Genomic DNA, 111,146 nt, shown 5'->3' with positions numbered 1-111,146 from the left:
CAGCGGCTCGGATGTTCGCGCTGGGTCGTCGTGCAGTCGTACGAGCAGCTCACGGCGGAGGGCTACCTCACCTCCCGCACGGGATCGGGGACCAGGGTCGACGACATGCCGGCCCCTGAGGCGGAGGCTCCCGTCTCGTTTCCGGACCCGTCGCCGGTCCGCATCCCCTCAACTCGACGTTGATCAGCAGACTGCCGAGCCGGCCCGCTGACGGATGAACCAGCGCGAGCATCGGGGCCCAGGCAGGCAGCCAGGCAGGTCGAGGGCCAGCGGCGGAGGCCGCCGGACGTCAGAAACTCGCAATAAATGTGATGCATTTCTTACGTCCCCCTGGCGACGGGACCTCTTCGTGTTTTCCGTGGGTAGGTTGTTCCTGTCGGCGGCAGCCCGTTCCTATTGTCGCCGATTCCAGTGGAATCAAGAAGAGGAAAATTGGTATGCGGAAAATCGGGTTTGCCGGCGTGGCTCTCGTTGCGATTTCCTTCACGCTCACGGCGTGCGGCGGATCTGACAACAAGGACTCCACCTCGAAGGCGGCGGCCTCCATGTCGGCCTCGCAGCCCGCGATGCAGTCGGCGGACAAGCAGGGCATGTTCGGGGGGCTCAACGGCAAGAAGGTGACCGGTACCGCGAAGGTGAGCGGTTCGGATGTCACGCTGTCGGGCTTCTCGTCCGACGAGGGACCGGACCTGCATGTCTACCTCACGAACGGCACGGACGAAGCCGCCGTGTCGGCCGGCAAGCAGCTCGGGGGCGTGAAGTACGACGAGAAGTCCCAGACGTTCGCCCTCAACGGCGTCAACGCGTCCGGCTACAGCACCGTGGTCATCCACTGCGACAAGGCGAAGGCGGTATTCGGCGCCGCGAAACTGTCATGAAATCGCCTGTCTCGCGCCCGAGCCTGATCGCGGCGGCACTCGCCGGCGCGATCAGGGTCACCCTCGGAGTCCTGTGGCTCCACGAGGGGACGCTGAAATACCGGGCGCACTTCGGCGCGGCGGACATTCTTCTGGTGGCGAACAGTGCGAAGTCGAACAGCAGGGTTCCGGGCTATTTCAAAAGCTTCTCGGATGCCACCCTCGCGGAATGGCCGCATTTCTTCGGCTTCGCGATGCCTCTTCTGGAGACAACGCTGGGAGTCGTTCTCGTCCTGGGAGTCTTCTCGCTGCCCGCGTCCCTGGCGTCCGTTTTCACGCTGCTGATGTACTGGAGCGCGGACCAGCTCATCACGGAGTATCCGATCATGGCCGCGCTGTCGACGGTCGTCATCGCCTGGCCGCTCCTGGCCTCGCACTTCTCGGTGACGACCCTCGCGGAAAGGGCCGTCGGCAGGAAACGCCCGAACGTGCTGGTGTTCCAGGAGCCGTTCCGCCGCTGGCTCTGACGCTCCACGCCCCCCGGACAGCGTCCTCCGCAGACGCTGTCCGGGCAGGCGGGTGGATTCCTGGGGCGAGAATCAGGCCAACCCGCCGTTGGCGTACAGCACTTGGCCGTTGATCCAGCGCGCCGGGCCCGCGAGGAACGCGACCGACTCGGCGATGTCGTCCGGTGCGCCGAGGCGCTCCAACGGGGCGGCCTTGGCGAGGTTCTGGACGGTCGCCTCGTCCTTGCCGTCGAGGAAGAGGGACGTCGCGGTCGGGCCGGGGGCCACGGTGTTGACGGTGATGTCCTTGCCGCGCAACTCGCGGGCCAGCACCAGGGTCATCGCCTCGACCGCGGCCTTGCTCGCCACGTAGCCGCCGTACGTCGGGAACTTGGTGCGGGTGACGGTGGTGGAGAAGTTGATGATCGCGCCGCCCGCGCGTACTCGGCGGGCCGCCTGCTGGGAGACGACGAACGTGCCGCGGATGTTGGTGCGGTGCATGCGGTCGAGGTCGTCGAGGTTCATGGTCGCGATGGGCGAAAGGACCATGATCCCAGCGGTGTTGACGACCACGTCGAGGCCGCCGAACTCCGCCTCGACCGCGTCGAAGGCGGCCGCCATCTCCTGTTCGTCGGCCACGTCGCCGCCGACCGGGATCGCCCGGCCGCCGGCCGCGGTGATCGCGGCGACCGTCTCGTCGGCGCGGGACTTGTTGCCGGCGTAGTGCACGCCGACGGCGATGCCGTCCTTGGCGAGGCGCTCGGCGACCGCGCGGCCGATGCCGCCGGAGCCGCCGGTGACCAGGGCGACGCGGGTGGGGGTGCCGGTGTCAGTCATGGTGAGGGTCCTTCCGTGAGGTGGGGAGCTGAGTGGAGGCGGGGTTCCGCGTTGAGCCGGGGATCTGCGTGAGCCACTGCCCGAGCAGGGCCGACTCCGCGGGGGTGAACGGTTCGGGGGTGAGATCGCCGAGGGACGAGAGCAGCGTGGTCGCCGCCGCCGTACGGGCGTCGTCGTGGGCCGTCGTGTCCGCCGCCGGGTCGAGCAGGATCGCCTGGACCATCGCGTCCCGGACCAGCGTCGAGAGCCCGGCGTCCGGATACAGCTCGGGGCGGGTGATCAGCGCCAGTGCCACACCGGTGGTGGCCGTCATGACCATCTGCGCCGCGATCCCGGGTGCGATCCGCATCCGGCCCTGCGCGGCGAGCCGCTCCAGCACCGCGCGGAGGATCCGCAGCGCCTCCTGCGCCGCCTCCGGCGTGGAGCGCAGCGCCGGGGCGAACATCAACTTGTAGGCGTTGGGATGTCCCAGCGCGAACGCCACATGGCTGTTCCACCCGGCGAGCAGATCCTGCAAGGGGTCCGCCGACTTCTCCGCGGCGCGCTTGGTCTCCAGGTACTGGTCCCACACGTGGTCGACCGTCGCCGCCAGGAGTCCGTCCTTGTCGCCGAACAGCCGGTACAGCACGGGCTGTTGGACACCCGCCGCCTCGCACACCGCGCGCGTCGAGACGTCGCCGCTCGGCGACCGCGCGATCAGCTCCGCCGCCGCCTCGATTATCAGCGATCTCGTGTTCATGTAAGCGACGGTAACACTCGTGCGTATCGATGACAACAGTCTGCTGTTATCGCCGAAAACGTGGGGGTGGGGGAGAAAGCGAAGGGGCGCCTCTGCCGCATCGACACGCGATGCGGCAGAGGCGCCCCTGGTCGCCGGACAGGCTCAGGACTGCACGGCGAGTGTGAAGGCCTGCGCGGTCGAGCCGTCGCAGGTCCGTTGGGTGAGCTGGACACTGTTCGTCGCCGCGGTGGCGGCGGTCAGGCACTTCCCGCTGTGCCGGGCGATGAAGTGGTAGCGCCCGCTCGTTTCCTTCACGGGCTGCCACTGCTGGTTCGTGCCGCCGGAGTAGGCCCACAGCTGCAACGCCGCGTTGTCCGCCGTCGAGCGGTCGACCACGTCGATGGCCTGCGCCGGGTTGCCGCGCGCGGTGATCTCCATGTACCCGCTGTCAGTTGAGCGGAACTGGTACTGCTGCGCCGCCGTGCCGTTGCAGGCGTACTGCTGGATCGCCGTCCCGTTGGCCGTGGCCGCCGAACGGGCGTCGACGCAGGTGCCGTTGCCGCCGTTCTGCACGGAGTACCAGGACGTCTCGGAGATCGGGGTGTCGGTCGGCGGGGTCGAAGTGTCGCCCCCGCCGAGCCACTTGAGGCCGTTCAGCAGGAACTGGTTCTGGGTGGCGCTCGCGAACGTCGACGACAGACGCGTGTTGGTCGTGTAGTTCATCGCGTTGTGACCGAAGTTCGCGTAGAGCATCTTGTACTTCGTGTTGGTCCAGATGATCGGGTAATACCCGCTGTACCAGGACTGGTTGGGGTCGGTGCCGACCGGGAAGCTGCTCGGGTCGATCGACGCGAGGATCTTGATGTCCGGGTTCTGCCGCAGATCGTTGGACCAGCTGTACCACTCGCTGACCGACGAGGTGAACGTGGCCGGCAGGGCGGCGGTGGGCGGGATCGAGTGGTCCTCCACCTTCAGGGTCACCGCGGTCGGACCCCAGGTGTTGGACACGAAGTTCCCCGAGCCGAGGAACGTGTTGTGGTACCAGGACCAGCTCGCCGCGTCCGTCGTGAAGGCGGAGACGTGGAAGCCCATGAAGCCGCCCCCACCCCTCATGTATGCCTCGAAACCGGTGCGTTGGGCGGACGTCTGCGGCAAGTCGTCGAGGAAAAGGACCACTTGGTACGCGTTGACCCCGCCGTTGGCGAGCAGATCCCAGTTGGTGCTGGACGTGTACGTGTAGCCGTTCGCCGCGGCCTGCTGCGGGAACCAGACGTTCGCCTCCTTCTCGAAGTCGATGTGCGCCGCGTCGTACGTACCGCTGTACAGGCCGAGAACCTTGAACGGCGTGGCCGCGGTGCTCGCGTGGGCGGCGGGCGGTGCCACCGCGAAGCCAAGCACGGTCGCCAGGAGGAGCAGGACCCGCAGGGCCGCGCGGGTGGAACCGGATCTGATGGTGTTCATCTGGTGATCGATCCTTTCCGTGCGGTCTACGGGTAGTTGGTCAAGTAGGCGACGTTGGTACTGGAGTTGGACGGTCCGCCGGTGCTGTTGATGATGTGGCTGATCGTGCCGACCCCGCCCAGCGAGACGGTCACCATGTCGTGGAACTTGACCCCGGACACGCTCGGCACCTCGAAGGCGTGATCGGCGACCACGCTGGAGTTGGAGCTGAAGTAGCAGTAGCTGCCAAGTCCCCATGCCTCATGGCTGGTTACGGACGCGGCGACCTTGTAGGCGGGATAGCCCTTCCCGGAGCCGTTCATCCAGGAGGCCTGGTTCGGCGGGTCGTAGGGCATCTCGTTCTGGAAGAAGTACGTTCTGCCGCCGTTGCCGTTCCAGACGACCTGGGTCTTCTGGAAGTGTTCGACGAACAGGCCGTACGCCGTCACGTTGGCGCCGTTGACGATCAGTCCGGTGTCCGCGGTGTTGGTGGTCCAGCCGACCGTGCCGGAGTTGCCGTGGTCGGCCCGCCAGATCCAGGTGTGGTCGATGATCGTGTTCGCGCTGTTGATGACAAGGGAGTTGGTGGCCTTGCCGACGGTGGCGCCGCCGATGCGGACGAAGACATCGGACAACTGCGTCGGGTCGGAGGCGTGGGTGGCGGTCGAACCGGACGGGCCGATCTGCACCAGCGTCGCGGAGTTGGTGGTGCCCGCGTCGACCAGCAGGCCCGCCAGCTCGATGCCGTCCACGTCGGCCGTGGAGATCGCGGTGATCCCGCCGTCCGGCACGAAGGTGGCCAGGCCCATGCCCAGCACGACCGTGTCGGGGCGCGTGATGTTGATCGTCTGGTTGAGGTGGTAGACGCCCGGGGTGACCAGCAGGTTCTTGCCGGCCGCGAGGGCGGTGTTCATGTCGGCCGCGGTCGCGCCGGGCTTGACGATGTAGAACTGGTCGATCGGCAGGGACTTGCCCGCCGGGGTCTTCCCGCTCCACGTCGTACCGACGGCGTTGGACTGGAGTCCGGGTACGAACACCTGGTAGGCACCCGCGCTGTCGACGTAGAGGAAGGGCTTCTCGCGGATCGTCGGGGAGCTGGCGACGTTGGTGTACGTCGGGAAGGACTGGGCGGGTGCGCCCTGGTCGCCGACGAAGACCATGTTCCAGTTGGAGCCGGACCAACTGCCCATCGTGGAGTTCCTGGTGAGGAACTGCTGCTGGGTCCCGGACTGGATCTGCCCGTCGACCTTGGTGTCGGAGATGAAGCCGCCGCTGGACCAACCGCCGTCGTCCAGTGCCAAGTTGCCGCGCACATGCATGCGCCGATACGGGGCGGCCTGCGAGACGGCCCAACGGTCAGTCCCACCAGTGGGGTTGACCGACAGGTTCTCGGCGTCGCGCCAGAAGTTCTGTGTCGCGTTGCCCTGGAACCAGTCGGCCTCCGCGTGCACCGCGCCGTTGATCGTCACGTCGTCCGGCGAGAAGCCGAGACCGGCGACCTGCGTGTAGAAGCCGACGTTGGCGTTCGCGCTGTACGTGCCCGGCTTGAACAGCAGGGCCTGGCGGGCCGAGCCGAACTGGTTGGTCTGCTGCTGGGAGAAGACCGAGTCCAGCTTGGACTGGATGCTGGACGCCGACATCGACGGGTCGAACACCGTCACGTTGGGACCGAAGTCGGGGGTGCCCGGCGGGTTCGTCGAGACGGTGCCGAGCGTGAAGGACTGCGCGGCGGTGCCGTTGCAGGTGTACTGCGCGAGCTGCACGCTGTCCGCGGTGGATGCGCTCGGGACGTCCAGGCACTTGCCGCTGTTGCGGTTGACGAAGTGGTAGGCGCCGTCGGCCTCCGCGACCGGCAGCCACTGCTGGTTGTTGCCGCCGGAGTACGTCCACGTCTGGATGAGCGCGGAGTCGGCGGTCGAGACGCTGGTGACGTCCCAGGCCTCGGCCGCGTTCAGGTTGCTGTTCACCCGGTAGTAGCCGCCGTCGGTGGCGACCAACTGCCAGTTCTGCGCGGTGCTTCCGTTGCACGTGTACTGCTGGACGGCGGTGCCGTCGGCACTCGCGGCCGAGCGGGCGTCGACGCACTTGCCGCTGCCCTTGTTGACCACGGTGGTGTACCCGGTCGGGATCGCGGCGGCGGCCGTGCTCGCCGCGCTCGCCGAGGCCTGCGTGGCGAACTCGATTCCGGTCACGGTGGTCGCCACCAGCGCGACCGCCGTGAGCGCTCTCGGTATGGCGTGGCGGCCGGTCAGTCTTTTCCGTCTGAGCACGGATTCTCCTGTGGTGATGGGGGGTTGGGGAGAAAAGGTCGGAGGGGCGGCGGTCAGCCGGTGTACTGGGCGAAGATGCTGGTGAACTGCCAGTTGCTCTGGCTCACGCCCGAGCAGGTGTCGTCGTTCGGGTAGGCGCCCGAGCAGGGACGGTCACGGTTGGCCGACCAGAACGTCAGCCGCGCCAGGTGGTGCGTCTGCGCGTAGCCGAGGATGGTCTGGAAGTCGGCGGTGGTGACGGTCTCGCTGTTGTCGGTGATGCCGTTCATGGACGAGATGCCCATGTCCCGGTAGGCCGCGTCGTCGCTGTAGCCGTACGCGTTCTTCAGCGCGGTCTTGAGGCCCTCGGCCGCCCGCTGGGTGAGCGTGCCCATGTTCTGGCCGGCGCCGCCGAAGTCGAACGGCATGATCGTCCAGGCGTCGACGGTCAGTCCGGAGGACGCGGCCCGGTTGATGAGGCTCGTGTCGGGACCGCTCTGGCCGGTGCCGATGGTGACGTACACCTTGATGCCCGGGTTGTTGGCCTTGACGGTCTTCAGCGCGTCCACGGTCCGTTGCTGCACGGTCCCGTTGCTGTACGCGTCGGCCTCGATGTCGATGTCGATGGCCTTGAGCGAGTACGCGCTGATGACCTTCTGGTACGCCGCCGCCAGTTCACTCGCGCTGGAGCAGGAGCTCTCCAGCTTGTTGCCGCTGTAGCCGCCGAAGGACGGGACGACGTCACCGCCGTTGGCCCGCACGGTGTTGATGGTCGACTGGTCGACCCCGCCGGTCAGCGCGCGGCCGCCGTCCCACTGCGGGTTGCAGTAGCCGTTGCTCAGGACGAACGCCAGCGTGAACCACTTCACGCCGGTCGCGTTCATGACAGTCGTAGGGCTGGGCGGGTTTCCCCAGCCGTTGTACAGGTACGGGGCCACGGCCATCGGGGCGGTCGTGGGCGGGGTCGTGCCGCCGGCCGCCGGCGCGGTCCACTTCTGGTTGGCGGCGCCGGAGCAGGTCCAGATCTGGGTGCGGGTGCCGTTGGCCGTGGAACTGCCGGTGACGTCAAGGCACTTGTTGGCGGCCGGGTTCACGATGTCGCGCGCCGCGCTGACGGTCCACTGCTGGTTGGCGCTGCCGCCGCACGTCCACAGCTGGAGCTGGGCGCCGTTGGCCGTCGAATTGCCGGTGATGTCAAGGCACTTGCCGAGGGCTCTGATGGTTCCGTCGGTGCCGACGGTCCACTGCTGGGCGGCGGTGCCGTTGCAGTCGTAGGTCTGTACGGCCGTGCCGTCGGCGGAACTCGCGCCGGCGACGTCGAGACACTTGCCGCCGAGGCCGGTGATGGTGCCGGTCGCGGCCGAGGCGGAGGGGGCTGCGAGGGTGCCGACGGCGGTGAGGCCGAGGGAGAGGGCGAGGGCGCAGCGCAGGGCGAGGCGTTGCATGACGAGGGGCCTTTCGTCCTGGGTGGGGGGGTGGACGCCGCCGGCGTGAGGGCGGTGAGAGGTGAACACGAGTGTTCACATATGTGAGTGGGGAATGCATTCATGGGAGGTCTGTTGGCTGGTGAACCTAAAGGTCTGCACCAAAGCCGTCAAGAGGTGCGACCGGAGAAGTCCCGCACGTCATGGCTGAGTTGAGAAGTTGTAGGCGAAGGAAAAGAAATCACCAGGACCATTGAGTGGCCGGTTCTCACAGGTCACACTGTGCGGGATTCGTGATGATCGTCGGGGCGGCGTATCGGAGGAACCATGAGCACAGCGGGGACCGCGGAGGTCGCAGTCCGGCACATACTCAGTGACAAGGTCACGGGCGGAATCCTCAAACCGAAGACGCGCACGATCACCTGGACCTCCGCGCACTACACCGTCAAGCGGCCCCCGTCGGGCAAGCACACGGTGGAGCTGACCTGCACCGAGTGCTCGGCGTCCCTGCTGGCCGAGGTCCGCGACCAGTCCACCACCCGCATGCTCGCGGCCGTCATGCGTGTCATCGGGATCGTGTGCGCGGTCGTGTTCTTCGCCGCCCTTGCCTACGCGATCCACGAGGGCGGCAAGACCCTCCCCGAGGGCCAGTCACTCCCGATCCTCTTCCCGATCAGCGTCGTCGCCGTCGTCGTCACCTTCGTCGCCGGACCCACGTTCTACGTGCACGGCCGGAACTACAACGGCGTCAGCATGCTCGACGCCCCCAAGCCGCGCCGCGGGCACCAGATCAGGCCCGTGCGGGCGGGACGGTCGCGCGTACGAACTCGCCGATGAGCCGGGCGAGTTCGGCGGGCCGGTCCAGCGGGAGCAGCGTGTATCCGTCGGCCACCTCCACCAGCCGCCCCTCCGGCAGGAGTTGAGCCAACCGGCGCCCGTGCTCCGGCGGCATCACCCGGTCCTCGCTCGCCCACACCACCAGCGCGGGACGGTCGAACTCCCGCAGCCGCAGGGCGGTTTCCTCCAGCAGGCGGCGCCCGTCCGCCGCCGCTGCGCGCAGCACGCGTACGGCATCGCGGCGGATCCCCGGCTGTCGCCGTACCGGCTCCGTCCAGCGCGCGGTGACCGCGTCCCCGCGCTTCGTCAGCCACCCGAACGCCAACGGCAGGCGGCGCAGCGCCCGTACCCGCAGCTGCCGCATGAACTGCCCGAACAGCCACGGCGAGAGACGCCCCGCGAGCACGAGCGTGCGGCCCGTCAGACCCGGCGGGAAGTTGTCGAACGCCTCGCAGGAGACGAGGACCACCCGCCCCACCCGCGTGGCTCCGTCCGCCATCAGCAGCTGCACCAGCGCCCCGCCCGTGTCGTTCCCGACGAGCGTGACGTCCCGCAGATCCAGCCGGTCGAGGAGTTCGGCGACGAGCCGGGCCACCCCGGGCAGCGACAGATCGGCGTCCGCGCGCATCGGGTGGCGGTGGGCGCCGAGCGGGAGGGTCGGGGCCACGCACCGGTGCGTGGCGGACAGTTCGGCGATCGGGGCGGCCCACAGCGACGCGTCCATCAACAGGCCGTGCAGCAGCACCAGGACGGGACCGTCGCCGCCCGTGTCCTCGTACGCGAGGGGCCCGGCCGAGAGTTCGATCAGGTGCTGTGCGGTGGTCCCGGCCGGCTCGGTCCTGGTCATGAACGCCTCCCGTGAGTGTCTGCACTCAAGAGGGCGGCGGAGGTCCGAAGTGTGACACCCGTACGGGAGTTCGCGCCGAGTGGGACAATCGGCGGCGTGGATCGGGGGATCCTGGAGCGTGAGCCCGAACTGGCGCGACTGGCTTCGGCCGCACGTGAGGCGGCGGACGGGGCCGGTTCTGTCGCGCTCGTCCTCGGCGAGGCGGGCATCGGCAAGTCGACCCTGGTGAAGGCCATGCCGGACCGGCTCCCGCACGGCACACGCATCCTCCTGGGCCAGTGCGACGACCTCGCCACCCGCCGCCCCCTCGGCCCGTTCCGCGACCTCGTCGGCAGCGTCGGCGCCGAACTCGCCCGGGCCGTCATGGAGGGCGGCGACCGCCATCGCGTCTACGAAGCACTGCAAGGGGAGTTGGCCGGTGTACCGCATCCGGCGGTACTCGTCGTGGAGGACGTCCACTGGGCCGACGAGGCCTCGCTGGACGCCCTGCGCTTCCTGGTCCGGCGGATGGATCGGCTGCCCGCCGTACTCGTCCTCACCTACCGGGACGACGAGTTGAGCCGCGAGCACCCGCTGCGGCACCTCCTCGGCGAGGTCTCCCGCACCGACCGCGTGCACCGGCTGCCGCTGGCCCGCCTCTCCAAGTCTGCGGTACGCGCGCTCAGTTCGGCCAGCCGCCTCGACCCGGCGCAGGTGTACGAGGTGACCTCGGGCAACCCCTTCTTCGTCACCGAGGTCCTCGCGGCCGGCGGCACCGGGGGAGTGCCCCCGACGGTCGTCGACGCCGTGCTCGCCCGGCTGCGTGGGCTGGACGGCCGGACCGTCGACGCGCTGGAGCAACTCGCCGTCGTGCCCTCCGCCGTCGAACGGCCCCTCGTCGACGCGCTGTTGACGGGCGGCGTCGCCGTGCTGGCCGCGGCCGAACAGCGCGGGCTCCTCGCGGTGACCCCCGAACGGGTCGCGTTCCGGCACGAGTTGATCCGCCGAGCCGTCGCCGACTCCCTGCCCGCCGCCCGGCGCATCGACCTCAACCGCGATGTGCTCACCGCCCTCATGCTCCGGCCCGGCTCCGACCCGGCCCGCGTCGTCCACCACGCCGCGCAGGCAGGCGACGAGGACGCCATCGCCCGCTACGGCCCCCGCGCCGCCCGGGACGCCACCGAGGCGGGCGCCCACCGCGAGGCCGCCGCCCAGCTACGGCTCGTGCTGCGGCAACGACACCGCTACACCCCCGCCGAACTCGCCGACCTGCTCGAACGCTACGCGGTGGAGTGCTACACCCTCGCCGACTCCGTCGAGGCCGTCGCCGCCCAGCGCGACGCCGTAGCACTGCGCCGCTCCCTCGGCGACACCCTCACCCTCGGCGCCGATCTGCGCTGGCTGTCCCGCATCCACTGGTGGGCGGGCCACGCGGAGGAGGCCCAGGACGCGGCCCGGGAGGCCATCGCCGTCCTCGAACACGCCGGTGACGACCGGCTGTTGGCCCTCGCGCTCAGCAACACCGCCCAGCTGCGGATGCTGTCCGACCGATACGCCGAGGCCATCGCCCACGGCGAGCGCGCCATCGCCCTGGCCCGCCGCGCGGACGACCCCGCGATCCTCGCCCACGCCCTCAACAACGTGGGCACCGCCCGCTGGCGCAGCGGCGACCCGGACGGGCGACGGCAGGTCGAGGAGAGTCTCGCGGTGGCGCTGGCGGCGGGCGAGGTCGAACACGCCTGCCGGTCCTACGCCAACATCATCTGGTCCCTCCTCGACGACCTCCGCTACGCCGAGGCCGACCGCTATCTGCCCCCGGCCATGGAACTCGCCGACCGGGCCGAGCACTTGGGGTTCTTCAACTACCTCCACGTCGAGCAGGCCATGCGCCGGCTCGCCGCCGCCGACTGGGACGAGGCCGAGCGGCACGCCGAGTACGGGATGCACGACTTCGTACCGGCCCGCTGCCCCGCGCTGACCGTCCTGGCCCGGGTGCGTGTCCGGTGCGGCAGGCCGGGCGCGGACGAACTCCTCACCCAGGCCCGGGAGATCGCCGTACGGGCCGGGGAGTTGCAGCGCACGGGCCCGGTGGCGGCGGCGCGGGCGGAGGCGGCCTGGCTGCGGGGCGACCACGCGGCGGTCATAGAAGCGGCGGAGCCCGCCCACGCGCAGGCGGCCCACCTCGGCCACGGGCCGTACCGGGCCGAACTCGGCTACTGGCTCAGTAAAGTTGGGCACCCCGTCGCCGCCGACGACAGCGACCACCCGTACGCGTTGCAGGCCGCCGGTGAGTGGAAGCGGGCCGCGGATCTGTGGCAACAGGCAGGTTGCCCCTACGAACACGCCACCGCGCTCGCGGAGAGCCCCGACCCGGCCGACAAGCTCGCCGCCCTCGCCGAACTCGACGCACTCGGCGCCGAACCCCTCGCCCGCCTCGTCCGCACCGAACTGCGCGCCCTCGGCGTCCGCCGTATCCCGCGCGGCCCGCACGCGGCGACGCGGGGCAACCCGGGCGGCCTCACGGAACGTCAACTCCAGGTCGTGCGACTGCTGGTGGACGGTCTGACGAACCCGGAGATCGCCGACCGGCTCGTGGTGTCGGTCCGTACCGTCGACAACCATGTGCGGGCCGTACTGGAGAAGCTGGACGCGCCCACCAGAGGGCAGGCCGCGGCCCGCGCCACCGAACTCGGGCTGCTGCCGTACGGCGAAACGTAGGTACCCGACGGCGCCGAGCTGGGTGACGCGCACCGATGACCGCACAGTCCCGGGCGACATAGAACGAGCAGGTCATGCAGAGCACCACGAAACGGGGGACCGCATGTCCAGCACGCTCGCACAGACCGCTCGCCGTGAACTGACCGACTTCACGGGGGAGTTGATCGGCCCGGACGACGCCGGCTATCCGGAGGCCCGCGCCGTCTACAACGCGATGATCGACAAACGGCCCGCCCTCATCGCCCGTTGCGCCGACGCGGACGCGGTGGCCCGCGTGGTCGGCTTCGCCCGTGGACACGAACTGCCCCTCGCGGTACGGGGAGGCGGGCACCACGGGGCCGGACTCGGCACCGTCGACGGGGGAGTGGTCGCCGACCTCTCGCTCCTGAAGGACATCCAGGTGGACCCCGAGGCGCGCACCGTACGGGTCGGTGGCGGTTGTGTGTGGGGCGAGGTGGACCGGGCCACCAACGCGCACGGGCTCGCCACCCCGAGCGGGATCATCTCCACCACCGGCGTGGGCGGTCTCGCCACCGGCGGCGGGCTCGGCCACCTCACCCGCAAGTGCGGGCTGACCATCGACAACCTGCTGGAGGCCGACCTCGTGCTGGCCGACGGCAGCCGGGTACGGGCGAGTTCGGACGAGAACACCGACCTGTTCTGGGCGGTCCGGGGCGGTGGTGGCAACTTCGGGGTCGTCACCTCGTTCCTGTTCCGGCTGCACGAGGTGAGCACGGTCGTCGCCGGACCCACCTTCTGGCCGGTCGAGATCAGCGCCGAAGTCCTCACCGCCTACCGGGACTTCCTGCCGAACGCGCCCCGCGAGCTGAACGCGTTCTTCCTGCACGGCAGCGTTCCGCCCGCCCCGCCGTTCCCCGAGGAGATACAACTGCGCAAGACGGCCGGCGTCGTGTGGTGCTACACCGGCGGCGACACCGAGGCCGCCGCACGCGCGATGGCGCCCCTGCTCGACGCGCTGCCCGCACCGCTCCTGCACGCGGCCGGACCGATGCAACACCCGGACATGCAGGGCATGTTCGACGGGCTCTACCCGCCCGGCGACCAGTGGTACTGGCGCGCGGACTTCGTCAACGACATCCCCGACGACGCGGTGGAACTCCACGCCAAGTTCGGGGCGGAGGTACCCACCCCGCAGTCGACGATGCACCTCTACCCGATCGACGGCGCCGCTCACGACGTCGGCAACGACGAGACCCCGTGGGCGTACCGCGACGCGCGCTGGGCGTCCGTCTTCGCCGGCGTCGACCGGGACCCCGCCAACGCCGACCCCATCAAGAGGTGGGCCATCGACTACCAGGAAGCCCTGCACCCGTACTCGGCGGGCGGCGCCTACGTGAACATGATGATGGACGAGGGACAGGAACGTGTCCGGGCCAGCTACCGCGGCAACTACGAGCGCCTGGCCCGCATCAAGGCCGACCGCGACCCGGACAACGTCTTCCGCCTCAACCAGAACATCCACCCGGCCCCGAAACCGCGCTACGAGACCCGCCCGTAAGACCAGTTCCGAGGCCGGGCCGGCATCACGCGTTCGGGTCGAACGAGATGCCGGACGGCTCCGCGATGGACAGCGCGTAGTTGAAGTCGCTGTCCCTGATCTTCAGCGTGGCCGAGCCGAAGTCCGCGGCGAGGAGCTTGTCCTTGAGGCCGGCCGGGTAGCCGTTCCAGCCCACCAGACGCGGGTAGAACCAGTTGCCGGTGGCGTTCTCCGCGGGCTCGTCGTTGGTGTTGGCGAAGCGGAAGTCGTGCGAGCCGATGCCGTCCTTGTGGTAGACGATCTTGGGGTGTGTGCCGTCGAAGCGCACCCCCGAGGCCGCCGACACCTGGTACGCGGAGTGCTGCGACACCGACACGTACTGGACCGTGTTGTCCTTGATCCACACCACGACGTGCTCCCAGTCGTGGGTGTGACCGATCGCCGCCGGACCCAGGGTGACCTGGTCCTTCTCGAAGTAGCTGGCGTACATCACCGCGCACCAGTCGTTGTTGCACTTGGTCCGCGAGTACGTGTTTGCGTTGTTCAGCTGGGCCATGTCGTGGCAGTGCCCGTTGACGTCACCGCCGAGCTTCAGCCCGGGGTTGATGGTGCCGTCCAGGCCGATGGCGGCCGTGGCGTAGCAGCCGTCGCCGTCGTAGTCGTAGGCCGGGGAGAAGGTCTGCTCCTGGCCGTCCGCGTTCTGCGGAAGCAACGTGAGTACGTTGGCCTGGGCGGCCGTCGCCTGACCGACCACGAGGGCCAGCGCACCGAGGACGGTGACGACGGCGGAGCGGCGAAGGCGCCGGCTGCGGGGCTTCGCGGCTCTTGCGGGGTTTGTGGTGGGGGGTGTCGAATGAGGCACGCCAACTCCAGGTTCTTGGCTGTGGGGGCGCTACTGGCTGCGCCAGGTCCAGACCTTCGCAGGCCGGTGTGTGCACGTCAACACCCTTGCGGTGTACGGGCTTTGGCAGATCGCTGAACTTTCCCACCTGTGCTTTTGCTGTGCCCCCGCGGCTCTCGGCGCGACCATGGCTCTCGGCGAACAAGTGCGCTAATTTGAAATCCAGGGCACAGGTGAATGGGCACCCGTGGCGAGTGCGGGAGGTTCTGGTTGACCCCGGCGCAACTACGGGCCTTCGCGGCGACCGTACGCCTTGGCTCCGTGAAGGCCGCCGCGGCCGATCTCGCCGTCACCGAGTCCGCCGTCTCCATCCACATCGCGCATCTGCGCAGGGAACTCGGCGACAAGCTCTTCGCCCGCACGGCCAACGGGCTCGCGTTCACCCCGGGCGGGCTGCGGCTGGCCAGCCGTGCCGCCGAGATGCTGGGGCTACAGGACCGGACGATCCTCGAAGTGAAACAGGCCGGCTCCGGCCGACGACTGCTGCGCGTCGCCGCGTCGAGCCTGTTCGCCGAACATGCCGCTCCGGGCCTGATCGAGCTGTTCGCGGGGCGCGCCGACGACCTCGACGTCGAACTGAGCGTGCACGGCCCGCAGAAGTTCGCCTCCCTGCTGCTGACCCGCGCCGTGGACGTCGCCATCGGACCCCGCCCCGCCACCCTCGACGACGCCGCGACCTGCACGCACTTCCTCAACTACCAGGTGATCGCCGTCGTAGGACCGGACCATCCGCTCGCGGCCGCGGCGAATGCCGGAGTGGCCGAACTGCGGGGCCAGACCTGGCTGTTGGGTCCCTCGGCGGTCGGGCGGACGGGCATGGTGCCGTCGGTCCTGCGCCGCCTGGGCATCCCCGAACACAACCAGCGGATCTTTCAGAGCCACGCCGCCGCCGTCGACGAGGCCAAGCGGGGTAAGGGGGTGGCCCTGGCCGTCGCCTTCGCGGTGACGAAGGACCTCGCCGAAGGTGATCTCCGTCAACTCGCCGGTCCTCAGCTCCCCGCGCGCGGCTCCTGGAACCTGCTCACCCTGCCCGACCGCGAAGTGGCGTCCGCTGCGGCGGAGTTGCGGCGGTTTGTCACCACGCCGCGGGCTACGCAGGCGATGTTGCGTGGGGCGGGGGTTACGGCGGGGCGGTTTCGGCCGGCTATTCATGTGACCTTGTGGAGTTGAGGGTTCCGTTGCGTCTGTAGTTGTTTTTCTGCCGGCCGGTGGGGGCTGGTCGCGCAGTTCCCCGCGCCCCTTCAGGGCGCCCACCTAGCCGTGCGATTTCGCCCGGCACCCGTAGCAGTGCGCCGAAACTGTCGGCCGGTAGTAGTAGGTCGATGTTCGGCAGGGCCGCCGTCATCGTCGTCGTGCGGGGGGCGTAACCGGGGGCGGCCGCACGGGGGTTGAGCCAGATCACCGTGTGGGCGCGGCGGCGTAGTCGGGCCATGGTGGTGGCGAGGCGGTGTGGTGGGTCGCCGTCCCAGCCGTCCGAGGCGATCAGTACGACCGCGCCGCGCAGGGTGCCGCCGTGGTGCGAGGTCAGGAGTGTGCTCAGGCAGTGGGCGATGCGGGTGCCGCCGAACCGGTCGGCGACCCGTTCCGTCGCCTCGTCGAACGCCTCCTGGGCCGAGTGGTGCGCGAGCACCGTGGTGAGCCGGGTCAGGGAGGTGGCGAACGCGAAGACCTCGGCGTGTGTCGTCAGCGTGAGGGCCCGCATCAGATGCAGACAGGCCACCGCCTGCGCCTGCATCGACCGGCTCACGTCGCACAGCACCACGACCCGGCGCGGCCGGTCCACCGGACCGGCCCTGACCAGCCGTACCGGTTCCCAACCGGTCCGCCGGGCCCGGGCCATGGTCTCCCGGATCGCCACCCGGTGGCCGCTCGCCCGCACGGCGTAGCGCCGGGTGCGGCGTACGGGCCACTCCCGCAGCCGTGCCTCCAGCAGGCGGCCGAGCAACTCGGCCTGCCCCGCGTCCAGTTCACTGAACGGCGTGTCCACTGCGGCCGCCAGCTCGCTGGGCAGGCGCTCCGGCATCGTCAGGGCGCGGTCCGCACGGTGTTCGGCGCCGTCGACGGCGGGCGGCAGGGTGACCCACGGCAGCCCGGAACCGCCGACGGGGTCACCGTCGCGAGTGTCGGCGCCCGCAGAGTCCTGGCCGCCGGCACCCGCACCGCGCCCGTTGCGGCGCGCGTTCGGGTCGAGGGCGAGTACGGACTGACCGAAGATCGTGTCGAAGACCCGGTCGAAGAGCGCGAGTTCGGGGTGGTCGCGTACGAGGGTGACGCGAGCCGTCCAGTACAACGAGGTGCGCGTCCTGGGCGGGGCGGCCGCGAGCGCGTCCACGAAGTCCCGGGTGCCGGTCAGACCCACCGGCACGCCGTGTTCCCTGAGCCGCGCGGCCAGCGCGGTCGCGAACGCGGCCCGGTCGACGGCGGGCAGCAACGGACCACTCGGTGTCATCGGACCAGCAGATAGACCACCACGGCGATGACGACGACCACACCGATGGCGGGGAGCAGCCGCTTGTACACGGACGCGCCGGCCACCTGCATCAGGTCCAGCGGCACGCTCGGCGCCGCCGGCTGCGACACGGGTGCCGTCGGCGCTGTCTCCGGTTCCGTCGGGATTGCCTCTGGTTCGGCCTCGGCTTCTTGCGTCGCCAGCAACTGTGTCTCCACGTTCGCCACGAACTGCGCGAACAGTTTCTCCGAGATCTCCTTGATCATGCCGCTGCCGAACTGGGCCAGCCTGCCGCTGATGTTGAGGTCCGTCACGACCGTCACGACCGTGCCCGCGCCCTCGCCGCGCAGCCGGGCGTCGACCGTCGCCGACGCGTTGCCGCCCCCGCGCATGTCCTTGCCGGCCGCGCTGATCACGGCGTGGTGGGCGCTCTCGTCCCGTTCCAGGAAGCGCGCCGTACCCGCGAACTGGCTGACCATGGGCCCGACTTTGACCCTGACCTTGCCCCGGTGGATGTCGCCGTCGACGCCGGTGAGTTCGGCACCGGGCATGCACGGGGCGAGGGCCTCCAGATCGGTGAGCGCCTGCCACGCCCGCTCGACCGGCACACCGACGCTGAACTCGTTGTCGATCTTCATGGTGTCCTCGCTTCTTCGGGGTAGCCGAGTGCGTCGAGGGCGCCGACGACGGCGGTGCGGTCGTCGGGGCTCTTGGCGACGGTGCTGAGCGTGCGGACGATGTCGTCGCGGGCCAGTCGCGCGACCCGCAGTGCCGCCAGGGCGGAGACCCAGTCGATGGCCTCCGCCATGCCGGGCGCCTTGTCGAGGTCCAACTCGCGCACCCGGCCGATGAATTCGGTCGTGGACGCGATCAGCGGCTCGTTCGCGGCCGGTACCGTACGGCGCAGGATCTCCGCCGTGCGTTCGGGCGTCGGGAAGTCGATCCAGTGGTAGAGGCAGCGTCTGCGCAGCGCGTCGTGGAGTTCTCGGCTGCGGTTGGAGGTGAGCACCACGACGGGCGGGCGTACGGCGGTGAAGGTGCCCAACTCCGGGATGCTGATGGCGGATTCGCCCAGGAACTCGAAGAGCAGCGCCTCGAACTCGTCGTCGGCCCGGTCGATCTCGTCGATCAACAGCACGGGCGGCAGTGGGCCTTGATGACGTACCGCACGCAGCAGGGGCCGGTCGAGGAGGAAGTCCTCGGTGAACAGGTCGGCGTCGGACAGCTCCCGTCCGTGCGTCTCGGTGAGCCGGACGGCGAGGAGTTGGCGCTGGTAGTTCCACTCGTACAGCGCCTCGCCCGCCGTCAGTCCCTCGTAGCACTGGAGCCGGATCAGCGGAGTGTCCAGCGCCTTGGCGAGTGCCTTCGCGGCACTGGTCTTGCCCACGCCGGGCTCGCCCTCCAGCAGCAGCGGCCGGTCGAGCAACGTGGCCAGGAGGAGGGCGGTCGCCGTGCCGTCGTCGACGAGGTGGCCGACCTCGTCGAGCCGCCGCCGTACGTCATCGGCGTCCGTGAAGAGTTCGCTCACCCGGTGGCCCGCCCACCCGGGGACCAGCGGTCCCGGCAGCCCGGACCGCAGAACCAGAACTCGCCCTCCCCGGTGGTGAGATGGGGTGTGTCGGGGCCCACGGTCACGGTCATGCCGCACACCGGGTCCACGGCCTGGGCAGGGTGCTCGGGCACGGGTGTCTTCGACGCGTGTACGACCCGCACCACGTCCGCCAGGATCGACAGCGCGATCTCCGGTGGCGTACGGGCGCCGATGTCCAGCCCGGCCGGAGCATGCACGCGGGACCGTTCCAACTCGGTCAGGCCGAGTTCGTCGAGGAGGGCGGCGGCACGGCGGTGGCTGGCGACCAGCGCGATGTGCCCGACGCCCGCGTCGAGGGCGGCGCGCAGGGACTCCGCGTCGCCGCGCCCCTGCCCTGCCACGATCACCGCCGACGTGTGGGCGGTGGGCGGGAGTTCGGGCAGGGAGCGTGCCGTGGCGTAGCCGAGCAGGGCGGCGAACGCGACGCAGGCCTCCGCGACCGGCGTGGTTCCGACGACCTCGATCAGTGGCGGCGGCAGCACCGGCTCCAGGAAGATCTCCAACGCGCCTCCGGACAGGCAGGGGTTGACCACGACCCGCGCCCCCGGCGTCTCGGGGAACTCGGCGTCCCCCTGCGGCAGGACGCGCAGCAGCAGCGGTCCGCCGTCGTGCAGGGCGCCGAGCGCGGCCGTACGCACGGAACCCTCGGCGCACTGGCCGCCGACGAAGCCGTCGATGGTGCCGTCGCCGTGCACGATGGCCTCGTCGCCGGGGTGTGCCGAGGCGGGCGCCTGGGCCCGCACCACGCGCGCGTGGACGAACGGCACGCGCCGCTCGGTGAGTTCGAGGGCGCGGGCACTCAACTTGCCGGTCATCACAGCCACCTTCAGATCGGCGGAGTCGGTCGGCCCTGCATCGCCTCCCACACCCGCGAGGGCGTGAGCGGCATGTCCGCGTGCCGGATGCCGTACGGCTTGAGCGCGTCGACCACCGCGTTGACGATGGCGGGCGGCGAGCCGACCGTCGCGGACTCCCCGACACCCTTGGCACCGATGGGGTGGTGCGGGGAGGGCGTGACGGTGAACCCGGTCTCCCAGTCGGGGACTTCGAGCGCGGTCGGGATCAGATAGTCCATCAGCGAGCCGCTGAGGCAGTTGCCGTCCTCGTCGAAGGAGATCATCTCCATCAGCGCCATGCCGACGCCGTCGGTGAGCCCGCCGTGCACCTGCCCCTCGATGATCATCGGGTTGATACGGGTGCCGCAGTCGTCGACCGCGACGAACCGGCGGACGGTCACCTTGGCCGTGCCCGGGTCGATGTCGACGACGCAGATGTAGGCGCCGTGCGGATAGGTGAGGTTCTCCGGGTTGTAGCAGATCTGCGCCTCCAACCCGCCCTCCACACCCTCGGGCAGATCGCCCGCGCCGTGCGCCCGCATCGCGATGGCCTGGATGGTGACCGAGGCCTCGGGGTCGCCCGCGACGTGGAAGGAGCCCTTCTCCCACTCCAGGTCGGCGACCGACACCTCCAGCATCGACGAGGCGATCAGGCGTGCTTTGTCCCGCACCTTGCGGGCGACCAGTGCCGCCGCCGCGCCCGAGACGGGCGTGGACCGGCTGCCGTAGGTGCCCAGGCCGAACGGTGTCTGGTCGGTGTCGCCGTGCACCACGTCGATGTCCTGCGGCGGGATGCCGAGTTCCTCGGCGACGATCTGCGCGAACGTCGTCTCGTGCCCCTGCCCCTGCGACTGAACCGACAGCCGTACGACCGCCTTTCCGGTCGGATGCACCCGCAGTTCGCAGCCGTCGGCCATGCCGAGGCCGAGGATGTCCATGTCCTTGCGGGGACCCGCGCCGACCGCCTCGGTGAAGAACGAGACGCCGATGCCCATGAGTTCACCGCGGGCCCGCTTCTCAGCCTGCTCGACGCGCAGGGCGTCGTAGCCGGCGAGTTCCTTCGCCAGTTCCATGGTGGGCGCGTAGTTGCCGGAGTCGTAGACCCAGCCCGTCTTGGTGCGGAAGGGGAACTGTTCGGGCCTGATGAAGTTCTTCATCCTCAACTCGATCGGATCCATGGCGAGTTCGTAGGCGAGGCAGTCGACGATCCGCTCGATCAGGTACACGGCCTCGGTGATGCGGAACGAGCAGGCGTACGCGACCCCGCCCGGCGCCTTGTTGGTGTAGACGGCGGTCATCTTGCAGTGGGCGGCCTCGATGTCGTAGCTGCCGGTGAAGACGCCGAAGAATCCGGCCGGGTACTTCACGGGAGCGGCTGTTCCGTTGAACGCGCCGTGGTCGGCGAGGACTTGGGTGCGGACGGCGAGGATCCTGCCGTCGCGGGTGGCCGCGATCTCGCCGCGCATCACGTAGTCGCGGGCGAAGCCGGTGCTGATGAGGTTCTCCGCGCGGTCCTCCATCCACTTCACCGGCTTGCCGATGAGGAGTGAGCCGACGATCGCGCACACGTAACCGGGGTAGATCGGCACCTTGTTGCCGAAGCCGCCGCCGATGTCGGGGGAGACGACCCGGATCTTGTGCTCCGGCAGCCCGGCGACGATCGCGTAGAGGGTGCGGTGGGCGTGCGGGGCCTGGGTGGTGGACCACAGGGTGAGCCTGCCGTCGACCTGGTCGTAGTCCGCGACCGCGCCGCACGTCTCCATCGGGGCCGGGTGCACGCGCGGGTAGACGATGTCCTCGGTGACCACGACGTCCGCGCGGGCGAAGACGGCCTCGGTCTCGGCCTCGTCGCCGGTCTCCCAGTCGAAGCAGTGGTTGTCGGCCTTGCCCTCCAGGTCGTCGCGGATGACGGGCGCGTCGGGGGAGAGGGCGGTACGGACGTCGATCACCGGGTCCAGCGGCTCGTACTCGACGTCGATCAACTCCAGCGCGTCCCGGGCCGCGTAGCGGTCCTCGGCCACGACGAAGGCGACCTCCTGGCCCTGGAAGCGGACCTTGTCGGTGGCCAGGACCGCCTGCACGTCGTTCGAGAGGGTCGGCATCCACGCCAGGCCCTTCTCGGCGAGCATCGCGCCGGTGACGACCAGCCGGACCTTGGGGTGGGCCTCGGCGAGGGTGGTGTCGACGGAGAGGACGCGGGCGTGCGCGAACGGCGAGCGGAGGATGGCCAGATGGAGCATGCCGGGCAGGTCGAGGTCGTCGACGTAGCGGCCCTTGCCGCGGACGAAGCGCGGGTCCTCCTTGCGGAGCATCCGGCCGTGGCCGCAGGGCTTCTTGTCGTTGTCGACGAAGGCGGTGCGGTGGCCGTTCTCGGAGACGGCGGTCATGACGCGCTCCCTGAGGTGGCCTGTGCGTCAAGGGAAGTTCGGGTCCCCGCCTCCTCGGCCGCCGCCCACCGGACGGAGCGGACAATGGTGGCATAGCCGGTGCAGCGGCAGATCTGCCCGGAGATCGCCTCCCGGATCTCCGTGTCGGAGGGGTCGGGGTTGCGGTCCAGCAGCGCACGCGCCGTCATCATCATGCCGGGGGTGCAGAAGCCGCACTGGAGGCCGTGGCACTCGACGAACCCGCGCTGCACCGGGTCGAGTTCACCGTTCTGTTCGAGTCCCTCGACCGTGCGCACCTCGTGTCCGCCCGCCATCGCGGCAAGGACGGTGCAGGACTTGACCGGTTCGCCGTCCAACCACACCACGCACGTACCGCAGTTGCTGGTGTCGCACCCCCAGTGGGTGCCGGTCAACCGGAGGTGGTCGCGCAGGAAGTGGACCAGCAGCAGCCGCCCCTCTATCTCCCGGGTGACCTCATCGCCATTGACGACCATGCTGACCTGCATGATCACACCTCCTGTCCGTCGATGCGGGCCACGGCCCGGCGCAGCACGCGCACGGTCAACTCCCGTGCCAGATGCCGTTTGTACTCGGCGCTGCCGCGTCGGTCGGTCACCGGAGAGCTAGCCTCGGCGGCGATGTCCCCGGCCTGTCCGAACAGTTCCTCGGTCGGGCGATGGCCGCGCAGGGCGTCGGCGATGCCGGGGATGCCCGCCGTGTTCGGTCCTACGGCGGCAAGTCCCACCCGGGCGTCGGCGATCAGTCCGTCGCCGTCCAGCCACACCGCGGCACCTGCCGATACCACCGCCCAGTCACCGGCCCGGCGTTCGACCTTCTCGTAGGCGCTGGACCCGTTCGGGCGGACCGGGAAGCGGACCTCGGTGAGGATCTCCGCGTCGCCCACGGCGGTCTCGTACGGTCCCCGGTGGAAGTCCTCCATGGACACCACCCGTTCGCCGTCCCTGCCCTGGATCACGCAACTCGCGTCGAGCGTGGTGCAGACCGCGGAGAGGTCCTCGGAGGGGTCGGCCTGGCACAGGGAGCCGCCGAGCGTGCCCCGGTTGCGCACCACGGGGTCGGCGATGACGCGTTCGGCGTCGCGGAACACCGGGAAGGCGGCGGCGAGTTCGTCCGACTCCAGCAGCTCGCGGTGGCGGGTCATCGCGCCGATGCGGATCAGCCCGGGTTCGACGCGGACGTAACCCAGCTCGTCGTGCAGGTCGTTGATGTCGATCAGGTACTCGAAGTTGGCCAGCCGCAACTTCATCATCGGGATCAGACTGTGCCCGCCGGCCACCAGCCGTGCCGTGTCGCCCAGGCGGTCGAGCAGCGCGACCGCCTCACCGACGCTGCCGACCCGCTGGTACTCGAACGGAGCGGGAACCTGCATACCGCAATCCCCCTGTCCTGCACGGCGGTTGGCCGGTCGGCCGGGCGCCGCGTCCGGGCCTCATTGGGCGCCCGGCGGACAGGGGTGTCAACGGCTGGTTAACCGTTCACTTAAGTTGCTTGCCCCGGGGCAGCGGGCAGGTCGTCGAGGAAGTCCGCCGAGGGGACGTAGAAAAGGTTTCCGGTGATGGCCGTGGAGAAGTCCAGGATGCGGTCGTGGGACGCGGAGTCGGTGCCCAGGAACATGTTGCGCAGCATCTGCTCGGTGACCGAGGGCGTGCGGGCGTAGCCGATGAAGTAGGTGCCGAACTCGCCCTGAGCCGCGCTGCCGAACGGCATGTTGTCGCGCAGGATCTTCCGTTCCGTGCCGTCCGGGCCGGTGATGACGTTCAGCGCGATGTGCGAGTCGGCCGGCTTGACGTCGTCGTCCATCTCCATGTTGGTCAACTTGCTGCGCCCGATGGCCCGTTCCTGCTGCTCCACCGGCAGCGCGTTCCAGGACGCCATGTCGTGGACGTACTTCTGCACGATCACATAGCTGCCGCCCGCGAACTCCGGGTCCTCGCCGCCGATCACCACCGCCTCGCGGGCCGCCCGCCCGACCGGGTTCTCGGTGCCGTCGACGAAGCCCAGCAGATCGCGCACGTCGAAGTACTGGAACCCGGACACCTCGTCGGCCACGGCGACCGCACCGCTCAGCCGCCCCATGATCTCGGCGGCCAACTCGAAGCACAGGTCGGCCCGTACGGCCTTGATGTGGAAGAGCAGGTCGCCCGGGGTGGAGACGGCCGTGTGGCGGTCGCCGACGAGTTCGCGGAACGGATGCAGCTCGGCGGGGCGCGGACCGGCGAACAGCCGGTCCCACACCTGTGACCCGATGCCGGTCACACAGCTGAGCCGCCCGTCCGGCGCGCGGAACCCGATGGACCGGATCAACCCGCCCAGATCTTTGAGGAGTTGGCGCACCGTCTCCTCGCCGCCCGGCTCCACGGTGACGACGAGGAAGGTCGCGCTGGGCGTCAGTGACTCCAGCACCGCCTGCGTCGTCGGGACGATTCCCTCGTCGCTGCTGCCGTCCGTGCGCTCGACCGAGCCGTCCACTGTCATGTACGTCATGCCTCCGCGGTGTCCTGGGAGGTGCCGGCCACCGGCACCTTGAGGTTCACCCGAGTTTCCCAGTACGGGCGTCCTGCCACAGGTCGACCCCGCCGTCGACGGCGTACGAGTCGATCTCGGCCAGTTCCTCGGCGCTGAAGGCGAGGTTGTCCAGCGCGGCCACGTTCTGTTCGAGCTGCTCCGTACGGGACGCGCCGATGACGAGCGAGGTGACCCGCTCGTCGCGCAGCGCCCAGGCGAGCGCCATCTGCGCCAGGGTCTGACCGCGCCGCCCCGCGATGTCGTTCAGCGCGCGCAGCCGCCGGACCATGTCCTCCGTCAGCCAGCCCGCGTCGAACGACGTGCCCTGCGCGGCCCGCGACCCCTCCGGGATCCCGTCCAGGTACCGCCCGGTCAGCAGCCCCTGCGACAGCGCCGTGAACCCGATGACCCCGAAGCCGTCGTCCCGCGCGGCGTCGAGCAGCCCGTCGTCCTCGATCCACCGGTTGAGCATGTTGTACGACGGCTGGTGGATGAGGAGCGGTGTGCCCAGCTCGCGGAGGATGGCGGCGGCCTCACGGGAGCGCTCCGCGTCGTAGGAGGAGATGCCGACGTAGAGGGCCTTGCCCTGGCGGACGGCGGTGTCCAAGGCGCCCATGGTCTCTTCGAGCGGGGTGCCGGCGTCGAGGCGGTGGGAGTAGAAGATGTCCACGTAGTCGAGGCCCGTGCGCTTCAGCGACTGGTCCAGCGAGGCGAGGACGTACTTGCGGGAGCCGCCGCCCTGACCGTACGGACCGGGCCACATGTCCCAGCCGGCCTTCGTGGAGACCACCAGCTCGTCCCGGTACGGTGCGAGGTCCTGCTTCAGCAGCCGGCCGAAGTTGGACTCGGCGGCGCCGTAGGGCGGGCCGTAGTTGTTCGCCAGGTCGTGGTGGGTGATGCCGAGGTCGAAGGCGCGCAGCGCGATCTCGCGCTGCGTCTCGAACGGCCGGTCGTCACCGAAGTTGTGCCAGTAGCCCAGCGACAGCAGGGGCAGGTCGAGCCCCGAGCGGCCGGTGCGGCGGTAGCGCATGGTGCCGTTGTAACGCTCAGGATCTGCGACGTGGGTCATCGGGGGGTCTCCGCGAGGTGCATGAGGGGGTGGTGTCGCCGGGGTGATCGACATGTCCACTGTGCCCCCGCGCGATTCCCGAGTCCAACCGTTCCTCGCCATGGGATTCAGCGATGCCGTCGTTGAATCCGGTGCCTCGGAGGAGTTGGAGCGGGTCCGCGGAGCGGGAGGCCCGTGAGATCGCGGCGCGAGGCGACGCGCTTCGGAGTGTGACGGAGGGATCACTTCCGGATTGCATTCCGGAAGGTGATCTTGGGCAGTGATGCGGACGTTTGTGGTTGCCTCCCTCACGAGGAGATCAGTTGAGCACCCCCGTCACCTCATCCGCCGACGCCCCCGCTCCCACCCCCGCCCCGACCGCTCCCGGCGGCCTGCCCCTGATCGGACACGGCCACCGGCTGGCCCGCGACCCGCTGCCGTTCATCACCTCGCTGCGCGAGCACGGCAGCGTCGTCCGCATACGCATCGGTCCCACCCCCGCCTACGTGGTCACCGACCCCGCCCTGACCCGGCGGGTCCTGGTGACCGACGCCGCGGACTTCACCAAGGGCGGGAAGATCATCGACGCGCTGCGGGTCTTCTTCGGCGACGGGCTGGCCACCGTCGCCGACGGGGACACGCATCTGCGCAACCGGCGTCTGATGCAGCCGATGTTCAACAAGGCGCACATCGCCGAACGCGGCGACGCCATGATCGAACGGGTACGGGCGCTCGTCGCCGCCTGGCCCGCGGGGCAGCCCCGCGATGTGTACGCGGACATGAACGCGATCACCCTGGCCGCGTTCCTGGTGGCCCTCTTCGGCACCGATTTGCCGGGGCAACTGGCGGGCGAGTTCACCGCCCTCATGCCGGCCATCATGGAAGGAACGATTCGGCAGACCATCCTCCCGGCCTGGGTGACCCGCCTGCCACTGCCCATGAACCGCGCCCACGCCGAGCGGGTCGCCCGGCTGCGCGCGCTGATCGACCAGGCCATCGACCACCACGGCACCGGTGACGCGGCACCCGCCGAGGCGACGGGCTGCCCGCACGCGGACCGGGGCGAGAAGAAGCCCGGCCTCTTCGAGACCCTGCTGGCGGCGGAGGAGTCGCTGGGCCGTCAGCAGCTCCAGGACGAGGCCATCACCCTGCTGACCGGAGCGATCGAGACCACCGGCACCACGCTGGCCTGGACGCTCTACGAGATCACCCGGAACCCCGACATCGAGCGACGGCTGCGCGAGGAACTGGACTCGGTGTGCGGCGACCGGCCCCTGCGCCACGAGGACCTCGATCAACTCCCGTACTCCCGAAGGGTTTTGCAGGAGGCCATCCGAAAATACGGGCCCGCCTGGATGGTGACCAGAACCGCCGCCCGTGACGTCGACCTGGGCGGCCACCGCATCCCCCGGGGCGCCGACGTGATCTGGAGCCCCTACCTGCACCAGCACGACCCGGACCACTTCCCCGACCCCGACACCTTCGACCCGGACCGCTGGACACCCGAGCGCGCCCCGGCCACGCGGGGCTCCTTCCTCGCCTTCGGCGACGGCCGCCGCAAGTGCATCGGCGAGAACTTCGCCTGGGCCGAACTCCAGATCATCCTCGCGACCGTCCTGCGGACCTGGCCCCGCCTGGAACTCACCTCGCGTCCGCCCCGCGCCCAGGCCGTCGTGACCGTCAAGCCCGACACGATGACCATGGCGTTCCTGCCGTCGACCGCCCCGGCGTAGTCGCGCCCGGGACCGGGGTGCCCGTGACCTTCCGGGGCGCGGGCACCCGCGTCGGCCTCCGGCCGTACCGTGCGGGCGGACCGCTCAGCGGACCGCAGACGTTTGGCGGCCCCTCACTCGTCCTTAGGGTCCTCTCCATGAACAGCGACATATCGGAGAGCCGCGACGAGGGCCCGCTGCGGATCGGCGTGCGCGTCCCGCCCTGCGACCGGGCGGACCGGGTGGCCCGGACCGTACGGCGGGCCGAGGAGCTCGGCTTCGACCAAGTGTGGTTCCCCGACTCGCAGTTGCTGTGGCGGGACGTGTTCACCACACTCACCGCGGCCGCCTTCGCCACCGAGCGCATCGGCCTCGGCACCGCCGTCACCAACCTCGCCACCCGGCACCCGTCCGTCGTCGCGTCGGCCGCCCGCAGCGTCGCCGAACTCGCGCCCGGCCGGTTCACCCTCGGCCTCGGCGTCGGCAACAGCTCCGTCGCACCGATCGGCCTGCGCCAGACCGGCTCGGCGGAACTGCGCGAGGGCCTGAGCATGCTGCGGGCCCTGCTCGACGGGCGCGACTGGGACTTCGAGGGCAAGGTCCGCTCACGGCTGCGCGACCCCCAGCCGTCCGTGCCGCTGCATCTCGCGGCGAGCGGGCCGCGCAACCTGCGCCTCGCCGGTGAGATCGCCGACGGCGTCATCCTGCTCAGCGGAGTCTCACCGCGCACCCTGGCCGCCGCCACCGCCCGGGTGCGGGAGGGCGCGGAATCGGCCGGCCGGAGCGCGGAGGCGTTCCCGGTGACCGTGTCCGCGTTCTGCGCGGTGACCGACGACATCGAGGCCGAGGCCCGCCTGATCAAACCGATCTGCGCCTCGATCGCCCAGAACGGCGGCGCGTCCTTCCTCGCCCTCGCCGGCATCGACGTGGACGTCCCGGCGACAGTGGAGGGCGTCTACCCGGACCTCGTGCACGCCGAGGACTGGGACGCGGCCGTCAGAATCTGCTCGGCCTGGATCAGCGACGAGGCGGCCGTCCGCTTCGCCGAGGAGTTCTGCCTGATCGGCACGGCCGCACAGATCACCCAACGCCTGCGCACCCTGCGCGAGTTGGGCGTCACCGACGTCTTCCTCCAGCACGTCGGCTCCTACGACCTGCCCACCGACCTGATCGAGACCGTCGGCTCCTCGGTCCTGCCGGCCCTCCGCCGGGGATGAGACCGTCAGTGGGTTCCCGCCGCGGGCAGCAGATCCTTGCGTACGACGCCGTCCTGGACGACACACACGATGTTGCCGGGATCGCCGAGCACGCCGATGTCCGCGAGCGGGTCGCCGTCGCACAGAATCAGGTCGGCGGTCTTGCCGACGGTCAGGGTGCCGAGCCGGTCGGACAGGCCCAGAAGCTCGGCCGAGGTGCGGGTACCGGCGACGATCGCCGTCATCGGGTCCATGCCGAGGTCCACGAGGAAGCGCAGCTCCAGCAGGTTCTGGCCGTGCGGGCAGACCGCCGCGTCGGTGCCGAGCGCGATGCGGGCGCCCTGGTCGATGGCGCGGGCGATGTTCTCCTTGGTGATGCCCGACCAGCGGACCTTCTTCTGGTAGTGGTGCTCCGGCATCAGGTCCTTGTCGATACCCGCGAACACCGTGGACAGCGTCGGCACGACGAACGTGCCCCGCTCGCCCGCCAGGTCCAGCGCCCGCTCGTCCAGGCCGTAGCCGTGCTCGATGCTGGTGACACCGCCGAGGATGGCGTTGATGATGCCCGCGGTGCCCTGCGCGTGGGCGGCGACCGGCTTGCCGCCGTGGCGTCGGCACTCGTCCACCACGGCCCGGATCTCCTCCTCCATCAGCCCCTCGTCCTCGGGCTGGTCGTAGGGGCTGGCCATGCCGCCGGACGCGCAGATCTTGACCACGTCGGCGCCCGCGCGGAGCACCTTGCGCACGGCGAGCCGGGACTCGTCCACGGTGTCGGCCAGTTCGGCCATCTCGCCGCCGCTGAGGTCGGTGCCGTCCAGCATGCGGAAGTCGGCGTGCCCGCCGGTGTGGCTGATGATCCGTACGGCGGTGTGCAGCCGGGGGCCGACGATCCGCCCGGTCTCCACGGCCGTACGGAACCCGGTGGACAGTCCGCCCAGGTCACGGGCGGTGGTGATGCCCGCGTCCAGGGTCTGCCGCAGCCGGGTCGCGGTGTCGTAGGTGACGAGGACCGGATCGAGTTCGCCGCGCCGCCCGGGAGGCGAGCCCTGCGCGTACGCGAGGTGGGTGTGGCAGTCGAAGAACCCGGGGAGCACGGTCCGGCCGCCGGCGTCGATGATCCGCACCGCGGAGCCGTCACCGGGCACGGGTGGGGCCGTAGCCGCTGGTCCGGCGTAGGTGATCGTTCCCTCCGCGTCCGCGACGACGACGGCGTCGGTCACCGGGAGCGCACCGGTACCGTCGACGAGGCGGGCGTTCTCGACGCGCAAAATGGTCCGAAAGGTCTCTTGCGTCATGGCATCCGTCATGGTGGGGCCGAATCACTCCTCGGTATCAGGAACCTCGGTGTCGGGGAACCTCGCTATCAGGAACAGGCGAAAGGGAGTCTGCAATGGACGAGATAACCCCGCGCTACGGTGCAGCTTCCGATCCTGATTTCAGTCGGGCGCGCAGGAATACGCCGTCCCAGGAGGCGCAGGATTTCGCTGCCGCGGATCTCGACGAACTGGACCGCGGAGTCGTGCACGCGCTACAGATCCACCCCCGCGCCCCGTGGACCCTGGTCGGCGACGTCCTCGGCGTGAACCCGGTGACGGCGGCCCGGCGCTGGCAGCGGCTGGAGGAGGCCGGGCTCGCGTGGGTGACCGCCTACCCGAGGCTGTCGGACTCCCGGATCGTGGTGACGGGCATCGTCGAGGTCGACACCGAGCCCGGCGTCGCGGAGGACGTGGCCCGCGCGCTCGCCGCCGAGCACGCCGTGGCCAACGTCAAGATCACGGCCGGCGGCCGCGACGTCGTGACCGCCGTACAGACCCGGGACCTCGACGAACTCGCCCACCTCACCACCCGCCTCTTCCAGCAGACACCGGGCGTCCGCGCCACCCGCACGCACGTCTCCACCGGCGTCCCCACCGAGGGCAGCCGCTGGCGCCTGCGCAGCCTCGACGCGGCCCAGTGCGCGCGCATCGAGGCGAGCCACGCCTCCGACATCCCGCCCGACCCGGGCACCGCGAGCACCACGCCCTGGGACTCCCTGGACGCGCAGATCCTCGAACTCCTCAGCTCCGACGGCCGGATGTCGATCCGCGCCCTGGCGACCGCCACCGGCGTCGGCGTCACCACGGTCCGCCGCAGACTCCAGTCGCTGCTGGCCTCCCGTGTGAGCCTGCGCTGCGACCTCGCCCGGCGGCTGTCCGGCTGGCCACTGGCGGCGGTGTACTTCGCGTCCGTGCCCGCCCTGCACCTGGAGGAGACCAGCCGCGTCCTGTCGGGCATACGGGAGGTCCGCTCGTGCGCGATCACCGCGGGCCCGCACAACCTCGTCATCGACGTCTGGCTGCGCGCGCTGGCCGACGTGCACACCTTCGAGGCACATCTGTCGCGCAGGCTGCCACGTCTGGTGATCGACGACCGCTCGGTGGTCCTGCGGACGGTGAAGCACATGGGCCGGATCCTGGACCGCGACGGCCGCTGCGTCGGCGTCGTCCCCCTGCGCGAACCCCAGGGAAGCCACCTCCCCACCGACAGCCTCCTCGCCGTACCGGACGACAAGCGCCTCTGGCGATAACACCGGGCACCTCGAACCACCCCCTTCCTGAAGGCAGTTGAGGAGCACTGATGCGGTCCACGTACATCCCCGGCGCCGGCGGCCACCTGCGCTGGATCGACCTCCCGGGCGACGGCCCCGCACGGGTGTACCTCCACGGACTGGGCTGCGCGGGCTCGGCCGACTTCACGGGGATCGCGGCTCTCCACGGCGGACGGTCGATCGTCGTCGACCTCCTGGGACACGGCTTCAGTGACCGCCCGCAGGACTTCCCCGGCACGCTGGAGGCGCACGCCGAGACGGTCGCCGCTCTCCTGGACCACGAGGGCATCAAGGACACGGTCCTCGTCGGACACTCGATGGGCGGCGCCATCGCGATCGTCCTCGCGGCGACCCGCCCCGACCTGGCCTCCCGGCTCATCGTCGCCGAGCCCAACCTGCGCGCGGGCGGCGGACTCTACAGCGCGGCCATCGCCGCCCAGTCCGAGGAGGACTTCGTCAGCCGCGGATACCGCACGGTCCTGTCGACACTGGACCCCGACTACGCCGCCCGCGTCCGCACGTCGGACCCCGCGATCCTCCACCGCAGCGCCGTCAGCCTGGTACGCGGGACGACTCCGGGCACGGCGGAGCTCTTCTACGGCCTTCCCCAGCCCCGGGTGATGCTGATCGGCACCCGCAGCCGCCCCTACGCGGACGAGCCCGCCGTACGGCAGGCCGGCATCCCGGTCGTAGACGTCCCCGACGCGGGCCACCACATGATGCGCGACAACCCCGAGGGGTTCGTGGCGGCCTTGGCCGAGAGCGGTGCGGGGGCAGGTGCTAGAGGGGAGCGCGGAGGGAGTCGTAGCGAGCGAGTCGGGTCGTGATGACGCTCGATGCCTGGGTGAGGGCGGTGAGCAGGCGGGTGATCCTGCTGCCCGCCGTGGGCGCGATGACCGACAGCGCGCCCAGGTAGGCGCCGCCCGCACCGCGCACGGGAACCGCGACGGCGAGGTAGCCGAGGCGCCGCTCCTCGACCTCGACGGCGTAGCCCTGCTCCCGAACGCGCTTGAGTTCACCCGGCAGTTGGGCCGGGCCGAGCGTGTGCGGGGTGCAGCGGACCATCTGGGGGAGGACGCTCGCGAGCGGGTACTGCTCGGGGAGAAGCGCCAGGGTGAGCTTGCCCGCGGCGGTGCTGTGCAGTTGCAGGCGTCGGCCGTCGGCGGTGGACCGGGCGTGATTGCGGTGCGTGCCGAGGTTCTCGACGCAGAGCAGCTCGGAGTCGTGCGGGATCGCCAGGATCACGGCGTTGTCCAGGGTCTGCGCGAGGCCCTCGATCACCGGCCTGGCCGCCTCGCGCAGGGTGCGCTGCTGCGGAGAGCGCAGGCCCATCGTGTAAAGCCGTACGCCCAGGCGGTAGTTGCAGCCGTCCCGCTCCAGGAAGTCGGTGGCGACGAGTTCTTGGCACAACCGGTGCACAGTGGCCTTCGCGATGCCGGTACGCGACCTCAGCTCGGCGAGGCCCAGCGAGAAGTCGTCGTCACCGAAGGCCGACAGGATCAGACTCACCTTGCCGAGCACCGAGTTGGGCCGCTCGCCGGACTCCCGGACCGCGCCGGCGGTGGTCATCCCGCCGCCACCCAGTCCAGGATGTGCCGGGAGAACTCCCCGGGGAGCTGCTCCGGCACGGGGACATGTCCACCGGGAATGACCCGGGTCTCGCAGCCGGCGTCGGCGAACTTCTCCAGGCCCGGCATCGAGAAGTGGTCGCCGGACGCGCAGACGGCGAGGGTGCGGGCGGTGACGAGGGGCAGCCGCTGGTCCATCATCGAACCCCGTACCGCCACGTGCCCTTCCTCGACCCGGTCCAGCACGGTCAGCGCGTCGATCATGAACCGGTTGAGGGCGGCCTCCTCGCCGGGCTCGTAGAACTCCCGCCTGCGGTTCCAGAGTTCGATGAGGTGTGAGCCGTCGGGCTGCGGGACGACGTGGTCGACGGCCTTGCGCCGGCCGGCCGAGCGGCGCTTCTCCTCGTCGATGAAGGGGGTCGCGGACAGGAACAGACTCGCCACCCGCTTCTGGTGGCGCGCGGCGAGTTCCACCGCGATGACCCCGCCGGTGTGATGGCCCACGAGATGGAAGCGCTCCAGGCCGAGTTCCTCGATCAGCGCGTCGGCCGCGTCGGCGAACCGGTCGATCGAGTGCGGCCCGTCGGGTTTCGCGGAGGCCCCGAAACCCAGGGTGTCCATGGCGATGGCCCGGTGCGTGGCCCCGACATAGGGGAGTACATCCAGGTACTCGGTCCAGGAGCGCGGTGTCTGATGGAGCATCAGAACCGGTTCGCCCGTGCCGCATTCGACATAGTGCAGCTGACCGAACGGGCTCGATACGTAGCCGCGGTGCAGCGTGTCCGTCATGAGTGACCCCCTGGTTTGTGGCACGCGGTCAGATGGCCGGGTGCCTGTTCGGTGAGCGCGGGGCGTTCGCTGCGGCAGTGGTCGTCGGCCAGCCAGCAGCGGGAGGAGAAGGGGCAGCCGGTCGGAATGTCGGTCGGCGAGGGCAACTCGCCCTTGAGGACGATCTGTTCGCCCGGCCCGGTGTCATCGCCGGGTTCGAGGACCGAGGAGAGCAGTGCCATCGAGTACGGGTGCTGCGGAGCCTCGAACAACTGCTGTGCCGGGGCGATCTCGACGATCGAGCCGAGGTACATAACTGCCACCCTCTGACTGAGGTGGCGGACCACGCCGAGGTTGTGCGAGATGAACAAGTAGGCGATGCGGTCCCGCTGTTGGATCTCCTGGAGCAGATTGAGGATCTGTGCCTGGATGGAGACGTCCAGCGCCGACGTCGGCTCGTCGAGGACGATCACCGACGGCTGCGGGGCCAACGCCCGGGCGAGCGCGAGGCGTTGACGCTGACCGCCGGAGAACTCGTGCGGATAACGGCCGGCCGCCGCCGAGTCGAGGCCGACCTCCTCCAGGACTTCCGCCAGCCGCTCGCGGCGCTCGGTGCGCGGCACCCCGCGGGCCCGCAGCGGCTCCTCGATGCTGGAGCCCACCGGCAACCGGGGGTTCAGCGAGCCGTTGGGATCCTGGAACACCATCTGCACCGCACGCCGGAACGCCTTGAGGTCGGCGCTCTTCGGCTTGTGCGTCATGTCCTTGCCCTCGAAGCGCACGGCGCCCCGCGTGGGCCGGTACAGCCTGGTGGCGATCCGGCCGAGCGTGCTCTTGCCGCACCCGGACTCGCCGACCAGGCCGACCGTCTCACCAGGGTTCAGGGCCAGCGAGATGTCGTCCACGGCCCGGACACCGGAACGGCCCGGGCGACGGCCGAACTCGTGGCCGATACCGGCGAGTTCGAGCAGTGGCGGCACTTCGGTGTCCGCCGTAGGCGGCGGAGCCGTCGGTTCGGCCACTGTCAGATCCAGTCGCGATTCACTCATCGTTTCCTCCGGCTGCGGTCGGGGCGTCCTCGATGTCACGCCAGCAGCGCGACACCCACCCTTCGCCGACGGGCCGCAACGGCTGGGGCTCGGCGCAGGCGTCGGCGGCCAGCGGACAGCGCGGCGCGAAGCGGCACCCGGGCAACCGGCGGGCGTCGTCCGTGAGTTGGCCGCGGATCGCGGTGAGCGGGGTGCCGTCGCCCTCCCGCATCCGGGGCACCGCCGCGAGCAGCGCCCGCGTGTACGGATGCCGGGGCGCGTTCAGCACCTGCTCGACCGTGCCGGACTCCACCGCCTGACCGGCGTACATCACCTGCACGCGGCTGCACATGGCGGTGATGACACCGAGGTCGTGCGAGATGAGCAGCATCCCCATGCCGTGCTCCTCCTGGAGCGAGCGCAGCAGTCGGAGGATCTCGGCCTGCACGGTGACGTCGAGGGCGGTCGTCGGTTCGTCGGCCAGCAGCAGGCGCGGGCTGCCCGCCATCGCGATGGCGATGACCACGCGCTGGCGCATGCCGCCGGACAGCTCGTGCGGGAACTGCCTGGCCCGGCGCTCGGGAGAGGGGATCTCCACCAGGCGCAGCAGGTCCACGGCCCGCTCCTGTGCTTCCTTCCGGCCGGCCTTGCCGTGGATGCGCAACACCTCGGCGACCTGCGCGCCGACCCGCATGCACGGGTTGAGCGAGGTCATGGGCTCCTGGAAGACCATGGCCACGCGGTCGCCGCGCAGGTTCTCCAACTCCTTGGGCGCGCTGCCCAGCAGATCCGTGCCGCACGCCTCCAGCCGGTCGGCGCGGACGTCGGCGCCCGAGCCCAGCAGCCCCATGGCGGCGAGGGCGACGCTGGACTTGCCGCAGCCGCTCTCGCCGATCAGGCCCACCACTTCGCCTTGTTCGACGCGGAGATCCACGCCGGAGACGACGTCCGAGCCGCCGAATCCGATGTGCAGTCCGGAGACGTCGAGGACCGGCCCCGTGCCACCGGGCTCGGTGGCACGGGCGGGCGTCAAGGTGTCGGCCTTCACTGGGACAGCCAGGCGTTTTTGAGGTTGAGGCGGGTCGCCGTCGCGTCCGGCTGGTAGCCGTGCAGCTTGTCGCTCCACGCCTCGCCCCGCACCGCCTTGGCGTACGGCACCAGGAGGTAGGCCTCGTCGGCGATGTACTGGGCGAGCTGGTGGTAGAGCGTGACCCGCTTCGCGTTGTTCTGCTCGCTCTTCGCGGCGGCCATCAGGTCCCACAGGTGCTGGTCCTTGACCTTGGTCGCCGGGCTGCCCTTGGCGAACCACAGGTCCAGGTACTGGCTCGGGTCCGCGTTGAGCACGCTGGTCATCATCACCATGTCGGTGTACTCGCCGGCCAGCACCTTCGGCACGACACTCGCGAACGGCACGAGTTTGAGGTTGAGCGTGATGCCCACCTTGGACAGCTGCGCCTTCATCAGCTCCATGGCGGAGATGTCGGGGCCGTAGGCCGGGTCGCTGGGGGCGAGCAGTTCGATGGTGACCTTGCTCTTGCCCGCTTCCTTGAGGAGCGCGATGGCCTTGCTCTGGTTCTGCTTGTACATCGGGTCGGCGGTGGTGGGCGTGATGCCGTACGGGTCCTGCGGCGGGATGACGTAGCCGAAGGTGGCCGAGCCGCTGCCCAGCGTCTTGATCAGGGTCTCGCGGTCGATGGCGAGGTTGAACGCCTCCCGGACCCGCTTGTCGGCGAGGGGTCCGCTGAGGGTGTTCATGTTGAGCCAGATGCTGGAGACGATGGGTCCGTTCGCCTCGGTGACACCGCTGGTGGTCTTGACGTCGCTCACCATGCGCAGGTCGCGGAAGGACAGCAGCTGCACCGAGTTGGAGCGCAGCGAGGCGACGCGCGAGGTCTCGTCGGGGATGAGCCGGTAGATCACCGTGTCGAGGTACGGCTTCGGCTTGTCCCAGTAGCCCTTGTGGCCGGAGAGCTCGATGGAGATGCCCTTCGACCACTTCTTCAGGGCGAAGGGGCCGGTGCCGTTCTCCGTCTGCTTGAGCTGGTTGCCGGTGCGGGACGTCGTCCACTTCTTGCTCATGATGGCGCCGCTCCACGGGCGGGCCAGGAAGTTGTACAGCGACGGCTGCGGGGTGCTGAGCTTGATCTCGATGGTGCTGGCGTCCGGCGCGGTCACCGTCTTGATCTTGTACTGCTGGGTGTACGGCGACTTGATCGAGGGGTCCATCAGCCGCTCCAGGCTGAAGATCACGTCGTCGGTGGTGAGCTTGGTGCCGTCGTGGAAGGTGATCCCGTCGCGGAGCGTGAACCGGTAGGTGGTGGAGTCCACCTGCTGGTAGCTCTTCGCGAGCCCGGGCTTGATCTGGCCCTTGCTGTCCAGGCTCAGCAGGCCCTCGTAGAACTGGGCGACGATCTGCTGGTCGAAGTAGGCCTGGGCCACCTGCGGGTCGAAGCCGACCGTGGGCTCCCCGTCGAGCCCGATGGTGAGGGTGCCGCCGCTGACCGGCTTCCCGGAGGTCTTGGTGGCCGTGGTGGCCGTACCGCCGCAGGCCGCCAGCATCAGGCCGGCGAGTGTGCTGCCGCCGAGGGCCAGCGCGTTTCTGCGGGAGAGGGTGTGGTTCGTCATCATGACCGCCTGTTTCTCAAGAACGTGAGGGTGAGGTGACGTGGTGCGGGCGCCTGTTCAGGGCGTGCGGCGCCTGCCGCGCGGGTTGAGCTGTTCCTGTAGGCCGTCGGAGATGAGGCCGAAGGCCGCCGTGGCGATGGCCAGGGTGATGCCGGGGACGATCACCAGCAGCGGGTCGTCCTTCATATAGCGCTGACCCTCGAAGATCATCCGGCCCCAGCTGGGCGTCGGCGGCTGGATGCCGAGGCCCAGATAGCTCAGGGACGCCTCGACCAGGACGCAGGTCGCCGCGGTGTTGGCGTACTGGACGAGCGCGGAGGACAGCACGTTCGGCAGTACATGGCGGCCGATGATCACGGGAGTGGGTACGCCGGCGATGCGCGCCGCCGACACGAAGTCCCGCTCGCGCACGGTGAGCGCCGGAGCACGCACGATCCGCGCGAAGTACGGCACGAAGATCAGGCCCATGCCCCCGATGAGGACCCACATGCCCGGGCTGAAGACCGACACCAGCACAAGTGCCAGCAGCACGGAGGGAATCGACATCGCGGTGTCCATCGCCGCCATCAGGACCGCGTCCAGGCGCCGGGCGTTGTAGCCGGCGACGAGACCGATCGGGACGCCGATCAGCGCGGCGAGGGTGGTCGCCCCGAAGGCCACCATGAGGGACTGCCGGGCCGCCCCGAAGGTCCGGGTGAACAGGTCACGGCCGAGGTTGTCGGTGCCCAGCCAGTGACTCCCCGAGGGGCCGGTGAGCAGCGAGTCGCCGACGTCCGTCGTCGAGTAGCGGCCGAAGAACCCGATGAGCAGGGACAGCAGCACGATCGCGACGAGGACGCACACCCCCGTGGTCAGCGTCGCGTTCCAGCCGAGGCGGGGCCGCAGTCGTCGTCGCGCCGGTGCCACGGTGACGGCGGGCGCGGTGGATTCAACCGTCACGGCGAGCTCCAGTCGTCCGGATGCGGGGGTCGATGAGGGGGTAGACCAGGTCGGTCACCAGGTTGATCAGCACATAGGAGGCGCCCAGCGCGAGGATCGCGCCCTGGATCACCGTGAAGTCGTGCTGCGTGATGGAGTTGACGATCAGCGAGCCGAGCCCGGGGAGCGCGAAGACCTGCTCGACGATCACGGTGCCGCCGACCAGCACCCCGAGCTGGAGGCCACCTGCGGTGACCACGGGTACCAGCGCGTTGCGCAGCGCGTGCCGCAGCATCAGCCGCCGTCGCCCCGCGCCCTTCGCCGCCGCCGTCCGCATGAAGTCCTGGCCCTCCACGTCGAGGACGGCGGCCCGCATGTAGCGGCAGAGCGTCGCGCCGAACGGGATGCCCAGGGCGATCGCAGGGAGCAGCAGCACCTGGAGATTGAGCAGTGGGTCCTGCGAGAACGGCACGAACGAGAACAGCGGCCAGGTCGGTGCGAGCGTGCTCACCAGGAGGACCATCACCGTGCCGACCACGAACGGCGGGACGGCGAGCCCCATGAATGCCGCGCTGTTGACCAGCCGGTCCTTGGCGCGCCCCTGGTGCATCGCCGACCAGATGCCCGCCGGGATGCCCCACAGGACCGCGATCACCGCCGCGTAGACGGCGAGTTCGAGGCTCACCGGGAGGCGGGCCGCGACCTGGGCGCCGACGCTCTGCCCGTCCAGCAGGGACGAGCCCAGGTCGCCCCGGACGGCGTGCCCGATCCACGTGAGGTACTGCGACCACACGGGCTGGTCGAGACCCAGCTGCTGGGTGATCTGGGCGCGCAGCTGGGGCGTCGAGTTCTCGCCGGCGATCAGGGCCGCCGGATCACCGGGGACCAGATGCGCCAGGGCGAACACGATGGCGCTGAGGCAGAGGACCACCGCGAGCGAGCGGACCACACGGATCGACAGATAACGCAGCACTGGATCTCTCCCCTTATATCGCGGCGGCCGGCGCCGAGGCCCGGGGCGTCGTACGGGTCGGTTCGGAGGGACGGAGTCGCGCGGCCAGCGCGCCGGGGACGGAACCGGCCGCGTTCGGGTCGAAGACCCGGCCCTCGCGGAACACCGCGCGCAGCCGCCGCCGGTCGGTGAGCACGCCCAGATCGGCCAGCGGGTCACCGTCCACCAGCAGCAGATCCGCCCACATGCCCGGCGCGACCGTCCCCGTCCTGGACCCGAGACCGAGGGCCTCGGCGGCGGCGGAGGTCGACGCGACCAGGACCTCGGCCGGCGTCATGCCGATCTGCTCGTGCAGCAGCACCAGTTCGCGGGCGTGATTCCCGAAAAGCATCGTGTTCGACGAGTCGCTGCCCGTGATGATCCGCACCCCGGCCCGATAGGCCCGCCGTACGGACATCAGCCGGCGCTCGCGGAGCAACTCCGCCTTGTCCAACTGCTCGGTCACCAGGCCGCGTTGGCGCCCGTGCTCCGTCATGAACTCGCTGATCGACAGGGTCGGGCAGAGGAACGTGCCCTGTTCCAGCATCAGCTCGACGAGGTCCTCGTCGAGGTCGGAGCCGTGCTCCAGCGTGTCCACCCCGGCGACCAGCGCGGCCGTGATCCCGGCCCGGGTGTGCGCGTGGGCCGCCACCCGCAGGTCCAGGGCGTGCGCCTCGTCGACGATCGCGTCGATCTCGGCGTCCGTGTAGTTGCGCCACGAGGTCTTGTCGCCGACGGAGAGCGTGCCGCCGCTCGTGCAGATCTTGATCAGGTCCACGCCCATCCGGGCGTACTCCCGGACCCGCTTGCGGCACTCGTCCGCGCCGTCGGCCGGCGGCCACATCCGCTTCTCGTCCAGGGTCGCCGGGCAGAACATGTCGCCGTGCCCCGCGGTCATGCCCACGAGACCGGAGGCCACGACCCGCGCCCCGTCGAGGACGTGCTCGTCCATCACGTGCTTGACCGCCACCTCGGGCAGCGAACCGGCCGTGTCCCGGACCGTGGTGAAACCGGACCGCAGCGCCTCACGGGCGTTGGCCGCGGCATGCAGGGTCTGCTCCTCCGTCGACGTCAGCATGTTCCACAGCTGCACGTCCTGCGGGCGGGTGCCCGCGTTGGACCGCAGGTGCACATGGCAGTCGACGAGACCGGGCAGCAGGGTCGTCCCCCGCAGGTCGTACACCGTGTCCGAGGGGGTCGTCGCCACGCTGTCCGCGTCTCCCACCTCGGTGATCACGGTGCCGTCGATCACCACGGTCGCGTTCGTCCGTGCGGCACCTCCGGTGCCGTCGATCAACGTCATTCCGGCCAGGACTGTTCGCTCCGTCATAGGACCGTGTTCACTCCTTTCCGTGGGAACTGGTAAGGAGGAGTGTGGGCGGGCAAGGATTTGCCTGTGTTGCGGTGCAGCTTTCGCTTGGAATTCCCTCGGGGCGCGCAGGATTGCGCCACCCCTGGAAACGCAGATTTGAGCCACTCGCCGGAAATCACAGGGCGCTAACGAACGCCGTGTCGGCGCCCACCGGCCCCACGGCGGTCGCCCCGCCGGGGGTGCCGAGCGGTGTCGTGCGACCGGACAGGGGCTCCTCGAAGAAGCGGCGGTTGTCGGCGCGGAACTCCGGGTCGGCGAGCCGGTCGACGGTGATCGCCTGCTCGGGGCAGGCCGTCTCGCAGGCGCCGCAGTCGATGCACTCCACGGGGTTGATGTAGAGCTTGCGCTCGCCCTCGTAGATGCAGTCGACCGGGCACTCCTCCATGCAGGACCGGTCCATGATGTCGACGCAGGCCGATCCGATGACGTAGGCCATGTCAGTTCTCCTTCTCGGTGGAATGGCCGGGGAACAGCGCGGCCTCGGGGTCGATGACGGTGGCCGCGTTGTTCACGGCGGTGGCGGCCTCGCCGAAGCCGACGGAGATCAGCCGCACCTTGCCCGGGTAGTCGGTGATGTCGCCGGCGGCGAACACGCGCGGCAGATTGGTCGCCATGCGGGTGTCGACGGCGATCCGCCGCGCCCGGAGTTCGAGCCCCCAGTTTTGGAGCGGTCCAAGATCGGCGATGAAACCGAGCGCGGCGACGACCGTACGGGCGGGCAGCAGCCGGACGGTCTTCTCGACCCGGTGCCGCACCTCGACCTTCTCCACCCCCAACTCGCCGTGCAGGGCGCTCACTTCGGAGTCGGTGATGATCTCGATGCCGAGCGCGCGCACCTTCTCCACGCTCGCCGCGTGCGCCCGGAACCGTGCGTTGCGATGGACGAGGGTGACGGACCGGGCGATCGGGGCGAGCAGCGCCGCCCAGTCGAAGGCGCTGTCCCCGCCGCCGACGACGACCACGTCGTGACCGGTGTGGGCGGCCGGGTCCGGCACGAAGTACACCTGCCCGCGCCCGAGAAAGTCCTCTCCCGCCGGAAGAGCCCGGGGCGTGAACGTCCCCACCCCGCCCGTGATCACAACTGCCCCCGCCCGTACGACGGTTCCCGCGTCGGAACGGACGACGGGACGGCCCTCGCGGTCGTGGGCCAGGTCCACCGCCCGCTCCCCGAGGAGGTAGCGGACGTCGTACAGCGCCGCCTGCGCGACCAGGTTGTCGACGAGGTCGCGGCCCCGTACCGACGGGAATCCGGCGATGTCGAAGATGGGCTTCTCCGGGTACATCGCGCTGATCTGGCCGCCGCACTGAGGCAGCACGTCCATGACGGTGACGCGCAGTCCGCGGAAGCCGGCGTAGTAGGCGCCGTAGAGGCCGGACGGGCCGGCGCCGATGATCAGGATGTCGGTCTCGATCACCGGTGACTGGACCGGCGCATCAATAGGAACGCTCATGGTTCAGGAGCGTAGGAACGGACCGCTCCAGGCCCAATGGAACCGGTCCGGCTGCCGGGACGGGGGTCAGACGAGGGCGATTTGGACCGTTCCCGTGACACAGGGAGTGCCGTCGGCCTTGAGGACGGCGACCTCCAGGGACACCCGGGCGCCCTCCACCGCCTGGACGGTTCCGGTCCAGGTGAGGGGCTCACCTGCCACGGCGGTCGTACGGTTGCGCCAACTCACCGTCTCCAGAAGGGAGTTCGGCCCGGCCCACGCCAACGCGTACCGGGTGAGGGTCTCGCCGTGCAGGGTGGACTGTACGACGGCACCCGGGAAGCCCTCCGAGGCCGCGAACCCGGCGTCGTAGTGGATGCGATGGGAGTTCCACGACACGGCGCTGAAGCGGAAGAGTTGGACCGTGCTGTGCGTGTACCGCTGCGGCGGGCAGATGTCACCGGCGACGGGCGGGTTCATGGGGCTCCGGGGGAGTCGAGTGCTTCCATCACGACGATCGTCTCGTCCACGGCGGTCAGTTCGGTGCCGTCCGCCGAGGTGAAGCGGGTGGTGAGGCCGAGCAGCACGAAGGCACCGGAGCGGCCCTGCTTGCGCTCGGCGGAGGTGACCGCCCGCGAGGCGGTGACACGGCTGCCCGCGACCGGGCCCCGGAGCAGCCGCACGGTCTGGCCGCCGTGCACCTGGCGGACCGGCAGGCCCATGGTGCACGGCGACTCCCGGGCGGCCAGCCCGTCCGGCCTCAACTCCCGTTCGGGAGGCCCGTCTTCCCAGCTCATCGTGGCGGCGAGGAAGAGGGCGGGAGCCTCGACGGGCTCGCCCGTCGCCTCCCGTTTCCGGGCCCGGTCGATGTAGTCGGCGTCGTTCAGCGCGGCGGCGTACCGGCAGAAGTCCTTGACGGTGACCGTGCCGCAGTCCTCGTCCTCCCACCGGTCCACGAGACTCCGGGCCCGCGTCAGCACCTCGTCCAGGACGTTCACAGCGCCGACCTCAGCGACCGGCCGATACCCAGACCCGCGGTGCGCAGCGCGCTGGCGTGCGCGGCGGCGTCCACGCGGTAGGTCGGGGCGGTGATCGAGAGGGCGCCGGCGAGGGTGTTCTGCCGGCCGAAGACCGGCACGGCCATGCTCATGTAGCCGAGTCTGACCTCTTCCGCCTCGGTCGCGATGCCCTCCTCCCGGATGCGCTCCACCTGGCCGCGCAGCCGCCCGGGAGAGGTGATCGTGTGCCGGGTGAACGGTTTCAGCCCGTTCCTGATCACCTCCCCGAACAGGGCGGCGGGGGAGAAGGCCAGGATCGCCTTGCCGGTGGCGGTGCAGTAGAGCGGGAGCCGGCCCGCCACCCGGGACTCCTCGCTCAGGCCCCGGTGCGGCAGGATCTTCTCCAAGTAGACGACATCCAGGCCGTCGTGGATCGCGAAGTGGATCGTCTCCTGCGTGGCGAGCAGCAGATCCTCCATGTACGGCTGCGCCACCTCGCGCAGGATCCGCTGCCGGTGCACCCGCTGCCCGATCTCGAACAGCCTGAGCCCGAGCCGGTAGTCGCACCCCGCCCGCTCCAACAGCCCCCAGACGACCAGCTCTTGGCACAGCCGGTGCACGGTGGCCTTCGCGACTCCGGTACGGCGCACAAGATCCGCGAGGGAGAGCGACTCGTCGTCGACGGTGAACGCCTCCAGGATGGGCCGCACCTTGCCGAGGACGGAGTTCATCGAGTCGGGGGGCGCGGACGCGGACACGGCTGAACCTGTGACGGGAGGCGGGGGAGAGTAGGCCGCGGCGCGGGCGATCGGGACGACGGTCATGGCGGACACCTCACGATCAACGGTTACAGCGGGAACAGCCGGGACACCGAAGCCAATTGGCGGATATCAGCCGGCGGACGACGACTCGGCGAGGAACGCGAGACTCAGCGGGTTGTACAGGCTCGCCTTCTCATGTTGCGGCCAGTGTCCGCACTCGGTGAAGATCTCCAGCCGGGCCCCGGGAATCGCGGCGGCGATCGCCTCGGCCTCCGGGACGTCCCCGAGCGGGTTCTTGTTGCCCCACACCACCAGCGTCGGCGACTTGATGCGCGCCATGCGGTCGGGGCGGAGCAGATTGCGCTCACGGGCCTCGACCTCCTGGAGCGCCAGCAGGTTGTGCAGGTTCTCCTGGAACTCGGGGTGGTGGTAGATCTCGTAGCGCACCTGGGTCAGCTCCTCGCCCAGGTCCTCGTCCCACTCCGCCCACAGCAGCGCCAGCCGGTCGCGGGTGTACGAGATCTCCGGCTCCATGGCCGCGGCGCGCGTCGAGGTCTTGAGTCGCTCCATCACCGCCGGGTTGATCTTCGTGCCGCCCATGCACAGGAGTTGGAGGGAGGAGACCCGGTCCGGGTACTCGCTCGCGGCCCAGGATCCGACCCAGCCGCCCAGCGACTCGCCGACCAGGTGCGCGCGTTCGGCGCCCACCGCGTCGAGGTACGCCATCAAGTGGTCGACGTACGCCGGGATTTCACCGGGACGGTCGGGCTTGCCGGTGTAGCCGTGGCCGAGCATGTCGATGGCGTGGCAGCGGTAACCGGCCTCGGCGTGTGCCGGGATGTTGCGGACGAACGCCTCCAGGTGACCGGTCGTGCCGTGCAGGAACACGACGTGCTCGCCGTCCTCGGGGCCGGCCTGGAGAGCGCGGGTGGTGACATCGCCGGTCTCGACGTACGCGTGGCGGTAGTCGATGCCCGAGAGTTCGGTCCAGATGCTCATGACTGCCTTACTGCCTTTCGGTGGGGGCCAGTTGGGGATCGAGGACGGCTACGCCCATCCCGGTGAGCCACTCGGGCATCGGCTCGTAGGCCAGCCGACGTCCCGGAATGTGGTCGAGCACCGCCGACATGAGCAGCCAAGTACGCAGCTCCTGGGCGCCGTTGCCCGCGACCTTCTCCAGCTCCTCGGTGGTGTACTCGGTGATGCGACGCGTCTCACCGCGCTCGACGAGGGAGAGGAAGTCGTTGTCGAACTCGGGGTTGAGCGCGGCTTCGGCGGCGCGGATGATCTCGCGGCGCCGGCCGTCGTAGTCCTGCCAGTTCTCCCGGCCGTTCAGCCAGGCGCCGACCATGAACTCCTCGTCGTCGCCGTGCGGTTCGCGCCAGTCCGGCCAGGGCAGCCGGTGCGAGAGCCCGCCCGAACCGACCACCGCGACGCGCCGGTCCCCGGGGAAGGCGAGGACGGCGTCCCGGATCGCGCGGCCCAACTCCTCGCAGCGCGTGAGAGTGGGCAGCGGAGGGGCGAAGACGTTCACGACGATCGGCACGATCTCCACGTCCATGCCCTCGAAGAGGTACTGGATGGCGTGCGACTGGCCGTGGTCGATCTGGAGTCTGGCAGAGAACGCCGGGTCGAAACTCCCGCTCTCGACAAGGGAGTTGGCGAGGTGCCGGGCCAGCGGGACGTCCACCGGCTGCGGGCCCTTCGGGGTGCCCGACTCGCCGCTCGCGACGCACTCCCCGACCCCGATCGTGAAGCTCGGGATCAGGTCCAGCCAGAAGCCGCGGAAGTGGTTGGAGCCGACCAGGATCACCGTGTCGGGGCGGGCGGCGAGGAGTGCCTCCCGGGCCTCGGTGAGCGCGTCGCGGAACCGCTCGGCCCGGTCCTTGTGGAGGGTCTGCTCCCAGTGGGTGTTCATCAGGGTGCTGTGCGAGGCGCCCACGCCCAGGACGATCTCGGTCATGCCGTCGTTCCTTCCGAGAGGGATGCCACTTCGGCGCGGGACCGGGTCACGGTGTCGATCGCCGTGCGGATCAGATGGCGCGTGAGCTTCTCCATCGCCCGCACGGAGACGGTGTTCATCCCGCGCGCGAAGTCGATGTCGAACAGCGAGTCCGTGACCTTCGGCATGCCGACCCGCACGGTCGGGATGCCGCGCCCGCGCAGGATGTTGGCGTCGGTTGCCCCGCTGTTGCCCCGGATCACCTCGTGCTCGCGCCCCTCGAAGGCGGCCCAACTCGCCGTCGCGCTACGGCAGATCCAGCTGTCAGGGTCGGTGCGCGTCCCGGGGATCGCCAGGACCATCTCGGCGTCGACATGGATGCCGGGGTTCTTCTCGCGGAGGGTGTCGATGGCCGCGAGGAACTCCCGCTTGGCCTGCATCGGGGTCGTGTCCGGGGCGATGCGCAGGTCCACCATGAGGGTGCAGGACGCCGGTGTCACCGCCGCCATCCGGGGCCAACCGCCCTGTATCGAGGAGACGATGCCCTGCGGTGCGACCGTGCCGGAGGTGTGCCGGTCGGCGTACTCGACGAACCACTCCTCCAGGTGCCGGGCGACCTCACCGGCGCGGGCGACGGGGTTGTCGTAGGGGAGGCGGTGGCGGGAGCCGACGTAGGTGTGGGTGCCGTGGACCGTGACCTCGAACCAGACGAGGCCGACCTCGTCCCAGGAGACCGTCCAGCCGGGCTTGGCGATGAGGGCGTAGTCGGTCCAGACGCCTTGTTCGAGGAGGTACGAACAGCCCGCGCCCTGGCCGGTGTTGATGCGGGTGGAGCCGGGGCGGGCGTTGGTGGGCATGCCGCCCGCGCCGAACGCCGCGACCAGGTCGCCGGTGAGTGGGATGCCGGCCAGGGCGATCGCCTCGGCGGCCATCATCACGCAGGCCGCGTGGCCCTTCGGGTTGGAGGCGCCGAGGCCGACGACGAGGTCGTCGTGGACGGTGGCGCGCGGGCGCATGTCGTCCCGCAACTCCGGCCCGATCCACGGGAGATCCTCGCTCTCCTCGCCCACCGTCAGGGTGTCGATCGGCGCGTAGAGCATGAGGTCGGGGCCGGTGCCGTCGCCGGAGAGCCGAGCCCAGGCGTTGGCCTGCCGGTCGTCCAACGGCTGAACCGTGGCTCGGCAACCGGCGGCCGTCAGGGTCGCGGCGATGTGCTCCGCGAGAGGGCCCTCGTCGCCGGTGGGGCTCGGGATGTCGACGAGCCCGGTGATCAGCTCGCGCAACCGGTCGCCGGTGACCTGCCGCCAGGCGTCCTCGACCCAGCCGCGCCGTTCGGCGTCGAGTCCGGCCAACTCGCCTGCGCCGCTCATTGGTTGATCCTGTGGACCTGGGTCATGGTGGTGCGCTCGAAGCGCTTCTTGGCGAGCGGGAGCCCGATGGCGATACCCGCTCCGATCAGCAGGGTGAGCAGGGTGCGGCCCATGGTCATGCCTTCTTCTCGTCGGAACCGGTGTCGGCGGAACTGGTGTCTGCGTCGGGGCCGGCGAGTTTCTTGCCGTACTCCTGCTCGCTGAGGTTCCGCCAGGCGGTCAGCGAGATGTCGGGGCGGTAGAGCTTCTCCGGGGGCGCGTCGGTGATGTCGACCATCCACGCGTCCTGGCCGGAGAACTGGCCGTGGAACAACCAGCGGATCGCGCCGAGGTACTTGGCGTAGAAACGCAGGGTGTCCCAGCCCTCGGTGAAGTTGACCATCACGCCGACATAGCGGTGGTTGTCCTGGTCGACGGGGACGTAGAACTCGTAGTGGATGAAGTTCGGGTACGCGATGCGCAGCACACCCGGCATCGACAGGGACGCGAAGCCGGGGAACTCCTGGGCCTCGATCGTCGGGTTCACCTTGTCGGGCTTGCCCGTGTTGCCGATGTTGAAGGCCTCCTTCGGCGGCTGGGCCTTCCACCAGCGCTTGTTGGTCCAGCGGCCGACCCCGGGGAAGTCCGCCTCCCAGTACACCTCGTCCTGGACGCGGTAGATCCAGCGGCCCTTGGGGACGACACGTGTGATGTTCCAGGTGGGCATCGGCTTGAACAGGCGCCAAAGCGCCGTGCGGTGCAGGTACTTGGCGTGTCCCTCGTCGAAGCCGTTCTCGCAGGCGAAGCGCCAGTTGCCGCCGCGCGGGTCGATCCGGCCGCCCATCACGAAGGCGTTCTCGACGAGTTCCTCGGGCAACTGCGAATCGATGGAGTGCGGTTCCTCGTCGGCGAGCGGGATGTACACCCACACCATGCCGAGGCGCTCTTCGACCGGGTACGTCCGCACCGAGACCTTGCCGGTCAGCCGGCAGCCGGGCCCGTCGGTGATGACCGCGGCGAGCTTGCCGGTGGGCAGGTCGAAGGTCCAGCCGTGGTACGGGCAGCTGATCGTGCCGGGGAACTGCTGGTCGCCCTCGGAGAGCGGGACGCCGCGGTGCGGGCAGCGGTTGTGCAGCGCGTACGCTGTGTCGCCGTCCCGGATCAGCGTGATCTTCTCGCCGCAGATCGTGAACGGGAGCGGATCGGCGGTGATCTGGCTGGACCAGGTGACCGGGTACCAGTAGCCGCGGAAGCCCGTGCCCGCCGCGTCGTAGTGCGGCCACGACTTCCAGTCCTGCCGGCCGGGCTCACCAGTTGGTCTGCGGCGGCTCCGGACCGGGGGCTGGGTGTCGGGAGAGTCGTCGACCGTCATCGTGCGCGTCCTCCTGCTGCCGGGATGCCTGTCCGGCGAGCATGCGACGGAGCGGCGGATCCGCCCAAGGGACCCGTCCCGCTGAGCAGACCGCACCGCGCGGACCGGCCGGGAGAGCGGTCCTCACCTGCGCGTCCCGTTCAGCGGACCCTCGTCGATGCGCGAGCGACACCCGCCGTTCTACGGTGCGCCAGTTCCCGTGCCGCCCCCCACCGACCAGCCGAAGCCCGCGGTCACCCGTCGACCCCCCGAGGTACTCATGGAGACACGGTCCACGACACGAACCCCCCTCGCAGGCCCCACCGCCCTCGCCGTCGCACTCCTCACGCTCACCGCGTGCGGCGCGGGCACCACCGACTCGGCCGCGGGCTCCGGCTCCGGCAAGAACGCCGCGGGCCCCACCATCCGCATCGGCGTCGGCATCGACGCCTCGTACGCGCCCTTCTTCCTCGCCGACGCGAAAGGCCTCTGGGCCAAGCACGGAGTGAACGTCCAGCTCGTCCAGTTCGGACAGGGCAGCGAGGGCGTCAACAACCTCGTCGCGGGTCAGGTCCAGATGTCCGGCAACTCGGACACCACTACGATCAGCATGCTGCCCCAAGACCCCGACCTGCGCTCCCTGTTGGTCTACGAGCAGTCCGGCCAGTACCTCAAGGTCGTCCTCGGCCCGAAGGTCAAGTCCCCTTCGCAGATACGCAAGATGGCCGTGGCGCCCGGGCTGTCCGAGCTCGCGGCGACCCGGTTCCTGGAGTCCAGGAACATCGACCCGAAGTCGGTCGAGTTCATCACCGCGGACCCGCCCGAGATCCCGGCCCTCATGCAGAAGGGCGACGTCGACGCGTACGTCCTGTGGGAACCCTGGCCCACCAAAGGCGTCGCGCAGGGCGGCCGGATCCTGGAGAACACCGGTGCCTACGGCCTGAGTTACTCCCAGTGGCTGCTCACCAGCGCGGCCTGGCTGAAGGCCAATCCCGATACCGCCAGCAAGGTCGCCGAGACCCTTCAGGAGGCGGCCCGGCTGACCGAGAGCGACCCGAAGGCCGCGGCCGAGGCGACCGAGAAGGCCGTGAAGGTCCCGGCGGCCCAGACGCTGACCGCCATCAAGGAAATCGACTTCGGGACCCGCGACTTCACCGCCGCGGACCTCAAGTCGTACGCGGACACCGCCAAGTTCTTCGTGGACACCGGCAAGGTCAAGGCCCAGCCGGATGTCACGACGGCGGTCCAACGCGGTTGGTTCGCCCAGCACTTGAAGGGATCGTCATGACAGAGATGGTGGACACCGACCTGCCGAAGGTCCGCGGCGCCGCCCTGTGCGCGGACGGCGTCGGCATCCGCTTCGACTCCTTCCAGGCCGTCCGGAACATCTCCCTCGACATAGCCGCCGGCGAGTTCCTGTGTCTGCTCGGCCCGAGCGGCTGCGGCAAGTCCACGCTGCTGTCGGCGATGGCCGGCTTCGTGCCCGTGGACGAGGGCAGCCTCAGCGTCGGCGGGGCCCGGATCACCGGCCCCGACCCGGAGTTGGGGATGGTCTTCCAGAGCAGCGAGGCACTGTTCGACTGGATGACGATCCGTCAGAACGTCGCCTTCGGCCCCCGCATGCGCGGCGCCTCACGCGCCGAACAGACGAAGCTGGCCGACGAATACCTCGGTCTGGTGGGGCTACGCCACTGCACGGACCGCTTCCCGGGCCAGCTCAGCGGCGGCATGCGCCAACGCGTCCAGATCGCCCGAGTGTTGGCCAACGAACCCGGCGTCGTCCTGATGGACGAACCCTTCGGCGCGCTCGACGCACAGACCCGGCAGGTGATGCAGGAGGAGACCGACCGCATCTGGCGCGCCTCCGGCTGCACCGTCGTCTTCGTCACCCACGACATCGACGAGGCGATCCTGCTGGCCGACCGGATCGCCGTCATGACCGCGGGCCCGGCGGCCTCGGTGAAGTCCGTCTACCCGGTCGACCTCCCCAGGCCGCGCGACGAGGACGATCCGTCCGCCGTCGAACTCCGTCGCCAACTACGGGAGGACATAGGCGAAGAGGTCCGCAAGGCCCTGCGCGACCAGGGACTCGACGACCGGTCGCCCGACACCGAGGAGGACGCCCGATGACCGTCGCGACGGCTGCCGCTACTGGCAGTACGGAGGCCGGCAAACGCCCGACCTGGGCAACCGCAAGCCGCCTGCGCGCACTCGGCATGTACACCCTGTCCGTCCTCGTCGGCCTCGCCGTCTGGCAACTGCTGGCGATGGCGTACGGCTCCTCGCTCGTCGCCTCCCCGAGCGAAACCCTCAGCGCGGCACGGCAGTTGGCGTCGGACGGCACACTGACCAACTCGATCATCGCCTCCAGCCGCCGCATCCTGATCGGCTGGGGACTCGGCGTCCTCGTGGGCGCACCGGTGGGCCTGCTGGTGGGACAGGTCCCGGTGGTCCGCCAACTCCTGGAGCCCTACATCGAGTTCTTCCGGTTCATCCCACCGGTCGCCTTCGTGACCCTGGCCGTGGTGTGGCTCGGCATCGGAGAGTCGTCGAAGGTCGTCCTGATCTTCTACACGGCCGTCTTCATCGTCACGGTCAACACCAGCGCCGGCGTCATGGCGGTGAGCGAGTCCAAGCTGCGCGCGGCCCGGAACCTGGGCGCGAACCGCCGTCAGATCCTGCGGAGCATCGTGCTGCCCTCGACCGTGCCGCACATCGTCACCGGCGCCCGCCTCGCCATGGGCAACAGCTTCCTGACCATCGTCTCCGCCGAGATCGTCGCCTCCCAGGTCGGACTCGGCTCGTTGATCTGGACCTCTCGCAACTACGGGCGGATCGACTGGGTCTTCGTCGGGATCATCACCCTGGGAATCCTCGGGTTCGTCTTCGACCGCGTCCTGCGGATCGTCGCGTCTCGCGTTCTGCGTCGATACGGAGTGAAGTTGTGACGACCGCCAAGTCCCGCGCCCTGGTCCTGGAGAGCTTCGGCTCGCTGCCCCGCCTGGTGGAGCGCCCGGTGCCGGAGCCCCGCCCCGGCCACACCCTCGTACGGATGCGGGCGGCCCAAGTGGGACACCTCGATCTGAACGTCGTGGACGGCAAGTTCGGCATCCTCCCCGACCTGCCGGCCGTGCCGGGCACCACGGGCTGCGGGGTCGTCCTCGCCTCGGACACCCACCCCGAGGGCACTCTGGTCCGCCTCGGCGGCAAGGCCATCGGCCTGCGCCGCGACGGCTGTTGGGCGGAGCACGCGGTGGTGCCGGACGCCGCGGTGGAGGCTGTGGAGGAGGGTACGGACCCTGCGCTGGCGTGCAGTTGGTTCTCACCGGTCGGTACGGCGTGGGCGGCGGTGCACGCGGTGGCGGACGTCCGGCCCGGGGAGCGGGTACTCGTGACCGGTGCGGCGGGCGCGGTGGGGGCGATGGCGGTGCAGGTCGCCGCGCGGGCCGGGGCGGAAGTCGTCGGAGTGGTCGGGCGTCCGGCCAAGCTCGCCCACGTTCCGGCACCCGCGAAGGCCGTCCTCGCCTCCGAACTGTCCGCCGAGTCCGTGGGCGGCCCGGTCGACGTGGTCATCGACACGGTCGGCGGACCGGTCCTGCGCGACGCGCTCCCGCTCGTCCGCCCGCGTGGCCGGGTCGCGCTCGTCGGCTACACCGCAGGACGCGAATTCACCGTCGACCTCGCGGACTTCCTGCTCGCCGACGTGTCCCTGCTGCCGGTGAACCTGATGACGCGCGGCAAAGAGGTCGCGGCGGACGCGGAGGGCCTGCTGGCGGAGCTGCGGACGGGGGCACTGACCCTGGAGATCGAGCGGCACGGCATCGACGCGTTCGCCGAGGCGGCGGAGCGGCTGCGGAGCGGGGAGGCGATCGGCAAGGTGGTGCTGGACCTCGACTGAAAGTCCTCAACGCCCCCTGGCGTGACTGGTGTTGCGTCCTTCGGTGAACCAGATCGCGGCATCGGGCGTCTCTCTCTTCGCCCCTGCCCCACAGCAGTCACCGAAGGCGCGGCTCATGCCGCTGACAGGAGAGTTCACCGTGATCGACCGTGACCACGAGCGGTCCGACGACCAGTCCCACCCCGCCGCCCCCTGGTGGTGGGGACTCGGGCCGATCGGAGCGGTCGGTCTCGTCGTCCTCGGGATCGCGGCGGCCCTCTGGTCGTTCCTCCACCTGCCCGGCACCACCGAGAACCAGGCGGTCGACTACTACCGGGCGAGCAGGGTCGTCGCCATCGGCCTGGTCGTGGCCGGCACCGCCCTCCTGGGCCGCATCCGCACCCGCGCGTCCGACAAGGACGCGACGGCACCGCGGGAACACGAAGCGGCCTGACGACGAGCGGCCCATTCGATCCCGGTTCTCACCCCAGGACGACCACCGCCCGCCCCCGGCAGCACACCACCTCACCGGAACCACAGCGCTCGACCAGATCCAAGGTGATCTCACCGCCAACCGCGTCTACAGAGCGCACGGTTCCGGTCACCACCAGCCGATCCCCGACGCGGGCCGGCGCCCGATTCCGCCACCCCACCTCCCGGACCTGCCCACCCGCACCCGCGAACTCCGCCGCCGCACGGTGGAACAGGCAGCCGTGCAGCTGGGCCATGACGACCGGCCCCGTCAGCCCCTCCGACCGGGCGAACTCTGTGTCGTAGTGGATGAGATGGGCGTTACGGGTCACGGCGCCGAACCGCAGCAGCCTGATCGCGTCGGGGGTCAGCTCGACGGGCAACACGGCCTGCCCCACGACGACTTGGCGTTCCCGGCGGCCCGTCATCGGACGATGAACCTCTCCGTGACCTCGACCAAAGTTCCGCGTTCCGCGCCGTACACCTTCTCCATCGTGAAGAGGAGGAATCCCTCGCCAACTCCTTTGCGTTCCACGGCAGTCAGCGCGCGCCGCAGTTCGATCAGGTCACCCGCCCGCACCGCGTCGACCCATCGCACGTCCTGGCCGCCCGCCATCAGCCGGACGTCGAGCCCGTCGGTGCCGGGGACCTCGTCGCGGTACATGCCGTCCGGCCGGAACTCCGCCGCGTGGGCGCCGGGCGCCCCGCGCAGCAGGCTCACCACGTACATGGGGTGGACGGCGAAGTCGGCGCGGGCGGGATCGACGAGATACGGTGCGCGCTCCCCGGCCGCCCGCGCGAACTCCGCCGCGTCCTCGGCCCGTACGACACCCAACGACCGCCGCTCCCACCTCCCCACCAAGGCGAGGGCCCGCTCCTCGGCCAGCTCCAACACGGCGTTCCTGATCACGAGTTGACTCCCCTCTGGGCCCGGACTCTCCGGACGCTAAGGACCACCCCGCCCGACCGCCACGGAACCGGCCCGCTCAGTGGACCGTTCCACTTGGGCGGGGTCCGCCGCCGCCCCACCATCAGCACATGGACCTCATGGACATCCAGGCGCCCCCGGAGGGCACCTACGCGGAAGCGGACGGCGTCAAGTACCACTACGTCGAGCTGGGGGAGGGCAGCCCCACGGTCTTCCTGCACGGCGGCGGCCCCGGATGCACCGGCTGGTCGGACTTCGGCCAGGTGGCACGGCTGTTCGCGACGGATCGCCGCTGCCTGCTCGTCGACATCCTCCAGTACGGCAAGTCCGCCAAGCCCGTCATCGAGGGCCCCATGTGGGACTACCACGCGGCCAAGACCGTCGCCCTCCTCGATGAACTCGGCATCGACCGCGCCGACTTCGTCTGCAACTCCTGGGGCGGCACCATCGCCCTCAACCTCGCCGCCAAGTACCCCGAGCGCGTACGGTCGTTGGTCATCACCGGCAGCATGCCCGTCTTCTACGGCCCGCTCGCGCCCCTGCCGGAAGGCGGCCGGCGTGGCCGCAACGCCCGCGACGTCTACTACGGCGGCACCGGCCCCTCGTGGCAGAAGATGCGCGAACTCATCGCCCGCCTGGAGTGGTTCGACCCGCTCGCCATCCCCGACGGCACCGTGACCCTGCGCTACGAGCAGAGCCTCGACACCGAGGAGACCGCGCTCGCCGGCGCCTCCGACAACCCGCGCGGCGACTGGCAGGACCTCACCGCCGAACTCGGCCGGATCGCCGCGCCGACGCTGTTCCTGTGGGGCATGCAGGACGCGTTCCTGACCCCGGACTACCCGCTGATGCTGGCCCGCATGATCCCCAAGGGGGACCTGCACGTGATGAGCGAGGCCTCCCACCATCCGCAGGAGGAACGGCCGTACGACTACCACAGCGTCGTCACCGGCTTCCTGAACCAGCAGCACAACTGACTCTCCGGGGAGGAGACATGAGCGGGTCCGCCGTGAGGGTCGTCGAACTGTCCAGCCCCTTCACCCGGTTCGCCGGCCGCCTGCTGGTCGGCCTCGGGTACGAGGTCGTGCTCGTCGAACCGCCGGAAGGCGACGCGACCCGACGCGAACTCGACGGCGACGCGTTCGTCCACTGGCACGCGGGGAAGCGGTCGGTCGTCCCCGCATCGCCCGAAGAGCTGCGCACGCTGCTGACCACCGCCGACGTACTGCTCGACGGGAGCCCGAGCGGCGCCGAGGCGCTCGTGGACGGGCTCGACGACCTCGTGCACGTCCGGGTCACCCCCTTCGGTCTGCTCGGCCCCCGCACCGACTGGCAGGGAACCGACCTCGTCGTGGCCGCGCTCGGCGGGATGCTCGCCCAGGTCGGCGACCCCGACGGCCTGCCGCTACGGCTGCCGGAGCAGCAGGCCGAGCAACTCGCCGGCGTCAACGCGGCGATCGCCGCCCTGCTCGGCCTCCGCGCCCGGCGCAGCGGCCCGGGGCAACTCGTCGACGTCTCCGCGCAGGCGTGCGTCGCGGCAGCCCTGGAGGCCGGCACCCTCGCCTATCTGCACGAGGACCGGGTTCCGCCGCGCCCCGGCAGCGTCCATCCCCTCGTCCCGCACGGCCTGTTCAGGTCCGCCGACGGCTACGTGGGCGGTGGGCTCGGCGGCAGCCCGCGCATGTGGGACGCGCTGCTCGACTGGCTGCGCGAGGAGAACGCGGCGGCCGACCTCACGGAACCGCGCTGGCAGGACCCGGTCGAACGCAAGACGCACCAGGAGCATGTGTTCAAGGTCGTCCAGGACTTCGTGGGCATGTGGCCCAAGGCCGAGTTCGCGGAACGGGCCCAGGCCAGGAAGCTCCCCTGGGCCGCCGTCGACCTGCCCCACGAACTCCCCGACAACCCGCAGCTCGCCGCCCGTGACTTCTTCACGCGGGTACGGACACCGGAGGGAGAGCGGACCGACCTGGGCTTTCCCTTCGCGTTCCCGGAAGGCCACCGGGTACGGGAGTTGGACGTCCGGGGCGTGGGCGCGGACCAGGGCCTCGTCGACGCGGGAGACACCGAAGACGCGGGACCCCGCCGCACGCGCGCGATCCCGGCCGAGCAGGCCCCCGCACAACCCGCGCATCCCGCCCTCCACGGCATCCGCGTCCTGGACCTGACCTGGGTCCTCGCCGGCCCGTACGCCACCAAGGTCCTGGCCGACCACGGCGCCGACGTCATCAAGGTCGAGTCCGCGCGCCGCCCCGACCCCACCCGCTTCGCCCCCTTCATGCACCTCTCCCGCGGCCCCCACACGGACCCGAACACCAACGGCTACTTCAACGAGGTCAACCGCAACAAACGCAGCATCGCCCTCGACACCCGCACCGAGGAAGGCGTCGCGGTCCTCCGCGACCTCATCGCCCACTCCGACGTCCTCGTGGAGAACTTCAGCTCCACGGTCATGCGCAAACTCGGCCTGGGCTACGAGGAGTTGGCCCGGATCAACCCGGGCCTCGTCTACGTCAGCATGTCGGGCATGGGGCACACCGGACCGCGCAACGGCTGGGTGTCGTACGCCGACACGGTCTCGGCGAGTGCGGGCCTGACCGGACTGACCGGCTGGGGCCCGGACGACGTGGTCGGCGTGATCTACGGCCACGGCGACATCGTCGCGGGACTCCAGGCCGCCCTCGCCACGGTCGCCGCCCTGGAGCACCGCGCCGTCACCGGACGCGGACAGCACATCGACCTCTCCCAACTGGAGGCGATAGCAGCCCACATGGGTACCAGCCTCCTCGGCGGCCCGGCGGTGACACCGAGCGGCAACACCCACCCGAGCTGGAGCCCCCAGGGCGTCTACCGCTGCCTCGGCGCCGACCGCTGGCTGGCGGTCAGCGTGCGCGACGACACCGAATGGGCCGCGCTGTGCGAGGTGATCGGTCACCGCGAACTCGCCACCGATGAACGGACGTTGACGGCGGAGGCGCGCCGTCGCTCGACGGCCCTCGTCGACTCCGTGCTGGGGGAGTGGACCCGCACGCTCCCCGCCGATGTCGCCGCCGAGGCGCTCCAAGCACGCGGCATCCCGGCCGGAGCCGTACAGGACGGCCGTGAACTCGTCGAGCACGACCCGCAGTTGAGGGCCCGGGGTTTCTATGTGCGCAAGGAACACCCGGTCGCCGGCGCCTTCCTCCACGAGGGCGTGCCGATCCGCATGACCCGCACACCCGGCGGGATCCGCGAGGCCGCGCCCGTACTCGGCGCCGACACCGACGCCGTACTGAGCGAGGTGGCGGGGTTCTCGACGGAGCGCGTCCAGCGGCTCCGGGAGGCCGGAGTCCTGCGGTGACCGACACCATCCCCGGCCTCCTCGACGCGGCGGCCGGGGAGTTCGGGGAGCGGCCCTTCCTACGGGTGGGGGAGGTGACACGGACGTACGCGGAGACCCGAACGGCCGCCGCCACGATGGCCGGAGCGCTCGCCGAGCGTGGTTGTCGGCAGGGGGACCGCGTCGCAGTCATGGCCGAGAACCGCATCGAGGTCGTCGACCTCATCCTCGGCTGCGCCTGGCTGGGCGCGGTGCTGATCCCGCTCAACACCGGTCTGCGGGGCGGTGGGCTCCGGGAGGTGTTGCGGGCGGCGGAACCCCAATTCCTGCTGGTGGAGGAGGGGTTGGCGGGGCGAGTCGTAGCGGCCGGGTTTCAGGGGGAGTTGTGGGTCGTGGGCGGGGACGGCATACCGGCGCCGGGCATGGCCCCCGCCCTGCCGCCGGCCCAAGTGCGCCCGGACGACACCGCGTTCGTACTGTTCACCTCGGGGACCACGGGAGCCGCGCGCGGTGTGCGCTGCCCGCACGCGCAGACCGTGTGGTGGGGTCGTAACGTCTCCGACTCGCTCCGGTTCACCGCAGACGACGTGCTGTACACGTGCCTGCCGCTCTTCCACACCAACGCGCTGAACACCCTCGCGCACGCCATGGCCGTGGGCGCGAGCTGTGTGATCGGCGAGCGGTTCTCCGCGACGCGGTACTGGGAGCGGGTGGCGGAGGCCGGGGCGACCGGCGTCTATCTGTTGGGCGCGATGGTGCCGATGCTGCTGGCCCAGCCGCCGAGCGCCGCCGACTGTGCGCATCGGGCCTGGCGCGGGCTCTCTCCGGCCACTCCCGGGTCGGCGTGGGAGCCGTTCCGCGAGCGGTTCGGTGTCGCGCTGGTCGACGGGTTCGGGTCGACGGAGACGAACCTCGTCATCGGGGCCACGCCCGAGGAGCAGCGGCCCGGGTACCTCGGTACCGTGCGCGACGGGTTCTCCGCGCGCGTGGTCGACGACCTCCTCGATCCCGTGGCGGACGGCGTCGCCGGTGAGCTGGTGGTCCGTAGCGTGCACGAATTCGCCTTCTGCACCGGGTACTTGGGGGAGCCCGAGCCTGGTCCCACTGCCTGGCGGCGTACCGGTGACCGGGTGGTCCGTGACGCCGACGGGTGGTTCCGGTTCGTCGACCGGATCAAGGACGTCATCCGGCGGCGGGGCGAGAACGTGTCCTCGCAGGAGGTGGAGTCCGTCGTCCGCTCGCATCCGGCGGTCGCCGACGCTGCGGCCTTCCCGGTGCCCTCGGAGCTGGCGGAGGACGAGGTCATGGTCGCGGTGGTCCCCGGGGCGGGTCAGGTGCTGGACCCGCTGGACCTCGTACGGCACTGCGCGGGTGAGCTGCCTCCTTTCGCGGTGCCCCGCTATATCGACACCGTCCGTGAGCTCCCGCTCACCGAGACCGGCAAGGTTCGCAAGGGCGTACTGCGCGAACGCGGGGTCACCGCCACCACCTGGGACCGCTCCACATCGCCCACCCCGGTACGCCATCTAACTTGAACCGTTTGTTTTCTTGAATCACTCGTGTTTATGGCTGTAGGTTGAGCGGCATGACCGCATCCCAGCCACCGACCACCGCCGAGGAGCTGCGCGGTGCCGGCCTGCGGGTGACGGCAGCCCGCGTCGCGCTCCTTGAGACCGTCCGGCACGGCGACCACCTCGATGTCGAGGCGGTCGCGTCCGGGGTCCGTGACCGCGTAGGACACATATCGCTCCAGGCCGTCTACGACGCGCTCCACGCGCTGACCTCGGCCGGACTCATACGCCGTATCGAACCGGCAGGCAGTCCCGCCCGCTTCGAAGGACGCGTCGGCGACAACCACCACCACCTCATGTGCAGGTCGTGCGGTGTCGTCGCCGACGTCGACTGCGCGGTCGGCGAGGCACCCTGCCTGACCGCCGCCGACGACCAAGGCTTCTCGATCGACGAGGCCGAGGTCATCTACTGGGGCCTGTGCCCCGCCTGTACCGCGGTCCCCAGTTCCTGAGCCACGTGTTCCACCCCGTTTTGGAAGGATTCCCATGTCTGAGAACCACGACGCAATCGTCACGGACGCGAAGTCGGAGGATGCCGGGGGCTGCCCCGTCGCGCACGGGCGCGCCGCGCACCCGACCCAGGGCGGTGGCAACCGTCAGTGGTGGCCGGAGCGGCTCAACCTGAAGATCCTCGCCAAGGACCCGGTCGTCGCGAACCCGCTCGGCGCGGACTTCGACTACGCCGAGGCGTTCGGTGCCCTCGACCTCGCGGCCGTCAAACAGGACATCGCCGAGGTACTGACCACCTCGCAGGACTGGTGGCCGGCGGACTTCGGCAACTACGGCCCGCTGATGATCCGGATGGCCTGGCACAGCGCCGGCACCTACCGCATCAGCGACGGCCGCGGCGGTGGCGGCCGCGGCCAGCAGCGCTTCGCGCCGCTGAACAGCTGGCCGGACAACGGCAACCTCGACAAGGCCCGCCGTCTGCTGTGGCCCGTCAAGAAGAAGTACGGCCAGTCCATCTCCTGGGCCGACCTCCTGATCCTCACCGGCAACGTGGCGCTGGAGACGATGGGCTTCGAGACCTTCGGCTTCGCCGGCGGCCGTGCCGACGTCTGGGAGGCCGACGAGGACGTGTACTGGGGTCCCGAGACCACCTGGCTCGACGACCAGCGCTACACCGGCGACCGCGAGCTGGAGAACCCGCTCGGCGCCGTCCAGATGGGCCTCATCTACGTCAACCCCGAGGGCCCCAACGGCAACCCGGACCCGCTGGCCTCGGCCCGCGACATCCGTGAGACCTTCCGCCGCATGGCGATGAACGACGAGGAGACCGTCGCCCTCATCGCCGGTGGCCACACCTTCGGCAAGACCCACGGCGCGGGCCCGGCCGAGTCGGTCGGCGACGACCCCGAGGCCGCACCGCTGGAATCGCTCGGCCTGGGCTGGAAGTCCACCTACGGCACCGGCAAGGGCGGCGACGCGATCACCTCCGGCCTTGAGGTGACCTGGACCACCAAGCCCACCCAGTGGAGCAACGACTTCTTCGACATCCTCTTCGGCTACGAGTGGGAGCTGACCCAGAGCCCCGCCGGCGCCAACCAGTGGGTGGCCAAGGACGCCGAGGCGATCATCCCCGACGCGCACGACGCGTCGAAGAAGAAGCTCCCGACGATGCTCACCACCGACCTCGCGCTGCGCTTCGACCCGATCTACGGCGAGATCTCGAAGCGCTTCCACGAGAACCCGGCCCAGTTCGCGGACGCCTTCTCCCGCGCCTGGTTCAAGCTGACCCACCGTGACCTGGGCCCGAAGTCCCTGTACCTCGGCCCGGAGGTCCCGTCCGAGACCCTGCTGTGGCAGGACCCGCTGCCGCAGGCCGAGGGCGAGACCATCGACGCCGCCGACGTCACGGCCCTCAAGGCGAAGATCCTCGCCTCGGACCTGACCGTCTCGCAGCTGGTGTCCACCGCGTGGGCGTCCGCCTCCACCTTCCGGGGCAGCGACAAGCGCGGCGGTGCCAACGGCGCCCGTATCCGCCTGGAGCCGCAGCGCGGCTGGGAGGCCAACGACCCCGACCAGCTCGCTTCTGTGCTGCGGGTCCTCGAAGGCATCCAGGCGGAGTTCAACTCCGGCGCCAAGAAGGTCTCCCTGGCCGACCTGATCGTCCTCGGCGGTGCCGCGGCGGTCGAGAAGGCCGCCAAGGACGGCGGCGTCGCCGTGGAGGTCCCCTTCACGCCGGGCCGTGTCGACGCGACCGAGGAGCACACCGACGTCGAGTCGTTCGCCGCGCTGGAGCCGACCGTCGACGGCTTCCGCAACTACCTCGGCAAGGGCAACCGCCTTCCCGCCGAGTACCTGCTGCTCGACCGGGCCAACCTGCTCACGCTGACCGCCCCCGAGCTGACCGTCCTCGTCGGCGGCCTGCGCGTCCTGGGCGCCAACCAGGGCCAGTCCACCCACGGTGTCCTCACCGACAAGGTCGGCACGCTGACCAACGACTTCTTCGTGAACCTGCTCGACCTGGGCACCACGTGGTCGTCGACCTCCTCGGACCAGCAGACCTTCGAGGCCCGCGACGCCTCCGGCGCCGTCAAGTGGACCGGCACCCGTGCCGACCTCGTCTTCGGCTCGAACTCCGAGCTGCGCGCGCTCGCCGAGGTCTACGCGAGCGACGACGCGAAGGAGAAGTTCGTGAAGGACTTCGTCGACGCGTGGGTCAAGGTCTCCGACCTGGACCGGTTCGACCTCGTCTGAGAGCGAGTCTGAGACCGAGTAGTTCCACGGCACCGCACCACTGACGTCCGGGTCGGCCCTTACGGGTCGGCCCGGACGTTTCTCACCTTCTGAACTCGCGGCACAGGCGTGCACGTTCGTCACATAAGCTCCTCCGCATGAACGAGGGGGAGCCCGACAGACGGGTCGTGGACGGCCGCTTCGAGCTGGAGTCCCGGCTCGGCGGCGGTGGCATGGGCACGGTGTGGCGTGCCCAGGATCTGCTGCTGCACCGCTATGTCGCGGTCAAGGAGGTCCGGCCGCCGGACATCGACCTCGCCGAGTACGACCCCGCCGCGGCGGAGATGCTGCGCCAGCGGGTCCTGCGCGAGGCACGCGCCCTGGCCCGGGTCGAGCACCCGAACGTGGTGACGATCCACCACATCGTCGACGAGGGCGTGGGCACCTACCCCTGGCTCGTCATGGAACTCGTCCAAGGCGGCTCGCTCGCCGACCGGTTGGCCCGCGGACCCATGGCCCCCGCCGAGGCCGCCCAGCTCGGCAGCGGAGTGCTCGACGCCCTCAACGCGGCACACGCGGCGGGCGTCCAGCACCGCGACGTGAAACCCGCCAACGTCCTGCTGCGCACCGACGGCCGCCCCGTCCTCACCGACTTCGGCATCGCCGCCATCCGCGACGCCACCGCCCTCACCGCCACCGGCTCGATCATCGGCACCCCCGACTACATGGCCCCGGAACGGGTCTCCGGCCACAGCGGCGGACCCGCCGCCGACCTGTGGTCGCTCGCGATGATGCTCTACGTCGCCGTCGAGGGCTATCACCCGCTCCAGCGCGGTACCACCCTGGCGACCCTGGCCGCCGTACTCCAGGAGGACGTGCCGCCACCGGTACGGGCCGGATCGCTGACGCCGGTGCTGTCCTGCGTCCTGGTCCGCGATCCCGAGGCGCGGCCGGACGCCGGGACGGTCGGCCGGATGCTGGCCGCCGCCGCGGCACAGCCCGAGGACCGGCGCCCGGAGACCACCTCGTACCGGCTCGCCCCGCCGATTCCTCCCTCACTGCCGCCCACCGACGGCATGCAGGCGACGGCGTCGGGCAGTCGGCGACGCCCGGCGAAACGGAACCGGGGCGTCGCGGTCGCCTCCAGCGTCGTAGGCGTACTGCTCATCGGCACGCTCGCGTGGAAGGTGCTGCCGGACGGGAACGACAAGAAGGACACGTCGGCGTCCACAGGAGCCACCGGTCAGACGCAGCAGCAGACCACGCCTACGGTCTCGGCGAGTCAGAGCAGCGCCGCCGTGAAGACCCAGGACATGCTCACCCCGTCCGGCATTCGCACCGCGATCAAGGCCTTCAAGGAGAAGACGGGCAGTGATCGTTTCGCCGACTTCTCCGTGTACCCGGGATACGTCATCGCGGACGTGATGGTGAAAGGCAGCCAGACCAAGTACCAGAGCTATACCTACCGCTCCGGCACCGGGTTCGACCCGGACGGCAACAAGGCCCTGGTGACGGAAGGCGACCAGCCGGTGAATCTCGACGACTTCAACTGGGACGCGGTTCCCGCGTTGTTGAAGACCGCGAAGAAGGAGCTGAAGGTCGCGAAGCCGACGAGCCAGTACCTGCTGCTGCGGGTGCCGAACACCTACGACGGCACGTTGAAGGGCATGGCGATCTACCTGAGCGACGACTACGGCGACGGCGGCTACATGGAGGCCAACGCCAAGGGCACCGTGACCAGGGTGATGCGGTCCGACGGGTAGGTTCGGCGCGTGCCCACCTTGCTGATCGTGCATCACACCCCCTCGCCCAACTGCCAGGCGATGTTCGAGGCCGTCGTCTCCGGAGCCACGACACCGGAGATCGAGGACGTGCGGGTCGTACGGCGTGCCGCGCTGTCGGCGACCGTGTCGGACGTGCTGGCCGCCGACGGCGTTCTGCTGGGCACGCCCGCGAACCTCGGTTACATGTCCGGCGCGCTCAAGCACTTCTTCGACCAGATCTACTACCCGTGCCTGGACGAGACCCGGGGCCGGCCCTTCGGCTACTACGTGCACGGCGGGAACGACGTGAGCGGAGCCGTGCGCGGCATCGAGTCGATCACGACCGGGCTGGGGTGGCGCCGCGTCGCCGACCCGGTGACGCTGACCGGCGAGCCGGACAGGGCCGGTGTCGAGGCGTGCTGGGAGCTGGGGGCGACGGTCGCCGCCGGTCTGGAGGCCTGAGGAGTGGGTGGCCACCACCCGTTCGGCGGCCGAAGAGTGTCGTGACCCCCCGACGCACCCTCAGCGTGGAGGGACATGCCCCTCCGAATGACAGGAGTTCTTCATGAGGAAGCGTCTGACGGCCACGGTGGGTCTGGCGGGTGCGGCGTTGCTGCTGTGCGCGGGTACGGCGAACGCGGACCCGGAGCCTGTCGGTACCGCCAGCGACAGCCCGGGCGTGCTCTCCGGAAACGTCGTTCAGGTGCCGATCGACCTGGACCTCAACCTGTGCGGCAACTCGATCGACGTCATCGGTCTGCTGAACCCCGCGCTGGGCAACCACTGCGAGTCCGCGGACTGACGAGCCGTACCGTGAACGAGCCGTGGGCCCCGCGCCCGCGGCTCGTTCCGCGTTTCGGGGGACGTGTCGAGCGGCACTTCAGGGGACCTCGGGCAGCCGGTGCAGGGGAGTGCCGTGGGCCCAGCGCCGCAGGCGTGAGCCGTCGATGAGCTGGACGCCGCCCTGGCGGCGCGCCCACTGCACGTCACGTCGGCTGAAGGTGCCCCGGTGCACGACGAGACGGAGGTGCGGTCCGGAGCCGACCGTGCGTGCCGATCGCGTCGGCGTCTCCTCGCCGGGCAGCGGCTCGGCGACCGGTCGGAAGGCCACCTCCAGACGGCGACCGAACCGGTCGCGCGCACGGACACGCGGCTGGCCCTGCTCGTCGGGCCGGGCCAGCGCCCGCCAGCCGTCCCGGCGCAGCATCCGGGACACGGCCAGGGCGAGCCCCTCCACATCCAGGTCGGCGATCTCCTCGGGCGTGTAGTAGCCCAGCCGGCGACGGGCCGGCGGCCGGTTGTGCCGGACCACGGCCGCCGTGATCACGGCGAGCAGCGCCAGGCCGCCGGCGAGCGCGCCGGTGCCGAGGGTGCGGTACGCCACGGCGAGCCCGGCCACGATCCCGCACACGACGACGGCGACCACGACGAGGGCGGGCAGCACCTCGCGCAGTCCGGGTCCGTAGCGTCCCTGGGCGCGCAGCGCACGGATCGCCGCCCGCCTTCGCGAGCGCCACGACTCGCGCTTCTCGTGCCTCCCCAGCCTCTGCGGCAACAGGGCCAACTCCCCCCACCCCCAAGCGCGTTGACGCCTGGGGTAGGGATACCCGCCGGAAGTGGTCCACGTGCGTGCGGACGGGAACCGGCCACCAAACCGGCCGAACTGTTTCGGCGGCGGCCATCACCCCGGGGGCAGCGAACTCGTCCCTCCAGACCCCTGGCCCCAGGTACCTACCGACCGGTATACAAGGCCAGTTGAACGAGAGACGACCGCAGCGGGCCCGCCCCGTCGCACCGTCTCGTACCTGGGGAGGAACCTCATGAAGCGTGAGACGCATCCGGTCACGACGGCGCACCACCGCGGCAGGGCCGTGGCGGTCGCCGCGGCGGTCAGCGGCTGCGCCCTCGTCGTCGCGTCCGCGGCACCGGCGGCCGCGCACAACTCGGGCCATGGGCACGGCCGTTCCACTCAGTACGTGGCGCTCGGCGACTCCTACACCTCGGGCCCTTACATACCGACCCAGGTGGACGCCAACTGCGCGCGCTCCGACCACAATTACCCCTCCGTGGTGACGGCGGACCAGAGAGGGACCGTCCTCAAGGACGTGAGCTGCAGCGGCGCGACGACCGCCGAGATGTGGAAGGCGCAGGGCACCAACCCGCCCCAACTGGACGCCGTACAGCGGGACACGGACCTGGTGACCGTGCAGATCGGCGGCAACGACATCGGGTTCAGCACCATCATCGGCACCTGCGCCAAGCTCAGCGCCACGGACCTGACGGGCAACCCCTGCCAGCGCTACTACAACTCCACCGGCGTCGACCAGTTGGCGCTGACCATCCTCAACACCGCGCCGAAGGTCACCAAGGTCCTCCGTGCGGTGCACAAGCAGGCACCCCACGCGCGCGTGCTCGTCGTCGGCTACCCGGACCTGCTGCCCGACGACGGCAGCGGCTGCTACCCCTCGGTACCGTTCGCCGCCAAGGACTTCCCCTATCTGCGGGACGTCGGCAAGCGCCTCAACCTGATGCTCCGTGTGGTGGCCGCGCTCAACGGCGCGGAGTACGTGGACACTTACGGCCCCACCGTCGGCCACGACATGTGCAAGGCGCCCGCCGACCGCTGGATAGAGCCGCTGCAACCCGCGTCCCCGGCTGCTCCGGCGCACCCCAACGCGAAGGGCGAGGCGGCCATGGCGGGCGCGGTGCTGAAGCAGCTGGACCGGCGCCACCGGTACTGACGGACAGCGGCGGCCGGGGTTTTCCACAGGCGGAGGGGGTGTACTCGCTAAACGCGCCCCTGACGAGGAAAGATGGGGCCGTACGCGAAGTCGGTCGATACGGAGGAGCGGGCACCATGCCACACGAGCGAGCGGGCGAACAGGCCCGCGCAGAGGATCTCGTCGACGTAGCCCGTCTGGTCACCGCGTACTACGCGCTGCACCCGGACCCCGCCGAGCCGGGGCAGCGCGTCGCGTTCGGCACCTCCGGGCACCGGGGCTCGTCCCTGGCGACCGCGTTCAACGAGGACCACATCGCGGCCACCAGCCAGGCCATCTGCGAGTACCGGGCGGAGCAGGGCACGGACGGGCCCCTCTTCATCGGGGCCGACACGCACGCGCTGTCCGAGCCCGCGAAGGTCACCGCGCTGGAGGTGTTCGCCGCCAACGAGGTCACGGTCCTCATCGACAGCGCGGACGGCTACACCCCCACCCCGGCGGTGTCCCACGCGATCCTCGCCCACAACCGCGGCCGCACCTCGGGCCTCGCGGACGGCGTCGTGGTCACCCCGTCCCACAACCCGCCCGGCGACGGCGGCTTCAAGTACAACCCGCCGAACGGCGGCCCGGCCGGCTCCGAGATCACCTCCTGGATCCAGGACCGCGCCAACGACATCATCGCGAGCGGCATGAAGGACGTCCGCCGCATCCCGTACACCCGCGCGCTCGCCGCCCCCGGCACGGGCCGCTACGACTTCCTCGGCATGTACGTCGCCGACCTGCCGAGCGTCCTCGACCTGGACGCGATCCGTACGGCCGGTGTGCGGATCGGCGCCGACCCGCTGGGCGGGGCGTCCGTCGCCTACTGGGGCCGGATCGCCGAGGTGCACCGGCTCGACCTGACCGTGGTCAATCCGCTCACGGACCCGACCTGGCGGTTCATGACGCTGGACTGGGACGGCAAGATCCGTATGGACTGCTCGTCGCCGTACGCGATGGCCTCGCTGATCGCCCAGCGCGACCGGTTCGACATCGCCACCGGCAACGACGCCGACTCCGACCGGCACGGCATCGTCACCCCGGACGCGGGCCTGATGAACCCCAACCACTACCTGGCCGCCGCCATCGCCTACCTCTACGCCCACCGCGAGCAGTGGCCCGCCGACGCGGGCGTGGGCAAGACCCTGGTGTCCTCCTCGATGATCGACCGGGTCGCCGCCGACCTCGGGCGCCGGCTCGTCGAGGTGCCCGTCGGCTTCAAGTGGTTCGTGGACGGACTGGTCGACGGCTCGCTCGGCTTCGGCGGCGAGGAGTCGGCCGGCGCGTCCTTCCTGCGCCGGGACGGCTCCGTGTGGACCACCGACAAGGACGGCATCATCCTGGCGCTGCTCGCCAGCGAGATCACCGCGGTCACCGGGAAGACGCCGTCCCAGCACTACGCGGCGCTCACCGACCGGTTCGGCTCGCCCGCCTACGCCCGGATCGACGCACCGGCGTCCCGCGAGGAGAAGGCGCTGCTCGCCAAGCTCTCGCCCGCTCAGGTCACCGCCGACACCCTGGCCGGCGAGCCCGTCACCGCCGTCCTCACCGAGGCGCCCGGCAACGGCGCGGCCCTCGGCGGCATCAAGGTGACGACCGCCAACGCCTGGTTCGCGGCGCGGCCCTCCGGCACCGAGGATGTCTACAAGATCTACGCCGAGTCCTTCCTCGGCCCGGACCACCTCGGCCAGGTGCAGGAGGAGGCGAAGGCCGTGGTCGGGGCGGCGCTGGGCGGCTGACCCGGAGGCCGTGACACCGGTTGCCGTAGGAATGAATGGTGCGGCAGGTGGTGTTGGGGCGTCACGTGAGCCATGACGCACGACGGAAGTGAACCCCGTATGTCCTTCGAAACGACCGACTACACGGGGCAGACCACGTGCGGCGACGAAGCCCGCACCCCGCTGCGTGACTTCCTGCGCACCGAGACCGGCAGCGCGGCCGTCCTGGTGGCGGCGGCGCTCGTCGCGCTCGTCTGGGCCAACGTCACACCGTCGGCGTACGAGACGTTCTGGGAGACCCACCTCTCCGTCCGGCTCGGCTCGCACGGGATCTCCCTCGATCTGCGGGAGTGGGTCAACAGTGGGCTGATGACGCTGTTCTTCCTGGTCGTCGGGCTGGAGGCGCGCCGCGAGTTCGACATGGGCGAGCTGCGCGAACGCCGGCGGCTGGCCCTGCCGATGGTCGCGGGCGCCAGCGGCATGCTCGTGCCGATCGCCATCTACCTGGCGATCAACAGCGGACACGGGACGGCGAACGGCTGGGGCGCGGTGATGTCCACCGACACGGCGTTCGCGCTGGGCATGCTCGCCGTCGTGGGCCGCCACATGCCGCCCGGATTGCGTGTGTTCCTCCTCACGATCACCGTCGTCGACGACTTCCTGGCGCTCGTGGTGATCGCCGTCTTCTACAGCGAGCACATCGCCGTACCGGCACTCCTGGTCGCCGTGGGCGTGTTCGCCGTCGTCGTGCTGCTGCGCAGGTTCCGGGTGCGCCGGGGTCCGCTGTACGCGCTGCTCGGGCTCGTCGCCTGGGTCGCCCTGCTGAAGTCGGGCGTGGACCCAGTCGTCATCGGCCTCGCCATGGGGCTGATCACGTACGCCTATCCGGCGGGGCGCGACGACCTGGAGCGCGCCACCGGACTGTTCCGGCTGTTCCGCGAGCAGCCCACACCCGAGCTGGAACGCGACGTACGGGCCGGTATCGCGGCGTCGATCTCTCCGAACGACCGGCTCCAGCGCATCTACCATCCGTGGGCGAGCTACGCCGTGGTCCCGCTGTTCGCGCTGGCCAACGCCGGTCTGCATCTCAGCGGGGAGCAGCTGGCCAGGGCCTTCACCTCGCCCGTCGCGCTGGGCATCCTCATCGGGTACGTCGTCGGCAAGCCGCTCGGCATCGTCTCGTCGACGGCACTGACCAGCGTCCTGTCCCGGGGCCGCATCCGGCCGCCGGTCGGCTGGGGAGCGGTGACCGCGGGCGGCACCCTGGCCGGCGTCGGCTTCACGGTCTCCCTGCTGATCGCGACCCTCGCCTTCGACGGCACCACCCTGGAGGACGCGAAAACGGGCATCCTCAGCGCCGTCATCTGCTCCTTCCTGGTCGGCCGAGTGGTCACGGGCGTGATCGGAGTGCTGCCGCCGCAGATCCGGCCCAGGGTCCTGTTCGGCCGGGCGGAGACCATCGTCGACCTGTCGGTCCCCGTCGACCCCGACCGCGACCACCTGCGCGGACCACGGCACGCCCCGGTGACCGTCGTGGAGTACGGCGACTACGAATGCCCCTTCTGCGGCCAGGCCGAGCCGGTAGTCCGCGAACTGCTCGGCTCTTTCGGGGACGAGGTGCGGTACGTGTGGCGCCACCTCCCGCTCACCGACGTCCACGAGCACGCCCAGCTCGCCGCCGAGGCCGCGGAGGCCGCCGCGCTACAGGGCGGCTACTGGGAGATGCACGACCTGCTCCTCAGCCACCAGGGCGCCCTGCGCTTCAAGGACCTGCGGGCCTACGCCGAACAGATCGGCCTGGACACCGCCCGCTTCGAGCGCGACATGCGGGCCCACGAGGGGGCGGGCCATGTCGCCGAGGACGTGGAGTCGGCCGACCTCAGCGGGGTCGCGGGCACGCCGACCTTCTTCGTGAACGGTCGTAGGCACCACGGCGCGTACGACATCGAGGGCCTCTCCCAGGCCGTACGGGCGGCTCGCGAGCGGGCGGCGGTGGTGGCGGCGTAGGCCGTCGTGCCCTGGTCGGAGAGCGTCTCGTACCTGGGGACAGGGCCGGGAATGGACCGAGGGGTGCCTGTGTTGAGACGTATGTAGCTGACATGCTCGGGACAAGATCCCGGGATGTGGGCGGAAGGAGGTCCTCATGGCACGCACCACGAACCGTCCCGTCGTCACCCTGAAGTCGACGGCCGGGACCGGCGTCACGTACGTGACGCGCAAGAGCCGTCGCAACGACCCCGACCGGCTGGTCCTGCGCAAGTACGACCCGGTGGCGGGGGAGCACGTCGACTTCCGCGAGGAGCGTTGAGCCCAGCGCGGCGCAGTCCCACGAACACAGCAGAGCGGCCGTCCCGCAGTGGACGGCCTGAGGAAGGAAGCACCATGAGGTCTGGCATCCACCCCGTGTCCCGTCCGGTCGTCTTCCGCGACCGCGCGGCGGACACCGCGTTCCTGACCACCTCGACCGCGCGGTCGGCGCGCACGATCGAGTGGGCGGACGGGAACACCTACCCGCTGATCGACGTCGAGATCTCGTCGGCCAGCCACCCGTTCTACACCGGCAACACGCGCGTCGTGGACACCGCGGGCCGTGTGGAGCGCTTCGAGCGCCGCTATGGGAGGCAGTCATGAAGGTCCGCAACTCGCTGCGCTCGCTGAAGGCCAAGCCCGGCGCGCAGGTGGTACGCCGTCGCGGCGTGACGTTCGTGATCAACAAGAAGGACCCGCGCTTCAAGGCCCGCCAGGGCTGACCCCGCGCGTACGACCGATCGGCCCGGCCCCGCTTCTCGCGGTGGCCGGGCCGTTGTCGTACCTGTTCCCGTACACCCTGTTCTCGTCCTGTTTTTGCGCGTTTCCGAGGGAAGAAAATCCGTTCTTTATGCTTATAGCGGTACCAACCCCCTTGGAGTGGTCAATGTCCCGCAAGCACCCCATGGACGACGGTGACGAACTCCTGGCCAGACTCGGGACGCTGACCGCCCAGGCACGCGAGCGGGCGGAGCTCCAGCGCTCCCTGCTCGAACTGGCCGTCGCCCTCCAGCGCGGCATGCTGCCCGGCGACATGCCCGTCACCCCCCGGTTCCACATCGCGGTCAAGTACTCGCCCGCCAACCACGGCCTCAACGTGGGCGGCGACTGGTACGACGCCTTCACGATGCCCGACGGACGCATCGGCCTGTCCATCGGCGACGTCCAGGGCCACAACATCGAGGCGGCCGCGTTCATGGGCCAGGTGAGGGTCGGTCTGCGCGCCCTCGCCTCCGTCACCAGCGAGCCCGGCGAACTCCTCTCCCTGACGAACGACCTGCTCCTGTCCCTCGGCACCGAACTCTTCGCGACCTGCACCTTCATGCGCCTGGACCCGATCACCGGGGTCCTGGAGAGCGCGCGGGCCGGACACATACCCTCCGTCTGGGCCACCGCCGACGGCCGCTCCGGCATCACCGACGACGAGGGCGGACCGCCCCTCGGCATCGTCGCGGGACAGCGGTACCCCGTGACCGAGCACCGGCTCACCACCGGTGGCGTCTTCGTCCTGGTGACCGACGGTGTCGTGGAGGGCCCCTCGATGAGCGTCGACGAAGGCCTCGACCAGGTGATGCGCCTCGCCGGAGTCGCCGCCGTGGCGGGCATGGAGGCGGGCTCCCTCGCGGCCGCCGTGATCAAGGGCGCCGAGCGCGTGGGGCACGAGGACGACGCCGCGGTCCTGGTCGTGGGCCACGACGCGCCCGACAGCGGGGCGTAGGGCCGGTCCGGCTGCCACTACGCCGCTGCCGGGGTGCGTCGACGGTCTTACGGCCGGCCGCGCCGCGCCCTGCTCACAGGCACCGGGCAGGTGCCGAATCCCTCCCGCGCGGTCACGCTCGCCTCGCCGACACGGCCGCCTCAGTGTCTGATGGCAGCTGTGGTGGGTTTCGAGGATCTGCGGCGACCGGCCGGGTACGCCCTCCTGACGCTGGCCGTCGCCGGCGGCTACTTCGCGGCGGGACGGCTCGGCCTGCTGCGGGAGCTCGTCGTCGAGGGTGCCGTGTTCACCCCCATCTGGCCGCCCACCGGCGTCGCGGTCGCCTGCCTGCTGATCTTCGGGCTGCGGGTGCTGCCCGGCATCGCCCTCGGCGTGCTCCTCGTGATCATGTCCCTCACCTCGCTCCAGCCGACCGTGCTCGTCGTCCTGGCGGGCAACACCGTGGCGCCCGCCTGCGCGTACCTCATGCTGCGCCGGGTGGGCTTCCGCACCGACCTCGGCCGACTGCGGGACGGCCTCGCCCTGGTGTTCCTGGGCGCCCTGTCCGCGATGCTGATCAGCGCCACCTGCGGGGTCGGGCTGCTCGTCCTCAGCGACAAGCTGGCCGCGCACTCCTTCTGGCCGGTCTGGCTCGGCTGGTGGGTGGGCGACGCGATGGGCGTGCTGATCGTCACGCCGCTCCTGCTCATGCTGCGTACCGTGCGCCTGCCCCTGGACCTGCACCGCTGGAAGGAGGCCCTGGGCCTCGCGGCCACCGTCGGCGTGATCGTCCCCCTCGTCACCCACAACCGCGTCAGCCTGCTGTTCCTGATCTATCCGCTGCTGATCTGGGCGGCCCTGCGCTTCCGCTTCGCGGGCAGCATGCTGTGCGCCCTCTTCGCCTCCGTCATGGCCACCATCGCGGCGACCCAGGAGACGGGCCCGTTCGCCGAGCTGACCCATGTCGAGGTCATGATGAAGCTGCAAGCCTTCAACGGCACGATGGCCCTCACCGCCCTGCTGCTCTCCTCGGTCATCACCGAGCAGCACAACACCAGGCTCTCGGTGGAGAAGGCATGCCAGGAACTGGCCGAGGTCCTCGAACACCTCACCGCGGGCGACCCCCGCCAGGGCGGCCGACCGTGACCGTACCGCCCGGTCAGAGAAGGCCCGCGTCACCCCGCCTGCGCAGCACCAGCAGCGCGGTGTCGTCCTTGGGCATGCCCGCCGTGTGGCGGCGCAGATCGCCGTAGACGGTGGCCGGTACATCCTTCGGGAGGACCTCACCCCAGGTGGCCGCCCGCTCCTCCAGCGGATAGAACGCGCCGGACGGATCACGCGCCTCGGTGACGCCGTCCGTGCAGAGCAGAAGCGTGCCGTCCGAAGGGAAGTCGAACCATTCGACGGTACGAGGCTCAGGCGCGAGCGCGTCGAGGCCCAGCGGCACGCAGGGCTCCTGCCGGAGCACCGGATCGGCCCGCTCCTTGTGCAGCAGCAGCGGTGCCACATGACCGCAGTTGATCGCCTGTACCTCCTGCCCGCCGTCGATGCCCAGCACGAGCGCCGTCACGAACCGCTCCCGCTCCCCGGTCTGCGCCGCGAAGGAGTTGTGCCGTAGCACCGCCTCCTCCAGGGCGTCGACCACGGCGGTGAGTGTGGGCTCGGCCACGGCCGCCTCGCGGAAGGCGCTCAGTACGGCGAACGCGGCGCTGATCGCCTGGAGGCCCTTGCCCTGGACGTCGGCGATGAAGACGCGGCTGCCGTACGGCGAGGAGACGACCTCGTAGACGTCGCCGCCCACCCGGCTGTCCTCCTCCACCGGCCGGTACAGGCCGTGGACCAGGAGCTGGTCGGTCATCAGGGGGAACGGGCGCAGGATCTGGCGTTGCAGGGCGGCCGCCGCCGACCGCAGCCGGGCGATCTCGCCCTCCCAGCGGATCCGCTGCGCCGCTCGCGCCACGCTGAGGCCGTTGAACACCAGGGTGAAGGCGACGACGGCCGCGTCGGCGCCCGCCGTGCCCAGCGGGGTGTCGACGAGGGAGCCGACGATGACGAGTGTCACCCACGCGGAGGCGACGGTGGTCTGCCGCACGGTTCCGCGCCCGGCGATCAGCGCGGGCAGCACCACCAGAAAGGGGGCCGGCCGGGTGTCCCGGCCCAGCACGATGCCGGTCAGCGCCACCACCAGCGTGACGACGACGAGCCAGAACACGACCACGGCCCAGCTGAGCGGAGGCGTGGAGCGCTGCCCTGCGTCTACCACGGTGGAGCCGGCCGGATCTCTTGAGGTGCGCACCGGCCCTCCGCTTCCTTCAGTCGTCGAACAACCGTCGGGAAAGCTTCCCACTCTTCAATATCAGCCCCACCCGTACCGTCCGCGAGCCGCGCCAACGGCTCGGGCCGACCCGGGACGCACAAGAAGCGCACAGGAGGCTAGATTCCGATCCGTATGTTTGGCCGATGGTGGGGGAGTTGGGGACCGTTGTTCATCTGGCGCACACTGCGGGGTGAATGGCAGGGCATCGTCGTCGATCCGGTACGACAGCTGCTGCGGCGCGGACTGATGGGGGTGTCCCTGGCGTTCGTCGCAGCCTTCGGCGTCATCTTCTTCCACGCCCTCGCCCAGAACCCGACCGGTGCCGTGATCGTGCGGGACATCGGCGGCGTCCAGGGCGACCTGCCACTGTGGCTCGCCCTGCTGCGTACCCCCATATCGCTGTACGTCCCCGCCCTCGACCTGCCTGTCTGGGCCGGGATCACCCAGCTGTTCCTCGCCTTCGCGCTGGCCGAACTGGCCCTCGGCCGGGCCCGCACACTGGTCGTCGCCTACGCGACCACGCTGGCCGGCACGCTGACGGTGCGCGTGATGCTCCTGATCGGGCCGGGCTGCGGCGGCATCGGGCTGCGGCCCGAGATCGGGCATGTCCTCGACACCGGGCCGTCCGCGGCGGTCGTAGGACTGTTCACGTATCTCGCCGTCGTGCGGCGCGCACCCGTCGTGTTCTTCCTCACCGGTGGGTCGATGGTGTGGGAGTCGATCGTGAAGCCCAACCTGGCGGGCCGCGAGCACCTCGTGGCGGTGGCCACCGCCGTCGTCATCGGTGTGGTCCACGAGGTGCGCCACCGGCGGCCGACCGTCACGGCGCTGCTGCCGCAGTTCAACGCGGACCAGCCGGTCAGGGCCGAGACACGTTGCCCATCTCCGCGGTGAACCCCGCCGGTTCACTGTCGAACCCGCGCACCATCGGGCGGAACTCCCAGGCTCCGGAGGCGCCCTTGGTGAACTCCGCGACCGTCGCGGCGGTGGACCCGGCCACCCCCGCGAAGTCGTCCGACAGCAGCTCCCTGTAGCCCTCCACCACCAGCGCCCTGGCGTGCGACAGATCGCCGAAGGTCCTGATCCCGCCGTTCTGGTGGATCGCCACTCCCACGACCACCCGCGCGAAGGAGGCGGCGAGCCGGTCGAGTTCGAGGACCATCACCTCCATGTAGCCGTACCCCTGGCCGCTCTCGCTGTGCCGGCTCATGTTGATCGTGCCGTCCGGCGAACGGCTCTCGGAGTTGACGACGTACACCGGACGTCCGTGCGGGGCCTCGGCGGAGTAGGTCGCCGCGACGATGTCCAGATGGCGCGGCTGCTGCCCCCAGGGACTCGGATCCCAACGGAGCCGTACTTCGACCTTCCCCGCAACTGTGCTGACACTGCTCACTGAATGCCGCTCCCGAATCAGGCCATCACGGGACGATCCCCCGCATGGTCAAGTATGGCTCTCCGACGGCCTGTTGATGCCGCCGGAACGGACCCGACAAACCCGGGGTCAGGTGCTCCGGATCGCGTCCACCAGCCCGGCGACGAGGTGCGCCCGCTCGGCCATCGACGCGCCGAGCAGATACTCGTGGTCGGCGTGCGCCCCGCCCCCGACCGCGCCCAGCCCGTCGAGCGTCGGCACCCCCAGCGCGGCCGTGAAGTTCCCGTCGCTACCGCCGCCGACCGACCGCCCTTCGAGCCCGGGCAGCAACTCCTGCGCCACCGCGAACAGTTCGGCCGCGGCCGACTCGGGCATCGGCGGCCGACCGACACTTCCTTCCACGGTGATCACGGCCTCGTCGAGATGCGGCGCGAGGGCGGCGAACGCGGCCTCGATCCGTTCCTTCTCGCCGGCCGACTCGACCCGCACATCCACGACGACGGTCGCCTGCGCGGGGACGACGTTGTCCAGCGTCCCGGCGGACGCGACGGTCGGCGTGACCGTCGTGCCGACCTCCGGCCGCGCCAATGCCGCGATGTCCAGCACCTGGTAGGCCGCTTCGACCAGCGCGTTGACCCCGGCGGCGGGCTCCAGCCCCGCGTGCGAGGCCCGGCCCGCGACGGAGACCTCGAACGTGCCGCATCCCTTACGGCCGGTCTTCACGCCTCCGCCGTCGGCGGCCCCCTCGACCACGAGCACGGCACCGCAGGCGAGGGCGCGTTCCTCGATGAGCGCCCGGGAGGAGCGGGAACCGACCTCTTCGTCGGCGGTCACCAGGAACTCGACCCCGGACCGGTCGTCCAGCGCCGCGACCCCGTGGATCGCCTGCACCAGACCACCGAGCATGTCGAAGACACCGGGTCCGGTCACCCGCCCGCCCTCGACCAGGAAGGGGCGGCGCGCGAGGGTGCCGAGCGGGAACACGGTGTCGTGATGGCCGAGGACCAGCACGCGCGGTGTGCCACCACCGGACCAGTGGACATGCGGCCCGCCTTCGCTCTCGACGAGCACGGCCCGCCCGCCGAGCCGCGCCTCGATGACAGCGGCGACGGTCTCGGCCGATGCCCGCAAGGCGCCCAGGTCACGGGAGGGGGACTCGACCTCGACGAGGGTCCGGAGGTCGTCGAGCATCGCTTCGACGCTCACGGCGATGCTGTTGTGCGTGGTCACGGAGGAAGGCTACGCGGGGAGTGCGGGGGAGGGCATGACGGGGCGGCGGTCCCGACTAGGACCTGATATTTTCCCGCCGCCGAGCGCCGAGCGCCGAGCGCCGAGCGCCGAGCGCCGAGCGCCGAGCGCCGAGCGCCGAGCGCCGAGCGCCGAGCGCCGAGCGCCGAGCGCCGAGCGCCGAGCGCCGAGCGCCGAGCGCCGAGCGCCGAGCGCCGAGCGCCGAGCGCCGAGCGCCGAGCGCCGAGCCGCCTTCCGGACCCGGCCGCCCCCGTGCCTCGCCCGCCCCGAACCGCCGAAAGGCCGGCCCGACGCCCAACGCGTCGAACCGGCCCAACGGCGATGCAAATACCCGGAGTTGGTCAGTCCGTGCCGGACTCCATCGCCGCGCGGTCGAGCAGCGCGTCGTCCTCGGAGACCTCGCCGCGCGAGGCGATGGCCTCGGCGCCGCCCTCCGGCATGCTGCCGATGAGGCCGGTCGCGGCGGCCTGCGCGGCGCCGATCGCGGTGTTGCCGGTGCCGATCAGGCCGAGGACGGCGTACTGCTCCAGCTTGGCGCGGGAGTCGGCGATGTCGAGGTTGCGCATGGTGAGCTGGCCGATGCGGTCGACCGGGCCGAAGGCCGAGTCCTCGGTGCGCTCCATGGAGAGCTTGTCGGGGTGGTAGCTGAACGCCGGGCCCGAGGTGTCGAGCAGCGAGTAGTCCTCGCCGCGCCGGAGCCGCAGGGTGACCTCACCGGTGATCGCCGAGCCGACCCAGCGCTGGAGGGACTCGCGGACCATCAGGGCCTGCGGGTCCAGCCAGCGGCCCTCGTACATCAGACGGCCGAGGCGCCGGCCCTCGTTGTGGTACTGGGCGACGGTGTCCTCGTTGTGGATCGCGTTCACGAGGCGCTCGTAGGCCGCGTGCAGCAGGGCCATGCCGGGGGCCTCGTAGATGCCTCGGCTCTTCGCCTCGATGATCCGGTTCTCGATCTGGTCGGACATGCCCAGGCCGTGCCGGCCGCCGATCGCGTTGGCCTCCATGACGAGGTCGACGGGGGAGGAGAACTCCTTGCCGTTGATCGTCACCGGGCGGCCCTGGTCGAAGCCGATCGTCACGTCCTCGGTGACGATCTCGACCGACGGGTCCCAGAAGCGCACGCCCATGATCGGCTCGACCGTCTCCACACCCGTGTCCAGGTGCTCCAGGGTCTTGGCCTCGTGGGTGGCGCCCCAGATGTTGGCGTCGGTGGAGTACGCCTTCTCCGTGCTGTCCCGGTACGGCAGCTCGTGCGCGAGCAGCCACTCCGACATCTCCTTGCGGCCGCCGAGCTCCGTCACGAAGTCCGCGTCCAGCCAGGGCTTGTAGATCCGCAGATGCGGGTTGGCGAGCAGGCCGTAGCGGTAGAACCGCTCGATGTCGTTGCCCTTGAAGGTCGAGCCGTCGCCCCAGATCTGGACGTCGTCCTCAAGCATCGCCCGCACCAGCAGCGTGCCGGTGACGGCACGGCCCAGCGGGGTGGTGTTGAAATAGGCGCGCCCGCCGGAGCGGATGTGGAACGCCCCGCAGGTCAGCGCGGCCAGGCCCTCCTCGACCAGCGCCGCACGGCAGTCGACCAGACGCGCGATCTCGGCGCCGTAGGCCTGCGCGCGGCCGGGCACCGAGGCGATGTCGGGCTCGTCGTACTGGCCGATGTCGGCGGTGTAGGTGCAGGGGACGGCACCCTTGTCGCGCATCCAGGCGACCGCGACGGAGGTGTCGAGTCCGCCCGAGAAGGCGATGCCGACGCGCTCGCCGGTGGGGAGGGAGGTGAGGACCTTAGACATGGGAAGATTATGCACCCTCGCGCATGGTCATGCAAAGTCCCCTTTCTGATTCCCTTTTCGATACGGCTCGATCCCTCTTCTGATATGCCGCTGCAGGGCACCCGTGACGCAGGAGGGCACCCGGCAGCGGCGGCGGTGGGACTGTGCTCAACACCCCGCCTTGTAGAAGTACTTGCTGATCTCGGGCTGGTTCATGTTCGCCTTGGTGATGGCGACCATGTTGGTGCCGATCGACTTCTGGACCGTCTTGCCCTCGAAGGCGTCGGCGAGCTGGTCGACGGCCTCCTTGCCGATCGCCGCCGGGTCCTGCGCGACCAGGACCTGAAGGGTGCCCGCCTTCAGCGAGGCGATCTCGTCCGGCTCGGCGTCGAACGCGGCGACCTTCACCGTGCCCTCCTTGCCCGCCTGCTTGAGACCGGTGGCTATGCCCTGGCCGGTGTTGGTGTTGCCCGCGAAGACACCGCCCAGGTCGGGGTGGGCCGCCAGCGTCGACTGGATCTGGGAGGCCGCGGTGGCCGGCAGGTCGTTGTCGTAGAGGGTGGGCAGCATCTTGATGTTCGGGTACTTCTTCATCTCCTCCGTGAAGCCCTTGATGCGGGCGTCGGTGGTGGAGACGCCGGGCTTGACGCTGATGACGATGGCCGAGCCCTTCTCGTTCATCAGCTTGGCGAGCGCGTCGGCCGCCACCCGGCCGCCCTTCTCGTTGTCGGACGAGATTCGGGTGATGCCGATCGAGGAGTCGGAGACCGTGGTGTCCACCAGGGCGACCTTGGTCCCGGACGACTGGATCTGCTTGAGCGAGGGGGTGAGCGCGCTGGTGTCGACCGGCGAGATCAGCAGCCCGTCCGGCCGGGTCGCGGCCACCGAGTCGATGAGCGGGCGCTGGACCGACACGTCCCACTGGGCGGAGCCGTCGGCGCTGAATTCCATGCCCTTGGCCTTGGCCTCGGTCTGCGCCGCACAGGTCATGGTGATGTAGAAGGGGTCGCTCTTCACGCCGGTGATCAGCCGGACCTTCTTGCCGGAGGCCCCTCCTTTCGACCCCGAACTGCCGCTGTCGCTCGACGAACTACAGGCGGCGGCGCCGGTAAGGACCAGCACGGTGCCCGCGGCGACCAGAACTTTGCGCGTGATGCGGATGCTCGACATAAGGGTGTCCTCCTGGGTCATACGAGGGTTGAGGCGAAGGCAGGGGCAGGGGCCGGGGTCATGCGCGCTCCCGGGTCTTCCTGCGCATCTGGTCGATGTAGACGGCGGCGACCAGGACGACACCGACGGCGACGTCCTGCCAGTACTGCTGAACGCCGATGACGATCAGCCCGGTGGTCAGCACCGCGGGGATGAACACGCCGATCACGGTGCCCAGCACCGAACCCCGCCCGCCGAACAGGCTGGTGCCGCCCAGGACCACCGCGGTGATCACCTTCAGGTTGTCGGTGGAGTGCCCGGCGATAGACGTCGTGCCGTACGACGCCAGCCACATCACCGCGCCAAGACCGGCGAGGAGGCCCATCAGGCCGTAGACCTTGATCAGGTGGCGGCCCACCGGGATGCCCGCGCGGCGGACCGCGGTCGGGTTGGAGCCGATCGCCAGGGTGTGGCTGCCGAACTTCGTGGCGCCGAGCACCGCGCCGAACAGGGCGGTGACCACCGCGGCGAGGATCACCATCCAGGGGATGCCGAGCAACTTGCCGAATCCCAGGCTGTTCTGGAGATGCGCCGCGGACGCGCCGGACGGGTCCTGGCCGCCGGTGGCGAGTTCGGCGATGCCGAGCGCCGCGCCCAGTCCGCCCAGGGTCACGATCAGCGGCGGCACCTTCCCGGTCGCCACCACCGCACCCTGCAAGGCGCCCCAACCCGCCCCCACCGCAAGGGCGATGACGACACAGACCGCGACCGTGAACCAGCCGGCGGTGGGGCCGCCGTGGTGGATGTTGTACTCGCCCGCGGCCACCGCCGCGAGCACCAGCACCGAGCCGATCGACAGGTCGATGCCCGCGGTGATGATCACGAACGTCATGCCGACGCCGAGCACCAGATAGATGGCCGCGTTCACGGCGATCTGCGTGATGTCGTACGTGGTGAAGAACTTGCCCGGCGCCGCGATGGTGAAGAACGCGACCAGCGCGACGAGGATCACGAACGTCCACAACTCGCTGATTCCGGCGGCCCGTCGGAGCCACGGGGGTATCGCGAGGCGCCCGTCGGCGGCCGGGGCCGGCTCCTGCGTCGGGGCGGCCGGCTTGATGTCCTGGCTGTTGGCGCTCATCGCCCGTCCTCCGCTTCCGTCGCGCCGACCGGGCCGTCGTCGCCGTTGTGCACGGGCTCGTCCAGTGATCCGGTCATGGCGCCGACGAGTTTTTCGATCGAGGCGTCGGCCGCGGTGAACGAGGCGACCCGGCGCCCCAGCCGCAGTACCTCGATCCGGTCGGCGACCGACAGCACCTCGGGCATGTTGTGACTGATGAGGACCACGCAGATGCCGCGGTCGGCGACCCTGCGGACGGTCTCCAGGACCCGGGCGCGCTGCACGACTCCCAGGGCGGCGGTCGGCTCGTCCATGAAGATGACCTTGTTGGCGAAGGCCACCGCGCGCGCTACCGCCACGGACTGCCGTTGCCCTCCTGACAACGTTGTCACAGGAGCCGTCACATCTTTCAGCTCCACGCCCAGTTCACCGAACGCCGCGATCGCCTCCCGGCGCATGGTGGGCCGGTCGAGCACGCCCAGCCGGCCGAGCAGGCCTCCGCGCACAAGTTCCCTTCCCAGATAGAGATTTGACGCGGCGTCAAGATCCGGCGCCAGGGAGAGATCCTGGTAGACGGTCTCGACTCCGCGCCGTTGTGCGTCCATCGGCCCCGTGAACCGGACCGGCACCCCGTCGAGGCGCACCTCGCCCTCGTCCGGGGTGAGGACGCCGGAAAGCACGTTCACCAACGTCGACTTGCCGGCGCCGTTGTCACCGATCAGTGCGACGACCTCACCGGCGTACGCCGTGAAGTCCGCGCCCGAGAGCGCCTGGACATGGCCGAAACGCTTGACCACGCCGTGTGCCGCGAGAAGGGGTTCTCTTGCAGAGGCCATGTTGTGCCTTCTGGTTGGTATCGTTAACAGCTCGTCGATTCTGGGAGGCCCGTGGGTGGGCGTCAAGGGTCGTGAACGAACGGGGATTTGGGCGGACACCGTCGGCCCGTCGGACAGGCTCTGGTCCGGTCGCGCTGGATGACCTCGGGAGGACGCGGCGTGACCGGTCGTCCCAGTCGTCCCAGGATGAAAGACGTGGCCGCGGAAGCGGGCGTGAGCGTGATGACGGTGTCCCGGGTGGTCAACGGCGAGGCGGGCGTGGCCCCGCTCACCGCCGCCCGCGTGGAGGCCGCCGTCCGCAAGCTGGGCTATCAACGCGACGACGTGGCACGGCAGTTACGCCGTACGGACCGACTGAGCCAGACCATCGGACTGATGGTGGACAACGTTGCCGACCCCTTCATGGCCGCCGTCGCCTCGGCCACCGAGGACGTCGCCCACCGGCGCGGCAACATGGTCCTCATCGGCTCCAGCCGCGCCGACCTCCGCCGCGAACGTGAGGTCATCGCGGCCTTCACCGCCCGCAGGGTCGACGGGCTGATCCTCACCCCGGTCGCGGGCGACCACCGCGTTCTGCGCTCCGCGCAGGCGCGCGGCACGAAGATCGTGTGCGTGGACCGGGTGGCGCCCGGACTGGACGCGGACACCGTGGTGGTGGACAACTTCGGCGCGGTACGGCAGGCCGTACGCCATCTGATCGCGCACGGCCACCGCCGCATCTGCTACCTCGGCGACAAGCCGGAGATCTGGACCTTCGGCGAACGCCACCGCGGCTATCTGGCGGCCCTGAGCGCGGCGGGCATCGACGCCGATCCGGCGCTCGTACGGCACGGGTTGAGGTCAGGGGCGGACGCCGCCCGGGCCGTCACCGCGATCCTCTCCGCACCGGAGCCGCCCACGGCCGTCCTCGCGGGCAACGAGGTCCTCGCGTTCGGCGTGCGGGCCGTGCTCCCCGCCGACGTCGCGTTCATCGCCTTCGACGACTTCGCGTTGGCCGCGCAGCTGACGCCGCCGGTCACGGTCATCGCGCAGGACCCGGTCGCCCTCGCGACGAGCGCCGCACATCTGCTGTTCGCCCGCATCCACGGGGACACGTCGCCGCCGCGCAGGGTCGTCATGCCGACCGAGCTGATCCCGCGCGGGTCGGGGGAGATCCAGGGCCCCGGTACGCCGTTCACGCATCGGCGCTGAATCCCGTCCCCCGTCCCGCGTACGGCATCGGTCGTTACGCGCGAGGCCGCTCGAAGGTGAGGAGCAGGCCCTCGACCGCGCCGGGACCTATGCGGCCCTTGACGTCGGCGGCGGTGATGGCCTTGAGGCCCCAGCCGTCCTCGGCGTGCTTGTTGAGGACCTTCTCCAGCTTGTCGCTGTCCAGCGCGTCGCCGATCAGCGACTCCCGGAAGCTGACGACCTTGTACTCGAACGTGTAGGCGTTGCTCATGGCTGCGGTGTCCTCCTGTGCGTGCGCACGGTGTGCGGTGGGCGGGGTCAGCCAATCATGGGGGGACGTTCCCGCGCAGGCCGGGGGTGGTTTCGTGGCACGGCCGTCAACTGGGCCCGGGGAGCGGTGTGTTGTCCGGGACGGGCGTCGGATGCGAACCCACGGGTAGATCATGACCGCGCGCCGCGGCCGTCGTGTCACCCGGGACGCGGCGGGGCGGAGACGTAGCGTGGCGAGGCGTACGCGAACGGATCCGGTGGAGGTGCCATGTGCTGGAGTGCGAAGGCCGACCTCGTGGCGGGCGCGGCGGTCGCCGCCGTAGGGGTGGCCTGTGTGGTCCGGGCGCGCAGGCGGACCGATCTCGTGATGGCGGCGCTGCCGTTGCTGCTCGGCGCTCATCAGATCGTGGAGTCGGCGGTGTGGGCCGCCGACGGGGGCAGCGGGCCCGCCACCCTCGCCTGGGCCGTCATCGCCATGCCCCTGCTGGCGGTGTGGGTGCCGGTGGGCGTGTGGTGCGCCGCGCCACGGCGGGCCAGGCCTCGGCTCGGCGTGTTCGTCGCGATTGGCGCGGCTACCGCGGCGGCCCTCGCCCACGCCCTCGCCGTACACCCCGTGACGGCCGAGATCCGCGGCCACACCCTCGGCTACGTCGTGGACCTTCCCTACGCCCAACTGGTCATCGCCGGCTACCTCGTGGCGACGATCGGCTCGCTGCTCCTGTCCGGTGAGCGCGGGCTGGTGGTGCTGGGGATCCTGGTCACGGCCGGCGCGATGGTCTGCTGGACGCTGTGGGAACTGGAGTTCGTCTCGACGTGGTGCGCGGTCGCCGCGGTGTCCTCACTGGTCCTGTTCTTCTGGGTGAACGGCCGCGACCGGGAGCCGGGGAGGCGGCCCTACGTCAGTGCGGGGCGCGGCAGGTCCACAGGGTGAGGTCGCTGCTCGTCGCGACGGCGAGGGTCTGACCGGTGGGCGAGAACCCCGCGGCGCGCAGTTCCGAGTAGTCGGCGTCGAAGACGTGCCACCAGGTCTCTCCGGCCTGCCCCTTGTGGATGCCGTGGCCCGTCGAGAGGACGACCCGGTCGTGCGGCCACTCGGGGCTGACGACGTCCACGGTCCAGCCGTCGGGCGAACCGCTGTGCAGGCCGCCGCCGAAGAGACCGGCGATCCGTACCGGAACGCCCGCGATCGGTCCGAGGCCGGGGCAGACGAGATCCGGGTGGCAGTCGGGCGTGCTCGTCCCGGGATCAGGGTCCCGGTCGCGGGCGATCTTCTCACCGGTGAACGCGTCGAACAGGCCGTGACCGTCGTTCGAGACCACCATCACGAGATCGTGCCCGGTGCCAGGATCGGTGGCGAAACCGATACCGAGCAGGCCGCCGACAGGGGTCCTGTTGTCGAGCACCGGCCGCCAGGGTTCGGGGGCGGGCATGACGGGGGCGGCGAGGCAGCGGTCGCGCAGTTTCTGCTGGTACTCGGTGAGCAAGGGGTGTCTCCTCGGTGCGGTCGGCGACGAGGATCTCTCAGGGGGCGGCGGGAGTCGAGCCGAATTCGATGGAGGCCTTTTACGGGTGCCGCTCCGTGGTGCCCAAGTACCGCCGCGCGCCAAGTCGTTGGTGTCGGCCGGTGATGTCGGGTTGGATGGTTCCATGGAGCGCATAGACGCAGAGCTGTTCACTGACGGCGGTAACGACGCCGTGGTCCGCCTGCCCGGCCGCCGGTTGCCCGGTGTGCTCATCCAGGGCGACTCGCTGCACATCCTCCGCGGCGATGTGGCCGAGGTGGTGGAGGCATGCGAGCGGGGCGACCTGGCCGAGGCGGGGGAGGCGGCGGGGCTGCTGCTGGCGGGCTTCGACGCGCTGCTGAGCCGCTACTCCGTGGCGTTGGAGGAGCACCGGATCAAGTTGCCCTACTGACGGGGGCGGGGAGTTGGCGTTGGCCGTACTTCCGTGTGAGGGAGGACGATTCCTGTGAACGGAGACAGCGAGCGCGAAGCCGTCGTAGCCCGTCTGTGGCAGGAGCACCTGGACACGGAGTTCCCCGCCAGGTTGCGCGGCGCGGAACTGGAGGGCGTAGACATGGTGATGCTGGACATGAGCATCGCCGGCTGCGTCAGCACGTGGCGTGGCAACGGCGGCTTCCCTGACGCGGGACGCCTCCACATACTGCGCGACCGGGTCACCGAGCTCGACGAGGTTCTGCCCCTCCTCATGGACGTGGAAGAGCTCCAGTACTACGAGCGACTGCGCCACCTCGCGACACTCACTTCGTGACGCGGCCCGCGCTCACACCTCCCGGTGCTCGATCCCCAACAGGCTCGCCGCCGCCCGGAAGTCCGCCGTGTGGTGGCCCAGCGCCAGCGACCAGTGGTGGCCTACGCCCGTCGCGCTCCACGCGTCGACCCACTCGCCGGGGTCGCGGCCGAAGTCGACGCGGCTGGTGGTGTTGCCGATCGCGAGGTGCGGTCCGGGGACGACGGTGCCCTCGGACGTGACGAAGGACAGGGTGCCGTCGGCGTCCTGGCCGAGACCGAGCAGGGTCACGGGACCGTGCTGGACGTCGAATTCCACGCTGACGCCCCAGCCGCGCTTGCCGTGATAGACACCCAGGCCGCGCAGCAGCGGGTCGCGGGCGCTGACCGCGAGGTGGGCGGGCCCGTCGTGGCCCATCTCCACCACACCGGCCTCGAAGTCGAGGGCCTGGATCTCGGTGAAGGAACCCCCGGCGCCGATGCTCTGGGTCGCCAACTGGGCGAGGCTGGTGCGGAGTTCGTACTCACCGGCGGCCGGCACGCCCCGGGCGGTGAGGAGGGAGGCGCCCAGGATCATGCCGGCGCCGAGCCGTTCGTGCAGTTCGCCGTCGAGTCCTCGGTGGTAGTAGGCGAGGGTGTCGAGGCCGAAGTCCTCGACGAGCCGGTCGAGGGCGACGGACACCGTCGCTCCCCACGCGAAATCCTCGTCGACCACGCTGTCGTCCACGGCGAAGATCCGCCGGGCGAGCGCCGTACGTTCACGGGTCTCGGCCTCGCTCACCTTCTCCACCCGATGCCGTAGATCGTCGAACTCCAGCACCTCGACGTGCGAGCCGAACGTCGCGGGGAGGAGCGTCAGATCGGTCGACACGTCGAGCATGCCGGGATACAGGTGTCCCATCAGTCCGTGCCGGGCATGGCGGAGCGAGGCGCGTACGTGGGCGGCCCGGATCCACTGCTCGATGCGCCGCCAGGCCGACTCCTGGCGCAGCCAGCCGGACACCGACCGGAAGGGGATGCCGGCCCGCCGGAACACGTTGCCGACCTCGGGCACCGGGCACTGCCCGCAGTAGGCGAGCCAGGCGCCCGTGTCGAAGGAGGCGTGGTCCATCCGCTCGGTCGGCTGGAGGTCGATGACCAGGACGGGGGTGTGCGAGCGCTGGGCGATCGGCAGCACCATCGACGAGGTCAGATACGTCGTCAGGAACAGCACGATCAAGTCGCAGTCCGCGCGCCGCAGTTGCTCGGCCGCCACCGCTCCTTCCTGGGCGTCGGAGATGAAGCCGACGTCGGTCACCTCCGCGTCCATGCGCTGGAAGCGTTCGGCGACGTACGCGGACGACTCTTTCAACTGGGGGAGCAGGTCCGGGAATTGAGGCCAGTAGGCGCCGAGCCCGCCCGCCACTAGTCCGATCCGGGTCCGGCGGCGGGGCGCCGGGGGGAGCAACTCGCGCAGGGCGGCGGCGCGTTCCGCGGTCATGGTCGTGGGGTCGGTGGTCACGGTCGCGGGTTCGGTCGTTGCCATGGGCGGTGTTCCTTCGGGTGCGCGGTGTGTGCTTTTCCTTCCGGGTCCGGTGCGGAATCAGGTCCGGGCCACGCCCAGACCCGGCGCCGGGGCGACGGCCGTGTCGGGGGAACGCCGGATGAGGACATGGATGACGTACACACCCGCGACCCCCGAAGCCGCCATGCAGAGCGTGATCAGCCACAGCAGGAGCGACGCGCTGTAGTCCATCAGCGCGGGGGTGACGAACGCGACGCCCGCGAAGACCCCGCGGGACAGGGCGTAGGTGAGGCCCTGGGTGGTGCCGCGGGTGTCCGGAGGCAGCGTGAGCTGCGACCAGACCTTGTAACTGGCCTCCCCGGCAAAGGGGTTGGAGATCTGGTACAGCACGAAGAAGACGAGCATGCCGACCAGGGCGCCCGCCGTGAGGGAGGCGATGCAGAAGGCCACGACCTGCACGACGGTGAAGACGTAGAACAGCCGGTCGCGCCAGGGGGTGTCGGCGACCCGTACGAAGACGAAGGTCAGTACCAGCGCGATCGGCAGGAAGGCCAGGTTGATGCCGGTGGCCAGGCTCTGTGAGGCGCCGCTGACCGTGACCAGGAGGTAGGTGCCGAACTGGCCGAAGGTGTTGGCGCCGATGCCCCAGGTGACGTAGTAGACGAAGGTCGCGACCATCGGCAGCAGCGCGGCGCGGTTCCACACGTTCTTCAGCTCGATGCCGCGCGGGGCGGCCAGCGCGGCGGCCTCCTCCTGCTGTGCCGCCTCGGACGGCTCGGCCAGCTCCAGCCGGGCGCGGAGCAGGAAGGTGACCAGCGCGGCGACGATCAGATGGCCGGTGATGATCCGCGCGCCGACCATGCCGGTGTCCGACAGGACGTAGCCGAGGAAGATGACGACGACGATGCCCAGCACCCACATGACCTGGGTGAACGACACGAGACGCGCCCGGCCGTCCGGGGGTGCGGCGTCCGAGACGACGGCCAGGGACGTCGGCAGGTCGGCGCCGGCGGCCAGTCCCGCGACGAGCACGCCGACGAAGAGGACGATGTCGTTCGGGGCGAGGGTGATGACGATCGCGCCCACCGCGTAGCAGAGGATGTCCAGGTTGTAGACGCGGCGGCGCCCGAACATGTCGGCGAGCCGGCCGCCGACGAGCGAGCCGACGGCGATGCAGCCGGTGACGATCGCGCTGATCGCCCCGGCCATCCACACGCCCATGTCGTAGTGGTCGCGGTAGATCGCCAGGTTGACGGCGATGCTGACGATGAGCGCGGCGTCGAGATAGGAGGCCATGCCCGAGAGGGCCGCGACCTTCCACAGGTGCTTCGGGATAGGCGGTTGTTCCGCGTGTTCCGGTGCAGACGAGAATCGGATCATGATGCGGCTCCTCGCGGCTCTGGGCCGGGGTCGCAGTGAATATAGAGTTCAAAAAACGTTCCAACAAGCCCTCTTGCAGGTATCCGAAGGAATCCGGGGCAAGCAGAGCCGGCCTCCTTCCCGAGCTTCGGATCCGGTGCCAACATCGCAGGTGGTGGACAACAGAGCCGACGTAAAACGTTTTTTGATCCGTGAGGGTGACCGAGCCGCACCCGGAAGGACCAACACCGTGATCTCACCCGCGTTGCAGCAGCTTTTCGACGCCCCGCCCCGGGACTTCGGCCCCACCCCGCTGTGGTGGTGGTCCGGCGCCAAGGTCACCCGCGAGCAACTCGCCTGGCAGCTGCGCCGGTTCGCGGACGGCGGCGTCCACAACCTCGTCGTCATCAACCTGGCCCCGGCCGGCCCGGCCTTCGGCGCCCGGACCGACGACCCGCCGTGGTTCGGCGAGGAGTGGTGGGACCGCTTCACCGACACCTGCCGGATCGCCCGGGACATCGGCACCCGCCTGTGGTTCTACGACCAGATCGGCTTCTCCGGCGCCAACGTCCAGGGCGCGATCACCCGCCGCAATCCGGAAGCCACCGGCCGCGCCCTGCGCTCCCGAACGGCCACCGTCACCGGCGGCACGATCGCACTGCGCGGAGCCGAAACCCTCGTCGCCGCCTACGACTTGGAGGGCCGCCGCCTACCCGTAGCCCCCGGCATCCAAGCCGCCGAAGGGGCGGACGTACGCCTCGTCGTCGCCGTCCCCACCGCCTTCGACTACCTGGACCCGCACGCCGTGAGCCTGCTCCTGGACGCCGTCCACCACGAGTACGACCGGCGCGTCCCCGAGTACCTGGGCAACGTGATCGCGGGCAGCTTCCAGGACGAGCTGCCCGGCACGAACTCCTGGAGCCACCGCTTCCCCGACGAGTTCCGAGCCCGTCGTGGCTACGACCTCCTCGACCATCTCCCCGCCCTGTTCGGACCGGTGAGCGCCCGCGCGGCGAAGATCCGCGCCGACTACTACGCGGTCCGCGCCGAACTCACCGAGGAGGCCCTCTTCAAGCCCCTCGCCGCCTGGCACGACGAGCGCGGGATGCTTGTCGGCGCTGACCAGAGCCACCCCGCGCGGGCGGGTTTCCCGGCCCAGTCGACGCAGATCTACACCGACTACTTCCGCACCCACCGCTGGTACGGCGCCGCCGGCAGCGACCACCACGGCGACTCCAAGGTCCACTCCTCCATGGCCCACCTCTACGGCCACGAGCGCGTCTGGATCGAGGCGTTCCACTCCTCCGGCTGGGGCGGCACCCTGGCGGACACCTACGACTGGCTCCTGCCGTTCCTGCGCAGCGGCGCCAACTTGTACAACCCGCACGCCAGTTACTTCGGCACGGCAGGCGGCTGGTTCGAATGGGCGCCGCCGTCCACCGACTGGCGCCAGCCCTACTGGCAGCAGTACCCGGCGTTCTCCCGTGCCGTCGCCCGGATCTGCTCGATCATGTCCTGGGGCACCTACAGCGCCGACGTCGCGGTTCTGCACCCCACCGCCACCATGCAGTCCCTCATCCCGCTGGACGTCCCCGTCCAGCACTTCGGCGACGGCCGCCTCGGCGACGACCACGCCGACGTCGACGCGACACAGCGCGACTACCTGGACCTGTGCGGCACGAACAACTGGCTTGCCCCGCATGTCGGTTCACTCGACCGCCACCGCATCGCCTTCGACATCATCGACGACGCCTCCGTGCAGCGCGCCACGGCAGCCGAAGGAGGCCTGCACGTCACGGACTTGGCGTACCGCGCGGTGCTGCTGCCCTCGGCGAGCGTCCTGGAGGAGGAGACGGCACGCCGACTCACCCAACTCCTCGACGCGGGCGGCCGGGTGGTCGTCGTAGGCCGTCCACCCGCGACGGCGGCCGGGCAGGCCGGTCACGACTCCGTCGTGGCGGCACTGCTGAAGCATCCGCGCCTGGAGCGAGCGAGTGACGCCGAGGCCGGAGCGGCGGCGGTGGCCGACACCGCCGGTCACGCGACCGGCGAGGTGCCACTGCTGGTCAGGAGAAAGGGAGTTGAGGCGGTCGCCCTGGTGACCGGCACCTTCCCCGACGCCCGCACGCTGCCCGGAGACGCCGATCACGAGGCGGATCCAACGCGTTACGCCCACCACTCGACCGTCACCGTGCACGCCACGGTCACCGAGGCCGAGATCTGGAACCCGGCGACCGGCACCCGCCACCCGGCCCAAGTCACCGTCTCCGAGGGCCGATCGACCATCGAGGTGCCCTTGGAGGGCGCCCCTGCCGTCCTCGTCGTATGGCGGGAGGGCACCCCGCAGACAGTCCGGACGCCCGCACCAACACCCTTGCCAGAGCAGATGATCGACCTCTCGCACGGCTGGGAGGGCAGCCTGGTCTCCACGATGGACAACACCTGGGGCGACCTGGCGCTCCCTGCGGGCGCCTCCGTCGCCGAACCTCAAATCTGGACGATGAGCTGGACCGAGACCGACGGCGCCGACGCGAGCTGGGAGCGGACACGGGCGACCTACGGCAATCGGGTCAGCGTCCTCCCTCCGGTTCCGTCCGCGCAGGCCCCCGATCCGCTGGACGCGACCTCCGTCGAACAGGTCCTCGCCGGTGAACTACCCCTCTTTTCCTCGGACTTGGGATGGCGCTGCTCGCTGTACTCGTCGAGCCGAGGAATCCCGGACCCGGACGGCCTGCTCGGCAACAAGGGCCTGGTGGCAGAGGAGTTCGTACGCGTTCCCGTCCCCGGGCCCGGAATGGTCGCCCGGGTGCGCGCGATCGTGGAGACAGACCACCGCGGACCCGCCGAGCTGCACATCGGCGCCGCGGCCACCAAGCGTGTGTGGTGGAACGGCGAGCGCCTGGACACCGGCACCGGGTATCTCACCACCGCCCGCGTGGAGTTGGGCCGGACCCGTAACGTCCTCGAATACGAGCTGGGGGACGCCGAGGACAGGCCGCTGCTGATCTCCGGCACGGCGGGTACACCGTTGGGCAGCTACTTCTGTCTGACCCGCCCGGACGGGTTCGGTTCGCGACCGCAGTTCATGTGTCTGCCCGAGGACGTACGACCGTCCGGCGGCGTGACCTATCGAGGGCGGCTGCACGGTCCTGGCCAGGCGGTACTTGTGGTCGGTGCCGCAGTGGGCGTGACCGTGCTGCTCGACGGGGAGGTCGTCGCGCGTCAGGAGAAGGTGGAGTACTACGAGTCCGACTGGGGCGCGGTGCCGATGTTCTTCCGGCACCAACTCACCCTCGGGGACGGCGAACACGTGCTGGAGGTGGTGGCCGACGCCGTCCATCCGCGCGAGGCGGTGTTCGTCGACTGCGTGTCTCGCGCGGAGTCGGCCGTGAACTCCCTGGTGAGCGGCGTTGGTTGGGAGGCCGAGACGGGGGAGTGGCGCGGCCGCACCGTCGAACACGAGGGCCGGTGGGGAGAGTTGCAGCACTGCTACGCGGCCGTACGACCGCACCCGTTGCCGGACACCGAGTGGCTCACCGGCGCACCGGTGCTCGGCACCGCCGTACTGCCGTTGCGGTCCACGGACGCTGTCCGCGAACGCGCCCAGCGTTTCCGCTTCACCGTGCCGCCGGGCACCGAATCGCTGGAACTGCCGCTGGAGTTGCCCGCGAGGGTACGGGTCGGCGATGGTGCAGAGACGCGGCTCGACGGCCAGTATCTGACACTGGATCAGCCGCTACCGGAACCGACGGAGGTCGAAGTCGTCACCGCACCCACGGCCGTACTGCGGGGTGGCTCCGCCTGGCGGGGACCGGTGCGCGTCCGGACTCTGGCAGCGCAACTACCGCTGGGCGACTGGCAGTTGCTGGGGCTGGGCGGCTGGAGCGGTGGTGTGACGTACTCGCGGGAAGTGGAGGTTCCTGCTGGGCCGGACCCCGTGCTGGACCTCGGGCGGGTGCGCGGCAGCGTGTCGGTTGACGTGGACGGGGAGTGTGCCGGCGAGGGGTTCTGTCCTCCGTACCGCTTCCGACTCCCGGGTACCGCAGGGCGATCGGTGCGTCTGGAGGTGACCGTGAACAACACCCTGGCCCCCTATCTCGCCGAAGCCACCCCCACCGCCTGGGCCTTCCCCTCCCAGCTCTCGTCGGGGCTGCTGGGACCGGTGACGCTACGGATTCGGGGCTGACAGAGGCCGAGTGGAGTCCCGTAGGACGAGGTCGGGCGCGAACACCCTTGTCTCGTGGGCGTGTTCGGCGCGGGCCTCCACCTCGTCGAGCAGCATCCCCACGGCCGCTCTGCCGAGTTCCTCGACGGGTTGCCGGACCGTCGTCAGGGTCGTACCGACGAAGCTCGCGATGTCGAGGTCGCCGTAGCCGACCACCTGAATCTCCTCGGGTATTCGTACGCCCCGTTCGCCGAGTCCTCGGCACAGTCCGGCGGCGAGGAAGTCGTTGGTGCAGAAGACGCCGTCGGGCAGGTCGTCGAGAGTGCGGGCGATCTCCAGGCCGTAGGCCACCGTCATCTCGTCGGCGACGACCTGACGGACCCGTGCCTCGCGGCGGGTGCGTACGGCCTGGCGGGCGCCCTGGTAGCGGTCGGCGCACTGCACGATGCCGCGCTCGCCGTTCACGACGAGGATGTCGCGCGCCCCGCAGTCCAGGAGGTGCTGCACGGCGACCCGGCCGCCGGCGATGTCGTCGACGGAGACGGAACAGCCGTCCTGGGCCGACAGCGCGCGGTCCGCGAGGACCAGCGGGATGCCGCGTTCGCGCAGCCGGGTGAGGCGGGTGGGATCGGCGCCGAGCGGGACCACCACCGCGCCCACGGCCCGCTGCTCGATCAGCATCGTGAAGTAGCCCTGCTCCCGCTCGGGGGCGTCGCCGCTGTCGCAGAGCACGAGCGAATAGCCGTGGTCGTAGGCCGCGTCGGCGGCACCGCGTGCGATGCGCGAGTAGAAGGAGTTGGCGACGTCGGGCAGGACCAGGCCGATCGAGGACGAGTGGCCGGTGCGCAGTCCTGCGGCTCCGGGATGGGGCACGTAGTCGAGGGCGGCGACCGCGTCGCGGACCCGTTCGGCGGTGCGGGCGTTGACGCGCTCGGGCCGGTTCAGGACGTTCGACACCGTGGAGACCGAGACTCCTGCGGCGGCCGCGACATCCTGAATGCGGGCGGGGCGAACCTGAACGGCGTCCACCCCCTCGCTGTGACAGCCGTGCGACCAGGCACGACGCGGTTCTCATGGGCGGCGTCAGTGTACCCCGATGGTTGTTGCAACGTTTTCCGCCGGGTGCCTTCGAGAGAGGGGTGCGGTGGCCGAACCGGCCTGTGATCACCAGGGTTAACATGAGGTTATGGCTGAGGGTTCCGGGGTTGATGCCCCGATGGAGGGCGACCGCCCGCTGAGGCGCGACGCCGCCCTCAACCGGGAGAAGATTCTGCTTGCCGCGCGGGAGGTCTTCGGCCGGCACGGGCTGAAGGTCACGCTCGACGACGTGGCCCGGCACGCGGGGGTCGGGGTCGGGACCGTGTATCGGCGATTCCCGGACAAAGAGACCCTTGTGCGGGCCCTGTTCGAGCAGGATCTCGGGATCCGGCAGGCGTCCGCGGAGCGGGCCCTCACTCATCCCGATGCCTGGGAGGGGTTCGTCGACTTCCTCCTGGAGATGTCGGCCGACCTCGCCGAGAACCGAGGCCTCCAGGAAGTGATCATGCTGGGGAGCCACAGTTCCGAGCCGATCGAGACAGTGCGGGGCGGCATGCTCCCTTTCCTGGAGGCCCTGATCAGCCGGGCGCAGGAGAGTGGGGATCTGCGTGCCGAGATCACTCCTTCCGACATCCCCGTGGTCGTTCAAATGCTGAGTGCCGCCAGTCAGTTCACCCAGGGCAAGCGGCCCGAGATCTGGCGCCGGTATTTCGAGATCGTTCTCAATGGCATCAGGCAGCGTCCCGACAACCCTCCACTGACGACACCGAGCTTGAGCAACGAGATGGTGGAGCAGGTGATGGGCCTGGTCAGGCCCGCCTCGTCACAGGAGTAGCGGGTCTGCCGTACAGGCAGACCCGCTGTCCGTGTGTCAGGAGGACGGACCCCAGTCGGTGTCGCTGGGCGTGGCCGAACTCGGCGTCGTCAGAGGCAGGTTGACGAAGGACGCCGCCTGCGGTGAGCGCTCGACGGTGTAGCTGCCGTCGGCCAGGTCCGCCAGTTCCTGCGGGGTCGGGGCGACGGGGAAGTGGAAGTCGGCCGGAGGTTGGCTGTTGATGCTGATCTGGATCCGGTAACCGGCCGGGATCCTGGTGAAGTTGGACAGCAGGGAGATGTCGTAGCGGGTGGTCCGGCCGGGTGTCACCGGGCGCTGTGACGCCTGGGTGGAGGGGTGGCTGGGTTTGATCAGAGTGCCGTTGTCGCCGTACCAGCTCTCCTGGGTGTCCAGGGCGCGTTGGCTGCCCAGCAGGATTCCGTCGGCCTGCTTGGTGACCGTGCCGTCCGGCGCGACGATGCTCAGCTTGGCCGACAGTTCGGTCTCCGGTGTCGTCGACTTGGCGTAGAGGGTGACGTCGGTCGGGCCGTTGAGCAGAGCCGCCTTGGTGAGCGGGGCGGTGGTGTACGTCAGGGTGTCGGCCGCGGTCGCCGCACTCCAGGACAGTGTGTCGCTGCCCTCGTCCGTCGGTTTGCCGGGGGTGAGGGAGCCGTTGCCGAGGTAGTAGGTGCGGGCGTCGGAGGACAGGGGCCAGGCGGCGCTGTCGACCCAGGTGTTGGCGCCGTTCTCGAACAGGTGCAAGGGAGTCGAGGTGTTCGCCATACCGGTGGGCGCGTTCTTGAGCCAGGTGTCGAACCACTCCAGGCGGATGCCCTGGAGCGTCGCCTCGTTGACGTGCTCGCCGTGGGTCCAGGGCCCGACGATCGCCTGGTACCGCCCGGTGACGGGTTCGCCCGACGCGATCGGATCGGTCAACGGCCGGTGGTAGTAGGCGTTTTGGGCGGACACGTAGGCGCCGAGGTTGCCGCCGGGGAAGAGGTCGTTCCAGCCGGCCTCGGTCAGCGCCGGAATGCCGTTGCCCACGATCTTCGGCACGAGCTTCTTCTGGACGTTCAGGGACTGCCAGTAGGCATCGTTGTACGAGCGTGAACCGCCCGAGGCCTGCTGGGCGATGGTCACCGACTGCGGGTCGGTGGCGGGGTCGTCCTCCGGGCCGCGCGGCTCGGCCTGGGCGATGCCGGCCATGAAGGAGGTGGTGATACCGCCGTTGGCGTTGAGGTCGTTGTAGAAGTCCGAGTCGGTGCAGAACGGTGTGATGGCCTTCAGCGCGGAGTTCTTGCCCACGGCCGCCGCCGTGAACCACTGGTCGATCCCGAGGTAGGAGCAACCGTCGAGCCCCACCTTGCCGTTGGACCCCGACAGCGAGTGGGCCGCCCAGTCGACGAGGTCGGCCCCGTCCTTGCCCTGCCGGTCCCCGAACCAGTCGAGCTGCCCGCCGGAGTCACCGGTGCCGCGCACCGCGGAGGCCACGTAGATGTAGCCGCGCTGCACGAAGTAGGTGCCGCTGTCGGTGGGGTCGGAGCGCTGGGCGCCGTAGGGATTCTGGGTCAGGAGCACGGGGAACGGGCCCGACGCGCGAGCGCCGGTGCTCGGGTCGGTCGGATAGACGACCTCGACGGCGATCGTCACGCCGTCGTCCATGGTTACGCTGGTGTGGACGGGTGCGCTTGCCGTGTAACTCGCCGCGGGCGGCGTCCAGTTGGTGGCGTGCGCGGGGAGAGCGGTGGCTGTCGTCTGGCCTGCGGCCACGAGGAGGAGCACCGCGGAGGCACTGCTCAGTACGGTGACTCTGTGGGGCAGCTTGATCCGGTGGTCTGTTGCCTTGGGCGTTTTCATGCGGCTCCTTGAGACGGGTGGGGGGTTCGTCGTCATGCCGTCCGGGTCAGGCCGTCTGCGCGACGGCCTGACGGTCGCGGTTCAGGGCGAAGAGCGGGAGCACGGCACGCCCGCGGATGTCGTTGGTCAGCTCCGCCAGGACCAGATAGAAGGCGACGGCGGCCAGCACGATCTCGACGTAACCGGCTGTCTTCAGCACCGAATCGCTCGGCACCCCCGCGCTCGAAGCGCCCAGATAGGCGGTCACCAGCAGCACGATCGTCAGCGTCAGCAGGGCGAACGCGCTCACGATCACGCCGTTCGTGCCCAGACTCGCGATGCCGAAGACCAGCGTGACGACCAGCCAGCCGATGAGGAAGAGCCCCAGCGACTGCATCACCGCGTGTCCGCCCGCGGCAGCCGAAGCCTCCGCCGACGCCCCGCCCGCCTTCGCCGCGGCCGCCGCCGCTCCCGCGATGTGGGGTGCCGCCCAGAACTCGATGACGGTGTAGCCGAGCCAGAACGCCCCGTACGCCGTCAGGAACGCGGCCGCGAACGTCGCGCCGGACGCCAACGCGAAGAAGCCCGCGACGAGTTGGACGATCCCGCCGTAGAAGAAGGTCCCCGCCAGGATGATCGTGCCGTCGGCGGCGTCGATGATGCCGGCGGTGTGCAGGCCGAGGATGAGCGAGCACAACGCGAATCCGGCCGCCCCCACGGCTGTCGCGTGACCGATGTGTGAGGCGGTGACTGTCGGGACCGGCGGGCTCTGGGCATCGTGAAGCGACACTTCGGTCATGGTGATCAACCCTTCTGGAATGTCGACAGCGGGGGCGCTCGGCCCGGGCCGTCAACCGAATGGTCGGTAGTTTGGGAATGCCTGGTTGGGGCTGTCAAGGGATCGAACCGAAGTGGAAAACGCCCCCGACGGCGTCTCGGCGACGACTGTCGACGGGTCGAACGCGGCGCGGGGGTGGCTTCAGGGGTGCCCTCGCGGAGCGCGGATCTCGGACATCGTCCCTGGTGGGGAGGGGTTCCTGGGGGCCGGCCCGGAGTGGCCGGGCGGGCGGCTGGTGATCGTCCGGGAGAGGTGAGTCGTGGGGCTTCCCGGGCCGAAAAAAGTGGAGATATATTCTCCGAAACGGCAGTGGGGAGCCGTCGTCGAAGTCGAGGATCTCCTCGACAGGGGTGGAGAACAGTTGCGGGTATGTCTGGTGCGCGCCGGGGAACGTCAGCTTGTCGCGGGCGTCGTCGGTCAGGCCCTGCGGTTCCAGGGCTTCGCCGAGGGCGTGGCAGAGGACGGTGGGCGCGGCCCGGGGGCGGCGACGCCGTTGAATGCGGCGCGTTGCGTGACGCCGACGATCCGGGCGCCCTCGCGCTGTGCCGACAATGCCTTGGCCCGGATCGCCTCGTTCATCTCGTCCAGGAGGGCCTGCTTGTTGTTGAACGCGCGGTAGATGGCGGGCAGTTGGAGCTTGGTCGCGTCCGCAAGCCGGCGCATGGTCAGCGTTTTCAGCCTGTGCGGGTGAGGAGGCGGGGCCGGTCGTGCCGTTCGGAGTGGAGGCCGTCGGCTCACCGTCGTCTGATCGGCGCGGAGGGCCCCTTCGTACGTCCTTGGCCTCGACGAAGGAGAGGCTGAATCTGCTGCGGAGATCGGCCAGTTGGCCACCGGTACGCAGTTCGGGCCGCGGCTTGACGACCGTGACGTCTGTGCCGCACTTGGCGAGCCAGAGCGCTGGCGCGGGTCCGGCGATGGTCGGGTGGGCACCCCAATCACCCTGGGTATAAAGGATTGTGACGTGATGTCACCTTTGCGCGGGGGTAAGGGATGGAACAGCTCAAGGCCTTGGAGCCACAGCGGATCGCGGCTGTCTTCCGGCCGTCCGCACCTGTCGGCATCCGGTGGGCGATGCGCCTGCTGCGCAGGGTGCCGCGGTCGCGCAGAGGCGCGGCTCGCCTGCTGGTCCGCCTGCTGTACTCGCCGCTGACGGCCAAGACCAAGATTCTGCTGATCAGCCTGGCCTCCTCCATCACACTGCTGGGACTGGCCGAGGCAGGCGGCGTGCTGGCGTCGTCGGCCGGCGCAGATGAACGGTGGGCCCTGGGCTATCTGTTCTCCGACAACGCCGAGCCGAGCGGCGTGACCCTGTTCCTGCTCCAGGACCCGGCGGGCCTGATCGTGCTGGCGGTCGTCTTCGTAACCCCCATCTTCTGCTGCCAACAGGTGCAGGCCATCGCCGACTTCGTGCAGATGAACGAGCGCAACGGAGGTGCGGAGAGACTGTCCGCCGAACAGATCGACCGGCTCAATCGGCTGGTCGACCGGACCAACGAGTGGTTCGACGCGCTCGGCCGCCGGGCTGTCTCCGCGGCCATCATGGCGGCCATGGCGATCGGCACGACCTCGCTGTACGCCTTCGTCAACACGCATGGCCTCATGCAGACGTGGAACCCGACCAGGCTCTCCGACGCGATCTGGCGCTCCGAGGTCTACACCGGCTGGTGGGCCAACCGGCACACCCACCCCGAGCTGGCCCTGGCCTTGTGCGCGGCGGGCACGTACGCCTTCTACTTCCTGGCCAAGCAACTGGTCATGGGCGTCGTCTTCACCGTGTACCTGTACCGGTCCGAAGCGATCGGCTTCGGGGTGACCCCGAACATGAAATTCGACAGCGACGGGTTCCAAGGACTACGCCCCCTGCGCCAGTTCATGCTCTGGACCTACGGCTCCGCCCTGGCCCACCTGATCGGCCTGCTGGTCCTCTTCATGGTCTGGTTGCCGGCGGCGTCATGGATGGTCTTCATCGTGCTGGGGGTGATGGTGGTGGACATGCTGGTGATCGTCTACCCGTCCTCGATCGGCTACCACTCCGCGCTGGCCGTCAAGCAGGCCCACGTCAAATTGCTGTACCAGACCCTTTCCGGTGAGGAGTGCGGCGCGGCGATAGCGCAGGTCTGGGCCGGTCCGGTGCTTCCGGTCACGACCCGCAAGGCCATGACCGGAATCGTCGCCTACCTGTTGGTCCCCGCGGTGCCTGCCCTGATTCCGGTGCTGTTCCAGCGGCTCTGACGCCAGGGGGAAGAAGCCGCTCGGCGACCTCGGCCGCGACAACTCCGAGGCCCGCACCGCGTTAGTGAAATCGACGTGCGGTGCCGGCCCGGGCCGGGAGTGGCCCGTCTACTGTGCCGGGTCCGTGGCCTCTGCCGCAGGCTCGGGCCGGTCGTTCTTCCCCGACGGGACCGACGGCTCCTCCGGCTCCGACGGAACGAAGAACGCGAGGACCAACGGCACCGCACCCAGGCCGAAGATCCACCAGAACGTGCCTGAGAACGCCGCGAGTTGGTCGGCCGCCGTGGTCGCGCCGTCGAGCAGGCTCTGCAGGATCATGGCGACGACCGCGACGCCGAAGGGCGCGCCCACGCGTTGGACGACGCTGAACGCCGCGCTCCCTCGGGGAGTCTCGGCGTGGCTCAGGCCCGCGAGGGCGAGGGCCATCACCGGGAACGTGGTGGCGGCGAAGCCGAGCCCCTGGGCGAACTGTGCGGCGAGCAGCACCGCCGTACCCCCGTGTGCGTCCGCGAGGGCGAAGGGCACGGTCCCGATCATGGTGAGCGCCGCACCGCCGGTGATGACGAACCGGCTGTCGAACCGTGCCGCGACCGGGCGCACGGCCACGACGAAGAACATCGTGCCGAGCCCCTGCGTGATGAGCAGCACGCCCGTGTGCAGGACCGTCTCGCCGCGCACCTGCTGGTAGAAGAGGGGGAGCAGGAACGACAGGGCGTACGTCGAGAATCCGCCCGCGAACGTGATGACGCTTCCCAGGCCGAAGCCGCGTCGCGCGAACATGCGCACGTCGACGAGGGCGGGACGGCGGGCGCGCAGCGAGTGGACGGTGAAGGCGGCGAGCAGCGCGGCGCCGATGGCGAGCGGGAGCCAGGCGGTGACGGCGGCGAAGCCGTCCTCGCCGGATATCCGGCTGATGCCGTAGGCGACGGCGACGACGGCGGGCGTGAGCAGCAGGAAGCCGGGGAGGTCGAGTCGGTGGCCGCGCTCACCGGCGGTCGCGGGCAGCAGGATCCGGCCGAGAGCGAGCGCGGCGAGGCAGACCGGCACGTTCACGAGGAACAGCCAGTGCCAGCTCAGCGACTGGATGATGGCGCCGCCGAGCACCGATCCGAGGATCGGCCCGAGCAGACCGGGAAGCGCGACGGCGGCCGTGGCCCGGTGGATGCGGTCCGGGCCGGCCGCCCGCGTCACGATGGAGAGCGTGATCGGCATGACCATGCCTCCGCCGATTCCCTGGAGCACCCGAAAGGCGATGAGCGCGGGCAGCGAACCCGCCAGCCCGCACAGGAGTGAGCCGCTGAGAAAGGCGCCCACGGCGAACATCCAGGCGTTGCGCGCGCCGAACCGTTCGGACAGCCACCCGCTCACCGGGATCACCGACACGAAGGCCAGCAGATAGCCCGTCGCGACCCATTGCGTCCGGGCGACCGAGCTGTGGAACACCGCCTGGAGATGGTCGAGGGCGATGTTGACGATCGTCGTGTCCAGAAGGGTCGTGAACACGCCGAGGGCGAGGACGAGGCTGATGAGGTTCAGCCGGCGATCGGGCACCGGTGTCGTGGCCTGCGAGGCCGTCACTGTCGGGGTCATGGCGCGGACACTACACCGTGCAGTGTAGTAGGTACACCGGCCGGTGTAGGGTTTGCCCCGGAGGTGCTGATGAGCGTGGTGGGCACGGAGAAGACGGTGCGCGAGGGGTCCCTGGAGAAGCGGACGGCGATCCTCACCGCCGCGCGCGAACTGTTCGTGCACCAGGGCGTGGACCGCGTCAGCATGGACGCCATCGCCGCCCGGGCGGCCGTCTCCAAGCGCACCGTGTACGACTACTTCGGCGACAAGCGGCGCCTCTTCGTGGCCATCCTCACCGACGTGTCCCAGTCCATGACGGACACGGTGCGGCGCGCGCTCGACGAGCACCTTCCGGAGGATGCGCGGATCACGACGGTGCCCCAACTGGAGCAGTCACTCGCGGAGTTGGCGATCGACCTCGGCACGTCGATCGTGGGCTCGGCCGACTACGCCGCCGGGTTCGCCCTCGTCGCCCAGGAACGCCTGCGGACTCCCACGACCCGGGACGACATCGCGACGGGGGCGGTGGAGGAGGTCTTCGCGGAACGACTGGCCGCCTTCGCCGACGCCGGACTCCTGGACACGGACGACCCACGGCTGGCCGCCGACCACTTCTTCGCCCTGACCGTCCTGCTGGCCTACGACCGTCAACCGGTGCCGGCCAACCCCGACCCGGAACGGGTCCGCCAGACCATGGTCGACGGGGTCCACGCATTCATCCGGGCGTACGCCGTGCGCGAGTAGTGAGCGAGGGCGTGAACAACAGGCGTCCCTGAGTCACCGAGAAAGCCCTGCGGTGCCTCAACGCCCCGAGCGCGCCTGGTCGTTGGCGTCGCCGGCGCTCCATGTGTCCGCGTCCGCCGCGGCCGTCCCCTCGGTGGGGCCCGCGATGTCGGGACCCTTGGTGTGTGCCGTGCGCAGCTGCTCCGCCGCCCAGTGGGCCCACTCCTGCTCCAACACCCGCTGCCGGATGCCGTGTTCGAGGACGAGCCGGCCGCACACGGTGAGCATGTCCTTGTCCCACTCCTCGGTGTCCCGGAGGGCGACCAGGGTGTCGTGCTCCTTGGCCGAGGCCTCCGCGTGGTCGAGGAGTCGCTGGACCGCTTCCTCCCGCGGCAGGAGTCCGAGGAAGAAGGTCTGGAGGAGCATCGGGTTGCGCAACGGCCTGCTCTCCCGGTTCTCGGTCAGCCAGCGCACCGTCTCCGCGTGCCCGTCGGGCGTGAGCGAGTACTGCTTGCGCCCCCGGGGCCCCTCCTCCGTGACCTTGATCAGACCCGTCGCGTCCAGCTTGGTCAGCTCGCCGTAGATCTGGCTCTGCTTGGCGGGCCAGACGTAACCGAGCGAGGTGTCGAACATCTTCAGCAGGTCGTAGCCGCTGCCGGGGCGGAAGACGAGGAGGCCCAGGAGGGCGTTGCGGAGGCTCATGCGGACCAGCCTAACGCCTGTCACTCCAATAGTGACAGGTCGAAAACTACCCATGCGGATTCTGTGCCTCCGGGAAGGGGGTCGCGTGGAGGTCAGGTGCGGGCGTAGAGGTTTGCGCAGGTAGAGCCCGTGTGGGCCCGAAGGGGTGCTGGTGCGGCGGACTTTCGTTCAATATTCCATTCTTGACATGTTGATTGCGGAGCATCTAGCTTCCACCTGTCAAAGTTGGAACATCGAGTTGTGAGGAAGTAAAACGTGGGCATCATGGCGTATATGCGTGGGTTCTACCCATGGATCGCGGCAGGCTTCGTCTCCGCCGTGGACTGGCGCTGGGGTGCGGTGGCCGGTGTCGTCGTCGGGGTCCTGCTGCTTCTCCAGGACCGGCGCAGGGGCGTGGCGATGGACGCGCTGGTGCTGGAGATCAGCACCATCATCTACTTCGTCATCATCGGGGCGATCGCCTTCAGTTCACCCGACTCGTCCATCCAGCACCACAGCGACGTCATCTCGTTCGTCTGGCTCGCCGGGACGGCCTGGGGCAGCATGGCGCTCCGCAGCCCGTTCACGCTCGGGATCGCTCGTCGGCAGGCGCCCGAGGAGTACTGGGACACCCCGGGTTTCCTCGCCGTCAACAACCACATCACCGCCGCCTGGGGATCCGGGTTCACGTTCATCGCCGTCGTCCTGGCCATCAGCAGCGCGACCGACGCCCCCGTCTGGGTCGGCATCGTCGCCCACGTCGTCGGCCTGGTCGCCCCCGCGGTCTTCACCTCGATCTATCCCAAGCGTGTCCAGGCGCGCCTCGAAGCCATGCAAGCGGCGCAAGCCTGACCAGCCAACCCAAGGACTTCCCCATGAGTACGGACAAGACCCCACCGCCTCCGCACCTGGCCGGCAACTTCGCCCCGGTCCCCGACGAGATCACCGTCACCGAACTCGCGGTCACCGGAGCCATACCGCCGGAACTCACCGGCTGGTACCTGCGCAACGGCCCCAACCCGCACGAGGCCACCTCGGCCCACTGGTTCACCGGCGACGGGATGGTGCACGGCGTCCGCCTCGACGCCGGCAAGGCCACCTCGTACCGCAACCGCTGGGTCCGCACCCCCACCCTCGAAACGGGCGCCCAGGTCTACGGCCGCGACGGCGAGATGAACCTCGCAGCGGGCGTCGCCAACACCCACGTCATCCGGCACGCGGGCCGCACCCTCGCCCTCGTCGAGACGTCCTTCCCGCAGGAGTTGAGCTGCGAGGCGGGCCGCGAACTCGACACCGTCGGCCCCTACGACTTCGACGGCCGCCTGCGCACCCCGATGACCGCCCACCCCAAGACCTGCCCGGTCACAGGGGAGTTGCACTTCTACGGGTACGGCGGTCTGTCGGCGCCCTACCTCACCTATCACCGTGCCGACGCCGACGGCGAGTTGACCGTCAGCCGTCCTATCGACGTGCCGGCGCACACGATGATGCACGACTTCTACCTCACCCGGAACCACGTCGTCTTCATGGACCTGCCCGCCGTGTTCAGCATCGAGCGGGCCATGGATCCGGACGGCGGTATGCCGTACGTCTGGTCCGACACCTATGGAGCCAGGCTCGGCGTACTGCGCAGGGACGACCCGTACGGCGACATCCGCTGGTTTGACATCGACCCCTGCTATGTCTTCCACACCCTCAACTCCTATGAGGAGAACGAGGGTCGGAGTCTCGTCCTGCTCGGCATGCGGTACCCGTCCCTGCGGGACGGCGTCACCGTGGCGACGGCGGCGCACCTGTGGCGGTGGACCATCGATCTCACCACCGGCGCGATCAGCGAGGAGCAACTGGACGACCATCCGGGGGAGTTCCCCCGCATCGACGACCGACTCGCGGGCCTGCCCGCCGACTTCGGCCACGCCACCGCGGCACCCGTTCCGGAACTCCCGCAGTACGACCCGAACGAGTCACGTGCCGCGATCCACCGGTACGACCTCCGCAAGTCGAGCGTCGCCAGCCACTACTTCGCTCCCGGACGCTTCCCGGGCGAGGCGGCCTTCGCTCCCGCCGACGATCAACCGGGCGGTCCCGGCTGGCTCATGACCTACGTCTACGACGCCTCGACCGACCGCAGCGACCTGGTCGTCCTCGACGCCGACAACCTCACCCAGGAGCCGGTGGCCACCATCCACCTGCCTCGCCGGGTACCCGCCGGATTCCATGGCAGTTGGCTGGCGGACGCCTGACACACCGCACCCTGCCGAAGCCGTGAACGGTGAGCCGTCCTCCGGGCCCGAACGCCCGGGTTCGGAGGACGGCTCTCGTCAGGGTGCCCCGAACAGTCGTGACCAGGTGCCGAGAGGGACTCATGATGGGGGACGCCGAGGGGGTGGCACGCACGGAGGACGCGCAGCTGACGCGTGCGGCCCAGGCAGGTGAAGTCGCCGCGCTGGGGCTGCTGTTGGAGCGACACCGGGCGGGGATGCGCGCCGTGGCGGTGAGCATCCTGGGGCCGGGCGCGGACGCCGACGACGTGATGCAGGATGCGGCGCTGACGGCGCTGCTGCGGATCGGGGACGTACGTGATCCGGAGGCGGTGGGCGCCTGGCTGCGGGCGATCGTGCGCAATACCTGTCGAGTGGTGTTGCGGGAGGCGGTCGTGGTCCGGCCGGTGGGCGAACTGCCCCTGCGATCAACGCACATGGGCCCGGAGCAGTGGCTGGAGCGGAACGCGCTGCGCGACTGGGTCTGGCAGGCCCTGGAGGAACTCTCCCCGGCGCTGCGCATGCCGTTGGTCCTGCGGTACTTCGCCACCGGGGGCACCTCGTACGAGCGGATCGCCGAGGTCTGCGGGATTCCGGTCGGCACCGTGCGCAGCAGGCTGAGCCAGGGCAGGGCCAAGCTGGCGGCGGCCCTCGCCGACACGGCGGACGCTCCGCACGGCGATGCCGGACAACGCGTCCACCGCAGCCGAGTCGAGGCCCACGAGCTGCTGGCCGCCGCAGGACACAGGGGACTTCGGCCGGGCTCTCGCCTCACTCCGGACCGGATCGGTGTCCCGCGCTGAACTCCCCGAAATAATGGCCCTGTTCGATGTCCGGGACCAGCGCGGGGTGTGTCGGGTTCCACCCCGTGCGCTGCCGCGTCAGGGCGCTCGACGCCGGGTTGTCGAGCGCGGCCAGTGGGGCGAGGAAACCGGCGAAGTGCCCGCCCGCCTCCTCGGGAGTGAGACTCACGGTGGGGACTCCCAGCTGACGGCCGATGGCCCGCGCGATGTCCCCGAACGGCACCCCTTCTTCGGCGACCGCGTGGAGGGGCGTGCCGGCCGGGGCGGATTCCAGGGCCAGTCGGTACAGCGTCGCCGCGTCACGTCGGTGGACCGCCGGCCACCGGTTCGACCCGTCGCCGACGAAGGCGGAGACACCCGTCGTACGAGCGACGTCGATGAGCGTCGAGATGAACCCGCGCGTGTCCCCCGGGCCGTGCACGGTCGGGGCCAGCCGTACCGAGGACGACCGCACTCCGCGCTCGCCCGCCGCCAGGACGGACAGCTCCACCTGGAGCCGCAGGGCCGTGACGGGGTTGGCGACGGCGGGGGTCTCTTCGGTGAGCAGGTCGCCCGGTGTGCGGCCGATGACCCCCGAAGTGACCACGAAGGGCTTGCCCGTGCCCGCCAGCTTCGTGCCGATCGCCTCGACCGCGTTCAGCTCGGCCTTCGCGCGGGCGGCCGGGTCGGTGGTCTCGGAGATGTGCTGGTTCGCGGCGTAGACGACACCGTCGGCCGCCGCGGCTCCGGCGCGCAGGCTGTCGGCGTCGTCGATGTCGCCGCGGTGCACGTCGACGCCGGAGCGCGTCAACGTGCCGGCGGCCCGCTCCGAACGGGCGAGGCCGAGGACCTGGTGTCCTGCGCCGAGAAGTTCACGGACGACGGCGGAGCCGATGTAACCGGTCGCGCCCGCAACGAAAACACGCACAGTGGAGATCCCCCAGGTCGGTTCGGGTCGCCCCGGCGGCCGATGACGACGGGCTCACGGACCACGCTAGGAAGGGCTCGCACGGGTGTCCAAGTCCTGTGTCGCATGGGGCGATGCGCGGCGGGCATGACCTCAGGTGGGTGCGTGACGGTGGCCGGGTCGGAGGGAGACGGCAGCGGCGCCGGGACCCGTACCCGCGAGTCCTGGCGCCGCACTGTCCGCCGAGTCGCCTCCCGACCGGGCGGCAGGACCGGTCAGTTGATGGTGTAGCTGTCTCCGTAGACCTTCCAGTTCAGCGGCGTGTTGAGGTCGAAGTTGCCGTTGCGGAGGAAGACGCGCTGTTCGGTGTCGACGCGGGTGGTGTCGCTGTGGGCCTCCTCCTGCTGCATGGCCCACACACGGGCGTCGAGGAACGCGTTGAGGTACGTCGTCTCGTTGCCGCCCTGGGCCGGCGGCTTGGCCGAACGCAGGGCGCGGGCGCGGATGTTGCGGAAGCTGGTGGGGTCGTCGCCGTCGCCGTGCATGACGATGGCGTCGTAGTACGTGAACTGGCCCAGCACGCGCAGCCCGTCGGTCTTTCCCTGGCTGACGGCGGGGTTGAAGTACACGCGGTCGCGTTCGTCGTTCTGCGCCTGCTGGAACACCGTGTCCTGGGCCGCCGTGCGCCAGTCCTTGGGGAAGTTCGGGTCCAGTCCGGAGTGCGAATCGGTGCCGTTGACGTTGCGGAGCGCGGGGAGGTACTTGGCGAGGACGTTGCCGGGCTTGCGGGTCGCGTAGAGCTGGACCAGGTCGAGCATGTCGCCGGTGCCGGAGCAGAAGCCGATGATGCCGGCGGTGTAGCCGCGGCCGTCGCCTATGTCCTCGATGTACTTGTACTGCGCCTTCCAGTCGAGCGAGGAGTTCTCCGCGCTCGACACCAGCTTCATGGCGATCTCCTTCTTCGCCGGGTCGTCGAGGCCGATCGCCGCGGCGGACGAGGGGGCTGCCGAGGCCTGCGGAGCGCGCAGCAGAGGTGCTGCCGCGAGCGACACGCCGATGAGCGCGAGGAGCGACCGACGCGAGGGGCTCGTCGGCTCGGAGATCGCAGAATCGTGGAACGGGTGGACCACGGGGACTCCAAAGGGTGGTGGGGGGTGGGGAGTTGGTCGTACCGCCGAACTGATAGGAAAGTTAACTATCAGAGGTTCGGCGCCGAGGACACCCACCCGGAGCCAAGTTCGTAGCTATGAACGAGAGTCGCGTGTCTGTGCGAGGGTGATGCTTGACGGTTTGCCCGTGCTTGTCGCGTCGGCCATCTCGGCGACGCTCCGCGGCCGCCACGGTCGCCTGAGCGAGAAGGCGCAGCGCCGCCTCCGACGCCGTACCGGAGTCGGCGGTCGCGACGACGATGCGCCGGTCCTCCTCCTGCGGGACGTCCAGCGTGTGGAGGTTGAGCCGCATCCGGCCGACGAGCGGATGGCACATGCGGTACGTGGCGAGGTCCCACTTCCGGACCCGGTGCTCGGACCACATCGACGCGAACTCCTGGCTCTTCATGGCCTGTTCACCGGTCAGCGCGGCCAGCCGGGGATCGTCCGGCTGCTGCCCTCGTACAGGTCCCGGGTGTGCGCGTCCAGGGACACCAGCCGGGCCGTGTTGGGGGCGTCCAAATGGGCGCCTCCACCGTCCGGTCGAAGGTCAGCCTGCTCACCCTGGACGCCGGCGGGTTCACCCTCGCCGTGTCGCTCACCGCGCACCTGCCCGGCCTGGAGCAGTCCACCGCCGACCAGTTGGTGAAGTCGACGCACGAGGTGTGCCCGTACTCCAATGCCACCCGCGGCAACATCGAGGTGATCCTCAAGGCCACGGTGTAGTACGGGACTTCACGCCTCGCGCTCCGTGCGAGCGCGGGGCTTGCCGACTTCGGGGGCCAACTCCCGGTCCGCCCACTACCGTTGAGTCATGAGGGTTCGTCACAAGGCGCGTGTCGTACTGCTCGACGACGGTCATCTGGTGTTCCTGAAGCGCGGCTGGCCCGGCGGTGATCCGTACTGCACGACTGTCGGCGGGAGCGTGGAGCCCGAGGACGCGGACCTCGACGCGGCACTGCGGCGCGAGGCGATGGAGGAGATCGGGGCCACGATCGGACCCGCCACCGAGTTCCTGACCCTGACCGAGCCGCGCGGGACGAGCACCGTCGTCCAGCACTACTTCCTCGCCGACCTGCTGCACATGGACCTGGACCGCCGGCACGGTCCCGAACTCGACGACCCCGACACCGGCGACTTCGAACCGGTCCGGGTCGCGCTGAGCCGTCCGGCCGTGGCGGCCGTCAACCTCCAGCCGGTCGAGCTGGCCGACTATGTGCTCGCGCATGTCGAGGCCTGGGGTGCCTGACAGCTGCCCGGGTGTCACAACGCTTTGAGCTGGGTGAGGAGTTGGAGGGTGTCGGTGTTGACCCAGTACTCCACGAACCTGCCGTCCCGCATCCGGAGTGTGTCGGTGCCGGTGAACGTGACCACGGTCCCGGGCTCGGCCTCGGCGCCGGGGAAGCCGCCGGCGTAGGTCCCGGTCGCCGTCCACCGTATGGACGCGTAGTGGCCGTCGATCAGCGGGGCGACCTGCTCGGTGAAGCGTAGATCCGGGAACGCCGCGCGTGTCTGCTTGATCCACGCGACCAGTCCGTCGACTCCCCGGATCGAGCTGCCGTCACCCCCGTCGAGAAGCGCGGCGTGGACCCGGAAGACGGGGGAGATGATGCCCGGTGCCCGCTTGTAGTCGCCGTTCCAGAGCCGGAGCCAGTCGTCGAGCATCGCCTTCGGCCGCTGCGCGCCCTCGTGGTGGCTCCGGACGGTCGTGATCGCCGTCGGCGAGGGGGATTTCGGTGACGCGTCCGAGGCGGTGGCGGTCATGGCCGTGCAGACCAGGGCGGCGAGCGCCGCCGGGACGAGCAGTCGGGCACGGTGACGTCGGGGTGCGCGGGCGGGCGGAACGGTGGTCACGGCAGGTCCTTCCGGGCTGGGCGGGGGAGAGAGGGGGACGGGTACGTCACGGCGTCAGGACGACCTTGCCGGCGACCGTGCCGGACTCGGCCAGGCGCAGGGCGTCCGAGACGCGGGCGAGCGGGAGTTGGGCCGCGATCTGCGCGTTGACCTCACCGCGCTTGAGGGCCGCGAACACCTGGGTCAGGTCGGCACTCAGCTGGGCGCGGAACTTGTTCTTGCTCAGGGCGCGGCCGGCCCAGACGTTGAAGAAGTAGGCGTGGCGGCCGTTCGGCAGCGCGTTCCACACCCAGACCCGGCCCAGGATCTTGAGTACGGGCAGCTGCTTGGAGCCCTCGTCGTCACGGGTGGAGGCGCTGCCGTAGGAGACGAGCGTGCCGCCGGGGGCGAGGAGGTGCCAGGACCGGACGACGCTGGGGCCGCCGACGTGGTCGAAGACGGCGTCCACACCGCGCGGGGAGAGCTCGCGGACGCGGGCCGCCAGGTCCGGGGTGCGGTAGTCGATGGGCTCGACACCCTGCTCGCGCAGCGCGTCGTGGTGGCGCGGGGACGCCGTGCCGATCACGTTCACCCCCGCGGCCTGGGCGAGTTGGACCAGGACGGTGCCGACGCCGCCGTTCGCGCCGTGCACCAGGATCGTCTGGCCGGCGCGGACGCGGGCCTTGCGGTGCAGCATCTGCCAGGCGGTGATGCCGTTGACGACCACGGTCTCGGCCTCGGCCGCGCCGATTCCCTCGGGCACCGGCACCACGTCGGCCGCGTCGACCAGCACATGGCTGGCCCAGCCGCCGACCTTGACCAGGGCGGCCACCCGGATGCCGGCCAGGCCGGGGTCGACGCCCGCGCCGGTGCTCTGGACGGTGCCGACCAGGTCGTAGCCGGGGACGAACGGGAACGGAGGCTGGTCGTAGTACTTGCCGCGGCGCATCTGCTGCTCGGCGAAGGAGACCCCGGTCGCCTCCATCCGGACCACGACCTGGCCGGGACCCGCGACGGGAACGGCCCCGTGCCGGACCTCCAGGCCCTCCGGCTCCACCTTGCCCGGCAGGACGACCTCGACGAGTGCGTCGGTGGTGTTGTCCAAGTGGTTCGTGTTGTCCGTGCTGTTCATGGTGACCTCCACTGCGATCCGTATGGGCTAGTGGCTCTCGTGTTCGTTATAAGTTGTAACTCACGCGAGAGGGGGTCGTCAATAGCGATCGTGATAGCTTCTAACTGAAGCGTGAACATGTAGTCGAGTGGGAGCGGAAGGCGGCCGGTCATGGCGGAAACGGGCACGAAGACCCCACGCGAGCGCTATCGCGACCAGGTGCGCGCGGAGGTCAAGGAACACGCGCGGGAGCAGATCGCCACGGCGGGCGCCTCCGCGCTCTCCCTCAACGCGATCGCCAAGCGGATGGGTATGAGCGGGCCCGCCCTCTACCGGTACTTCGCCAGCCGCGACGACCTGATCACCGAACTCATCCGGGACGCCTACCGCAGCCTCGCCGACACCTGCCGCGCGGCCGCAGCCTCCGGCGCCGACCTGCCGGGCCTCGCCCACGCCCTGCGCGGCTGGGCCCTGGACGACCCCCAGCGCTACTTCCTCATCTACGGCACACCCGTCCCCGGCTATCACGCGCCCGAGGACATCACCGGCATCGCGGCCGAGATCATGGCGACCCTGCTGGACGCGAGCACGGAACTGCCCGCCGACGGTCCCGAGACACCGTTCGAGGTCGACCTGAGAGCCCACCGGCACTGGGCGGGCGAGCACCCCGCCCCACCCGCGGCCCTCCACCGCGCCCTGACCTTCTGGACCCGTCTGCACGGCGTCCTGTCCCTGGAACTCGCGGGCCACTTCACGGGCATGGGGTTCGATCCGGAGCTGTTCTTCGACTCGGAACTGGCCGCCCTGACGGCGCCGTAGGCGCAGTGAGGTGCGACGGCCGTGGTCCCCGTACGCTTCCGCGTCTCCGGTTGGCCGGGCGCCGGTGGGGTATTTCCGCCGTGCGACGGTGAAGGCGGGTCGAAGACGGACTGATGTCCATTCCGGTTGGCGGGGGCGCGATGTCGAGGATGAACCAGGAGACACGGGTCGCGGCGGTGTGTGCCGCCGAGGAGGCCGGGCTCGGCGAGCTGAAGGCCGTCTACGGCCGTTCCCGGTTCGGCGCGTGGGTCCTCGCGGTGTCGGGCTGCGGTTTCGTGGCCTTCCTGATGCCCGTCGTCGTGATCGACACCGTCGACGACGGTGTGTCCGGCAAGACGTATGCGGGGGCCGTCATCTGCCTGGTGGTGCTCGTCGGTATGTTGCTCGCCGCCCGCGTCGTGTGGCGGAATTCCGAGGGCGGCATCGTCCACTTCGAGGGCGGCGTGGTCGAGACATACGGCGCGGGCAGCGAGAGGGTCTGTGCCTGGCGCGATGTCACCGAGGTCCGGCGAGTGTCCAGGAACCCGATCTTTCCCACCACGTACGCCATCACCGCCGGGGGACGCCGACTCACGGTGGGCCGCGACGAGTTCTCCCGCTGCCGACCCCTCCTCAAGGACATCGCGAAGCTGCCGGTCCGCGCATCGAGCGACTGAACGTCATTCGTGTCGTATCCACGCCATCGTTCACCGCATCCGGCCCACCTCCCCGACTTGCTTGCCATACACCGGAATTGAGGCCCCCAGGGGCGCCCGGAACGGGGCCGTACGCGGCTTCGGCTGGCCCTCGGACGTGTTCCGGGTGTGGTGCGCGACGGCTGCGCCGCCCGCTTCCCGGCACGCCTTCACCCACCCGTCTGCGGCCTCGGAGAAACAGCTCTGACCTGGTGTTTTCATCGATTTAACCTACGCTGAGGTGATCAACCGAAAGTCAGGGGAGGGGTCTTCGTGAGTACGGAAGGCATGAAGTACGA

General features: G+C 70.2%; 109 protein-coding genes (2 of these 109 running past the window's edge). 49 read left to right on the top strand and 60 right to left on the bottom strand.

Going from position 1 to position 111,146, the window contains the following annotated elements:
* From OG194_RS02660 to OG194_RS02650, 3 genes are all read left to right on the top strand, one after another.
* On the top strand, positions 1-183 hold the 3' portion of the coding sequence (locus tag OG194_RS02660) for a winged helix-turn-helix domain-containing protein (protein WP_327399173.1). It extends 168 nt beyond the left edge of the window; 183 of the gene's 351 nt are visible here — the last part of the coding sequence; its start codon lies off the left edge, out of view; the stop codon is at positions 181-183.
* 278 nt (positions 184-461) lie between these two features.
* Positions 462-878 (top strand): DM13 domain-containing protein, encoded by a 417-nt coding sequence (locus OG194_RS02655; RefSeq protein WP_327399172.1) that lies wholly within the window; start codon positions 462-464, stop codon positions 876-878.
* A complete protein-coding gene (locus OG194_RS02650) occupies positions 875-1,384 on the top strand; it encodes a hypothetical protein (RefSeq protein ID WP_327399171.1) in 510 nt (169 codons plus the stop codon). The genes OG194_RS02655 and OG194_RS02650 overlap by 4 nt, the downstream gene beginning before the upstream one ends.
* Positions 1,385-1,456: 72 nt before the next feature.
* Here the strand turns inward: OG194_RS02650 and OG194_RS02645 are convergent, their stop codons facing one another.
* The 5 genes from OG194_RS02645 to OG194_RS02625 form a co-directional block, all read right to left on the bottom strand.
* Positions 1,457-2,200, bottom strand: a complete 744-nt coding sequence (locus OG194_RS02645; protein WP_327399170.1) for an SDR family oxidoreductase — start codon at positions 2,198-2,200, stop codon at positions 1,457-1,459.
* Positions 2,193-2,939 (bottom strand): TetR/AcrR family transcriptional regulator, encoded by a 747-nt coding sequence (locus tag OG194_RS02640; RefSeq protein WP_327399169.1) that lies wholly within the window; start codon positions 2,937-2,939, stop codon positions 2,193-2,195. Before OG194_RS02640 ends, OG194_RS02645 begins: the two co-directional genes overlap by 8 nt.
* A gap of 144 nt (positions 2,940-3,083) precedes the next feature.
* Positions 3,084-4,382 (bottom strand): ThuA domain-containing protein, encoded by a 1,299-nt coding sequence (locus OG194_RS02635; RefSeq protein ID WP_327399168.1) that lies wholly within the window; start codon positions 4,380-4,382, stop codon positions 3,084-3,086.
* Positions 4,383-4,408: 26 nt separating this feature from the next.
* On the bottom strand, positions 4,409-6,631 hold the full coding sequence (locus OG194_RS02630) for an RICIN domain-containing protein (protein ID WP_327399167.1): 2,223 nt from the start codon (positions 6,629-6,631) through the stop codon (positions 4,409-4,411).
* Positions 6,632-6,684: 53 nt separating this feature from the next.
* Positions 6,685-8,055, bottom strand: coding sequence for a ricin-type beta-trefoil lectin domain protein (locus tag OG194_RS02625; RefSeq protein ID WP_327399166.1), 1,371 nt, complete (start codon positions 8,053-8,055; stop codon positions 6,685-6,687).
* Positions 8,056-8,361: 306 nt separating this feature from the next.
* Here OG194_RS02625 and OG194_RS02620 point away from each other — a divergent pair, with 306 nt between their 5' ends.
* Complete coding sequence (locus OG194_RS02620) at positions 8,362-8,871, top strand: hypothetical protein (protein ID WP_327399165.1); 510 nt, start codon at positions 8,362-8,364, stop codon at positions 8,869-8,871.
* Here the strand turns inward: OG194_RS02620 and OG194_RS02615 are convergent.
* The gene (locus OG194_RS02615; protein ID WP_327399164.1) at positions 8,825-9,718 is read right to left on the bottom strand and encodes an alpha/beta fold hydrolase; all 894 of its coding nucleotides are present in this window, start codon (positions 9,716-9,718) and stop codon (positions 8,825-8,827) included. The two genes, OG194_RS02620 and OG194_RS02615, sit on opposite strands and share 47 nt — an antisense overlap.
* Before the next feature lie 96 nt (positions 9,719-9,814).
* Between OG194_RS02615 and OG194_RS02610 the strand changes: the two genes are divergently transcribed.
* Entirely contained in the window at positions 9,815-12,415 is a 2,601-nt protein-coding gene (locus tag OG194_RS02610) for a helix-turn-helix transcriptional regulator (protein ID WP_327399163.1), read from the top strand.
* A gap of 103 nt (positions 12,416-12,518) precedes the next feature.
* Positions 12,519-13,934 (top strand): FAD-binding oxidoreductase, encoded by a 1,416-nt coding sequence (locus tag OG194_RS02605; protein ID WP_327399162.1) that lies wholly within the window; start codon positions 12,519-12,521, stop codon positions 13,932-13,934.
* A gap of 25 nt (positions 13,935-13,959) precedes the next feature.
* On the opposite strand, the gene OG194_RS02600 is transcribed toward OG194_RS02605, so the two are convergent.
* Positions 13,960-14,667 carry an NPP1 family protein gene (locus OG194_RS02600; RefSeq protein ID WP_327406960.1) on the bottom strand — a complete coding sequence of 236 codons (708 nt, stop codon included), beginning with the start codon at positions 14,665-14,667 and terminating at the stop codon, positions 13,960-13,962.
* Between the two features lie 357 nt (positions 14,668-15,024).
* Here OG194_RS02600 and OG194_RS02595 point away from each other — a divergent pair, with 357 nt between their 5' ends.
* Positions 15,025-15,984, top strand: coding sequence for a LysR family transcriptional regulator (locus OG194_RS02595; RefSeq protein WP_327399161.1), 960 nt, complete (start codon positions 15,025-15,027; stop codon positions 15,982-15,984).
* Here OG194_RS02595 and OG194_RS02590 read toward each other — a convergent pair.
* The 9 genes from OG194_RS02590 to mgrA form a co-directional block, all read right to left on the bottom strand.
* Complete coding sequence (locus tag OG194_RS02590; RefSeq protein ID WP_327399160.1) at positions 15,959-17,263, bottom strand: vWA domain-containing protein; 1,305 nt, start codon at positions 17,261-17,263, stop codon at positions 15,959-15,961. The two genes, OG194_RS02595 and OG194_RS02590, sit on opposite strands and share 26 nt — an antisense overlap.
* Positions 17,260-17,901 (bottom strand): SRPBCC family protein, encoded by a 642-nt coding sequence (locus OG194_RS02585; RefSeq protein WP_327399159.1) that lies wholly within the window; start codon positions 17,899-17,901, stop codon positions 17,260-17,262. The genes OG194_RS02590 and OG194_RS02585 overlap by 4 nt, the downstream gene beginning before the upstream one ends.
* Positions 17,898-18,791, bottom strand: coding sequence for an AAA family ATPase (locus OG194_RS02580; RefSeq protein ID WP_327399158.1), 894 nt, complete (start codon positions 18,789-18,791; stop codon positions 17,898-17,900). The genes OG194_RS02585 and OG194_RS02580 overlap by 4 nt, the downstream gene beginning before the upstream one ends.
* A complete protein-coding gene (locus OG194_RS02575; protein WP_327399157.1) occupies positions 18,788-19,669 on the bottom strand; it encodes an XdhC family protein in 882 nt (293 codons plus the stop codon). The genes OG194_RS02580 and OG194_RS02575 overlap by 4 nt, the downstream gene beginning before the upstream one ends.
* Positions 19,670-19,680: 11 nt before the next feature.
* Positions 19,681-22,077, bottom strand: a complete 2,397-nt coding sequence (locus tag OG194_RS02570; RefSeq protein ID WP_327399156.1) for an aerobic carbon-monoxide dehydrogenase large subunit — start codon at positions 22,075-22,077, stop codon at positions 19,681-19,683.
* The gene (locus tag OG194_RS02565; protein ID WP_327399155.1) at positions 22,074-22,583 is read right to left on the bottom strand and encodes a (2Fe-2S)-binding protein; all 510 of its coding nucleotides are present in this window, start codon (positions 22,581-22,583) and stop codon (positions 22,074-22,076) included. The genes OG194_RS02570 and OG194_RS02565 overlap by 4 nt, the downstream gene beginning before the upstream one ends.
* Before the next feature lie 2 nt (positions 22,584-22,585).
* Positions 22,586-23,467 (bottom strand): FAD binding domain-containing protein, encoded by an 882-nt coding sequence (locus OG194_RS02560; RefSeq protein WP_327399154.1) that lies wholly within the window; start codon positions 23,465-23,467, stop codon positions 22,586-22,588.
* 110 nt (positions 23,468-23,577) lie between these two features.
* Positions 23,578-24,573: a Dyp-type peroxidase gene (locus OG194_RS02555; protein WP_442811777.1), complete on the bottom strand. Its 996-nt coding sequence runs from the start codon at positions 24,571-24,573 to the stop codon at positions 23,578-23,580.
* Between the two features lie 55 nt (positions 24,574-24,628).
* Positions 24,629-25,672 carry an L-glyceraldehyde 3-phosphate reductase gene (mgrA, locus tag OG194_RS02550; RefSeq protein ID WP_327399151.1) on the bottom strand — a complete coding sequence of 348 codons (1,044 nt, stop codon included), beginning with the start codon at positions 25,670-25,672 and terminating at the stop codon, positions 24,629-24,631.
* A 302-nt stretch (positions 25,673-25,974) separates the two neighbouring features.
* Between mgrA and OG194_RS02545 the strand changes: the two genes are divergently transcribed.
* Entirely contained in the window at positions 25,975-27,384 is a 1,410-nt protein-coding gene (locus tag OG194_RS02545; RefSeq protein WP_327399150.1) for a cytochrome P450, read from the top strand.
* Positions 27,385-27,521: 137 nt separating this feature from the next.
* On the top strand, positions 27,522-28,580 hold the full coding sequence (locus OG194_RS02540) for an LLM class flavin-dependent oxidoreductase (protein WP_327399149.1): 1,059 nt from the start codon (positions 27,522-27,524) through the stop codon (positions 28,578-28,580).
* Between the two features lie 5 nt (positions 28,581-28,585).
* Here the strand turns inward: OG194_RS02540 and OG194_RS02535 are convergent, their stop codons facing one another.
* Positions 28,586-29,866 carry an amidohydrolase family protein gene (locus OG194_RS02535; RefSeq protein ID WP_442811481.1) on the bottom strand — a complete coding sequence of 427 codons (1,281 nt, stop codon included), beginning with the start codon at positions 29,864-29,866 and terminating at the stop codon, positions 28,586-28,588.
* 83 nt (positions 29,867-29,949) lie between these two features.
* Between OG194_RS02535 and OG194_RS02530 the strand changes: the two genes are divergently transcribed.
* Complete coding sequence (locus OG194_RS02530; protein WP_327399147.1) at positions 29,950-31,125, top strand: Lrp/AsnC family transcriptional regulator; 1,176 nt, start codon at positions 29,950-29,952, stop codon at positions 31,123-31,125.
* Between the two features lie 50 nt (positions 31,126-31,175).
* Complete coding sequence (locus tag OG194_RS02525) at positions 31,176-31,973, top strand: alpha/beta fold hydrolase (protein ID WP_327399146.1); 798 nt, start codon at positions 31,176-31,178, stop codon at positions 31,971-31,973.
* On the opposite strand, the gene OG194_RS02520 is transcribed toward OG194_RS02525, so the two are convergent.
* The 18 genes from OG194_RS02520 to OG194_RS02435 form a co-directional block, all read right to left on the bottom strand.
* Positions 31,927-32,715 carry an IclR family transcriptional regulator gene (locus tag OG194_RS02520; protein WP_327399145.1) on the bottom strand — a complete coding sequence of 263 codons (789 nt, stop codon included), beginning with the start codon at positions 32,713-32,715 and terminating at the stop codon, positions 31,927-31,929. The genes OG194_RS02525 and OG194_RS02520 overlap by 47 nt on opposite strands.
* Positions 32,712-33,503, bottom strand: coding sequence for an alpha/beta fold hydrolase (locus tag OG194_RS02515; protein ID WP_327399144.1), 792 nt, complete (start codon positions 33,501-33,503; stop codon positions 32,712-32,714). Before OG194_RS02515 ends, OG194_RS02520 begins: the two co-directional genes overlap by 4 nt.
* Entirely contained in the window at positions 33,500-34,531 is a 1,032-nt protein-coding gene (locus OG194_RS02510; protein ID WP_327399143.1) for an ABC transporter ATP-binding protein, read from the bottom strand. The genes OG194_RS02515 and OG194_RS02510 overlap by 4 nt, the downstream gene beginning before the upstream one ends.
* Positions 34,524-35,558: an ABC transporter ATP-binding protein gene (locus OG194_RS02505; RefSeq protein ID WP_327399142.1), complete on the bottom strand. Its 1,035-nt coding sequence runs from the start codon at positions 35,556-35,558 to the stop codon at positions 34,524-34,526. The genes OG194_RS02510 and OG194_RS02505 overlap by 8 nt, the downstream gene beginning before the upstream one ends.
* Complete coding sequence (locus tag OG194_RS02500; RefSeq protein ID WP_327399141.1) at positions 35,555-37,135, bottom strand: ABC transporter substrate-binding protein; 1,581 nt, start codon at positions 37,133-37,135, stop codon at positions 35,555-35,557. Before OG194_RS02500 ends, OG194_RS02505 begins: the two co-directional genes overlap by 4 nt.
* A 57-nt stretch (positions 37,136-37,192) precedes the next feature.
* Positions 37,193-38,074: an ABC transporter permease gene (locus tag OG194_RS02495; protein WP_327399140.1), complete on the bottom strand. Its 882-nt coding sequence runs from the start codon at positions 38,072-38,074 to the stop codon at positions 37,193-37,195.
* Positions 38,064-39,026, bottom strand: a complete 963-nt coding sequence (locus OG194_RS02490) for an ABC transporter permease (RefSeq protein ID WP_327399139.1) — start codon at positions 39,024-39,026, stop codon at positions 38,064-38,066. The genes OG194_RS02495 and OG194_RS02490 overlap by 11 nt, the downstream gene beginning before the upstream one ends.
* A gap of 13 nt (positions 39,027-39,039) precedes the next feature.
* Positions 39,040-40,374 (bottom strand): metal-dependent hydrolase family protein, encoded by a 1,335-nt coding sequence (locus OG194_RS02485; protein ID WP_327399138.1) that lies wholly within the window; start codon positions 40,372-40,374, stop codon positions 39,040-39,042.
* A 157-nt stretch (positions 40,375-40,531) separates the two neighbouring features.
* Positions 40,532-40,852, bottom strand: coding sequence for a ferredoxin (gene fdxA / locus OG194_RS02480; protein ID WP_327399137.1), 321 nt, complete (start codon positions 40,850-40,852; stop codon positions 40,532-40,534).
* A gap of 1 nt (position 40,853) precedes the next feature.
* Positions 40,854-41,867: an NAD(P)/FAD-dependent oxidoreductase gene (locus OG194_RS02475; RefSeq protein ID WP_327399136.1), complete on the bottom strand. Its 1,014-nt coding sequence runs from the start codon at positions 41,865-41,867 to the stop codon at positions 40,854-40,856.
* 66 nt (positions 41,868-41,933) lie between these two features.
* A complete protein-coding gene (locus OG194_RS02470) occupies positions 41,934-42,326 on the bottom strand; it encodes an acyl dehydratase (protein ID WP_327399134.1) in 393 nt (130 codons plus the stop codon).
* A complete protein-coding gene (locus OG194_RS02465) occupies positions 42,323-42,844 on the bottom strand; it encodes an FAS1-like dehydratase domain-containing protein (RefSeq protein ID WP_327399133.1) in 522 nt (173 codons plus the stop codon). Before OG194_RS02465 ends, OG194_RS02470 begins: the two co-directional genes overlap by 4 nt.
* Positions 42,841-43,668, bottom strand: coding sequence for an IclR family transcriptional regulator (locus OG194_RS02460; protein WP_327399132.1), 828 nt, complete (start codon positions 43,666-43,668; stop codon positions 42,841-42,843). Before OG194_RS02460 ends, OG194_RS02465 begins: the two co-directional genes overlap by 4 nt.
* A 66-nt stretch (positions 43,669-43,734) precedes the next feature.
* Positions 43,735-44,604, bottom strand: coding sequence for an alpha/beta fold hydrolase (locus tag OG194_RS02455; RefSeq protein ID WP_327399131.1), 870 nt, complete (start codon positions 44,602-44,604; stop codon positions 43,735-43,737).
* Positions 44,605-44,611: 7 nt separating this feature from the next.
* Entirely contained in the window at positions 44,612-45,568 is a 957-nt protein-coding gene (locus OG194_RS02450; protein WP_327399130.1) for a catechol 1,2-dioxygenase, read from the bottom strand.
* Positions 45,565-46,917: a M20 family metallopeptidase gene (locus OG194_RS02445; protein ID WP_327399129.1), complete on the bottom strand. Its 1,353-nt coding sequence runs from the start codon at positions 46,915-46,917 to the stop codon at positions 45,565-45,567. The genes OG194_RS02450 and OG194_RS02445 overlap by 4 nt, the downstream gene beginning before the upstream one ends.
* The gene (locus OG194_RS02440; protein ID WP_327399128.1) at positions 46,914-47,036 is read right to left on the bottom strand and encodes a hypothetical protein; all 123 of its coding nucleotides are present in this window, start codon (positions 47,034-47,036) and stop codon (positions 46,914-46,916) included. The genes OG194_RS02445 and OG194_RS02440 overlap by 4 nt, the downstream gene beginning before the upstream one ends.
* On the bottom strand, positions 47,033-48,268 hold the full coding sequence (locus tag OG194_RS02435; protein ID WP_327399127.1) for a Rieske 2Fe-2S domain-containing protein: 1,236 nt from the start codon (positions 48,266-48,268) through the stop codon (positions 47,033-47,035). Before OG194_RS02435 ends, OG194_RS02440 begins: the two co-directional genes overlap by 4 nt.
* A 259-nt stretch (positions 48,269-48,527) precedes the next feature.
* On the opposite strand from OG194_RS02435, the gene OG194_RS02430 reads away from it, so the two are divergent.
* The 5 genes from OG194_RS02430 (at position 48,528) to OG194_RS02410 (ending at position 52,578) form a co-directional block, all read left to right on the top strand.
* Positions 48,528-49,535: an ABC transporter substrate-binding protein gene (locus OG194_RS02430; protein WP_327399126.1), complete on the top strand. Its 1,008-nt coding sequence runs from the start codon at positions 48,528-48,530 to the stop codon at positions 49,533-49,535.
* Entirely contained in the window at positions 49,532-50,377 is an 846-nt protein-coding gene (locus OG194_RS02425) for an ABC transporter ATP-binding protein (RefSeq protein ID WP_327399125.1), read from the top strand. Before OG194_RS02430 ends, OG194_RS02425 begins: the two co-directional genes overlap by 4 nt.
* Positions 50,374-51,195 (top strand): ABC transporter permease, encoded by an 822-nt coding sequence (locus tag OG194_RS02420; protein WP_327399124.1) that lies wholly within the window; start codon positions 50,374-50,376, stop codon positions 51,193-51,195. Before OG194_RS02425 ends, OG194_RS02420 begins: the two co-directional genes overlap by 4 nt.
* Positions 51,192-52,145, top strand: coding sequence for a quinone oxidoreductase family protein (locus tag OG194_RS02415; protein WP_327399123.1), 954 nt, complete (start codon positions 51,192-51,194; stop codon positions 52,143-52,145). Before OG194_RS02420 ends, OG194_RS02415 begins: the two co-directional genes overlap by 4 nt.
* Before the next feature lie 115 nt (positions 52,146-52,260).
* Positions 52,261-52,578: a hypothetical protein gene (locus OG194_RS02410; protein ID WP_327399122.1), complete on the top strand. Its 318-nt coding sequence runs from the start codon at positions 52,261-52,263 to the stop codon at positions 52,576-52,578.
* Positions 52,579-52,606: 28 nt separating this feature from the next.
* On the opposite strand, the gene OG194_RS02405 is transcribed toward OG194_RS02410, so the two are convergent.
* On the bottom strand, positions 52,607-53,023 hold the full coding sequence (locus OG194_RS02405) for an acyl dehydratase (protein WP_327399121.1): 417 nt from the start codon (positions 53,021-53,023) through the stop codon (positions 52,607-52,609).
* Entirely contained in the window at positions 53,020-53,505 is a 486-nt protein-coding gene (locus OG194_RS02400; protein ID WP_327399120.1) for an FAS1-like dehydratase domain-containing protein, read from the bottom strand. The genes OG194_RS02405 and OG194_RS02400 overlap by 4 nt, the downstream gene beginning before the upstream one ends.
* Before the next feature lie 128 nt (positions 53,506-53,633).
* Here OG194_RS02400 and OG194_RS02395 point away from each other — a divergent pair, with 128 nt between their 5' ends.
* The 8 genes from OG194_RS02395 to OG194_RS02360 all read left to right on the top strand — a co-directional run bounded on the left by OG194_RS02395 (position 53,634) and on the right by OG194_RS02360 (position 63,657).
* Positions 53,634-54,500 carry an alpha/beta fold hydrolase gene (locus OG194_RS02395; protein WP_327399119.1) on the top strand — a complete coding sequence of 289 codons (867 nt, stop codon included), beginning with the start codon at positions 53,634-53,636 and terminating at the stop codon, positions 54,498-54,500.
* A gap of 17 nt (positions 54,501-54,517) precedes the next feature.
* Complete coding sequence (locus tag OG194_RS02390) at positions 54,518-56,863, top strand: CaiB/BaiF CoA-transferase family protein (RefSeq protein ID WP_327399118.1); 2,346 nt, start codon at positions 54,518-54,520, stop codon at positions 56,861-56,863.
* On the top strand, positions 56,860-58,377 hold the full coding sequence (locus tag OG194_RS02385) for an AMP-binding protein (protein ID WP_327399117.1): 1,518 nt from the start codon (positions 56,860-56,862) through the stop codon (positions 58,375-58,377). The genes OG194_RS02390 and OG194_RS02385 overlap by 4 nt, the downstream gene beginning before the upstream one ends.
* 50 nt (positions 58,378-58,427) lie before the next feature.
* The gene (locus tag OG194_RS02380) at positions 58,428-58,865 is read left to right on the top strand and encodes a Fur family transcriptional regulator (RefSeq protein ID WP_033280496.1); all 438 of its coding nucleotides are present in this window, start codon (positions 58,428-58,430) and stop codon (positions 58,863-58,865) included.
* A gap of 34 nt (positions 58,866-58,899) precedes the next feature.
* The gene (katG, locus tag OG194_RS02375; protein WP_327399116.1) at positions 58,900-61,113 is read left to right on the top strand and encodes a catalase/peroxidase HPI; all 2,214 of its coding nucleotides are present in this window, start codon (positions 58,900-58,902) and stop codon (positions 61,111-61,113) included.
* Between the two features lie 137 nt (positions 61,114-61,250).
* A complete protein-coding gene (locus OG194_RS02370) occupies positions 61,251-62,855 on the top strand; it encodes a serine/threonine-protein kinase (protein ID WP_327399115.1) in 1,605 nt (534 codons plus the stop codon).
* Between the two features lie 9 nt (positions 62,856-62,864).
* Positions 62,865-63,317 (top strand): flavodoxin family protein, encoded by a 453-nt coding sequence (locus OG194_RS02365; RefSeq protein ID WP_327399114.1) that lies wholly within the window; start codon positions 62,865-62,867, stop codon positions 63,315-63,317.
* Positions 63,318-63,420: 103 nt separating this feature from the next.
* The gene (locus OG194_RS02360) at positions 63,421-63,657 is read left to right on the top strand and encodes a chaplin (RefSeq protein ID WP_327399113.1); all 237 of its coding nucleotides are present in this window, start codon (positions 63,421-63,423) and stop codon (positions 63,655-63,657) included.
* Between the two features lie 78 nt (positions 63,658-63,735).
* Here the strand turns inward: OG194_RS02360 and OG194_RS02355 are convergent, their stop codons facing one another.
* Positions 63,736-64,410, bottom strand: a complete 675-nt coding sequence (locus tag OG194_RS02355; RefSeq protein WP_327399112.1) for a hypothetical protein — start codon at positions 64,408-64,410, stop codon at positions 63,736-63,738.
* A 265-nt stretch (positions 64,411-64,675) separates the two neighbouring features.
* On the opposite strand from OG194_RS02355, the gene OG194_RS02350 reads away from it, so the two are divergent.
* The 8 genes from OG194_RS02350 to OG194_RS02315 all read left to right on the top strand — a co-directional run bounded on the left by OG194_RS02350 (position 64,676) and on the right by OG194_RS02315 (position 72,202).
* Positions 64,676-65,596, top strand: a complete 921-nt coding sequence (locus OG194_RS02350; RefSeq protein WP_327399111.1) for an SGNH/GDSL hydrolase family protein — start codon at positions 64,676-64,678, stop codon at positions 65,594-65,596.
* Positions 65,597-65,712: 116 nt separating this feature from the next.
* Positions 65,713-67,353, top strand: coding sequence for a phosphoglucomutase (alpha-D-glucose-1,6-bisphosphate-dependent) (gene pgm, locus OG194_RS02345; RefSeq protein ID WP_327399110.1), 1,641 nt, complete (start codon positions 65,713-65,715; stop codon positions 67,351-67,353).
* Positions 67,354-67,452: 99 nt separating this feature from the next.
* A complete protein-coding gene (nhaA, locus tag OG194_RS02340; protein ID WP_327399109.1) occupies positions 67,453-69,339 on the top strand; it encodes a Na+/H+ antiporter NhaA in 1,887 nt (628 codons plus the stop codon).
* Positions 69,340-69,475: 136 nt separating this feature from the next.
* Positions 69,476-69,640: a 50S ribosomal protein L33 gene (gene rpmG / locus OG194_RS02335; protein WP_200690819.1), complete on the top strand. Its 165-nt coding sequence runs from the start codon at positions 69,476-69,478 to the stop codon at positions 69,638-69,640.
* Positions 69,641-69,714: 74 nt separating this feature from the next.
* Positions 69,715-69,963: a type B 50S ribosomal protein L31 gene (locus OG194_RS02330; RefSeq protein WP_201051026.1), complete on the top strand. Its 249-nt coding sequence runs from the start codon at positions 69,715-69,717 to the stop codon at positions 69,961-69,963.
* Positions 69,960-70,082, top strand: a complete 123-nt coding sequence (gene ykgO / locus OG194_RS02325; RefSeq protein ID WP_014669332.1) for a type B 50S ribosomal protein L36 — start codon at positions 69,960-69,962, stop codon at positions 70,080-70,082. Before OG194_RS02330 ends, ykgO begins: the two co-directional genes overlap by 4 nt.
* A gap of 164 nt (positions 70,083-70,246) precedes the next feature.
* Positions 70,247-71,077, top strand: coding sequence for a PP2C family protein-serine/threonine phosphatase (locus tag OG194_RS02320; RefSeq protein ID WP_327399108.1), 831 nt, complete (start codon positions 70,247-70,249; stop codon positions 71,075-71,077).
* Between the two features lie 150 nt (positions 71,078-71,227).
* Positions 71,228-72,202 carry an MASE1 domain-containing protein gene (locus OG194_RS02315; protein WP_327399107.1) on the top strand — a complete coding sequence of 325 codons (975 nt, stop codon included), beginning with the start codon at positions 71,228-71,230 and terminating at the stop codon, positions 72,200-72,202.
* A 13-nt stretch (positions 72,203-72,215) separates the two neighbouring features.
* On the opposite strand, the gene OG194_RS02310 is transcribed toward OG194_RS02315, so the two are convergent.
* Positions 72,216-73,352, bottom strand: a complete 1,137-nt coding sequence (locus tag OG194_RS02310; RefSeq protein ID WP_327399106.1) for a PP2C family protein-serine/threonine phosphatase — start codon at positions 73,350-73,352, stop codon at positions 72,216-72,218.
* A gap of 153 nt (positions 73,353-73,505) precedes the next feature.
* Between OG194_RS02310 and OG194_RS02305 the strand changes: the two genes are divergently transcribed.
* Positions 73,506-74,267: a hypothetical protein gene (locus OG194_RS02305; RefSeq protein ID WP_327399105.1), complete on the top strand. Its 762-nt coding sequence runs from the start codon at positions 73,506-73,508 to the stop codon at positions 74,265-74,267.
* Here the strand turns inward: OG194_RS02305 and OG194_RS02300 are convergent.
* The 6 genes from OG194_RS02300 to OG194_RS02275 all read right to left on the bottom strand — a co-directional run bounded on the left by OG194_RS02300 (position 74,233) and on the right by OG194_RS02275 (position 80,864).
* Positions 74,233-74,766: a TerD family protein gene (locus tag OG194_RS02300; protein WP_327399104.1), complete on the bottom strand. Its 534-nt coding sequence runs from the start codon at positions 74,764-74,766 to the stop codon at positions 74,233-74,235. The two genes, OG194_RS02305 and OG194_RS02300, sit on opposite strands and share 35 nt — an antisense overlap.
* A gap of 108 nt (positions 74,767-74,874) precedes the next feature.
* Positions 74,875-75,936, bottom strand: coding sequence for a M20 family metallopeptidase (locus OG194_RS02295; protein ID WP_442811776.1), 1,062 nt, complete (start codon positions 75,934-75,936; stop codon positions 74,875-74,877).
* Between the two features lie 398 nt (positions 75,937-76,334).
* Positions 76,335-77,780: an argininosuccinate synthase gene (gene argG / locus OG194_RS02290; protein WP_327399102.1), complete on the bottom strand. Its 1,446-nt coding sequence runs from the start codon at positions 77,778-77,780 to the stop codon at positions 76,335-76,337.
* A gap of 147 nt (positions 77,781-77,927) precedes the next feature.
* Positions 77,928-78,929, bottom strand: coding sequence for an ABC transporter substrate-binding protein (locus OG194_RS02285; protein ID WP_327399101.1), 1,002 nt, complete (start codon positions 78,927-78,929; stop codon positions 77,928-77,930).
* A 58-nt stretch (positions 78,930-78,987) separates the two neighbouring features.
* The gene (locus tag OG194_RS02280) at positions 78,988-80,049 is read right to left on the bottom strand and encodes an ABC transporter permease (protein ID WP_327399100.1); all 1,062 of its coding nucleotides are present in this window, start codon (positions 80,047-80,049) and stop codon (positions 78,988-78,990) included.
* Entirely contained in the window at positions 80,046-80,864 is an 819-nt protein-coding gene (locus OG194_RS02275) for an ATP-binding cassette domain-containing protein (protein ID WP_327399099.1), read from the bottom strand. Before OG194_RS02275 ends, OG194_RS02280 begins: the two co-directional genes overlap by 4 nt.
* Positions 80,865-81,050: 186 nt before the next feature.
* Between OG194_RS02275 and OG194_RS02270 the strand changes: the two genes are divergently transcribed.
* Positions 81,051-82,055, top strand: a complete 1,005-nt coding sequence (locus tag OG194_RS02270; protein ID WP_327399098.1) for a LacI family DNA-binding transcriptional regulator — start codon at positions 81,051-81,053, stop codon at positions 82,053-82,055.
* A 34-nt stretch (positions 82,056-82,089) separates the two neighbouring features.
* Here OG194_RS02270 and OG194_RS02265 read toward each other — a convergent pair whose 3' ends face one another.
* On the bottom strand, positions 82,090-82,305 hold the full coding sequence (locus OG194_RS02265) for a DUF4177 domain-containing protein (protein ID WP_019056094.1): 216 nt from the start codon (positions 82,303-82,305) through the stop codon (positions 82,090-82,092).
* A 267-nt stretch (positions 82,306-82,572) separates the two neighbouring features.
* Here OG194_RS02265 and OG194_RS02260 point away from each other — a divergent pair, with 267 nt between their 5' ends.
* On the top strand, positions 82,573-83,235 hold the full coding sequence (locus OG194_RS02260; protein ID WP_327399097.1) for a DUF6629 family protein: 663 nt from the start codon (positions 82,573-82,575) through the stop codon (positions 83,233-83,235).
* On the opposite strand, the gene OG194_RS02255 is transcribed toward OG194_RS02260, so the two are convergent.
* Positions 83,204-83,788 (bottom strand): hypothetical protein, encoded by a 585-nt coding sequence (locus tag OG194_RS02255; protein ID WP_327399096.1) that lies wholly within the window; start codon positions 83,786-83,788, stop codon positions 83,204-83,206. The genes OG194_RS02260 and OG194_RS02255 overlap by 32 nt on opposite strands.
* A gap of 163 nt (positions 83,789-83,951) precedes the next feature.
* Here OG194_RS02255 and OG194_RS02250 point away from each other — a divergent pair, with 163 nt between their 5' ends.
* The gene (locus tag OG194_RS02250) at positions 83,952-84,218 is read left to right on the top strand and encodes a DUF6959 family protein (protein ID WP_327399095.1); all 267 of its coding nucleotides are present in this window, start codon (positions 83,952-83,954) and stop codon (positions 84,216-84,218) included.
* A gap of 54 nt (positions 84,219-84,272) precedes the next feature.
* Positions 84,273-84,575 carry a hypothetical protein gene (locus tag OG194_RS02245; protein ID WP_327399094.1) on the top strand — a complete coding sequence of 101 codons (303 nt, stop codon included), beginning with the start codon at positions 84,273-84,275 and terminating at the stop codon, positions 84,573-84,575.
* A gap of 12 nt (positions 84,576-84,587) precedes the next feature.
* On the opposite strand, the gene OG194_RS02240 is transcribed toward OG194_RS02245, so the two are convergent.
* Both OG194_RS02240 and OG194_RS02235 read right to left on the bottom strand, forming a co-directional pair.
* Entirely contained in the window at positions 84,588-86,078 is a 1,491-nt protein-coding gene (locus tag OG194_RS02240; RefSeq protein WP_442811480.1) for an arabinose isomerase, read from the bottom strand.
* A 57-nt stretch (positions 86,079-86,135) separates the two neighbouring features.
* Positions 86,136-87,437, bottom strand: coding sequence for an MFS transporter (locus OG194_RS02235; RefSeq protein ID WP_327399093.1), 1,302 nt, complete (start codon positions 87,435-87,437; stop codon positions 86,136-86,138).
* A gap of 229 nt (positions 87,438-87,666) precedes the next feature.
* Between OG194_RS02235 and OG194_RS02230 the strand changes: the two genes are divergently transcribed.
* Complete coding sequence (locus OG194_RS02230) at positions 87,667-91,602, top strand: glycosyl hydrolase (RefSeq protein ID WP_327399092.1); 3,936 nt, start codon at positions 87,667-87,669, stop codon at positions 91,600-91,602.
* Here OG194_RS02230 and OG194_RS02225 read toward each other — a convergent pair.
* Positions 91,585-92,610 carry a LacI family DNA-binding transcriptional regulator gene (locus OG194_RS02225; protein ID WP_327399091.1) on the bottom strand — a complete coding sequence of 342 codons (1,026 nt, stop codon included), beginning with the start codon at positions 92,608-92,610 and terminating at the stop codon, positions 91,585-91,587. The genes OG194_RS02230 and OG194_RS02225 overlap by 18 nt on opposite strands.
* A 157-nt stretch (positions 92,611-92,767) precedes the next feature.
* Between OG194_RS02225 and OG194_RS02220 the strand changes: the two genes are divergently transcribed.
* Positions 92,768-93,454 carry a TetR/AcrR family transcriptional regulator gene (locus tag OG194_RS02220; protein ID WP_327399090.1) on the top strand — a complete coding sequence of 229 codons (687 nt, stop codon included), beginning with the start codon at positions 92,768-92,770 and terminating at the stop codon, positions 93,452-93,454.
* A gap of 36 nt (positions 93,455-93,490) precedes the next feature.
* Here OG194_RS02220 and OG194_RS02215 read toward each other — a convergent pair whose 3' ends face one another.
* From OG194_RS02215 to OG194_RS02205, 3 genes are all read right to left on the bottom strand, one after another.
* Positions 93,491-95,290, bottom strand: coding sequence for a CocE/NonD family hydrolase (locus tag OG194_RS02215; RefSeq protein ID WP_327399089.1), 1,800 nt, complete (start codon positions 95,288-95,290; stop codon positions 93,491-93,493).
* A gap of 46 nt (positions 95,291-95,336) precedes the next feature.
* Positions 95,337-96,068 carry an acetate uptake transporter gene (locus OG194_RS02210; RefSeq protein ID WP_327399088.1) on the bottom strand — a complete coding sequence of 244 codons (732 nt, stop codon included), beginning with the start codon at positions 96,066-96,068 and terminating at the stop codon, positions 95,337-95,339.
* A gap of 456 nt (positions 96,069-96,524) precedes the next feature.
* Positions 96,525-96,770 carry a hypothetical protein gene (locus OG194_RS02205; RefSeq protein ID WP_327399087.1) on the bottom strand — a complete coding sequence of 82 codons (246 nt, stop codon included), beginning with the start codon at positions 96,768-96,770 and terminating at the stop codon, positions 96,525-96,527.
* A gap of 327 nt (positions 96,771-97,097) precedes the next feature.
* Between OG194_RS02205 and OG194_RS02200 the strand changes: the two genes are divergently transcribed.
* Positions 97,098-98,339: a hypothetical protein gene (locus tag OG194_RS02200; RefSeq protein WP_327399086.1), complete on the top strand. Its 1,242-nt coding sequence runs from the start codon at positions 97,098-97,100 to the stop codon at positions 98,337-98,339.
* A 108-nt stretch (positions 98,340-98,447) separates the two neighbouring features.
* Here OG194_RS02200 and OG194_RS02195 read toward each other — a convergent pair whose 3' ends face one another.
* Positions 98,448-99,929 (bottom strand): MDR family MFS transporter, encoded by a 1,482-nt coding sequence (locus OG194_RS02195; RefSeq protein WP_327399085.1) that lies wholly within the window; start codon positions 99,927-99,929, stop codon positions 98,448-98,450.
* 69 nt (positions 99,930-99,998) lie between these two features.
* Between OG194_RS02195 and OG194_RS02190 the strand changes: the two genes are divergently transcribed.
* Positions 99,999-100,652, top strand: coding sequence for a TetR/AcrR family transcriptional regulator (locus tag OG194_RS02190; RefSeq protein ID WP_327399084.1), 654 nt, complete (start codon positions 99,999-100,001; stop codon positions 100,650-100,652).
* A 57-nt stretch (positions 100,653-100,709) separates the two neighbouring features.
* Here OG194_RS02190 and OG194_RS02185 read toward each other — a convergent pair whose 3' ends face one another.
* Complete coding sequence (locus OG194_RS02185) at positions 100,710-101,333, bottom strand: PadR family transcriptional regulator (RefSeq protein WP_327399083.1); 624 nt, start codon at positions 101,331-101,333, stop codon at positions 100,710-100,712.
* Positions 101,334-101,606: 273 nt separating this feature from the next.
* Here OG194_RS02185 and OG194_RS02180 point away from each other — a divergent pair, with 273 nt between their 5' ends.
* The 3 genes from OG194_RS02180 to OG194_RS02170 all read left to right on the top strand — a co-directional run bounded on the left by OG194_RS02180 (position 101,607) and on the right by OG194_RS02170 (position 104,376).
* Positions 101,607-102,164, top strand: coding sequence for a hypothetical protein (locus tag OG194_RS02180; RefSeq protein ID WP_327399082.1), 558 nt, complete (start codon positions 101,607-101,609; stop codon positions 102,162-102,164).
* A gap of 23 nt (positions 102,165-102,187) precedes the next feature.
* The gene (locus tag OG194_RS02175; RefSeq protein ID WP_327399081.1) at positions 102,188-103,555 is read left to right on the top strand and encodes a carotenoid oxygenase family protein; all 1,368 of its coding nucleotides are present in this window, start codon (positions 102,188-102,190) and stop codon (positions 103,553-103,555) included.
* A gap of 125 nt (positions 103,556-103,680) precedes the next feature.
* Positions 103,681-104,376, top strand: coding sequence for an RNA polymerase sigma factor (locus OG194_RS02170; RefSeq protein WP_327399080.1), 696 nt, complete (start codon positions 103,681-103,683; stop codon positions 104,374-104,376).
* On the opposite strand, the gene OG194_RS02165 is transcribed toward OG194_RS02170, so the two are convergent.
* From OG194_RS02165 to OG194_RS02155, 3 genes are all read right to left on the bottom strand, one after another.
* Positions 104,345-105,283 carry an SDR family oxidoreductase gene (locus OG194_RS02165; RefSeq protein ID WP_327399079.1) on the bottom strand — a complete coding sequence of 313 codons (939 nt, stop codon included), beginning with the start codon at positions 105,281-105,283 and terminating at the stop codon, positions 104,345-104,347. The two genes, OG194_RS02170 and OG194_RS02165, sit on opposite strands and share 32 nt — an antisense overlap.
* A 254-nt stretch (positions 105,284-105,537) precedes the next feature.
* The gene (locus OG194_RS02160; protein WP_327399078.1) at positions 105,538-106,392 is read right to left on the bottom strand and encodes a chitosanase; all 855 of its coding nucleotides are present in this window, start codon (positions 106,390-106,392) and stop codon (positions 105,538-105,540) included.
* Positions 106,393-106,453: 61 nt separating this feature from the next.
* The gene (locus tag OG194_RS02155) at positions 106,454-106,819 is read right to left on the bottom strand and encodes an MmyB family transcriptional regulator (protein WP_327399077.1); all 366 of its coding nucleotides are present in this window, start codon (positions 106,817-106,819) and stop codon (positions 106,454-106,456) included.
* A gap of 113 nt (positions 106,820-106,932) precedes the next feature.
* On the opposite strand from OG194_RS02155, the gene OG194_RS02150 reads away from it, so the two are divergent.
* Positions 106,933-107,136: a hypothetical protein gene (locus OG194_RS02150; protein WP_327399076.1), complete on the top strand. Its 204-nt coding sequence runs from the start codon at positions 106,933-106,935 to the stop codon at positions 107,134-107,136.
* Positions 107,137-107,224: 88 nt separating this feature from the next.
* Complete coding sequence (locus OG194_RS02145) at positions 107,225-107,659, top strand: NUDIX hydrolase (RefSeq protein ID WP_327399075.1); 435 nt, start codon at positions 107,225-107,227, stop codon at positions 107,657-107,659.
* A 14-nt stretch (positions 107,660-107,673) separates the two neighbouring features.
* On the opposite strand, the gene OG194_RS02140 is transcribed toward OG194_RS02145, so the two are convergent.
* Positions 107,674-108,264, bottom strand: coding sequence for an ester cyclase (locus OG194_RS02140; protein ID WP_327399074.1), 591 nt, complete (start codon positions 108,262-108,264; stop codon positions 107,674-107,676).
* Positions 108,265-108,310: 46 nt separating this feature from the next.
* Positions 108,311-109,375 carry a medium chain dehydrogenase/reductase family protein gene (locus OG194_RS02135; RefSeq protein ID WP_327399073.1) on the bottom strand — a complete coding sequence of 355 codons (1,065 nt, stop codon included), beginning with the start codon at positions 109,373-109,375 and terminating at the stop codon, positions 108,311-108,313.
* Between the two features lie 150 nt (positions 109,376-109,525).
* Between OG194_RS02135 and OG194_RS02130 the strand changes: the two genes are divergently transcribed.
* The 3 genes from OG194_RS02130 to OG194_RS02120 all read left to right on the top strand — a co-directional run.
* Entirely contained in the window at positions 109,526-110,173 is a 648-nt protein-coding gene (locus tag OG194_RS02130; RefSeq protein ID WP_327399072.1) for a TetR/AcrR family transcriptional regulator, read from the top strand.
* Between the two features lie 149 nt (positions 110,174-110,322).
* Positions 110,323-110,829: a hypothetical protein gene (locus OG194_RS02125; RefSeq protein ID WP_327399071.1), complete on the top strand. Its 507-nt coding sequence runs from the start codon at positions 110,323-110,325 to the stop codon at positions 110,827-110,829.
* A gap of 291 nt (positions 110,830-111,120) precedes the next feature.
* Positions 111,121-111,146: the start of a DNA gyrase subunit B gene (locus OG194_RS02120; RefSeq protein ID WP_327399070.1), read on the top strand. 1,147 nt of this gene lie beyond the right edge of the window; 26 of the gene's 1,173 nt are visible here — the first part of the coding sequence; it begins with the start codon at positions 111,121-111,123; its stop codon lies beyond the right edge, outside the window.

This window comes from Streptomyces sp. NBC_01288, from assembly GCF_035982055.1.
Classification (GTDB): domain Bacteria; phylum Actinomycetota; class Actinomycetes; order Streptomycetales; family Streptomycetaceae; genus Streptomyces.
This window is presented reverse-complemented; position numbering and strand designations above follow the sequence as displayed.

Excerpts from the sequence above, each read along its gene's own strand:
- OG194_RS02650 (WP_327399171.1), top strand. The coding sequence starts at position 875 with ATGAAATCGCCTGTCTCGCGCCCGAGCCTGATCGCGGCGGCACTCGCC.
- OG194_RS02645 (WP_327399170.1), bottom strand. The coding sequence starts at position 2,200 with ATGACTGACACCGGCACCCCCACCCGCGTCGCCCTGGTCACCGGCGGC.
- OG194_RS02640 (WP_327399169.1), bottom strand. The coding sequence starts at position 2,939 with ATGAACACGAGATCGCTGATAATCGAGGCGGCGGCGGAGCTGATCGCG.
- OG194_RS02635 (WP_327399168.1), bottom strand. The coding sequence starts at position 4,382 with ATGAACACCATCAGATCCGGTTCCACCCGCGCGGCCCTGCGGGTCCTG.
- OG194_RS02625 (WP_327399166.1), bottom strand. The coding sequence starts at position 8,055 with ATGCAACGCCTCGCCCTGCGCTGCGCCCTCGCCCTCTCCCTCGGCCTC.
- OG194_RS02620 (WP_327399165.1), top strand. The coding sequence starts at position 8,362 with ATGAGCACAGCGGGGACCGCGGAGGTCGCAGTCCGGCACATACTCAGT.
- OG194_RS02615 (WP_327399164.1), bottom strand. The coding sequence starts at position 9,718 with ATGACCAGGACCGAGCCGGCCGGGACCACCGCACAGCACCTGATCGAA.
- OG194_RS02605 (WP_327399162.1), top strand. The coding sequence starts at position 12,519 with ATGTCCAGCACGCTCGCACAGACCGCTCGCCGTGAACTGACCGACTTC.
- OG194_RS02590 (WP_327399160.1), bottom strand. The coding sequence starts at position 17,263 with ATGACACCGAGTGGTCCGTTGCTGCCCGCCGTCGACCGGGCCGCGTTC.
- OG194_RS02585 (WP_327399159.1), bottom strand. The coding sequence starts at position 17,901 with ATGAAGATCGACAACGAGTTCAGCGTCGGTGTGCCGGTCGAGCGGGCG.
- OG194_RS02575 (WP_327399157.1), bottom strand. The coding sequence starts at position 19,669 with ATGACCGGCAAGTTGAGTGCCCGCGCCCTCGAACTCACCGAGCGGCGC.
- OG194_RS02570 (WP_327399156.1), bottom strand. The coding sequence starts at position 22,077 with ATGACCGCCGTCTCCGAGAACGGCCACCGCACCGCCTTCGTCGACAAC.
- OG194_RS02565 (WP_327399155.1), bottom strand. The coding sequence starts at position 22,583 with ATGCAGGTCAGCATGGTCGTCAATGGCGATGAGGTCACCCGGGAGATA.
- OG194_RS02560 (WP_327399154.1), bottom strand. The coding sequence starts at position 23,467 with ATGCAGGTTCCCGCTCCGTTCGAGTACCAGCGGGTCGGCAGCGTCGGT.
- OG194_RS02555 (WP_442811777.1), bottom strand. The coding sequence starts at position 24,573 with ATGACAGTGGACGGCTCGGTCGAGCGCACGGACGGCAGCAGCGACGAG.
- mgrA (WP_327399151.1), bottom strand. The coding sequence starts at position 25,672 with ATGACCCACGTCGCAGATCCTGAGCGTTACAACGGCACCATGCGCTAC.
- OG194_RS02540 (WP_327399149.1), top strand. The coding sequence starts at position 27,522 with ATGAACAGCGACATATCGGAGAGCCGCGACGAGGGCCCGCTGCGGATC.
- OG194_RS02535 (WP_442811481.1), bottom strand. The coding sequence starts at position 29,866 with ATGACGGATGCCATGACGCAAGAGACCTTTCGGACCATTTTGCGCGTC.
- OG194_RS02530 (WP_327399147.1), top strand. The coding sequence starts at position 29,950 with ATGGACGAGATAACCCCGCGCTACGGTGCAGCTTCCGATCCTGATTTC.
- OG194_RS02525 (WP_327399146.1), top strand. The coding sequence starts at position 31,176 with ATGCGGTCCACGTACATCCCCGGCGCCGGCGGCCACCTGCGCTGGATC.
- OG194_RS02520 (WP_327399145.1), bottom strand. The coding sequence starts at position 32,715 with ATGACCACCGCCGGCGCGGTCCGGGAGTCCGGCGAGCGGCCCAACTCG.
- OG194_RS02515 (WP_327399144.1), bottom strand. The coding sequence starts at position 33,503 with ATGACGGACACGCTGCACCGCGGCTACGTATCGAGCCCGTTCGGTCAG.
- OG194_RS02510 (WP_327399143.1), bottom strand. The coding sequence starts at position 34,531 with ATGAGTGAATCGCGACTGGATCTGACAGTGGCCGAACCGACGGCTCCG.
- OG194_RS02500 (WP_327399141.1), bottom strand. The coding sequence starts at position 37,135 with ATGACGAACCACACCCTCTCCCGCAGAAACGCGCTGGCCCTCGGCGGC.
- OG194_RS02485 (WP_327399138.1), bottom strand. The coding sequence starts at position 40,374 with ATGACGGAGCGAACAGTCCTGGCCGGAATGACGTTGATCGACGGCACC.
- fdxA (WP_327399137.1), bottom strand. The coding sequence starts at position 40,852 with ATGGCCTACGTCATCGGATCGGCCTGCGTCGACATCATGGACCGGTCC.
- OG194_RS02475 (WP_327399136.1), bottom strand. The coding sequence starts at position 41,867 with ATGAGCGTTCCTATTGATGCGCCGGTCCAGTCACCGGTGATCGAGACC.
- OG194_RS02470 (WP_327399134.1), bottom strand. The coding sequence starts at position 42,326 with ATGAACCCGCCCGTCGCCGGTGACATCTGCCCGCCGCAGCGGTACACG.
- OG194_RS02460 (WP_327399132.1), bottom strand. The coding sequence starts at position 43,668 with ATGACCGTCGTCCCGATCGCCCGCGCCGCGGCCTACTCTCCCCCGCCT.
- OG194_RS02455 (WP_327399131.1), bottom strand. The coding sequence starts at position 44,604 with ATGAGCATCTGGACCGAACTCTCGGGCATCGACTACCGCCACGCGTAC.
- OG194_RS02450 (WP_327399130.1), bottom strand. The coding sequence starts at position 45,568 with ATGACCGAGATCGTCCTGGGCGTGGGCGCCTCGCACAGCACCCTGATG.
- OG194_RS02445 (WP_327399129.1), bottom strand. The coding sequence starts at position 46,917 with ATGAGCGGCGCAGGCGAGTTGGCCGGACTCGACGCCGAACGGCGCGGC.
- OG194_RS02440 (WP_327399128.1), bottom strand. The coding sequence starts at position 47,036 with ATGACCATGGGCCGCACCCTGCTCACCCTGCTGATCGGAGCGGGTATC.
- OG194_RS02435 (WP_327399127.1), bottom strand. The coding sequence starts at position 48,268 with ATGACGGTCGACGACTCTCCCGACACCCAGCCCCCGGTCCGGAGCCGC.
- OG194_RS02430 (WP_327399126.1), top strand. The coding sequence starts at position 48,528 with ATGGAGACACGGTCCACGACACGAACCCCCCTCGCAGGCCCCACCGCC.
- OG194_RS02425 (WP_327399125.1), top strand. The coding sequence starts at position 49,532 with ATGACAGAGATGGTGGACACCGACCTGCCGAAGGTCCGCGGCGCCGCC.
- OG194_RS02420 (WP_327399124.1), top strand. The coding sequence starts at position 50,374 with ATGACCGTCGCGACGGCTGCCGCTACTGGCAGTACGGAGGCCGGCAAA.
- OG194_RS02410 (WP_327399122.1), top strand. The coding sequence starts at position 52,261 with ATGCCGCTGACAGGAGAGTTCACCGTGATCGACCGTGACCACGAGCGG.
- OG194_RS02405 (WP_327399121.1), bottom strand. The coding sequence starts at position 53,023 with ATGACGGGCCGCCGGGAACGCCAAGTCGTCGTGGGGCAGGCCGTGTTG.
- OG194_RS02395 (WP_327399119.1), top strand. The coding sequence starts at position 53,634 with ATGGACCTCATGGACATCCAGGCGCCCCCGGAGGGCACCTACGCGGAA.
- OG194_RS02390 (WP_327399118.1), top strand. The coding sequence starts at position 54,518 with ATGAGCGGGTCCGCCGTGAGGGTCGTCGAACTGTCCAGCCCCTTCACC.
- OG194_RS02380 (WP_033280496.1), top strand. The coding sequence starts at position 58,428 with ATGACCGCATCCCAGCCACCGACCACCGCCGAGGAGCTGCGCGGTGCC.
- katG (WP_327399116.1), top strand. The coding sequence starts at position 58,900 with ATGTCTGAGAACCACGACGCAATCGTCACGGACGCGAAGTCGGAGGAT.
- OG194_RS02370 (WP_327399115.1), top strand. The coding sequence starts at position 61,251 with ATGAACGAGGGGGAGCCCGACAGACGGGTCGTGGACGGCCGCTTCGAG.
- OG194_RS02360 (WP_327399113.1), top strand. The coding sequence starts at position 63,421 with ATGAGGAAGCGTCTGACGGCCACGGTGGGTCTGGCGGGTGCGGCGTTG.
- OG194_RS02350 (WP_327399111.1), top strand. The coding sequence starts at position 64,676 with ATGAAGCGTGAGACGCATCCGGTCACGACGGCGCACCACCGCGGCAGG.
- pgm (WP_327399110.1), top strand. The coding sequence starts at position 65,713 with ATGCCACACGAGCGAGCGGGCGAACAGGCCCGCGCAGAGGATCTCGTC.
- nhaA (WP_327399109.1), top strand. The coding sequence starts at position 67,453 with ATGTCCTTCGAAACGACCGACTACACGGGGCAGACCACGTGCGGCGAC.
- rpmG (WP_200690819.1), top strand. The coding sequence starts at position 69,476 with ATGGCACGCACCACGAACCGTCCCGTCGTCACCCTGAAGTCGACGGCC.
- OG194_RS02330 (WP_201051026.1), top strand. The coding sequence starts at position 69,715 with ATGAGGTCTGGCATCCACCCCGTGTCCCGTCCGGTCGTCTTCCGCGAC.
- ykgO (WP_014669332.1), top strand. The coding sequence starts at position 69,960 with ATGAAGGTCCGCAACTCGCTGCGCTCGCTGAAGGCCAAGCCCGGCGCG.
- OG194_RS02320 (WP_327399108.1), top strand. The coding sequence starts at position 70,247 with ATGTCCCGCAAGCACCCCATGGACGACGGTGACGAACTCCTGGCCAGA.
- OG194_RS02315 (WP_327399107.1), top strand. The coding sequence starts at position 71,228 with ATGGCAGCTGTGGTGGGTTTCGAGGATCTGCGGCGACCGGCCGGGTAC.
- OG194_RS02305 (WP_327399105.1), top strand. The coding sequence starts at position 73,506 with ATGTTTGGCCGATGGTGGGGGAGTTGGGGACCGTTGTTCATCTGGCGC.
- OG194_RS02295 (WP_442811776.1), bottom strand. The coding sequence starts at position 75,936 with ATGCTCGACGACCTCCGGACCCTCGTCGAGGTCGAGTCCCCCTCCCGT.
- argG (WP_327399102.1), bottom strand. The coding sequence starts at position 77,780 with ATGTCTAAGGTCCTCACCTCCCTCCCCACCGGCGAGCGCGTCGGCATC.
- OG194_RS02285 (WP_327399101.1), bottom strand. The coding sequence starts at position 78,929 with ATGTCGAGCATCCGCATCACGCGCAAAGTTCTGGTCGCCGCGGGCACC.
- OG194_RS02280 (WP_327399100.1), bottom strand. The coding sequence starts at position 80,049 with ATGAGCGCCAACAGCCAGGACATCAAGCCGGCCGCCCCGACGCAGGAG.
- OG194_RS02275 (WP_327399099.1), bottom strand. The coding sequence starts at position 80,864 with ATGGCCTCTGCAAGAGAACCCCTTCTCGCGGCACACGGCGTGGTCAAG.
- OG194_RS02270 (WP_327399098.1), top strand. The coding sequence starts at position 81,051 with ATGAAAGACGTGGCCGCGGAAGCGGGCGTGAGCGTGATGACGGTGTCC.
- OG194_RS02265 (WP_019056094.1), bottom strand. The coding sequence starts at position 82,305 with ATGAGCAACGCCTACACGTTCGAGTACAAGGTCGTCAGCTTCCGGGAG.
- OG194_RS02260 (WP_327399097.1), top strand. The coding sequence starts at position 82,573 with ATGTGCTGGAGTGCGAAGGCCGACCTCGTGGCGGGCGCGGCGGTCGCC.
- OG194_RS02250 (WP_327399095.1), top strand. The coding sequence starts at position 83,952 with ATGGAGCGCATAGACGCAGAGCTGTTCACTGACGGCGGTAACGACGCC.
- OG194_RS02240 (WP_442811480.1), bottom strand. The coding sequence starts at position 86,078 with ATGGCAACGACCGAACCCGCGACCGTGACCACCGACCCCACGACCATG.
- OG194_RS02235 (WP_327399093.1), bottom strand. The coding sequence starts at position 87,437 with ATGATCCGATTCTCGTCTGCACCGGAACACGCGGAACAACCGCCTATC.
- OG194_RS02220 (WP_327399090.1), top strand. The coding sequence starts at position 92,768 with ATGGCTGAGGGTTCCGGGGTTGATGCCCCGATGGAGGGCGACCGCCCG.
- OG194_RS02215 (WP_327399089.1), bottom strand. The coding sequence starts at position 95,290 with ATGAAAACGCCCAAGGCAACAGACCACCGGATCAAGCTGCCCCACAGA.
- OG194_RS02210 (WP_327399088.1), bottom strand. The coding sequence starts at position 96,068 with ATGACCGAAGTGTCGCTTCACGATGCCCAGAGCCCGCCGGTCCCGACA.
- OG194_RS02205 (WP_327399087.1), bottom strand. The coding sequence starts at position 96,770 with ATGCGCCGGCTTGCGGACGCGACCAAGCTCCAACTGCCCGCCATCTAC.
- OG194_RS02200 (WP_327399086.1), top strand. The coding sequence starts at position 97,098 with ATGGAACAGCTCAAGGCCTTGGAGCCACAGCGGATCGCGGCTGTCTTC.
- OG194_RS02195 (WP_327399085.1), bottom strand. The coding sequence starts at position 99,929 with ATGACCCCGACAGTGACGGCCTCGCAGGCCACGACACCGGTGCCCGAT.
- OG194_RS02190 (WP_327399084.1), top strand. The coding sequence starts at position 99,999 with ATGAGCGTGGTGGGCACGGAGAAGACGGTGCGCGAGGGGTCCCTGGAG.
- OG194_RS02185 (WP_327399083.1), bottom strand. The coding sequence starts at position 101,333 with ATGAGCCTCCGCAACGCCCTCCTGGGCCTCCTCGTCTTCCGCCCCGGC.
- OG194_RS02180 (WP_327399082.1), top strand. The coding sequence starts at position 101,607 with ATGCGTGGGTTCTACCCATGGATCGCGGCAGGCTTCGTCTCCGCCGTG.
- OG194_RS02175 (WP_327399081.1), top strand. The coding sequence starts at position 102,188 with ATGAGTACGGACAAGACCCCACCGCCTCCGCACCTGGCCGGCAACTTC.
- OG194_RS02170 (WP_327399080.1), top strand. The coding sequence starts at position 103,681 with ATGGGGGACGCCGAGGGGGTGGCACGCACGGAGGACGCGCAGCTGACG.
- OG194_RS02155 (WP_327399077.1), bottom strand. The coding sequence starts at position 106,819 with ATGAAGAGCCAGGAGTTCGCGTCGATGTGGTCCGAGCACCGGGTCCGG.
- OG194_RS02150 (WP_327399076.1), top strand. The coding sequence starts at position 106,933 with ATGGGCGCCTCCACCGTCCGGTCGAAGGTCAGCCTGCTCACCCTGGAC.
- OG194_RS02145 (WP_327399075.1), top strand. The coding sequence starts at position 107,225 with ATGAGGGTTCGTCACAAGGCGCGTGTCGTACTGCTCGACGACGGTCAT.
- OG194_RS02135 (WP_327399073.1), bottom strand. The coding sequence starts at position 109,375 with ATGAACAGCACGGACAACACGAACCACTTGGACAACACCACCGACGCA.
- OG194_RS02130 (WP_327399072.1), top strand. The coding sequence starts at position 109,526 with ATGGCGGAAACGGGCACGAAGACCCCACGCGAGCGCTATCGCGACCAG.
- OG194_RS02125 (WP_327399071.1), top strand. The coding sequence starts at position 110,323 with ATGAACCAGGAGACACGGGTCGCGGCGGTGTGTGCCGCCGAGGAGGCC.